The following is a 115,343-nucleotide window of genomic DNA, read 5'->3' as shown; positions in this document are numbered from 1 at the left end:
GGATTCTCTGTCGTTGCCCCGATCAAAACAATACTCCCATTCTCCACAAACGGTAAAAAAGCATCTTGTTGCGCCTTATTGAAACGATGGATCTCATCTACGAAAACGATCGTCTTTTGGCCATAAGCAGTATTAGCTTCGGCTTCTTGCATGATCTTTTTGATCTCTTTGATCCCACTTGTGACCGCACTAAATGAGATAAAACCTGCTTTAGTCTGCTTAGCGATAACTTGAGCCAACGTCGTCTTTCCCACACCGGGTGGGCCCCACAAGATCATCGAAGTTACTCGATCTTGAGTGATCAATTCCTTTAAGATCTTACCTGGTCCTAATAAATGCGTCTGCCCGAAAACTTGCTCTAAATTCTCTGGTCGTAAACGACTGGCTAGCGGTTCATTTACTTGGTCCTCAAAGATCGATCCTTGTTGCATGCCCTCACCTCCGTTTATCTGTCGTTTCCATTTTATCATACCGAACATTAGTTTGTAAAAAACAAAACTAATGTACTTGCTCTAACAAAAAAGCAGCCAGTTACCTTGAAGTGAACTATAAGGCAAGCTAAATTTAACTAAAAAACTCGTTGCTCCAAATCAAAACAACGAGTTCTTAGCTACTTATCTAATTTGATATTGTCAGATTCATCAAGTTCTTGAACACCATCAACAAAGTTTTTCTTGGCTTCGTCCATACCTTCATCTTCTTTGACTTCTGTGATCGCCCGCTTTGGGATCGCTTGGGTATTGGCAAAGATCTCAATATGGCGCTTCAAGTTCTTGAATTTCATCGGCGCATCCCCACCGTATTCACCATCAATATTGATCATCATTTTTTCATCGACTGGCTTAGCGACCAATTTAGAGGTTTTAACATAGAGGATATTAGCGTCATTGATGTGTTTACCACCGTTTAAGACCATTGTGATCAAGCGCATCATTTCTAATAGATTACTCGTCTTGACCACGATCAAGGTAAATTTTCCATCATCTAAACTGGCGTCAGGTACGATCTGTTCAAAGCCCCCGACTGAATTAGTCAAAGCTAAGAAAAACATTGATGCTTTACCGTCATAAACACCATCATCATATTCAAGGTGCATATTGATCGGTTTGACCCGGGGCAATAACTCAGCCCCCTTAACCAGGTAAGCCAAGTAGCCAAAAAGGGTCTTGAATTCAGATGGCACTGCATATGTCAATTCACTCAAGAGACCACCGGCTGCAATATTGACAAAATATTTGTCATTAGCTCGCCCGATATCCATCTTGACCGTTTTACCATTGGCGATGACTTTAGCCGCTTCGATCGGACTTTCCCGCGGTATCTTTAAAGCCCGCGCATAGTCATTGGTCGTACCGGCGGGAATGATCCCCAACTTTGGCCGGTGTTTTAGAGGGGCGATCCCATTAACGACTTCATTGATCGTGCCATCACCACCAGCTGCAATGATCAAGTTAAAGCCTGCTTGAGCTGCCCGTTTAGCTTCATTTTGAGCAGAATTAGGCTCAGGCGTCGTTGCAAAGGCACTCGTTTCATAACCAGCACGTTCTAAAATATTTAAGATCTCAACTAGATCATTTTTTAAAGCTTCACGTCCAGATGTCGGATTATAAATAATTCGGCAACGCTTTTGCATAATTATTCCCTCATGGCGCAGTTTGCGTCTATCTTTCCTTTAAACTTGCCATCAATAATTTATTGACAACTTTAGGGTTAGCTTTACCATGGGTCTGTTTCATGATGTTACCCACTAAGAAGCCAACTGCGCGATCTTTACCATTCTTAAAGTCTTCGATCGATTGCGCGTTGTTGTCCAATACTTCATCGATGATCGGTTGTAATTTAGCTGGGTCAGATAATTGCACCATACCTTTTTCTTCGACCCATGCTTTTGGCTCAGTGTCATTTTTGATGATCTCTTTAAAGACCTTTTTAGCGATCTTAGATGAGATCGTTTCGTCTTGGATCAACTTGATCATTGTTGCCAAGTGTTCTGGTGTCAAGGCCGTTTGACCTAACTCAACTTTTTGAGCATTCAAATAAGCACTAACTTCACCCATCAACCAGTTAGCCGCTAATTTAGCATCCGCTCCCGCAGCTACAGTTGCTTCGTAGAAATCAGACATTTCTTTTGTTTGCGTCAAGACACCGGCATCATATTCAGTGATGCCCCAGTCGTTGACATAGCGGTTACGCCGAACATCAGGCATTTCTGGGATCGAACCTTTGACCTGTGCGACCCATTCATCAGAAATATGGATCGGTGGTAGATCAGGTTCTGGGAAGTAACGATAATCGCTCTTACCTTCTTTGACACGCATCAAGATCGTTTCACCACTTGGTTCATCAAAGCGCCGTGTTTCCTGTTGGATCTCACCACCAGCCAGCAAAACACGTTCTTGTCGCTTAGCTTCGTATTCCAAACCTTTTTTCACGTGTTCAAAGGAGTTTAGGTTCTTCATTTCCGTCTTAGTCCCAAACTTAGTTGAGCCGATCGGACGAACTGAGATGTTAACGTCAGCTCGCATTGAGCCTTCTTCCATCTTCACGTCGGATACCCCTGTAAATTGAATGATCTGACGTAAACGTGTCAAGTATGCGTAAGCTTCTTCTGGGGAAGCGATATCTGGTTTAGATACGATCTCGATCAATGGTGTACCTTGACGATTTAGATCGACATAAGAATAACCATCGCCGGCATGCGTGTTTTTCCCCGCATCTTCTTCGACGTGCATCTCTTCGATCCCGATCTTCTTTTTAGTTCCATCTTCAAGCTCGATCTCAAGCCAACCATCGTGACCGATCGGTGTTTGGGCTTGTGTGATCTGGTATGCCTTTGGATTATCTGGATAGAAGTAGTTTTTGCGATCAAAGTGGATATCCCGTGCGATCTCACAGTTAAGTGCCAAGGCCGCACGCATCCCATATTCCAAAGCACCCTTGTTCAATTGTGGCAAGACCCCTGGGTAGCCCCAATCGATAACATTAGTATTCGTGTTTGGTTCTGCCCCGTAAACTACTGGTGCGGGAGAATAAGCCTTGGAGTTTGTCTTCATTTCAATGTGGACTTCAAGTCCGATCGTTGTTTCAAAGTTCATTAGTTTTGCCCCCCGATCGTTGGTACTTGTTTGTGGAAGTCGGTTGCTTGTTCAAAAGCATAGCCCGCTTTATACATCGTATCTTCTCTAAATTGTGGTGCGATCAACTGCATTCCGATCGGTAAACCATTAGAGAAGCCAGCAGGAAGCGACATCCCTGGTAGGCCAGCCAAGTTTACCGGGATCGTCAAAATATCATTCATATACATCGTGATCGGATCATTGATCTCATCACCGATGCCATAAGCTGTAGTTGGTGCTGTTGGTCCTAAGATCAGGTCATAGTCGCTAAAGACCTGTGCAAAGTCTTGGCAGATCAAAGTTCTGACTTGAGCAGCTTTCTTGAAGAAGGCATCATAAGTTCCAGCAGAAAGTGAGAATGTCCCTAACATGATCCGACGTTTAACTTCATCACCAAAACCTTCAGAACGTGAACGCACATAAACATCTTCTAAGTTTTTAACATCTTGTGCTCTAAAGCCGTAACGGATCCCATCAAAACGTTGTAAGTTAGATGAAGCTTCAGAAGAGGCAATGATATAGTATACTGGGACTCCATACTTGCTGTGTGGCAAGGAAACTTCGTCGACTGTTGCCCCCAAACTTTCAAATGTCTTGATCGCTTTTTTGATCGCTTCTTTAACATCTTTTGCGACACCTTCACCAAAGTATTCTTTGGGCACTGCGATCTTCATCCCTTTGATATCACCATCCAAGCCTTGTGTAAAGTCAGGCACTTCACGATCAGAGCTTGTAAAATCACGGCTATCATGACCGCTGATCGCATTTAAAACATAGGCATTATCTTTGACCGTGCGTGTCAATGGTCCGATCTGATCTAAGCTAGAAGCAAAAGCGATCAAGCCGTAACGAGAAACACGACCATAAGTAGGTTTGACCCCAACGATACCATTATATGCTGCTGGTTGTCGGATCGAACCACCTGTATCTGAACCTAAGGCGGCTAAAACTTGACCCGAAGCAACAGCGGCTGCTGAACCACCAGAAGAACCACCAGGGACCTTAGTTTGATCCCAAGCATTCTTAGTTACTTTAAAGGCTGAACTTTCAGTCGAGCCACCCATAGCAAATTCATCCATGTTGACTTTACCCACATTGATCATTTGAGCAGCAGCTAATTTTTCCATAACTGTTGCATCATAGATCGGGTCAAAGTTTTCTAACATCTTGCTGGCAGCCGTGGTCCGCAAGCCTTTTGTCACGATATTATCTTTGATTGCGATCGGGATCCCGGCTAAAACATTAGCTGGATCGATCCCATTTTGATCAAGTTCTTTAGCTTGCTTTAAAGCAGCTTCTTCATTTAAAGCTAGGAAAGCAGCGATCTGTTGATCACGGTGTTTGATCGTCTTGAAAGTCTCTTTTGTCAACTCCTCTACGCTCAAATCTTTGTTGACCAATTTTTCATGTAAACTGGTCAGATCAGTTGTAAAATAATCCATGGGCTAGCCTTCCTCACTTTCATCAATAATCGCTGGCACTTTGATAAAGCCATCTTTTCTTTCAGGTACATTTTCCATCAACAATTCTCGGTCGGTCCCCTTAACTGCGATGTCTTCTCGCATTACGTTAAAGGCATCCGTCACAGTTGTCGTTACCGGTACATCTGTCGTATCGACTTCACTTAGTTGTTGTACCATATTGATGATCTGGTCCATTTGACCGGTGAATTTTTGTAATTTCGCATCGCTAAATTCAAGCTTTGCCAAACTTGCAACGTGCTTTACTTCATTTGCGCTGATCGCCATCTTCATCCTTCTTTCTTGCATATCTGCTTAATATTTTAGCATAGATCTGCTGACATTTTTATAGTCGATTTTATTCTAATCATCAAAGACATGAGTATAAAAGCTCCCACTATCTTTTTCACGAGCTAGAAAGGCTTGAACTTCCCCATCTGAGCCCTTGATCGTGATATCGATCGGAATATCACCTGGCAAGTAGGTCTTTGCCATCTGAGAGACAAACTGTGTAAAGCTTCTGATCTCAGTTTCACTGTAAAATTGAGTCGTGATCTTAACATGTAGTTCTTGGAGTGATTTATTCTTATACTTAGCTTGAGCTGTTACCCCAGCTAAGTTAGGGAAAAAGCTTTGTGTCTTATTTTTGAAAGCATTGAATGAACTTTCATCATTATCGTTGACTGCACCATTTGCTGATGTTGCTGGCAAGACTGAGGTTTGGAGGTCGGTTTCTTTCCAACTTCCCAAAGTATCGCCATCACTCACACTATAAGCATAGAAAGTTCCCCCGACCAAGCTATCATTAGGGGCTTGTTCATACATACAGATCAAGATCGGCACATCTGAAGCTCCATCGAGTTTTCTGACCCGTTTCAAAACTTCAGCTGCCGCCTTTTTTCCCTCTTCTTCCATTTTTTCCTTGGAGATATTAGTGGTGTACATCGCACCATACTGTTCTTTTTGGTAATAATCCTTACGATTCATTCCGATACCGATCGTGATCCCAGCTAATTCTAGCTTTCCATCGTTCTCTTTCATGTAATCTTGTTCTTCGATCTGTTGGATATAGATCGGATTTCGCTTGTCCGCGTCTTTTTCTCCGTTATCCTCGGGATTTAGACCAGTCGGATTATCTTTTGATCTACGCCCTAACCAATCTTGAACAGTGCCTTTGGTCAGCAACTGTCCTTCACGGAAAATGTAATCTTTGGTAGGAAATTCTTCTTTAGATAAAGTCGTCATGCCACTTTCAAAACTCTTTAGATTCAACATATTTTCTGAATTTTGAATGATCCCGACACCGCGCGCCTTACTCGTCAAATAACGCCCATTTTCGATCACACCTTGATAATCAGAGGTATCCGCTTGCCCCGTAGTTTGGTAACCTTTATTGGATCGTTGCGTTGCTTGCGTGACTGAATTGCCAGAGCCACTCCCTAAATTACCACAGGCTGAAAGTAACATGGTACCTGCACATAAGCTAACTAATGCTAAATACTTCTTTCTCATCAATTGCCTCCTGTTTGCCGTAAAAATTCATCTTCATCAATAATTTTTATTCCTAGTTCTTGGGCCTTAGTCAATTTGCTACCAGCATCATGCCCTGCAACTAAAAGGTCGGTCTTTTTTGAAACGCTCCCTGTTACTTTAGCACCATGCGCCTCCAAAAGCTGTTTAGCTTGCGCCCGCTTGATCTTGTCGAGTTTTCCCGTTAAGACTACAGTCAAACCATTTAAGGGATCAGCGGCTGTTTGTTTAGCTAGCTCTTCTGCGCTTTGACCTAGGAAAGTTAAATTAACACCAGCAGTAGCAAATTCTTCCAATAACAGATCGACTTGTTCATTTTCAAAATATGTCACCACAGCATCAGCGATCGTTTCACCGATCGAGTCGAGTTCTACGATCTCTTCTACTGTTGCTTTCTTTAGAGCGTGGATCGTCTTAAAGTGTTGGGCCAAGATAAATGCTGCTTTGGCTCCTACATGCCGGATCCCTAAACCAAACAACAAGCGCTCCAATGAATTAGCTTTACTCTGTTCGATCGCTTGTAATAGGTTATTAGCTGATTTTTCTTTGAATTTATCTAGCGTCAATAATTCATCAAAGGTCAAATTATATAGCCCCGCCGCATCTTTGATCAATTTCTTGGCGAAGAGTTGTTCGATGATCCGTGGGCCTAAGCCATCAATATTCATCGCATTTCGCGACGCAAAGTGAGTCAAACTTTCTTTTAAGAGTGCGGGACACTGCGGATCGATACACCGCAACGCAACTTCGCCATCCAAATGAACGAGTTTTGCTCCACATTCAGGACATTCTTTTGGGATCACATAAGGTTCACTGGAAGCTGGACGTTTAGCCAACACAACTTCTGAGATCTCTGGAATAATGTCACCTGCTTTGTGTAATTTGACAGTATCACCTAAGCGGATATCTTTTTGTTTTAGATAATCAGGATTGTGTAAGGAAGCTCTTGAAACCACGGTCCCCGCTAAGGTCACTGGATCCATCACTGCCGTTGGGGTCACCACTCCAGTCCGCCCCACCGTCCATTCTATCTCACGGACGATCGTTTCTTGCTCGTCTGGTGGAAATTTATAGGCGATCGCCCAACGGGGAACTTTGACTGTATTTCCAACTTCAGCATGGATCGCAAATGGATCGGCTTTGATCACGATCCCATCGATCTCATAAGCTAGCTTTGCCCGTTTAGCATGATATTCATCAATATAGGCATCGATCTCAGACATTTCGCTAGCCACGATCGCTTCTTCGTTGACTTTAAAGCCCCATGCTTTTAATTGCGCTAGAGCTTGACTTTGGGTCGTGATCCCAAATTTTTCAGGTTCCATCAAGTAGTACATAAAGACACTTAAATTACGCTTGGCTGTTTCTTTGGTATCTAATTGCCGTAATGAACCAGCCGCAGCGTTTCTTGGATTAGCAAAGACTGTTTGGCCTTGTTCTTCACGAGCTTTATTCAATTTTAGAAATGAATCTTTAGGCATATAGCATTCACCGCGGACCTCAACGTCGATCGGTTCACTTAAACGTAACGGGATCGCCTTGATCGTTTTTAAGTTTTCCGTGATATCTTCACCGATGATCCCGTTACCACGTGTCGACCCCTTGACAAAGACACCTTTTTTGTAAACTAACGAGATCGCTAAACCATCGATCTTTAATTCACAGCTATACGCAAAAGTCGTTTTTACATTTTCCTCTAATTTTGCTTTGAATTCTGCTAGTTCTGCTTTTGAAAAAACATCACCTAGCGAAAGCATCGGGATCTCATGTTCGACCTTCTCAAAACCGCTTAAAACTTGACCGCCGACACGTCTAGTAGGTGAATCATCAGTTATAAGCTCAGGATACTTAGTTTCAAGCTCGACCAAACGCTGATAGGTAGCATCATAAACATGATCTTCCACTGTTGGTCGATCTAACACATAGTATTCATGGCTCCATTTATTCAATTGCGCACGTAGATCTTTGACTTCTTCTAAAGTCTTTGCTTCCATCTCTTTTACCTCTTTTTAAATCTTAGTGATCGGTGCAAAGGCCGCTAATAGTCGCTTGATACCTTGGCCTGCAAAGGCGATATCAAGTTCGATATCTTCACCACTACCACTGACCTTGACCACAGTCCCTGTCCCCCAAGCTTTATGGGAAACTTTATCACCGATATTCCATTGTTTCTTTTCAGCTCCAGTTCCTTGGCTTTTTTCAACAGTTCCAGCGGGTTTACGGTAAACTGGCTTCTTAGCAAAAGGAACATCGACTTTGGTTTTTGGTTGATAATTAGCTAAAGTTTCGTTATCACTTTGCAACAATTCATCAGAGATCTCACTGATAAAGCGTGAAACTTGGTTGCTTTGGCGTCGTCCATATAGCATCCGCGAAAAAGCATTTGATAAGTAGAGTTCTTCTTCGGCTCGTGTGATCCCGACATATGCCAAGCGTCGTTCTTCTTCGAGCTCACTTTCATCCATCACAGCACGACCTAATGGGAAGATCCCTTCTTCTAAGCCCATCAAAAAGACCGTTGGAAATTCCAACCCTTTTGCGGCGTGTAACGTCATCAAAGTCACTTCATCTGGATCTTCATCAACGCTATCTTGATCAGAAACTAAAGCTAGATCAGCTAAGAAATCAACGAATGGATCACTATTTTCTTCTTCTGGTTCCCAGCTTTCATCAAATTGCTTCGTTACAGACATAAATTCTTCTAAGTTTTCTAGGCGACTTTGATCTTCGAGCGTATTTTTAGCTTGCAAGCTTTGTTTATAGCCCGATTCATCTAAAATGAGCTCCGTCAATTCAGTGATATTTTTAGTTTTCTCTAATTCATTAAAACGCCGGATCAACTTAGCAAAACTTTCTAATTGCGTAGCTGCCTTGCCACTTACGCCAGTCATAATGACATTTTCAGCTGCTTCGATCAAGGAAAGACCATTCATCTCAGCAAATGCTTGCAATTTAGCCAAACTAGTTGCTCCGATCCCCCGTTTAGGCTCATTGGCAACGCGCGCAAAACTCAAGGAATCATTTGGATTAGCAGCTAAACGCAGATAAGCTAAAATATCCAAGATCTCTTTACGATCGTAGAAACGGTGAGCTCCCACTAATTTATACGGGATATTAGCTTTCACAAAGGTTTCTTCGATCACACGTGACTGGGCATTTGTACGGTATAAGACAGCAAAATCACCATAATGCTTCCCTTCAGTGCGCATTTTTTGCTGGATCTGTTTAACGACATAAAAGGCCTCATCATTGGCATTATCCGCACGATAATAATGGATCTTTTCACCGTCAGCGTTTTGCGTCCATAAAGTTTTAGCTTTACGATTGATGTTATTTTCGATAACTTCATTAGCAGCTTGTAAGATCGTCTTAGTCGAACGATAATTTTGTTCTAACTTGATCACAGTTGCATCGGGATAATCTTCCTCAAAATTCATGATATTTTCCATGTTAGCCCCACGCCAACCGTAAATACTTTGATCAGCATCCCCTACAACACATAGATTACGATATGTTTGAGCTAACATGCTGACCAATTGATATTGTGCTTCATTAGTATCTTGATATTCATCCACATGGATATAGTGGAATTTCCGTTGATAAAATGCCAATGTTTCTGGTGATTCTTTAAATAACCGGATCGTTTGCATGATGAGATCATCAAAATCCAAAGCTTGATTATTTTGCAACTGCTCTTGGTATAATTCATAAGCATCACTTACCACTTGTGAAAATGGATCAGTTGCATCTTTTCTTAGTTCTGCTGGTGTCTTTAAGTCATTTTTAGCGTTCGAGATCGCACTCAAAACGGCCCGAGGCTCGAACTTTTTGACGTCAACGTTTAAATTATCCGCTAAAATGTGTTTCATTAAAGTCCGTTGTTCACTCGTGCTTGCGATCGTAAAATTGCGATCATAGCCGATCTTTTCGGCATCACGGCGTAAGATCCGTACACATAAAGCGTGGAAAGTCGAGACCCAAATATCTTCTGCACCTTCAGCGATCAACTTGTTGATCCGCTCACGCATTTCACGTGCTGCTTTATTGGTGAAGGTGATCGCTAAAATATTCCAAGGATTTACATTTTTTTCTTCGATCAAGTAGGCTACACGGTGGGTCAAGACCCGTGTTTTCCCACTACCGGCACCGGCCATGATGAGTAGTGGCCCCTCAGTGCAGGCTACAGCTTCTGCTTGCTTATCATTCATGCCATCTAATAAGTTTCTTGCTGTCAAAATTTTCAAATCCCCTCTAAAATTTTCAATCAATGCCTATTATAGCAAATATTACAGCCCTATTCTTTAAAATTACTTAAATCTTAGCAAACAAGATGCAAAAAGACGCCGATATAAATACCGTGCGTCTCAAAAATCCTATTCAACTATTTCATTTTCGGCTGTGATCTCATCCCAGATCCCAGTAGCTTCGACTTGCTCCTTAGCATTTTTGCTCGAATCTGCGGTCACTAGGACATAACCTTCTGCTTTAACAGGATGAAGCGATTTAGGATAACGGAAATAATTATAATGCCAATTATCCTTTAAGACCCATTGTGTCCGCAAAGCATCCGTATCCTTAGTCTCGATCATTACCATCTCAGTCGGTTTTACCAAGTTAGGTTTAGCCAAAGGGATCTGCGCTAAGGCACGTAAATGTTGTTCAAACATTGTAACATCGGTAGCCTTATCAAATACATAACCTGAAGCATATAACGCAGGAATGATCCGTTTGATATACAAAGCACCACTCTTCGTCAAGAAAAATTCTGCTTGCAAGACCCCAACATAATCCAATTCTTTGACGATCTCAGCCGTCAAGCGTTTGACCTCAGTAGCGACTTCACCATCTAAAGCTACCGGTGTCAAGGTCGCATGCAAATGGTGTTCGCGATAATAATCTTCTGCGATCGGAAAATACGTCAAGTTACCATCTTTATCTCGGGATAAAGTCAGTGACAATTCCTTTTCATATGGGATCCATGACTCGAGAATATATGTTCCTAGATCGATTATATCTGCACACTTAGCAATATCTGTTTGCTTTTTGATGATCTGTTTACGATGTTTACCAAACCCTTTTTGGATCGGTTTTAAAATACATGGATAACCGATCGAGCTAACTGCTTGATAAACATCATCTAAGCTGACGATCGTAGCATACGGTGCAACATTGATATTTAGTTGTTCAAAGAAAGCCCGTTCCAATAAGCGATCTTGCGTGATCTCCAACGTATCACTACCTTGTGGGACTCGTGTGAAACGTTGTAAGAATTTGACCGCCTCAACATCGATAGTTTCTGAGGTATAAGTTACTAAGTCACACCGTTGTGCAAAATCTTGGAGCTTTGTTTTTTCGTTTAACTTACCGACCATTTTTACATCAGCTTCAGCTAACACAGGATTACTTTCGTCTGAACAATAAACGACCACAGTAAAGCCCATTTTCTTGGCTGTCCGTGCTAACATGATGCCATTGGGATTGCCTCCGATGATCCCTAAAGTATCGCCTGGAAAAAGGATCTCTTGTTCCATTCTCTCACAACCTCTCGTATCACTAATACTTACTCTCTATTTTACCACATTACTCAGCAAGACAGTATTTTGACAATGTAAATTTTTAAAAATATATTTTGTGCTACCTAAACAAAAAAGCAGGTTTCTACCTGCTTTGTCCCTTTTATTTATCTACTTCTTCTAAAACACGCACTTGTTGCTTGATATCTTTTTTAGCTAGTCCTTCTCTACCTTTGAAGGCTAAATTCAATAAGACCGAACTTAAACTTGCGACCACGATCCCATTACCTAAGAATAATTGGACTGTACGTGGTAAATTTTGGAAGATATTTGGATAGATCGAAACGCCCAGACCTAAACCGATCGAAACAGCCACAACTAAGATATTTCTTTGGTCGGTAAAATCAACACTGGCTAAGATCCTGATCCCTTGCACACTGATCATCGCAAACATTACTAACATCGCACCACCTAAAACCGGTGTCGGGATCATTGTCGCTAACGCTCCAGCTTTAGGCAAAAGCCCTAACAACATCAAAAGTCCTGCCGACCAATAGATCGGACGCTTAGTCTTGATCCCTGAAAGCTCAAGCAAACCAACATTTTGTGAAAATGTCGTGTATGGGAAAGTATTGAAGATCCCACCTAAAATGACTGCCATTCCTTCAGCTCGATAGCCGTGAAGTGAACCCCCTAAGTTGGACAAAGGAATCTAACTTAGGGGGTTTTACTATGACTAAATTTTCTTTTGAGGATAAGTTGCGGGCTGTAAATATGTATCTAAGAGGATATGGAAGTAACACAGTAGCTAAAGTTTATAAAGTGAAGAATCACTCAAATATCCTTATGTGGGTCAAACGATATCAAAAATATGGTATTGATGGGTTAAAAGTTCGCTACCCTAAATACGATTACGATGGAAATTTTAAGCTCAACGTTTTAAACTGGAGAAAAAGGCATAAGGCTTCCTATCCGGAAACGGCACTTCAGTTTGATATAAGTAATCCTGGGACGATCGCGACTTGGCAACGTAAATTGGATACTAAAGGTGTTGATGCCTTATTTACTAGAAGAGGACGGGCTAAACACATGACGACCAACAATAATAAACAAGCAGAAAAATCAGAATTATCTGAATTAGAACGTTTACGAGCTGAGAATCGTGCTTTACGGGTTGAAAATGAATACTTAAAAAAACTCGATGCCTTGGTTCAGAAGCGCGGACATCGCAAGAAAAATATCAAATCATCCAAGAACTAAGGCAAAAATTTAAATATACATTGGATGAAATACTACCTTACACTAGTCTTAAACGTAGTACATTTTACTATCAAGCCCAACGAATAAACAGGCGAAAAAATAAAGATGAGGAGCTATTAAAGCTTATAAAGGAGGTCAAATCAAAGCACCCGTGTTTTGGTTATCGTACAGTAACACTGAAATTACGATCTCAAGGCATAAAAGTAAATCATAAGCGTGTTAGTCGCATCATGCGAGAAAATGATCTATCAGCGCATATGTATAATAAACAAAGGCGAAAATATAATTCTGCCCTTGGACCACAAGGTAAGAAAGCTAAGAACTTATTACATCGACGTTTTGATACACATTTACCATTTCAAAAAATGGTGACCGACGTAAGTGAATTTAGGTATGGAAATAAGACACAAGAAGAACGTGTCTATCTTTCACCTATCAAAGATCTATGTACAGATGAAATAGTAAGCTATAGTATCAGTAAGCATCCAACAACAGACTTCGTGGTAAAACCGTTGGATGCATTGATAAAACTTAGACCTAAATTAAACTATCGTATGACTCTCCATAGCGATCAAGGTGTCCAATATCAGAGTGTCCAATGGCGAAAGAAGCTAAAAGAAAATAGGATCTTTCAAAGCATGTCTCGTAGGGCAACGTGCTTAGATAATGCACCCATGGAAAGTTTTTTCCACACAATGAAAGTAGAGCTATATCACAATAAAGAATATACAACACAAGAAGAGTTGGTCAAAGCAATGATCAGCTGGATCAGCTATTACAATAACGAACGGATAAAGGTCAAACTAAAAGGCAAGACACCGGTAGAATACCGACATCTTGCCTTAAGAAATATAGTCTAAATAGAGTGTCCAACTTTATGGGTTCACTTCACCGAGTTTGAGGTCTTTTTCAGTGATCTTTTTATTCAAAATATCCCCTAAAGCAAAATAAACACCTGTCGATTCGACCATAGAAACCAAGGCGATAATGATCATCGTAACCGAAGATGACCATTCAAAGTGAGGCACCCCAAAGTAAAAAGGTTGCGGTACGTGGAACCACGGCGCTTCGTGTAACGGCGCCAAAGAAACTAGCCCCAGCGCTGCGGCTACTAAACTACCGCTCACTAACCCCAATAAGACTGCGATCGAACTCAAAAAGCCCTTTGCAAAAACTTGGATCGCTAAAATCAAGATCACTGTCACAAAGCCTAAGCTGATATTGGTCAGTGACCCAAAATCTTTAGCACTAGCATTGCCACCACCAATATTTTGGACTGCGATCGGGATCAATGTCAGACCGATAACAGTGATCAGCGTTCCTGTCACTACCGGCGGAAAGAGGCGTTTGACTTTAGAAAATTGGCCTGAGACCAAACAAACAAAGATCCCAGCTACGATGATCGCCCCATACATCGTCTGGATCGTAAATTGGCTCCCGATCATTTTTAACGGTTCGACGGCTTGGATCGCACAGCCTAAAACAACGGGTAGACCGATCCCAAAATATCGATTACGCATGAGCTGAAGCAAAGTTGCTAACCCACACATAAAAATGTCGATCGAAACTAGGTATGTCATCTGTTCGGTGTTAAAACCTAGGGCTGTCCCGATCAACAATGGAACCGCCACTGCTCCAGAATACATCGCTAATAAATGCTGTAATCCTAGTAAAGCTGCCTGACTGTTATTTGCTTTTTTCATCGTGTTATTCCCCCACAAAGTGCACTTTATCGTCTTCAAAAGAAGCGATCCGCGCAAGTGATTCCAATCTTACCCCGCGCTCTTTGATCAACTTAGCCCCATCTTGGAATGACTTTTCAACCACTATCCCAGCCCCAACGATATGAGCGTTAGCCTGTTGACAGATCTCAAGTAAGCCCAAGACTGCCTGACCATTAGCCAAGAAATCATCGATCACTAACACTCTGTCAGTCTCTGTTAAAAATTTCTGATCAACTGAGATCGTATTGGTCACTTTTTTAGTGTATGAATAGACCTCAGCTACATAAACATCATTATCCAAGGTCGAAGGCTTTTTCTTTCGCGCAAAGACCACTGGAACATCCATCACAAGGCCAGCCATGATAGCTGGGGCAATTCCTGAAGCTTCGACCGTCAAGATCTTTGTCACAGCCTCATTTTTAAATAGCCGTTCAAATTCTTGGCCGATCTCATACATCAACTGTGGATCGATCTGATGGTTCAAGAATTGATTGATCTTTAGTACATTTCCTGGTAAAACAACACCATCTTGTTTGATGCGTTCTTCTAGTAATTTCAAGCTATAGCCCCCTAAAAATAATAAAGACCAGACTTTAAATAACAAAAGTCTGGTCTCCTAACGTTTTTTACTCATAGTCCAAGATTTACGGTCTTGGGTAGAAACTCGCCAACCAGATTATGGCATTATATAAGTAACCTGTAGCTAGAATAGCATAACTATTTTTCGTTTTCAAGCTCAAATATTCGGTTTTTACTCAAAAACATCTGACCTGTATCATAAATCGTATTGATTTAAGTTGTACTGTTTGATCAAGGCGATCAACTTTTCGGCATAATTGGGATCAGTCGCATAACCTTGATTTTGTAGAGCCCATGCTGCTTGTTCATAATTTTTAGCTTGCAGTACAGGCCCATAATGGTCGGTATTCCAGTCCGTTCCATTAACAAAAAGTTGCGTATGCGCCTTGACTGAGTCTTCCCAACTGCCGTAGACCGCAAAAGTATCTCTGATCGTGGTCCATTGTCCATCAACATATTCTTGTGTCGTCATCAAAGACCCATTCGGATTTTTGATCCCAAATAAGTTATTATACTTAGCAGAAAGTTCGCTTTTGCCCCAATCGGACTCTAAGGCTGCTTGAGCTAATGTGATACTAGCTAAAACCCCGTATTGTCGCTGTTCTGCCTGAGCGATCGGAGCAAGTTGCTTGATAAAATTTTGTTTAGCTTGTTCATCATTTGAAATTGTCGCTTGCGGTGTCTCACTGGTAGCAAAATATTTATCTGCCATGCCCGTAAGAAAGGTTACCGCTAGTAGCACTATAAAACCTAAAAAAAGTAACTGTGAGTAATTTTTCTTTTTTCTACGTGCCACAAAATACCGCCTTTCTAAAAAATCAAGAACCTACGCTTTTAATTTTCTCAGTAAAGGAAGCGCAACACTTGGAGCTATGATCGCTGCTAAAGCTGCTTCTGGTAAACCATTTGTTGCCACGACCCCCAGTAGATAAGGCAATAAAGCCGCCACATCCAAGGCATACATTGCTGGTGCTTGTCCTTGGTAAAAAAGATAGATCTGACCCAAAACTAACACTGTATTAGTCAATGAACCTAAAACTGCGGCGACCCCCGCCGCTAAGATCTTCGAAGATAAGCGTTTAGATAACCACATAAACGTATAACCAGCCACGACCCCGATCAAGATCCGGGGCAAAACAGAGACCAGTGGATTAGTAAATACGATCGTTGCCAAGGGACTCGTTGGCCAAACAAAGGCACGAATAAAAGTGATCATGCCCCAGACTCCTCCGACGAGCGCACCATCTTTAGGACCTAAAACGAGTGCAGCAACGATCACAGTGATGTGGATGATCGTCAAATTAAGTGGTCCGAGGGGAATATAGCCCAAAAATGGAATGAAATTTTGGATAATAATGATCGCTGTAAATAGTGCTAAAAAAGCGATCCGTTGCGTTTTTTTTCGTTGTTTCAAATTAAACTTCCTTTTTGTGATCTTTTTATAGATTATATTATCCCACGTTAAATATTACAAAAGAAAAGTTTGCTGATCACTTGTAAGTTTATTTTAGTCATTTTTGGCTACGATGCAAGGACTTTTCCAAAAATTTAAAAAAGCAGTTCTAATGCTCAAAACACTAAAACTGACTTTAGATCACGCTAAATAAATTGTAAGATCGCCATCAAGATCGGTACTACGACTACAAATAAAACCGTACTCATTACGACCACATCGGTTGCATATTTAACATCCCCATGAGCTTCTTTGGCTAAAATAGGTAAGACAGCTAACATCGGTGTTGCCGATTGAACAACTAATGTTTGACACATCAATGTCGGTAAGTCGATCCCAAAACTTGTGCCTGCTTTGATCAATAAGATCAACACGAGCGGGGATAACACAAAACGCCCCAATAACGCTAAGCTCGAATCGCGTTCGAAGCGGAAGTTGTTCAAACCTGCATCACATAATACGATCCCGATATAGATCAAGGATAATGGTGTCACTAAAGCTCCGACATAAGACAAAGTTTGACCCATAAAACTTGGTACTGGGATCCCTAATAGCAACCACACGATCGCAACGATAAAACCAACTAATGGCATTGGTAGGACCTTTTTCCAATTGATCTTATGAGCTTTCTTTTGACTCTTATCGACCGTTGGATCATCATTTGAGATCAAGTAAACACCAAAGGCCCAAGTTGAAACGGTATTGATGATGTAATAGATCAAGAAATAACTCATTGCCTTTTCGCCAAAAAGCGCATTGTTCAAAGGCATCCCGATAAAGATCGTATTTGCGTTAACGACCGCATTCATAAAGATCCCGCGCCGACCTGGCTTGATCTTTAAGCCTTTAACTGCCAACCAAGCGATCACATAACCAATGATCACACCCAAAGCTGGAAAAATGATACCTTTTCCTAAACCTAAGAGACTTTCACGCGTCAAGTGATCCATCACACCCATAAAGATCGATGCTGGCAAAGCGATCTTGGTGATCAAAGATGCGATATTACCTCCAAATGAATCGGCAAACCAACCTGTTTTACGTATACCCCAGTGCCATGATCAATACGATCACAAGCACACTTGAGACGGAAGTTAAAAAAACTGCCATAATAATTCTCCTTCTTCTTGTACCAAAGATAAAAGACCAGCGAGTGGCCTTTTATCAAATTATTAATATTTAGGTTCCCACTTCATATCAGCCACAGCCTTCTTAGCGTCTGTCACGCCAGCAAGACCTTGGTCGATCGCTGATTTTGCTACGACTTGAGCAACTGTTTGTGAGAATTCTTGTAACTTAGAAACTGGTGGTAACACCGCAGCGCCCGGTTGATCTGGATCAACGATACCCCCTAAAGCGTGGGCTGCATCGGCCAACATTTTTTCGTTTAAGATCTTAGCTTTAGCCGCGATCGCACCAAAACCAACACCTGGATAGACTAAAGCATTGTTTGCTTGGCCGATATTGTAAGTTACCCCGTTATATTCGATATCACCAGCTGGGATACCAGTTGCAACTAAAGCACGCCCATCTGTCCATTTCAAAAGATCTTCTGCTTTAGCTTCAGCCAAACGGGTTGGATTAGACAATGGAAAGATCACTGGTCGTTTCGTGTGAGCTGCCATTTCCTTAACGATACTTTCAGTGAAAGTACCTGGTCGTGTCGATGTCCCGATCATGACCGTTGGATGAACTGCTTTAACGACAGCTTCTAAATTGGTCAATTCATCAGCATTATCAAATTCACAGCGTTTACGCACAAAAGCTTTTTGCCCTGGTGTTAGACCTTCTGTGTCTTCAAATAAAAGACCTTGTTTATCGACCAAGTAGAAGTGCTTTCTAGCTTCTTTTTCACTCAAACCTTCGCGAACTAATTCATCAAATAACATGTTGGCGATTCCGACACCAGCTGTCCCTGCACCAAAAGTCAAAAAGACCTGGTCAGTGATCTTTTCTTTAGAAATATTCATCGCACCCAAGACACCAGCAAGCGAAATGATCCCTGTACCTTGGATATCATCATTGAAGGTCAAGATCTTGTCTTGATATTTTTCCAAGATCACGGCTGCATTTGAACGTCCAAAATCTTCAAAATGCAATAAGCTTTCTGGGAATAGCTTTTCTGCTGCTGCAACAAATTTGTCGACCATCGCATGATATTTTTCACCGTAAACACGTGCATGGCGGTTACCGAGATAAAGCGGGTCATTTAATAACGTTTCATTGTTCGTTCCGGCATCAAGTGAAACTGGTAAAACTTGAGCTGGATCGATACCGGCAGCGGCTGTATAGACCATCAATTTTCCGACTGCGATATCAACACCGTTAACGCCCCAGTCCCCCATACCAAGGATACCTTCAGCATCTGTTACAACGATCAAACGAATGTCACGCCCGTCAGCAGCATTTCTCAAAGAATCTTCAATGCTATCTTGATCATCGACCGAGATAAAAGCTGCTTCTTGAGGACGCGTGAAGATCTCACTATATTGTTCGATCGATTCAGCGATCACTGGATCATATACGACTGGCATAAATTCTACGATGTGTTGTCCCATCAAATAGTAGAATAATGTTCGATTGGTATTAAAGATCGTCATCAAAAATTGGCGTTGTTCCAATTGGCTTGATTTGCTCTTGAATTGACCGTAAGCTTGGTCTGCTTGTTCTTGTAAAGTTTGGACCTTCGCTGGTAAAGCACCTATCAAACCGAGTTCTTTACGTTCTTCAACTGTAAAAGCTGTTCCTTTATTTAAAAATGGATCATTTAAAATATTCATTGTATCTGCCATTGCTATCTACTCCTTTTTCCTAGATCTCAATTGATGTCACTCATTTTAAAATGGTGTGATTTTTATAGTCAACTTTGTGGTACACTATTAATAAAATTAATATGAGCTTTTAAAAAGCTGTCAAATCAAGGATCTGAAGATGAATATTAGAGATTTTGAATATTTCCACCAATTAGTCAAAGAAAAAAATTTTTCCAAAGTTGCTCAAAATTTTTCTGTTAGTCAACCAACTGTCACGTTAGCGATCAAACGGCTCGAAGAAGAATTTGAAACAACTTTTTTTATCCGTGATCGTTCACACAAAGAATTACTGGTTACCCCTAGTGGCTATCAGTTCGACGCACATTTAAAGGTGATTTTAAATGAATTAACTATTGCCCAAAAGGAAGCCTTACGCGCTAAACAAGAAAAACTACTTTTTGGACTACCACCGATCATTGGCAATTATTTTTTCCCCAATATCGTTTCTAAATTGATCGCCACGGGGTTGATCGAACAACTTGAGACCAAAGAAGCTGGTTCACAAGCTTTACTTAAACTTTTATTAGATGGATCACTTGATTTTTGCCTCTTAGGCTCACTTGAACCTTTGACCCAACCCGCCTTAAAAGCCGAAACTTTTGCCCAAACCTCATTTAAGATCATCGTCAGCAAGCAACATCCATTAGCACAAAAAAAGGCCGTCTATTTTTCTGAATTAAAAGACGAGCGCTTTATCGTGCATAATGAAGGCTTCATTCACGATAAAGTCCTCAAACTTTTAGCACAAAAAGAACACTTTCGGCCTGATGTCATTTACCGAACTAATTACGTCCATGTTTTAAAATCCATGGTCGCAAGTAATACTGGGATCGCCTGTTTGACAGACATTGCGCTCAGTCCTAACGATGATTTTTCTGTTTTAGATCTCCTAGATGAACACCAGCCCAAATTCTTACTCTCGATCGTTACACGTGCGACCCAAGTCATGACACCTGCTAAAAAGCAGTTGCTAGACATCTTGCATGATACGGTCTATCACAGCCCACTTGGAAAGGAGACAAAGCAATGACTTTAGCAAGATTTAACGCGCCACAACACCAATATTTCAAACTAGCCATGACAGAACTCAAAACACAAAAGAAACGCTCACACTGGATGTGGTTCATGTTTCCACAATTACGTGGCTTAGGTAAAAGTCAGACTGCTTACCTATATGGAATAGCTGATCTCAATGAAGCCAAAGCCTTTTTAGCCGATCCATATTTAGGCAATAATTTACGTCAACTATGCGAAGTCCTTTTACAAGTTCCAACCAATAACGCTAAAATGATCTTTGGTTTTCCCGACGATCTAAAACTCAAGTCGTCAATGACACTCTTTGCCAAAGCCAGTAACGAGCCGATTTTCCAAGCTGTACTGGATAAATTTTTTCATGGAACATATGATCAAAAGACACTCGAATTACTAAAAAATATGTAAAAACATAGCTAGCCCCCACCACAAATGATCGTGATGGGGGGCTAGCTATACGGTACTGACTGCACTATCGCACCCATTATTTATTATATACTATTCTTTTCGCAAAGCTTCGACTGGGTCTAATTTTGAAGCACGATCAGCTGGCAAAAGCCCTGCCAACATACTGATGACTACACTGATCATGATACCTGTCAAAATATAATTAGTCGTCATCATCACTACTGGCACCTCAAACTGAGCTATCGTAAAATGGTTCACTAATACTTGCAAGACCCAAGTCAACACGACGCCAAGCATCCCTGAACTCAGACCTATCAAGAAGGCCTCTGAAACAAAGATCCGCCGAATATCTTTTCTTCTAGCACCTAAAGCCTTTAAGACCCCGATCTCTTTAGTCCGTTCAACTACCGAAATATTTAAGACCACTAAGATCATGATCGCTGAGACCACTAACGAAACTGCTGCGATCGCGGCTAAGACATAACTGATCACATCCATCATTTGGGTGAACATCTCAGTCATCGTTTCTTGCATTGAGCCACTAAAGCCGAGCTTTTTGACTTCATTTTTGATCTTTTCGGTATTATTTTTATTCTTAGTGTAAAGATATACAACATTAGGCTTTAACGTTTGGCCATTTTGCGCAAAAATATCTTTTAGATCGCTATAACGTACGATCGCAGTGCTGAAGTTAGACCCCTGCTGTTCATAGGTCCCACTGACTTTTAATTTTTGTTCGATTTGCTTACCATCGATCGTTAGTTTAAATGTTACTTCTTTACCAACAATGTTCTTGGCCAAAAGATCGGCTGTTCCCTTATCAAGTAAGACCTCATCTTTTTTAGGCGCGTTACCCGAAACGATACTTGATTTGGTGATATTGCTCGACATTGTTTGTAACGTCATGATCATAGCATTTTTATCACCATAACTAACACTGTTTGTACCTAACGAAAGGGTCGAATAGCCCCGCTCAAGCCGATCGACGTGTTTGATAGCTTTAAGTTTTGTGATATCTTTTGTTGTAAAATCATTATCAGTTCCTGAGCCCGTCAAAGCTGCCATATTATTTTGCTGTATTCGACTGATCTCTGCATGATCGTCCATAGCTGGTTGCTTAGCGGGATCGGGCATCATACTTTGACGATGCACTTCCGTCACATTAGGATCAGTGTAACTATTCATCGTGTCTTTGATATAAGTAGTTACGCCTCGTCCGATCGATAGCATCAAAACGACCGCCATGATCCCAATACTAGTCCCAAAGGCAACTAAAGTATTCCGACCCAATTTGGCTTTCATATTGAGAAAAGCTAATCTGATCGCATTGAACAAGCTCATATTTTTGACCTTGATAGCGTTATATTTTACTTTCGTCGCTAAGGGTTCTAACTTACCCGTCACCTCATCTGAAACTAATTTTCCATTATCGATCCGCAAGACCCGCGTACAATGAGCAGCTACGCGATCTGAATGCGTCACCATCAAAACTAGCTTACCACTTTGAGCGATCTCTTTGATCAAAGCCAAAACATTATCCGTTGTTTCAGCATCTAAAGCTCCCGTGGGCTCATCAGCAATGATAACATCTGGATCATTGATCAAAGCCCGCGCGATCGCAACGCGTTGCTTTTGGCCACCAGAGATCTGACCTGGCTTTTTATAGAGATGGTCTTTTAAACCCACTTTCTCTAATAGTTCCTTAGCACGTTTGACCCGCGTCTCCTTATCGATATTAGACAAAGTCATCGCTAAGGCAACATTATCGATCAAATTCAAATGGGGGATCAAGTTAAAGTTTTGAAAGATAAAACCGATACTTTTCTTATGGTAATCAGCTAATTCTTGTGCAGTGTAGTCGCGCAAATTTTTACCACGATAACTGATCTCACCTTCAAAGTCAGAATCCAAGCCACCGATCAAATTCATCAGCGTGGATTTCCCACTCCCTGATTCACCGACGATCGATACTAATTCACCGGTTGAAAAAGTTGCATTGATATTTTTCAACGCCTCAAAGGTGCCACCCCCAGCCAGTTTATAAATTTTAACGACATTTTTTAATTTTAAGATCTCCATCCTGCCCATCCTCTCTGTATCTTCCCCCTCACCATAATTTTAATATTTAATAATTGAGCCGTCTACAAAAAAAGACTAGCGACAATTGCCCCTAGTCTAAGACGATTTAACTATGCATGTGCTCTTCTACCCAAGATAGCTGACACAATAAGGACCAAGATCACTGCACCAATGATCGATGGAATGATCGCCATTCCTGCAAGTTGTGGTCCCCAAGCACCTAGTAAAGCTTCACCTAATGATGAACCGATCAGACCAGCCAAAATGTTGCTGATCCAGCCCATCGAACCACCATTTTTCGTCAAGGCCCCTGCGATCGCACCAATGATCGCACCAACGATCAATACCCAAAGCCAATGTAGCATTTAGCTCACCCCCTTACTTATTTTCGTCATCTTTTTCAAATTTTTCTTTTAGTTTTTCAGCGCCCTGTTCGATATCTTCCTTTAAATCAGCTGCTTTTTTGCGTGCTTTACCTAACAAGCCTTGTGCTTTACCTTGAGTCTTACGCACTTTGTCATCAGTCAATTTTCCTTCAGTTTCTTTGACTTTTCCTACGGCTTCATCTTTTAAGCCTTTTAATTTTTCTTCACTCATTTTTTGTCCTCCTATTTATTATCTTGTTGCAATTCTTCTTTAGTTTTTACGTCGTTGATATGCATTTCAAATTTCACTAAATTCAGCCCTGTCATCTCGCGTAAGGCTTTTTGGACTCTGCTTGAGACCTCTTTAAAGATCGTCTCTGCACTTTTACCATATTCGATCGTGGCATCCATTTTGATCGCCACTTGCTTTTCACCGACATCTGCTTCGATCCCCTTGGTCTTATCGGTTCCTTGGGTCAGCTTATCGGTAAATTCACTAAACATGTTTCCATCAAGCGAAATGATCCCGGGAACTTGGTTTGCTGTGATCCCTGCAATTTTTTCGATCACTTGATCATCAAAGGTCAATTTCTGTTCTAACTTTTCTTTTTCCATATCGCTTACCTCGCAATTTCTTTTTTTCCCTAGACAATAGTAACTTTTTGATCATAATGATATGGTTTAAGTTTTAAATTTAAACGTCTTAGTTCGATATTCAACATCTCCTTTAAATCACACCGCACAGTTTGGGTGAGTTGTGACTCTAATACTGTAGGATCGGTCGTTTGTGATAACATCGCAGCAACAACTACATCAGCTTGCTTCCGATTAGACAACAACTTGACCTTGACTTCAATGTTAAACAGATCATATTTACCAAGCGTCAAACGAACATTATTCTCAACTGCTTTTTGATCGATCTGAACCTTACTAGCATGATCGCGGTGGATCGTCATACTGCCCTGTGTCGTCGGGCGACTGATCGTCCAACTAAGCCACAAAACTGCAAGTACAACTAGATATATCCCAAGACCTAAAATGACTTTTTGACCTAAGTCAGTCGATAGATAGTCAAAAATATTTTGAAAGATACCTACCTGTGGGAAAAACCACCAAGCGATCACGATGCCTCCTAAAGCAGCTTGGAGAAACATTACAAAACAAATACTCCATTTGATCCATGCTTTCATGACATCACGCCTTTCTTGTTCCTACCCTAACCCTAACAGGTATCTCAACATTTTGCATGTCATTTCGCACAGAAATCAAACTTCTTAACTTAAAATAAATAATATTTAATTTTTTATTATTTTTTTAAAAAAAGAGACTTTTGCATCATAAATGACACAAAAGCCTTAAATCATCATTTTTGTTCAATTCGTTTAAAGAAAAAAGTTTTTAACCAATTACGATTTTTCTTTAGTTGTAAATAAGCTACCACTGCAAAAATCAATGCTCCGATAAAATCAGCGAATAGATCGCCCATTGTATCCATCAACGCAGCTCGTCCAACTAATGGACGTCCCGCCTGCATATAACGTTGAAGATTCATACCAAAACTATCACACGTAAACTCATAGAATTCCCATAACACACCACAAAAAACCGCAAAGGCTACACTATACATACCAATAAAAAAAGGTGAGATCTTCGCAATAGCATCCTCTGGAACTAACGCGCCAAAAGCTGAAAAAGCAAACCCACCTAACAATGCACCGCTTAACAAATGCAGACCTTTGTCCCAATATGGAACACTATAGAAGTGGTAAACTGTCCCTAAATAAACTGAACCGTAAATAAAAAGAGCAAAGAACAAATACAATGTCGGTGGTAAATAGATCTCCAAGCGCTTAGCAGCCCACTTGGGGATCAATACGATAACTAAACCTAATATGATCTCAAGCGCCAAAAACCAAGCCGCTCCTTGATCTGCCGTAGGGCCTAATAAGGCATCTTTAACGGTAAGTCCAAAGGATAATACCATTGAAATAACGACGAATAGTAAAAATATATTCAAGCACCGTTCACTAAAACTGCTTTTTTGCATGCTTTTCTTCCCTTCAAAAAAATACTGCTATGTATTAATTAAAGGATAAGTACCCAAATTTAGCAAGCAATTACCATCAAATCGTTGGAAAAAGTCCATAATTTTTCGTTTCAAGTACCTTAGTTTTGATCTTGCGTTCCAACAATCCCTCTTGTAGTAATGGTAGTTTTAGGCGTGATTGCCGGTCAAGCAAGAAAACGACCATTTCTGCCTCACAGACTCCAAGTTCAGCAACAGCAAATGCAACAAGCTTCAAATGTAAATCTTCTGTCAACTTTTTTAATGCTTGATCTAACACTTGCTGTTTTGAATTATTACTCTTGATCAGTAACATATATATTCCCCCTAATTTTTAGTAAAGCAAAAAGGGGACCCACATCAGGTCACCCTCATGACAATAAGTTTGAACAAGCTCGATCTAAAAAGATCGATTTTTTGTCATTATAACTCATAATGACAGAAAAATGTTTTATCAGATTTCGACTGATTTCAGGACGACAAGCTTTTAACGCCCTAAGGCTGATACGGTAGTGCTTCACTACTTAACCTAAAACTTGAAAATGACAGGATATAAAAATTATGCTATGATTGTGTCATAATTGATCAAAGCTAACCAGCTATTGTTGGCGCAATCGCTGATATAAGTTTTAATATCGTCAGTGGACATGGACCAATATACGGGAAAGTAATATTGATCTTTTTAACAGTGCAAACAAAATAGAGACAACCTTTAGATATACCTAAATCCTTTGCACTATGAATATATCACTCTATAATAGGTATGTCAATAAAATGTCTTCATTTTGCACCCACTTTTTTTCCATTGATACTTCATCTGGTCAAATTGATAAAGGAGGTGTGATATGAAGTCAACGATCCCCGAAGTTATCATCACACTTCGAGAAAGTCACAACCTATCGCAAGCACAATTAGCTAAATTGATGGGGTTAAATAAAAATGTTATGGGACGGATCGAGCATGGTGATCGCCCGTTACGAGCAGAAGAGATCTTAAAATTAGCTGAGATCTTCGATGTTTCAACTGATTTTATCTTAGGGAAAAAGTCTGCCAATGTTCCTAAGGGAGAAACGCTTTATCACAAACATAATGAACAAACTGCAAAAGATCTAGCACGCAAGATCAAAGACTTGATCGATCTTACTGAAAATGAACCTGATCTAAACTTTGATGGTCTACCTTTAACAACTGACAATCGCAAGTTACTTGCTAACGCCCTTGAGATCGGTTTAGAACTTAGTCAACGCAAGCAAGCAGAGCATTATGGTAATAACTAGAAAAGTTCTCTAAATTTAGTGAAGTGAACCCATAAAGTTGGACACTCTATTTAGACTATATTTCTTAAGGCAAGATGTCGGTATTCTACCGGTGTCTTGCCTTTTAGTTTGACCTTTATCCGTTCGTTATTGTAATAGCTGATCCAGCTGATCATTGCTTTGACCAACTCTTCTTGTGTTGTATATTCTTTATTGTGATATAGCTCTACTTTCATTGTGTGGAAAAAACTTTCCATGGGTGCATTATCTAAGCATGTTGCCCTACGAGACATGCTTTGAAAGATCCTATTTTCCTTTAGCTTCTTTCGCCATTGGACACTCTGATATTGGACACCTTGATCGCTATGGAGAGTCATACGATAGTTTAATTTAGGTCTAAGTTTTATCAATGCATCCAACGGTTTTACCACGAAGGCTGTTGTTGGATGCTTACTGATACTATAGCTTACTATTTCATCTGTACATAGATCCTTGATAGGTGAAAGATAGACACGTTCTTCTTGTGTCTTATTTCCATACCTAAATTCACTTACGTCGGTCACCATTTTTTGAAATGGTAAATGTGTATCAAAACGTCGATGTAATAAGTTCTTAGCTTTCTTACCTTGTGGTCCAAGGGCAGAATTATATTTTCGCCTTTGTTTATTATACATATGCGCTGATAGATCATTTTCTCGCATGATGCGACTAACACGCTTATGATTTACTTTTATGCCTTGAGATCGTAATTTCAGTGTTACTGTACGATAACCAAAACACGGGTGCTTTGATTTGACCTCCTTTATAAGCTTTAATAGCTCCTCATCTTTATTTTTTCGCCTGTTTATTCGTTGGGCTTGATAGTAAAATGTACTACGTTTAAGACTAGTGTAAGGTAGTATTTCATCCAATGTATATTTAAATTTTTGCCTTAATTCTTGGATGATTTGATATTTTTCTTGCGATGTCCGCGCTTCTGAACCAAGGCATCGAGTTTTTTTAAGTATTCATTTTCAACCCGTAAAGCACGATTCTCAGCTCGTAAACGTTCTAATTCAGATAATTCTGATTTTTCTGCTTGTTTATTATTGTTGGTCGTCATGTGTTTAGCCCGTCCTCTTCTAGTAAATAAGGCATCAACACCTTTAGTATCCAATTTACGTTGCCAAGTCGCGATCGTCCCAGGATTACTTATATCAAACTGAAGTGCTGTTTCCGGATAGGAAGCCTTATGTCTTTTTCTCCAGTTTAAAACGTTGAGCTTAAAATTTCCATCGTAATCGTATTTAGGGCGGCGAACTTTTAACCCATCAATACCATATTTTTGATATCGTTTGACCCACATAAGGATATTTGAGTGATTCTTCACTTTATAAACTTTAGCTACTGTGTTACTTCCATAGCCTCTTAGATACATATTTACAGCCTGCAACTTATCCTCAAAAGAAAATTTAGTCATAGTAAAACCCCCTAAGTCAGATTCCTTTGTCCAACTTAGGGGGTTCACTTCATAGAGGACTTTTTCTTTTACTTTTCTGTTGTAAGTGCTAAACTAAAACCAAACATATGTTCAGGAGGGTTGCAAATGGAACGTTTATTCGAAAAAGTCATTGCTCTCAAACGATACGACCGCACTTTTGATCCCTATATTCTCTGCGCTACTTTAGATATTGAGATCTTATATTTTGAACTCGGCGATATTTTAGGCTTTAAAACCACTTACTGTGATGTCTCATTGATCTATCTCAATCAACAACTTAACACCGCTACGCAACGTTTTGTAGTCGCACACGAACTAGGACACATTTTGCTTCATAAAGGGATCAGACCGCTACTGCTTCAATATACATCCCATAGTCGTTTCATCTCACACTTTGAAGCCGAAGCCGATCGATTTGCGATCATCTTACTTTTATGTCATTACTACGCCACAATGGACCTAGAAGTTGGTCCAGATACATTGATGTGTGAACTAGGGATCCCTAAACATTGTAAGGCATTATTCTTAGATACGTTTTCGCAAATGCAATTACAACATCAGCGACTTGCGCAATTACTATTTTAAAATAAAAAAGCCACGGTCAAAACCGTAGCTTTCATGAAATATCCTAGTTTGTAAAACCGTATTTCTTGTTGAAGCGATCCACACGACCATCGGCTTGTGTGAATTTTTGCTTACCTGTGTAGAATGGGTGTGAGTCGCTGGAGATTTCCACACGAATCAATGGGTATGTGTTACCGTCTTCCCATTCAATTGTTTCTTCAGTTGTCTTTGTTGAACCAGACAAGAACTTATAGCCTGTAGCTGAGTCCATGAAAACAACTTTGTGATAATCTGGATGGATTCCTTGTTTCATTCTAAGTTCGCTCCTTTGCCCTGATCCATTTGCTGGGTCAGAGTTATTTTCGTGTTATACAACAAATAACATGATAACACGAATCGAAATTTGTTGCAATTAGCTTTTACGATTTTTATCATCTAAATTAAAGAGGTCCCGTGAACATTTGAGCTTACGAGACCTCTTTAAAAGCGCTTATCGCTATATCAGCGATCAGAATTTATTCTTCGTCACGTTTTTTACGCTTAGCAACTCCAATACCAAAGAGCCCAGCAAGCATTGACAACATTCCCAGCGCTGAGACTTTTTGACCATCAATGTCACCTGTTTGTGGCAACTCATCTGGTTTATTTTCAGCATTTGCTGGCTCATTAGTTGTACTCATCGGTTTAACTTGCTCATCAGTAGTAGCTGCAACATTTGGTTTAGTTTGCGGTCTTTGTACCATTTCCTTTGTCTCACCAACGATGATCAATTCAGCTTCAAGCACTTCACTTGATCCATCTGGATATGTCACTAATAATGATACTTTTACATTTCCGGCTTTAGAAACATTTGGTTCACCATTCCAAGTTACAACTGTTCCAGTTGGTAATTCATTTAAGTTAGAGATAAATTCTTCTGGAGTAGGTAATTTACCAATTTCGCTAGTGATCGGAACAACGATTGGTTCATTGATCTGCGCATCTGTACCCACTTTCACTGGTACTGTCACTTCTTCTGTCGTACCATCTGGATACGTTACTACCACTGTACCTTCTCTATGGCCTGGTGTCGTTGTATCCACTGGTTCTTTCCAAGTAACTGTCGTACCCTTTGGTAATTCATCTAAGTTGGCGATTCCTGTTGTTGCTTCTGGTGTACCACCGACTGGTGTTTTTACTTCTTGGGCTGTTGGTTCATTGATCTGCGCATCTGTACCCACCTTAACTGGTACTGTCACTTCTTCTGTCGTGCCATCTGGATACGTTACTACCACCGTGCCTTCTTTATGGCCTGGTGTCTTCGTATCGATTGGTTCTTTCCAAGCAACTGTCGTACCTGCTGGTAATTCATCCAAGTTGGCGATTCCTGTTGTTGCTTCTGGTGTACCACCGACTGGTGTTTTTACCTCTTGGCCGTTTGGTGTGTAAATATCTGCATCCGTACCCACCTTAACTGGTACTGTCACTTCTTCTGTCGTACCATCTGGATACGTTACTACCGCCGTGCCTTCTTTATGGCCTGGTGTCGTTGTATCGATTGGTTCTTTCCAAGTAACTGTCGTACCCTTTGGTAATTCATCTAAGTTGGCGATTCCTGTTGTTGCTTCTGGTGTATCACCGACTGGTGTTTTTACTTCTTGGGCTGTTGGTTCATTGATCTGCGCATCTGTACCCACTTTCACTGGTACTGTCACTTCTTCTGTCGTACCATCTGGATACGTTACTACCACTGTACCTTCTCTATGGCCTGGTGTCGTTGTATCCACTGGTTCTTTCCAAGTAACTGTCGTACCCTTTGGTAATTCATCTAAGTTGGCGATTCCTGTTGTTGCTTCTGGTGTACCACCGACTGGTGTTTTTACTTCTTGGGCTGTTGGTTCATTGATCTGCGCATCTGTACCCACCTTAACTGGTACTGTCACTTCTTCTGTCGTGCCATCTGGATACGTTACTACCACCGTGCCTTCTTTATGGCCTGGTGTCTTCGTATCGATTGGTTCTTTCCAAGCAACTGTCGTACCTGCTGGTAATTCATCCAAGTTGGCGATTCCTGTTGTTGCTTCTGGTGTACCACCGACTGGTGTTTTTACCTCTTGGCCGTTTGGTGTGTAAATATCTGCATCCGTACCCACCTTAACTGGTACTGTCACTTCTTCTGTCGTACCATCTGGATACGTTACTACCGCCGTGCCTTCTTTATGGCCTGGTGTCGTTGTATCGATTGGTTCTTTCCAAGTAACTGTCGTACCCTTTGGTAATTCATCTAAGTTGGCGATTCCTGTTGTTGCTTCTGGTGTATCACCGACTGGTGTTTTTACTTCTTGGGCTGTTGGTTCATTGATCTGCGCATCTGTACCCACTTTCACTGGTACTGTCACTTCTTCTGTCGTACCATCTGGATACGTTACTACCACTGTACCTTCTCTATGGCCTGGTGTCGTTGTATCCACTGGTTCTTTCCAAGTAACTGTCGTACCCTTTGGTAATTCATCTAAGTTGGCGATTCCTGTTGTTGCTTCTGGTGTACCACCGACTGGTGTTTTTACTTCTTGGGCTGTTGGTTCATTGATCTGCGCATCTGTACCCACCTTAACTGGTACTGTCACTTCTTCTGTCGTGCCATCTGGATACGTTACTACCACCGTGCCTTCTTTATGGCCTGGTGTCTTCGTATCGATTGGTTCTTTCCAAGTAACTGTCGTACCCTTTGGTAATTCATCCAAGTTGGCGATTCCTGTTGTTGCGTCTGGTGTATCACCGACTGGTGTTTTTACTTCTTGGCCGCTTGGTGTGTAAATATCTGCATCCGTACCCACCTTAACTGGTACTGTTACTTCTTCTGTCGTACCATCTGGATACGTTACTACCACCGTGCCTTCTTTATGGCCTGGTGTCTTCGTATCGACTGGTTCTTTCCAAGTAACTGTCGTACCTGCTGGTAATTCATCTAAGTTGGCGATTCCTGTTGTTGCGTCTGGTGTACCGCCGACTGGTGTTTTTACCTCTTGGCCTGTTGGTTCATTGATCTGCGCATCTGTACCCACCTTAACTGGTACTGTCACTTCTTCTGTCGTGCCATCTGGATACGTTACTACCACTGTACCTTCTTTATGACCTGGTGTCGTTGTATCCACTGGTTCTTTCCAAGTAACTGTCGTACCTGCTGGTAATTCATCTAAGTTTTTGATACCTGTTGTTGCGTCTGGCGTACCGCCGACTGGTGTTTTTACTTCTTGAGTTGTTGGTTCATTGATCTGCGCATCTGTACCCACCTTAACTGGTACTGTCACTTCTTCTGTCGTGCCATCTGGATACGTTACTACCACCGTGCCTTCTTTATGACCTGGTGTCTTCGTATCCACTGGTTCTTTCCAAGTAGCTTTCGTGCCTGCTGGTAATTCATCTAAGTTTGTGATACCTGTTGTTGCTTCTGGTGTACCACCGACTGGTGTTTTTACTTCTTGGCCGTTTGGTGTGTAAATATCTGCATCTGTACCCACCTTAACTGGTACTGTCACTTCTTCTGTCGTACCATCTGGATACGTTACTACCACCGTGCCTTCTTTATGGCCTGGTGTCTTCGTATCCACTGGTTCTTTCCAAGTAACTGTCGTACCCTTTGGTAATTCATCTAAGTTGGCGATTCCTGTTGTTGCGTCTGGTGTACCGCCGACTGGTGTTTTTACCTCTTGGCCTGTTGGTTCATTGATCTGCGCATCTGTACCCACCTTAACTGGTACTGTCACTTCTTCTGTCGTGCCATCTGGATACGTTACTACCACCGTGCCTTCTTTATGGCCTGGTGTCTTCGTATCCACTGGTTCTTTCCAAGCAACTGTCGTACCTACTGGTAATTCATCCAAGTTTTTGATACCTGTTGTTGCTTCTGGTGTACCACCGACTGGTGTTTTTACTTCTTGGGCTGTTGGTTCATTGATCTGCGCATCTGTACCCACCTTAACTGGTACTGTCACTTCTTCTGTCGTGCCATCTGGATACGTTACTACCACCGTGCCTTCTTTATGGCCTGGTGTCTTCGTATCCACTGGTTCTTTCCAAGTAGCTTTCGTGCCTGCTGGTAATTCATCTAAGTTTGTGATACCTGTTGTTGCTTCTGGTGTACCACCGACTGGTGTTTTTACTTCTTGGCCGTTTGGTGTGTAAATATCTGCATCTGTACCCACCTTAACTGGTACTGTCACTTCTTCTGTCGTACCATCTGGATACGTTACTACCACCGTGCCTTCTTTATGGCCTGGTGTCTTCGTATCCACTGGTTCTTTCCAAGTAGCTTTCGTGCCTGCTGGTAATTCATCTAAGTTGGCGATTCCTGTTGTTGCTTTTGGTGTACCGCCGACTGGTGTTTTTACTTCTTGGGCTGTTGGTTCATTGATCTGCGCATCTGTACCCACCTTAACTGGTACTGTCACTTCTTCTGTCGTGCCATCTGGATACGTTACTACCACCGTGCCTTCTTTATGACCTGGTGTCGTTGTATCCACTGGTTCTTTCCAAGTAACTGTCGTACCTGCTGGTAATTCATCTAAGTTGGCGATTCCTGTTGTTGCTTTTGGTGTACCGCCGACTGGTGTTTTTACTTCTTGGGCTGTTGGTTCATTGATCTGCGCATCTGTACCAACTTTCACTGGTACTGTCACTTCTTCTGTCGTACCATCTGGATACGTTACTACCACTGTACCTTCTTTATGGCCTGGTGTCGTCGTATCGACTGGTTCTTTCCAAGTAACTGTCGTACCTACTGGTAATTCATCCAAGTTTTTGATACCTGTTGTTGCGTCTGGTGTACCACCTACTGGTGTTTTTACTTCTTGGGCTGTTGGTTCATTGATCTGCGCATCTGTACCCACTTTCACTGGCACTGTCACTTCTTCTGTCGTACCATCTGGATACGTTACTACCACTGTACCTTCTTTATGGCCTGGTGTCGTTGTATCCACTGGTTCTTTCCAAGCAGCTTTCGTGCCTGCTGGTAATTCATCTAAGTTGGCGATCCCTGTTGTTGCGTCTGGTGTACCACCGACTGGTGTTTTTACTTCTTGGGCTGTTGGTTCATTGATCTGCGCATCTGTACCCACCTTAACTGGTACTGTCACTTCTTCTGTCGTGCCATCTGGATACGTTACTACCACCGTGCCTTCTTTATGGCCTGGTGTCGTCGTATCGATTGGTTCTTTCCAAGCAACTGTCGTACCTACTGGTAATTCATCCAAGTTTTTGATACCTGTTGTTGCGTCTGGTGTACCACCGACTGGTGTTTTTACTTCTTGGGCTGTTGGTTCATTGATCTGCGCATCTGTACCCACCTTAACTGGTACTGTCACTTCTTCTGTCGTGCCATCTGGATACGTTACTACCACCGTGCCTTCTTTATGGCCTGGTGTCGTCGTATCGATTGGTTCTTTCCAAGCAACTGTCGTACCTACTGGTAATTCATCCAAGTTTTTGATACCTGTTGTTGCTTCTGGTGTACCACCGACTGGTGTTTTTACTTCTTGGGCTGTTGGTTCATTGATCTGCGCATCTGTACCCACCTTAACTGGTACTGTCACTTCTTCTGTCGTGCCATCTGGATACGTTACTACCACTGTACCTTTTTTATGGCCTGGTGTCGTCGTATCCACTGGTTCTTTCCAAGTAGCTGTCGTACCCTTTGGTAATTCATCTAAGTTGGCGATTCCTGTTGTTGCTTTTGGTGTACCACCGACTGGTGTTTTTACTTCTTGACCGTTTGGTGTGTAAGTATCTGCATCTGACTTATCAACTAAAACATTGACCTCAACATCTTGGGTCGTACCATCAGGATACGTCACCGTCACGATACCAGTTGCCTTGCGGTCTGTGGCACCAACTTCTGGCTTAACGTTTGGCTCTTGTTTCCAAGCATAAGACACTGGCTTAGCTGATTGGTCAAATTGTGCCAAAGCCTCTGTATTAGCGATCAAACTCTTAGCTTCTGGAACTTTCCCCCATGGTGTAGTGGCATCCGATTTTGGTGTTGCGACAATGACTTCAACTAAAATATCGACTGGAGCTGTCGAGCCATCTGTAAACGTCACTGTTGCTGGGTGCTCACTATTACTTGCGGTCGTTGTATTTACTGGTGTAACAAATGCACTACTCTTCACATTGTTACCTGTTGGATCTACTAAGCCAGCATTTGGATTTACGGTTTGTCCGTAATGAACAGTGATCTTTTGGGTAGTCGCTGTCTTATCTTTAGCAGCAAATGCATCTGCTTGAGAATCTCCCACCTTGATCGTTACAGGCACATCTTGAGTCGTACCATCGGGATAGGTCACGACTACGACCCCAGGAACATGGTGATCGGCTGAAACTCCTGGCTTAAAGTTTGGTTTTTCTTTCCAAGCATAACTGACTTTCTTATCAGCCGTATCAAACCGCTCTAACTCGTCTGTATTAGCGATCACTTTGTAAGCCTCTAATTCAGTTCCCCAAGGTGTTTGTAAGTCTGGTTTAGCCTGAGCCCCGACAACATCGATCTTCATGGGCCAAGATGTAGTTCGCTTATTGTTGAGTTTTGCTCTTAAACGAACGTCGATATTTTCACCAGCGGTAGTTGTATCAGGATCATCTGCCCAAGAATATTCGGCTACGAACGCGTTCAAAACATCTTTTAATTCTTGTCCTTCAAACACGGTCCCATTAGCTAGCGTCAATTTCTTGATAAGCTCATTTTCTACATAATCTCTAGTCAACATATCATTAACAGTATCGATATCTTGGTTAACATGTAGCGTTGGCTTGTTGACTTCGATCGTGCTCTTTGTAAGATCGATATCCGTCACTGTTGCTGGCACAGTTACCAACAATTCATGCGTATATGTTGGATCAAGTTCATCTGGGAAAGTCACTTTAACTTGACCAGATGTAGTTTGAGCTTGGGTCGTATTAGGCTTAGTTACCCAAGCATAAGTCGCATTTTTTGGGAAATTAGCCGTATTTTCGATAGCATTTTTAGCATCATCGCCTACTGTTACTCCGGTATAATATTTCAGATCAGTCTTAGCGATCGCACCTTCTTTTAGCGTGACTTCATTTTTTTGTGGTAAATTATTAGACACACTATCGCCTGAAGAAGCGATGGTACTTACGGATACGATCAACTTGGTCCCGGCAGCTGGTAAAGTTTTAGTCAACGGAATATCAAATTTTTGGGCTTTAGCGACCCCATCAAAGCGTTCAGGTGTAACAGTCGTCGAACCATAAACTGTCCCTTTTTCATCTGTTACTGTGACCTCTTGCTTGGTCCCTTCAGCTTGGTTGAAAACTAATTCACCATGGACCTTATTTTCAGAAACATACACATTCGAAATATTTGGCATTGAAACTAATGGGTTAGTCAGATCAGCTTTTTCTTTTAAATCTGGGATCCCATCACCGTCAGAATCATCGAATGCGATCAAATTAGAAGCCATCGAGTAATTTTGAACTACACCATTAGTATCAGTAAAATAATTATTGAAAAGTAAGCTTCCACCAGCCTTACCGTCTTTTTTGAGCGAAGCATAGATCTCATCTGGTTTTTGATTCAACCGATAGACCAAAAGTAAGGCAACCGGTCTTGCTTCACTTGCGAAACCACCAAATTGGATCTTATCGTTGATATCAGCGGGAGCATAACTCCCAGTACCATTAGCATCAAGCGTTAGATCTGCTACTTTAGTTGTATCTGTAGAATTTAACGGTATCCACAACTTATTTGTTTTATCCTGAACAAAGCCATACTGATCGCCATTTTTTATCTTGTTTAATTCGACCGTATAGGCATCACCTGTTTTTTCAAGATATGGTAATAAAGCTGGATCAATCCCATAGTTAAAGACTAAACCTGTGCCGTTAGTCCAACTCCCCTTCTTACTTGCTTGATAAAAGACCACCAATGCTCCATTTTCGCCGATCGTTTTGTCATAGGAAATGACGTTATGGCTTCCGATAAACTTCGTATCCTTTTTATTTTCACTGTACGTAGGAGTGACTTGCTTTTCACTCAAAGGATCATTAGGTCCAACAATGTAACCTTCATTGTTGGTTGCAAGTAAAGCAGTCCTACTTGAAGCATCATATACGTAAGCGTTATAGAGTAATGGGTTTTGCTCTACATCTGAGATCTTATTTAAGACATTTTCGACAGTATCATTTAACACGATCCGACCATTTTCAGCTAAATATGCATAGCCAACTACTGGTTCATTGAAAATATCTAATAGTGTTGCTTCCCAAATGTTAGTTTTATTGCCAGCATCATCTAAGATGCGTTCAAAGAAGATCGTCTTATTCGTATCATCTCTTTGTGTCAATGAAACTTCAGAAACACTATCTACTAAACGATTATCGAGTTGCAAACGGATCTTGTAATCTTTAGAAGTTACGACCGTCCCACCAGTCCGTTGCTCAGCCATCGAAAATGGGATCGTGTTACTTTTAGCGACCTCATCTGTGATCATCCCTGGATTAGCTTGGAATGTCCAAAACTTTCTATTGTACGAGATCTGTGGTGTATAGATCCCATTATCGTTTGTCACTGCAGCATCCGCAGCAGCTGGCCATTGTGGATTTTTTGTTTCTGAAGTTGCTGTTTCTTCAGGTGCTGTTGTCTCAGCAGTTGTTGGTGCTACAGTTGTCTCAGATGCACTTCTAAAAGCAGAAGCTGTTTCCGTAGCTTGGGGTGCTGTAGAAGTTTCAGTCTTATTTTGATCTTGATCTGAGATTTTGGTCTCAGTAGCGGACTCATTTGAGTTCGTCTCTTCTGGGCTCTGTGTTTGCTTAGCATCTGAGGTCTCTTCTTTTTTGGCTTGTGTTTCTTGTGCTGTCACTTCAGGAGCAACTACCTCATTTTCACTAGTAGTAGCCACAGACGTTTCCTCTGAAGTCGCCTCATTCTTCTCAGAAGATGTTTCAGCTAAACTATCACCTACCACTTCAGTCGTTTGAGCTGTAGTTTCATCAGCCGAAACGACTTTTGTTCCCATATTGATCGCAAATGTCGTCCCAATAAGAACTGACGCTACCCCCACCGTAAATTTTTTGATTGCAAAGCGTTGGTGTTTGGGCTCCATTTTCTCAGCTTGTAATCTCTTATTGTTTTTCGAGAGCATCTTAATACCTCCTACTGTATTTCTAATGTAAAAAAACACAAAATTAACACTTTGGTAAATATATAATATAATTTAAAACATTTTTAATACAAAAACAACACTTTTTCTCATCTATATTTATATTATATTCTAATTTCATTGTTTTATCCAACATAAAAACGCTACAAAGTCTGGTTATAACTGCATCATTCACAGCCTGATAACTCTATGACTTTATTTAGTTAAAAATTATAATTTTGATCATATTTTTTATAAAACCGATTGATTTTCAGCGTTATATTGGCTAATTATTTTTAAGAACTACAATCACAGTATAACCTTTAAAAGATAATTAATAAAATTTAAATATATTTTTTTGTTACTCTGCTTTAACTGCCATTCACTCAAGCAAAATAAAAAACCTATACCTAGGAGCTAAAAAAACTCTAAATATAGGTCTATAAATCTATGCTAAATTAGCTATTTATCGCCGATTTGATAATTCGAGTTGATCGATCTGAGCGCAAAAATCTGCATTACTCTTAGTTTGACGTAGGATCTTCAAGATCTGTTCAGTATCTTTCAAAATATCATCACTCATCGCTCGCCGTAACTTCCAGATCGCTTCAAGTTCATCGTCAGAAAGCAACAGCTCTTCTTTACGTGTCCCTGATTTTTTGAGATCAACAGCAGGAAAGATCCGTCTTTCAGCTAATAAGCGACTCAATTGCAATTCTTGATTACCAGTCCCCTTAAACTCTTCAAAAATGATATCGTCCATCCGACTACCTGTATCAACTAAGGCTGTCGCTAAGATCGTCAAACTTCCACCTTCTTTGACATTTCGTGCTGCTCCAAAGAATTTTTTGGGACGATATAAGGCAGTTGGATCTAAACCACCAGATAGCGTTTTTCCACTAGCAGGCTCCACTAAGTTATAAGCCCGTGCTAAGCGCGTCAATGAGTCTAACAAAATGATCACATCTTGTTTATCTTCGACTAAACGCATTGCTCTTTCTAAGACTAATTCAGAGATATGTACATGATTTTCCGGTCGCTGATCAAAAGTTGAATAAACGACCTCACCAGTGGGATTGATCTTGGCCAAGTATTCTTCTAGGTCAGTAACTTCTTCTGGGCGTTCATCGATCAATAAAACTAACAGTTTAGCTTGGGGGTGATTTTTTGAGATCCCAGCAGCGATATCTTTTAAAAATGTCGTTTTCCCTGCTTTAGGTGGGGCTACGATCAAACCACGTTGGCCAAAACCGATCGGCGAAAAAAGATCGATCATGCGCGTCGACAACTTCTTTTGCTCATATTCCAAAAGCAAACGCCGATCAGGGTATTTAGCCGTTAATGCCGGAAAATGTGGCCTGCCCTTTGCTTCTTCTGGACTTTTACCGTTGACAGAATCAATATAAAGCATCCCATAGCGATCATTAGCCACATTTTGCCGTGGAGGGCGAACTTTGCCCACGACTTCATCGCCGTTTCGAAGTCCAAACCGTTTGATCTGCGAAGCTGAAACATAAATATCTTCTTTTGATTGACTATAATTTAATGGCCGCAAAAAACCATACCCACCTTCATCATAAAAGATCTCCAAAACACCTTTCATCACAAAGCTGGACTCTTCTGCTTGTGCACGAATTACAGCCAACGACAATTCCTTTTTGTTCATTTGGCTATAATATTTGATCTTGTATTTCCGTGCATATTCATATATTTCTTTTAAAGTCTTCTTTTGTAAGTCTTCTAAAGTTTGCATTTCTGACATGCGATCGCCTCTATCGTAATTATTTTAAAAATCTAGTGTTTCACTTTCAGTGATAACTTTCAGATCCACGTTTAGCCCACGGAATTTTTCAACGATCCGATCATAGCCACGTAAAATGTTATCTGCCTTGGTGATCGTTGTCGTACCATCTGCCATTAAAGCCAAGCCTAACAACGATACGCCTGCCCTGATCTCACCTGCTTCTACCGTTGTACCGATCAAATTCTTAGCATGACCGATCGTGATCACACCATCTTGACTGGAGATCTTAGCTCCCATTTTTTGCATTTCAGGAATATGTTTAATTCTTTGCGGATAAAGAGTATCAATAATAGTTGAACTGCCCTTAGCTCTCATTAAAAGTGGAGTCAAAGGTTGTTGTAGATCGGTGGCTAAACCCGGGAAAGGTGCAGTTTTGACGCTAACTGGTGCTAAAAGATCACCCCCAGGAACATAGATCTTATCTTCATCGATCTCAAGGGTCACCCCCATTTCTTGCATCTTAGCAATAAATGGATCCAAATGCTCAGTGATCACATTTTTCACTAAGACCCCTTTGCCGTTGGCTGCTGCAAAGGACAAATATGTTCCCGCTTCGATCCGATCAGGAATGATCGTATGAATATTTTGCGCTTTTAAGCTATCAACACCTTGTACACGGATCACATCCGTGCCAGCTCCACGGATCTTAGCCCCCATGTTATTTAAAAAGGTTGCTAGATCAACGATCTCTGGTTCACGGGCCACATTTTCCATGATCGTTGTCCCTTTAGCCCTGACTGCAGCTAATAAGACATTGATCGTTGCACCGACAGAAACTAGATCAAAGAAGATCCGTGCACCTTGTAAACCTTCTGGACCAGTCGTAATGTAAACCGTGTCATCTTTTTCAACGACTTTTGCTCCTAAAGCTTTAAAGCCCTTGATGTGTTGGTCGATCGGACGTGGCCCGATATTATCGCCCCCGGGAAATCCTACTACAGCCTTACCGAATTTTCCAAGCAAAGCGCCCATAAAATAATAAGAAGCTCGCAAACTACGAATAGCTCCACCGGGCAGTGGAGTGGATTCGATCGTTGTTGGATCAACGGTAAGTTTTCCTCGGTTATAAAATGATTTTACGTTCATTGATTTTAAAATCAACATTAAGTTATGCACATCTAAAATATCAGGAACCGAATCAAATTCAACAGGTGTATCAGCTAAAATGGAAGCTGGTATAAGAGCTACAGTACTATTTTTGGCTCCGCCGATCGTCACTTCCCCTGACAATTTTTGCGAACCCTTGACAATCATTTTTTTCATTTTGTTAAATTCCTCACTAAATCAATTAAATAAATATATATCTTTTCGAATCATCATCAAATAGTCTGCGCAGATCATTAAATAGTAAACAATGCGCCATATTGAATTTTACAGGATAAAAGCTAAGGTTTCAATGTAAATTAGTGCTTTATCAGGGAATATCTTAGTTAATTTTTTAAATCACACTAAAACAGCATTACAATTTAAAAAAATATTTCAAATTGCAATGCTAAAAATCAAGGAACCTGATCAATGCATATTCAAACATCCATAGTATTAATTATACTATAACTCCATAATTATATAAATTTAAGCTAGCGCACAAAAAAAGCACCTCAAATCGAAGTGCTTTTAAATGCGCTATTTTCCAGCAGCCGCCGTTACGAAAGCTGCAAATAAACCTTCTGGACGTTGTGGACGTGACAAGAATTCTGGGTGGTATTGCGCAGCCACGAAGAATTTGTTTTCAGGAATTTCCACAACTTCAACTAAATGGTTGTTTGGGGAAGTACCAGCAAAGACTAAACCTTTTTGCGCCATGATCTCACGGTATTGGTTGTTAAATTCATAGCGATGACGGTGACGTTGTTGGATCACATCTTGGTCACCGTAAGCTTTTGCTGTCTTTGTTCCAGGTTTTAATTTACATGGATAAATGCCTAGACGTTGTGTACCACCCATCTCTTGAACTTCAGCTTGATCAGCCATCAGATCGATGATCTTATTCTTAGCATTAGGATCAACTTCAGCCGTATTGCTATCTTCAAGACCACACACATCGCGAGCAAATTCAATACATGCCATTTGCATACCTAAGCAGATACCTAAGAATGGTACGTCATTTTCACGCGCATAGCGGATCGATTGGATCATCCCTTCAAGACCACGGTCACCAAAACCACCTGGCACGATGATCCCATCATAGCCGCCTAATTGTTCAGCCACATTTTCAGCAGTCAATTTTTCGGAATCAAAGTAATCGATCTTGATCTTAGAATCGATCGCATAACCTGCATGACGCAAGGCTTCGTTAACTGAGATATATGCATCAGGTAATTGAACGTACTTACCAACTAAAGCGATCTTAACTTCACCATCTAAGTTACGTACCTTATCAGCTAATTTGCTCCAATCAGTCATATCAGCTTCTGGTGTTTCAAGATGCAACTTCTTACATACGATGTCATCCATGTGTTGTGCTTGTAGGTTCAATGGGATCTGATAAAGTGTATCCACGTCCATTGATTCGATCACAGCTTCTGGTTCAACGTCACAGAAATTAGCGATCTTATCACGCATACTTTGAGAAATTGGTTTTTCTGTTCGAACGACCAAAATATTTGGTTGGATACCTAAACCACGTAATTCCTTTACACTGTGTTGGGTCGGCTTTGTCTTCATTTCGCCAGCTGCGTTCAAGTACGGTACTAAAGTCGTGTGGATGTAAACAACATTTTCACTACCGACTTCAGACTTCATTTGCCGCAAAGCTTCAAGGAATGGAAGTGATTCGATATCGCCTACTGTACCTCCGACCTCAGTGATAACAACATCTGCATCAGTGATCGTGCCAGCACGCATGATCTTTTCTTTGATCATATTTGTAATGTGTGGGATAACTTGGACTGTTGCGCCTAAGTAATCACCACGGCGTTCTTTTTTCAAAACTTCTGAGTAGATCTTACCAGTTGTAACGTTTGAGTATTTGTTCAAATTGATATCAATGAAGCGTTCATAGTGACCGAGATCCAAATCAGTCTCTGTACCATCATCGGTCACGAAAACTTCACCGTGTTGATATGGGCTCATTGTCCCTGGGTCAACGTTGATGTATGGATCGAATTTTTGGATCGTAACTTTTAATCCGCGGTTTTTCAATAAACGGCCTAGTGAAGCGGCAACAATACCTTTGCCTAGAGATGAAACAACGCCGCCCGTAACAAAAATATACTTGGTCATTATTAAATGCTCCTTTAATTTAATTTATCAGGGTAGAACTAACAAAAATAACAAGCTCCCTATTCATCTCTTAGAATAGGGAGCTTGCCTTGTCGTACGTCTGACTTCACCTATAAGTGAAGCGCCCATATTGAATTTTACATAAAACACTGCTTGCCGTCAAGCATAAAATTATTGATCTTCTAAATCAACATCTGATAATTCAGTCAACTGACCTTCGATCCCATCTGGAAGATCATCTTCTTCATCTTCAGGATCGTCGATATCGCTTAGATCTTCACTATAAGCTTTCAATTCACCATCTTCGTCATTATCTTCATCATCATAATCGTCATCTAGATCGACATCTTCTGGATCATCATCATTGTAATCGATCACATCATCATCGTCAGTCGCATCAGCCAAGAAAGCATTGACCTTCTTACGCTTCTTGCGTGGCCGAGATTCTTCTTCTTCGTCTTCAGAGTGAACGAGGGCTTCGTCGATCGATTCAAATGGATACCATGAGCGTAAGCCCCAAAGATTATCCCCTAAAGAGATGAAGCTGCCATCAACATTTAAATCTGTATAAAATTGCGCTAAACGATCACGGATCTCTTGGTCGCTCTTACCAAGATATTCTTGAATTGCGTTTGTTAAGTCAGCAAAGGCCATCACATCACCTTTTTGACTTAAAATTGCGTGTGCAACTTCGACCATTGATAATTCATTGCGGTTAGCATCTTTGAATTTTTCTAGCTCCAAACTGGTACACGTCCTTTCCACAGTTTACTCTTCATCTTACAATATTAAGCTTTGAATTGCAATTCTAATTTATATTCTCCCAATAATTCTTCACCCGAATATAAAAGATATTCCACCTTTAACTCACCGCTAGTTTCGGTGAGCGGTTCATATTTGTAAGTCGTGCACTTGGCCACCAAGGAAATGATCCCATAAGCGGTCTTATACTTAGCATTGGTTTGCTGACCTTCAACTAAATTTAACTGCAAAGCTAATTGCCCTTGGCGTCTAGTCAGCAATAATTCAGCTGGCTTGATCTTTAAGATCGTTTGGGCGCCAGCTTTAGCCTCAGTATACCGTAAATATATAGTTTCTCCTTTACGCGTCAATTCACCCTGTTCGAGCAATTCAAATTTTTCGATCTCACCCGTCTGAGTTTGAACTGTTTTTAATTTTATTTCTACTGGTACTTGCATTGTCAAAACGCTCTACCCCATTTCTAAACATGTACAATTGATCACTCAACGTATATACTTATTATAACAATAATTATTACGAAGGGGGCTTTAAAATCACAACTCGCTATACCTCAAAAATGTTACCTTTAGAAAAGGTCTTGCGTGATCCGATCCATGACTATATCTATATCAAACATCAAGTTATTCTCGATCTGATCAACACCCGCGAATTCCAACGCTTGCGGCGGATCAAGCAACTGGGAACGACTAATTACACTTTTCATAGTGCGGAGCATTCTCGTTTTACACACTCGGTCGGCGTTTATGAGATCACTCGGCGGATCTGTGATCTATTTGCACGAAACTATGCCACTAAAACACAAGGTGATGGTGGTTGGGATGATAATGAGCGTTTAGTAGCCTTATGTGCTGCCCTTTTGCATGATGTTGGACACGGGGCCTACTCCCATACATTTGAGCATATTTTTGAAACCGATCATGAAGAGATGACTCGTACGATCATCACATCAGAAGATACCCAGATCAATGCAGTTTTAAAGCAAGTCGCGCCTGACTTTCCAAAAAAAGTTGCTAGCGTGATCGCTAAGACTTACCCAAATCCCCAAGTCGTCCAAATGATCTCTAGCCAGATCGACGCTGATCGGATGGATTATCTTTTACGCGATTCGTATTTCACTGGAGCTAACTATGGAACCTTTGATCTGACCCGGATCTTACGTGTCATGCGTCCAAGTAAAAATGGGATCGTCTTTGAATACAGTGGGATGCATGCGGTCGAAGATTATATCATCAGTCGGCTTCAAATGTATCAACAAGTCTATTTCCATCCCGTTTCACGCTCGATGGAAGTTATTTTAGGCCACTTGCTAAAGCGCGCTAAAGATCTCTATTTAGCTGGTAAATTACCTCAAGATTTTGCCGCCGAGCTGTTACGGCCTTTCTTTGAAAAAGATCTCACACTCGCAAATTACTTGCGCCTTGACGATGGGATCTTAAATACTTGCTTTGAAAACTGGCGAACTGCCAAAGATCCGATCTTAAGTGACTTAGCCCAACGCTTCTTAGATCGCCAACCTTTAAAGTCAGTACGCGTCACAGAAAAGCAAACTGCGCTGTTACCAAAGTTGGCCGCATTAGTGACTAATTCCGGCTATGATGCCAATTACTACACTGCAACTAATGATAGTTTCAACTTACCCTATGCGCTTTATGATTCTAAAGCCAAGATCAATTTGATCCAACCAAATGGTGAACTAGAAGAACTATCCGAGGTCTCACCGCTAGTCAAGGCTGTGACTGATAAAGAACTAGGAGACGAGCGCTTCTTCTTTCCTAAACAGATGTTAGGTACACCTGAAGAGCAACAAGAGATCTTTCAACCTTACTATCAAGAATTTTTGCAACACATCAAAAATGATCGGCTCATCTAAAGAGGCTGAAAAAATGGATGTTTTTTATGCTCGAAGTCGTATTTCTCTTACCTCTTTTTAGTAGCAAGGCATTGTGATCTAATTTGGAATTAATGATATATAAAAACGGTCGTAAATGGCTTTTCGGTCATTTACGACCGTTTTTATATACCACTATGCTTTTTTGATCCTATGGTCTTAGTGTAATGATCTGCATACTGACTATAGATAGCATTTTCGCCTAAAATTTTGAATACCTGTAAAGCTTGCGCCATTTTAGAGCGTCCTGTCGTAATATCTTGCTCAAATTCAAAATATCCTTGTGCATAAAGAAAGACAGTCTGTTCAAAATAATTTAATTCATTAGCTAGTAATTTTTTAATTTCTTGGATAAGATATTTACAATTTTCAAACTGCTTATTATCAATACTTACGATCAAACAATTAATAGCCAATTGTGTAACTAACTTCTTATTGGTTTTGTTTAAAGAAGAGTAAATATAGTTTTTTAACATTTCTTTTGTAAGTAAGAAAAAAGCAGGATACGGAATCGTTCTGGAACAGTTTCCCAGTAAAGTGATCTCATAATATCCCCAAATTTCAACTTCGAATAAGTAATCTGTCAAATTCAAGATCTCGGTTTCAGTCGGCTTTATTTTATCCGAGTGATCTAGCATATAAATTATTGATTTTATCATAGTTTTCTCGAGATCATTTAACTGATATCGCGAAGTATCAGAAAGTAACTTAATAATATTATCCGTTTTTTGTGTAGGATATTCTTTACGGATATATTGCACTAAATCAACAAAGTTTTCGGTTTGCGTATACTCACCATCATGTAAGATAAGAAATTCCCCAAGTAAAACATGTAATTTGTCGAGAATATTGATCAAGCGAGTACAAGATATCTCGGATTCGCCTCGCTCAAAGCGTGATATTTGAGATTTTGATAAATACTCATCAGCCACTGCATTTAAGCTTACATGTTTGCCTACTCGAATTTTTCTGAGTGTTTTCCCTAGATGTGACTTCATTTGAAATTCCCACTTTCACAACAAAAAAATAATATTTTTTTATTCATTATATAGTTAATGCAAAGGAAAAGAAATAAGAAAAAGGTGCGCGTGTTAATCATGGAGAAGTTTTCAAATCTATCTTCAATAATAATATCAGAAATTATTATTATTGTCGGTTTATAGGGTTATATTTGTATTCATACTATTATCTCTTATATATGACCCTTTTTTGAAAAAATCTTCTTTTTGTATAAATTAGCGATACATTTAATACATCACTTAAAGGAGGTGATATCTATGTCACTTATGATCAAAAACTAGCTCCATATATTGATGAAAACCATAATACTTGAGGTATTATGGTTTTCATCAATATATGGAAGTTTATAAATACTATAAATTACGATAGGAGATAATTATGTATAAGACAAGTTTATTAGCAACGGGTGGTTTTAACGAAAAATGTGGAATTTTAGGTGTTGGTACAAAGCAATTTACATTGAGTTTAGAAGAATTTAAAGATGCACTCCATCTTTTAAACTATATGGAAATTGAACGTACCGAAACCGAAATTAAAAAGTTTGAATTAAAACATAACATTAAAAAAAATACTTTTCAAAAATTATTAGACGGTAATTTAATTTTAGAAAGCTCGTTGGTAAAGCCGAAAAAGGATACTCTTGATTTTAAAAACTATTTATATTTATTATCAATAGATGTAGATGCAAAGTTAGTGTTAAATAATTTAAAAAATACTATAGTGATTATCATTGGTTGCGGTGGGATAGGAAACTTTTTGAGTTACTCCTTGGCAACCTTTACTCCTGAAAAAATGATACTTATTGATGGAGATAAGATCGAAAATAGTAATTTAAATCGGCAATTATTGTTCACAACTAAAGATATAGGATATTCAAAAGCAGATATACTGAAAAAGCAGATTCAATTACGTAATCCTTTATTAGATGTTACGTCCTATGATAGATACGTTACCGAGGATCTACTAGAAAAATCAATTAAATTAACAGATAATAAGCGATATTTAGTAATACTTTCAGGGGATAGTATTACTGCTTTAGAAGAAACTACAAAGTATTGTGTAAAAAATAAAATTCCCTTTTTAAATGTTGGTTACTTAAATGATATTTCTGTAATTGGACCATTTTATGTTCCACGGATTTCAAGTTGTCCATATTGCAATAATACTTTATCTCTTGAAAAACATGAAAAAGATTCAATGCAAAATGAGTTGTTGAATATTAATAATAAATATGAAGCTCCATCTAGTTTTACAAATAATGCCTTAGCGTCTAGTTTAGCAATGTCTGATATTATTCAGTTTGAAGCTGAAAAATTAGATAAAGTCAAATCGCTAAATAAACGATTTGGTATTGACAATGTGACGTTTAAAAATTATACATTAGAGGTTCCCAAAGATAAAGATTGTAGCTTTTGTAGCGAGGAAAATAAATGAAGCAACTGCATAAAAATATCAAAATATTTTATCTAGCAACCACTTTGACCACGTTAGCAGCTTCTTTGCCGCATGCCGTCTTGACCGTGCTCTTGTTTGCTAAAGGCTTGTCATTGACGCAGATCATGTTAGTTCAAGCGACCTATAGTCTGGTCATTTTAGTCAGTGAATATCCTAGTGGTCTATTAGCTGATCTGTATTCTAAAAAAGTCCTCTTTTTATGGGCAAAAGTCTTTTTGAGCGGGATGTTTTTGCTAGTTTGGTTAGGCGAAAGCTTTCAGACGATATTACTTGCTTGGGCATGCTATGGGTTAGCAATGGCGTTAGAAAGTGGAACATTGGATGCACAACTGATAAATGAACTCAAGCACCAAGCTCAAAATCGCTTAGTTGCCAAATTTATCAGCAATACTAATCGCTTGGATCTTATTAGCGCACTGTTTGGAGGGGTACTTGGTTCATGGCTGTATTATAGGTTAGGGATAAAGTTTTATTTGGTGAGTGTACTCTTAACATTAGTAGCGTTTTTGGCGATCAGATATGGTTATATTGAAGAGGTCACTGATAGTTCTAAGCAAAACTTGAAACAGAGCTTGAGCAAACAAGTAGTGACCGGCTTTAGCGAACTTAAACATTCACGTCAATTACGGTTGATGATCGCTTTAACTATTGCGGGGCAATTTTTCTTTCAGGCTCACTACCAACTCTGGCAAGCGTTATTTTTGAAGCAAGGCTTTAATAAAGAGCAGTTTTATATTTACTATGTTATCTTTCAGTTGATAAGTCTTGGAGCTTATAGCTTGCCGGTAAAACTTGAAACGTCTGCGATCAAGCGGTGGTATGGGCTATCTTTAATAGGTCTATTGACTAGTAGTGTACTTTTAGTAATTACAGACAAAATGAGCTTTTTACTCAGCTATTTAGTCTTAGTCTTTATCTTTACCTTTTTTGAATACTTCAGTAATGTGTTATTTTCCAAAACAGTTTCTAAAACGCATATCTCATCGCTGACCTCATTACGTTCGAGCTGCGGACGCTTATCCTCGTTAGTGTCGTTGTTGCTGTCGAGCTTACTTTTGACATATCTTTCAGTCAAAGTCGTAGTTTTATTGAATTTTATTTTAGCGATGAGTGCAAGTTTAGGCGTGATCTATTTAGCGCTCAAAGACAAAACAGCTCAGACTTAAATCAGATGTGAGCTATTTTGGCTTGAGCCCATTTCTCAGATGAAGCTATAAAAAAATGAGAGGCTGTGACATAAGTCTCTATCTTTAAAGAAGACCATTCGAATTTTTTGAAAATTTTGAAAAATTCGGATGGTCTTCTTTTTGTTTTTATTATTTGGTGATATTTTTGAACTACTAGTGGACATTTTCCACATGTTCAATGCCATTAACGCTATCCCCATTTGTCGATTTACCTTTTTCTTACTTCGTACGGTAAATCGAGTAAAACCCAAATAAGCCTTCAAATTACCGAAAATAGGTTCGATCTCATACTTTCTTCTACGATAGATCTTATTTTTTTCAGTATTTGAAAGGTTTGTTTTTACTTTCCCCTTGAAATATTCCCATTGTGGATTGATATAGATCTTTCTGACGTTTCCTTTTTTGGTCAATGCATTTGGATCTTCTTTACGATCTTCATCGAATTTTTCAGCTTCATATACTTTAAAATTTCGTTTATAACCATATGTATCATGGCGATATGCATAGCGTTTAAAGTTAAAACGAACATTCTTTGGATCTATATAGTAATCATCTTCAGCGTTATAATGCCAATTCATCACTTTGCGCTCATCTGATCTCCAACGTTTGGTTTCTTCCTTTAACATCGTATTATATGGAATAAGGTAATCAAACACTCCGAATTTATCTTCGATAAATTCATAGTTAGGTTCAGATCCATAACCAGCATCAGCAACTATCGGACCTTGAATAACATCTGCATCCATCTTTTCTAAAAATGGGATCAAAGTACGCATATCAGTTGGATTAGGTGCGAGGGTGTAGTCCAAAGCAAATTGATTATTAGCAGCGACTTGGAGATTATAGCCAGGTTTGGTTTGACCATTTTTCATTGGATCTTCTTTCATACGCATAAAAGTGGCGTCATTATCAGTTTTAGAATAGCTGTTTCGCTCGCCAACGATGGCAAACTGTTCAGCATATTTAGAGTTTTTCTGTTTGCGCTCGCGTGTTTGTTTTAAGTATTTCTTGGCCGTCCGTCGTTCCTGCTTCGCAGGATTAGGGGAGATCTTCTTAGTCTCTTCGACTTTTTCATTCAAATATTCAATTCGTTGTTCCAATCGGGCACATATCTCATCAAGTTGATCAACAGTCAGATCATCAGCAAAATCAATATTGACGATCGATTCTTTGATCTCTTTCAATAACTTTTTAGCTTTTTGTCGATTTAAATCATCATAGCGAATAGTATTTTTCTTCCAAACAAACGAGTATTTATTTGCGTTAGCAAGAATCTTAGTACCATCAATAAACACAGCCTCATCAATGAGCCCATTTTTTCGCAAATATTCTCTAAATTCAGAAAACGAACTTTTTAGCATCATCTCAATAGTATCAGAGACAACAAAGCGAGCAATAGTACGATAAGTAGGTTGGGCTTCCTGAGTCAACCACATGGCAACAACGTTTTCCCGAGCAAAACGTTCGATCTTTCGACAAGAAAAAATACCATAACTATATGCCAAAAGAACTAACTTGAGTAAGACCCGAGGTTCATATTCGAAAGGACGCCCAAAGGTATAAGAGTCATCAAAATCAATAGATTCGACTAAATGGTGTATGTAGTGTGCTTGATGATTTTTTTCAGGTTCATAGAAGGTCGCCATGTTCAAACTGAGTTGATTTATGTTATAATTACTGTGCATGGGTTTATCTCCTTTCTTTTTTGAAGGGGGTAGACTATAGGGCATCAGGGGGTTCTGATGTCCTTTTTTATTTATAGTATACAAAAACGGTCGTAAATGAACAATTTTTAAAGTCCATTTACGACCGTTTTTTGGAGACTTATGTCACAGCCTCTCATTTTCTATCCTGTTGTCCAATAGTAGTTTTTCTCCGCCGCATCAAAATTTACAATGTGACGACAACAGCTAAAATTATCATAAAGCTCCCTAAAAGTAAGCAATTGAAGCTAAACTTCTTAAAATGGATCGGGGCATTTTTCTTTTCTGAAGCTACCCGCTTGATATCGATCTTGCGTTTAGCAAATTCTTCATCACTTTCACCTTTGCGTTGGCGTTGAAACCACCCAGCCAACAAGTTAGCGTGGAGTAAAATATCAAACATCATTAAACACAATAATGCTAGTCCACTCATAAATAAAATATCTGAAACCAAAATATGGTTGCTAGTCAAACGCCCAACGATCGTCAAGAGCAACACGATCCCTGCGATCACTAGGTCCCCTTTGAGCCAAATGTTTTCTTTGACAAATTGCATTCTCTTCTCACCCATTGCTAATTAAGTTTTTCGTACTGTCCGCTGACTTCATTTAACTTTTGTGAAACGCCACTGGCCAGATCAAATCGGTACATCCCCTTCAAATTGGAAACTTGCGGATCACTTGGACTGGTATGTCTGATCTCGATCTGATAGTGATCATTACCTAGATCTTGAACATAATATTGGTCCCCAGCTTCTTGTGGGATCGCAGTCGCCTTCCGAAAGGCACTCAAGACATCTTGGTTGCTCATCTTAGCTGACATCGAGGAGACTGCCTCACTTGGAGCACTGGCGATCTCACTGCCAGTTTCTTTTTTATACTCTGAGCTTAGTAACTTTGAGCTCCGTGCATTAGTGTAGCCAGCTTTGGGCGTCACGTTATTCGACGCAGTTACTTCACTAGCACTAGTGGCGGTACTACTTTGTTCAGAGCTAACCGTTGCTTGAGCCGAAGCGATCTTAGCTTTATATCCAGCTTCTTTTTCTTGTAACATCGCCACAGCTTGATACTTGCTCGATAGTGAGTCTAAGGCTTGCAAACTCCCACCCGCCGCTTGATAAGCACCAGCTTGATAATATTGTTCAACTTCAGCGGCATAATGTTTAGCTAACTTTACGGCCTGATATTCTTTTTCAAGTTCATTGACTTGTTTGACTAAAGCTGTCGGTGATTCAACTTTTTCCAATTGACCTAGGTATTTCTCCGTTTCGGTCAACTTAGCTGCCGTCACAGCTTTTTTAGCTGCTAATAGCAAAGCAAGATCGGCTTTTAAGGCCCGCACATGGGTCGGGGCCTGCTTGATATTTTTGATCTTATTCAATTCATCATAAGCTTGCTTATTTTCACCTGATTCCAAATATGAAAGTGCACTTTGATAGCGTTCGTTGACTTTAGCTTGAACTGTTTGACTCGTGCTTTCACTAGTCTTATTCGCTGTTTGACTATTCGAACAAGCACTCAAGATAAATATCACACTAAAAAACAAACAGCTCAACGTTAATATTCTTTGTTTTTTCATAACTATCAGCCGACTATTAAAAAATAGCTTTTCCTTTCTGCTTTAAACAAACAGCATAATGATCTTACAGTTACATTATACCATTTTACTTGATCATTTATCGATCTGGGCTCGTTTTTCATTGAGCTTTTTGCCGACCAAATACGTCGTGATCCAGATCACAAAGATCACGGCGATCGCTGAATAAAGGACTGCTAAGCATTCTTTGACAAAGATCTTAGAATTCAAATAGTAACTAAAATCGGCATCTAACTTATACAGCAAAATAAATAAAGCTAAGTCGCTGCCAAACATCCCAAAGAATAACGTATTAAACGTCATCCCCATGATCTGAAAGCCGATCGTCTTGCCACTTTTAAAAACTTCGGGCAAAGTGATCGTGGGGCGTTGTTCGATCAATTCATTCAAACCGCTAGCAACAGCGATCGCAGCTTCGGCAATTGCCCCTAAAGTACTCAAGACAGTGGTTGCAATGAGCAACTGTTCAAAATTGACCCCGACCAAAAGATCAAACGCTTCGATCTCTTCTGATTGCTCGTTAGCAAAACCCTTGATCTGAGCGAAATGATCCATTGGAATGATCAAGATCAGCATCACGATCAACACGATCAGCGTCGCCTTAAAAGCAATATTGGCCGTTTTTTCATCCTTATTTCCCATATAGATCGTGATCGCTAGGATACAAACGCCCGCAAAAAATGCGACCCAAACTGGTGGCAAACCGCCTGTGATCAAGATAACTGTTATAAACAAAATAATAAAATTGAAGACGGCACTAAAAAATGCAGTCAAGCCAGCTTTACCACCAACTATCAACATCAAGACCGCTAAAATAAGCGTTAAAATACTAATTGCCGACATTTTGCTTCCCCCCTAAAAATTGGGCACTCAAAAAACTAGCTAACGGAACCGTTAAAACGATCCCGATCCCACTGATCAATGCTTGAACGATCCCTAAAGCCATCGTCCACTCAAACGTATAGGCAATGCTGTTGCCTGTCTTAAAATATAAGACCGACATTGCAAACGTTTCGGCAAAAAAGATCAGCAATAAAACATTGATCAGTGGTCCCATGACCGAGCGTCCGATCACTTGACCTGATTTGAATAATTGTTGCTTCGTCAATTCAGGTTGGCTGCGTTTCATCTCAAAAAGCGTCGAAACGATATCCGTCGCTGCATCCATTACTGCACCTAATAAACCGATCACTGTCGCCGCTAAGAAAAGTTGCTTAGGTGATTGCGTGGCAAAATCTAAAGCTTCATAGTGCACGCCCTTGCTTTTAGTAAAATACAAGACTAAACAACCAATGACTAACGCACTGGTCGTTCCTAAAAAGATCGCCAAAAAAGTCACGCTAAATTGCTTGTTTAGGCCGATCACTAACGCTAGGGATAATGCAGTAAAGAGCAAAGCCGCTATTGCAAAAAGCCAAAAGAAATTCGTCAGATTCAAAAAGACATCTATTTGGACTATCAATAAAAATAAGACGAAATTTAAGATTACGCTCAATAATGAACGTATCCCCTGAAACTGCATCGTTAAATATAGTAATACTACGACTAACCAACTCAACATTATCAAATAAACATCTCGCTTATAGTGTGAGATCACGACATCTTTTTGCCCACGATGTTCATGGATATTGACAAATATTTGTTGCCCTAGATGGTATTTTTGGTCAAGTCCGCCTGAGCTTGAATAGGTGTTATTGACCTTAAAGCTTTGCCCACGGTATTTGCCGTTTAAGATCTCTAACGTCAACGTCTGGCGGGTCGTCTCATCGCTATTATTATACACATCGGTCGTTTTTTCTGGTGTAGCCTGCTTAACGGCGACCACTTTTCCGATCGGTTGTTGATATAAAAAAGCATCATTGCGCAAAAATAAATATAAACATAGGCCACTGACCAAGATCAAGGCTAGTTTGAGCCATGTTTTGGTGTTGACTTTCATTTTAGTCCCTCCAAAAATCAGTTTATTTAACCATATCACAACTTAGCCCTTAACATGTTAAAATATATCTAAACTTTGAAAAGGATGTGCCCTAATGAAAACTTCTGAACGTGTTTTAGAATTATTGACAAGAAGTGAAACTTATCTTTCCGGGCAAGAATTAGCTGATCGTTTACAGCTCACCCGAGCAGCGATCTGGAAAGCGATCGAACAGCTAAGAAAAGCCGGCTATCAGATCGACAGCAAACCACATGTGGGCTACCGCTACACTGATAGTGATACTTTGAATCAAACTGCGATCTTACAAGCTCTTTCTTTAGACTTAGACCTAGAACTCCAAGTATTTGACTCACTTCCTTCGACTAATCTCAAAGCCAAAGAACTTGGATTAAACACTACTTCACAAACACCACTAGTTGTTATCGCCGACCATCAAACAGCTGGCTATGGGCGCTATCACCGAGATTTTATCTCACCTAAAAATACCGGGATCTATCTTAGTATCCTCTTAGCCAACAAGAGCCCTGATTTTGATCCCGGGTTACTCACGACAGCAACTGCCATCGCGGTCACTCGTACCTTAGAAAAAACACTGGCGCTAAAGCCCACGATCAAATGGGTCAACGATGTCTTAGTTGATGATAAAAAGATCTGTGGTATCCTGACCGAAGGGATAACTGATCTAGAGACTCAAAGTTTGAGTCAAGTAGTTGTTGGAACTGGGCTCAACTTTTTAACTGAGATCTCAACTTTTCCACCTGAGCTTCAAGCACGAGTCGGAACTTTAGCACCTTATGTCAAAAAAAATCGGCTCTCACGCAACCGTTTCATCGCGACCTATCTAAATGAATTCTTCAAAATTTACCAAAATTATACGACAGGATCTTTTATGGATGAATACCGGGCTCACTGTGACTTGATCGGTAAACACGTCACTATCCAACGTCCCACTGGTACCTTAGAAGCACAAGTAATTGACATCAACGGCCACGGTGCTTTAGTCTTAGAGAACGGAAAAGTTTTGAATTCTGGCGAAGTCATCAAAGTTAGGAAGGTGTAATATGAAAGTTATTTTTGTTTGTCTCGGAAATATCTGTCGCTCCCCGATGGCTGAAGCAATGTTTAAGGATCTGGTGTCTTCAGCGGAGCTAAGTTCGCAGATCCAAGTCGATTCTGCGGCTACAAGCACATACGAGCTAGGTTCTCCACCTGATAGGCGCACTGTCAATGAACTAGCTAAACACGGTCTATCAGCCACCAATATGATCGCACGCCAACTAAATGCAACTGATTTTTTAGAAGCTGACTATATCTTAGTGATGGATGAAAATAACCTCCGGGACGCTAAAAGAATGGCACCGGATAAAAACTCAGCCACTAAAGTCAAATTAGTTTACTCACTGACCCCTGGAAAAGAAGACCATGTCGTAGCTGATCCTTGGTATACTGGTGATTTTGCGAAAACTTACGCTGATCTAAGCGAAGCCTTGCCATTTTGGCTCGAATATCTAAAAAAGAGGATAAAATAACTATATAAATAACGCGGGGCCGACAAGATGCGTAGTTTTACGCTTTAAGTCGGTCCCGCGTTATTTAGTCTATTTTTAATATAATTCTTTTACTTGTTCTTGGACGGTTTCATGGTTCAAGAATTCATCATAGGTCGTATCAAAACGATCAACGACACCCTTGCCTGAAACTTCAACGATATGGTCAGCGATCGTTTGGATAAATTGGTGGTCGTGAGAAGTGAAGATCAACGAACCCTTAAAGTCGATCAACGCATCGTTTAAAGACGTGATCGATTCAAGATCCAAATGGTTAGTTGGGTCGTCTAATAACAAAACATTGCCCTTTTCAAGCATCATCTTGGATAACATACAACGTACTTTTTCGCCCCCAGATAAGACCTTGATCTGCTTATCGATGTCATCACCTGAGAAGAGCATTTTACCTAAAAAGCCCCGCAAGAAAGTATTGTCATTTTGTTCTTTATCCGCATATTGCCGTAACCAATCTAAGATCGACAATTCATCATTGTTGAAGTTAGCATCCAGATCACGTGGCATATAACTTGGGATCGCAGTTTGGCCCCAAGTTACAGAACCGGTATCTGGTTCTAACTTACCAGCTAAGATCTGCATCAAAGTCGTTGTTGCCAAGTCATTTCTTGAAATGATCGCCGCTTTTTCACCGGGGCGGATCATAAAGCTGACATTGTCCAAGATCTTGACCCCATCGATCGTCTTTGAAACATTTTCGACCCGAACTAAGTCATTTCCCAATTCACGTTGCATCTCAAATTTAACGAATGGATACTTGCGTGAAGATGGTTTGATATCATCTAAAGTGATCTTTTCTAATTGTTTCTTACGTGAAGTAGCTTGCTTAGACTTAGAAGCATTGGCTGAGAAACGTGCGATAAATTCTTGTAGCTCTTTGATCTTTTCTTCTTTTTTGGCATTGGCATTGGCTTGCAATTTAGCAGCTAATTGGCTTGATTCCAACCAAAAATCATAGTTACCCACATAAAGCTTGATCTTGCCAAAGTCAACATCACACATTTCCGTGCAGACTTGATTCAAGAAGTGGCGGTCGTGAGAAACAACGATCACGATCTTAGGATAATCCGCCAAGAAATCTTCCAACCAGCTGATCGTTTGCACATCTAAACCGTTTGTTGGTTCGTCTAGCAATAAAATGTCTGGTTCACCAAAAAGCGCTTGCGCCAACAACACTTTGACCTTTTCACTTTCGGATAACTCACTCATCTTTTGGGTGTGCATACTTTCAGCGATCCCAACTGATTGTAACAATTGAGAGGCATCTGCTTCAGCATTCCAGCCGTCCATTTCAGCAAACTGAGCTTCTAGGTCGGCTGCTTTTAACCCATCTTCTTCAGTAAAATCAGCTTTGGCATACAAAGCATCTTTTTCTTTCATGATATCATAGAGTTTCTTATGGCCTTGGATCACGGTCTCAAGTACTTCAAATTCTTCAAACCCAAAGTGATTTTGGTTCAAGCTAGAGATCCGTTCATTTGGTCCAGTCGTGATCGTCCCTGTCGTTGGTGTCAATTTACCTTCTAATAGTTTTAGGAAAGTCGACTTACCAGCACCATTGGCTCCGATAACGCCATAACAGTTACCTGGTGTAAATTTTAAATTGACGTCATCATAGAGCAAACGTCCTGAGAAGTTCAAACTTACATCGCTTACTGTGATCAATGATATTCCCTCGCATTCTTTAAGTTATAATCTCTATTGTAACATATTACTGCACCAAAAACTCACAGCTTCGTGGCTAAATTTTGGTGTTTTAGACTTGGAAAAACAACTTTGTCGGCTATTTCAACTATTGTGCCTTGAAAAGCCAAAGCAAACAGCGTACCAATATTTATCGCATATAGCTGATGTGTCACTAATAGTGAGATCACGATCGCCACGATCGGCGGTGTAAAGACGAGCAATTGCGCTACTGTCGCATTACCTTGTAAATATTTGAACCGTATGATCTGCATTAAGTCATCAACTGGATGGAGCATCCAATTTACGCGCTGATAGATCGAAATAGCTACTGCGATCAAAACAACTCCCAAACAATCTAGTATCACTTGCGCCCACAGTGGAAGATGCGTGATATGTAATTTTAGTAATTGGACTTCAAAAACACCTACTAACCATGAAAATGGCACCATAAAGATCAAATTGCCCAAAACTCGTTTAAAATCAAACCGTCCTAAAATGATGATGTTTGTCACGATCACAATGATCCCTGATAAGATCAACATCACACTCAACGTGATCGGTAAGACTTTTGAAAGATTAACAGCTGCTGCGGTCCAAAGCGCACTCCCTAAATTGATCGCAACCGTCAAGGCATTGCCTAAACTATTTAAAAAGATCGAAAAAATAAAGTAGCCTAATAATTTGGGCTTACTTATCGTCTGTATTGCTTGCATTTTCTTCCCCCTATCAATATCAGAGTAGGTCGGTCTCTGCGTTATGTCAACTTGCAGCATCAGCTACCGTTTTTCTACGCACTGAGATATTGTCATGCTCCGAAAAACAGCTCCTAAAAAATAACTGCAAGCTATCCATGATGAACTCACATCACGGTCAGCTTGCAGTTATTTCTACGGAGCTACCGTTTTTCTACGCACTGAGATAAATTAGTGCTACAATTGATTTGTAGTTGAAACCATACGAAAGGCGTGAATTTTTATGAGTGAAAATATCTTCTTTAATCCTGGTGACTCGATCGCTAGTGATTTTGACTTTGAAAATGCTTATGTTGCTGCCCAGATCTATCATCACAAAGCTGCTAAACCGGTCTTGATCGCCCAAGAAAAAGATGGCAAACCGTACTTTATCTTTGACGAAGCAGCAGCGATCGCCGAAGAACACGCTAAAGCTAAAGAATTTTCGGTTGTGAAGCGACTAAAATAAAGACTGTTTTCTTGATACAAAAATAGGAGAAAGCATCTAGTCAAGCTAGATCGCTTTCTCCTATTTAGTTTGAGCTATTTTCTCCGGAAACGAGTCGTAAATAATGGACTGACCGGTTTGTTTTCGTGGATCCGCTTGATCGCGTCTCCGATAAGTGGCCCAACTGAAACTTGAACTAACTTATCGATCTGTTTTTCTTCTGGAAGTTGGATAGAGTCTGTCACTACCAATTGTTTGATCGGTGATTTTTCGATCCGTTCGATCGCTGGCCCGGACAAGACCGGATGAGTTGCGGAAGCATAAACTTCGATCGCCCCTGCATCCATCAATGCTTGAGCCGCTAAAGTGATCGTACCAGCTGTATCGATCATATCATCGATCAAGATACAACGTTTGCCATCAACTGAACCAATGATGTTCATGATCTCAGCAACATTGGCACGTGGACGACGTTTATCAATAATTGCGATCGGTGCTTTCAAAAATTCAGCTAACTTACGTGCACGTGTCACACCACCATGGTCAGGTGAAACCACAACTGCATCTTTATCCAAACCTTGAGTCAAGAAGTAGTCAGCCAATAATGGGGCACCCATCAAGTGGTCAACTGGAATATCAAAGAAGCCTTGAATTTGAGCAGCGTGCAAGTCTAACATGATCGCACGGTCTGCCCCAGCTTTTTCAACCATATCTGCAACTAACTTGGCTGTGATCGGTTCACGTGAACGAGCTTTACGATCTTGACGAGCATAGCCGTAATACGGAATAACAACATTGATCGTAGCTGCACTTGCACGACGCAAGGCATCGATCATAATCAAAAGTTCCATCAAATTGTCATTGACCGGTGCTGAAGTCGATTGAATGATAAAAATTTCATCACCACGAATCGATTCTTCGATGTTGATGCGAATTTCACCATCACTAAAACGGTCAACAGAGGTCTTTCCCAAAGGTACGTCAACAGCAGCAGCAATTTTTTCAGCCAAAGGCTTGTTTGAGTTCAAAGCAAAAATTTTGATCTTTGAACTATTATAGTTTTCAGACATAGCATCCTCCAAAACAAATTTATCTAATTATAATACTATTCATTTATTCTACTAAAATCAAGCTTTTTAGGAATGTTTTTGGATTTGAGATAAACTAATCCTTATTTTCGCTTTCTGCCGCTGCTTTTGCGACTGGATAACGATCATAATATCCTGGTTTATTCACTTGACGTCCGCGAGCGATCGCCATCTCACGTGAAGCTACATCTTCGGTGATCGTTGAACCTGCTGCCACATAGGCGTGGTCTGCGATCTCAACTGGCGCAATAATATTTGAACCACTTCCGATAAAGGAATAGTCGCCTACATTAGCATGATGTTTATTTTGACCATCGTAGTTGACAAACACCGTGCCACAGCCCACGTTGATCTCTTTTCCAAGAGTCGCATCGCCAACATAGGTCAAATGCCCAACTTTAGTATTCTTGCCTAAAGTTGCCTTCTTAACTTCAACAAAGTTACCGATATGCACGCCTTCACCAATGTCAGCTTGTGGTCTCAAATGACTGTATGGTCCGATATTAGAACCATTACGCATGATCGCTCCTTCAAGGAAAGAAGCTTTTACTTTGATCCCATCTTCTAAAACTGTATCGCGTAATTCAGAATTCGCCCCGATCACACAATCTTCTCCGATGACCGTCTTGCCCTTCAAACTGACACTAGGCTCGATCACAGTATCGGCTCCGATCTTAACGTCAGCTTCAATATAAGTCGTCGCTGGATCGATCAATGTGACCCCATTTTTCATATGCAACTCGTTGATCCGACGTTGCATGACTTTGGTTGCCTTAGCCAAGGCGATCCGGTCATTGACACCCATTGATTCTTCAAATTCATCCATGCAGTAGGCTCCAACTGGGCGACCTTTGGCTTTTAAGATCTCGATCACATCAGGTAAGTAATATTCACCTTGAGCATTATCATTTTTTACTTCATGCAAAGTCTTGAACAAGGCTTGGTTATCAAAGCAATAAACACCCGTATTGATCTCATTTACCAAAGCTTCTTCTGGCGTCGCATCTTTTTGTTCGACGATCTTTTCAACTTCATCGCGATGATTTCTGATCACACGACCATAGCCAAATGGTTCATCAGTTTTAGCCGTCAAAACAGTTGCGACCGCACCACTTTGTTCATGTTGTTCAAATAGTTTAGCAAATGTTTTTGCTGTAAATAACGGAGTATCGCCACATGTAACTAAGGTCATCCCCTGTTTGTCACCTAAAAGTTCTTCAGCTTGTAAAACAGCATGACCTGTGCCCAATTGTTCAGCTTGTAGGGCATATTTTGTCCGCTTTCCTAAAGTCTCTTCAACTTTAGCCGCCCCGTGACCAACGATCGTCACGATCTCATCGATCTGATCTTTTTCAAGCTCAGTCAAGACATGGTCGACCATTGCCTTACCGCAGACTGGATGTAATACTTTGTATAATTTTGATTTCATTCGTGTGCCTTGACCTGCTGCCAAGACGATTGCATATTTTGCTGTCATTTCAGAATCTTGCCTCACTAAAAAGGCATTCCTTTCTCAGAATAATTAGTAAATACTATTTAATGATAAACCACCATCCCCCTAGTTTCAAGCGTCCAAACCCAATCAAAAAAGCACTAAACACCTGACTTGATGTTTAGTGCTCAACGGCTTTATTTGTTACCAAATACTTTTTCTAAATAGTTTCCTGGACTAACAGAGATCGTCTTATCTAAAGTATTGACTTGATCAACTTTTAGCAATGAAGTGTAGTCATCGACCATGCGTTTTCCATCAAATGAACCTTCAGCAAAAACAGTGATCCCGACTAAGTTTGACTCGAATTCTTCGATCATTGACTTCATCCCGTTGACCGTGCCGCCACCTTTCATGAAATCATCGACGACTAACACATTAGAGCCTCGCTTAAGACTGCGCTTGGACAATTCCATCTTTTCGATCCGTTCACTTGAACCAGATACATAGTTGACCGAAACAGTCGAACCTTCAGTGATCTTAGAATCACGACGCACGATCACAAATGGCACATTCAAGTAACTAGAAACGCTTTGAGCGATCGGGACCCCTTTAGTTGCCACTGTCATCACCGCATCGATCTGTTTATCGATATATTGGCGTGCGATCACGCGTCCAACTTTACGTAAAACATCAGGTCGGCCTAAAAGATCAGACAAGTATACATATCCGCCCGGTAAAAGGCGATCTTGTTCTGAAAGTTCGGCTGTCATCTCTTCAATAAATTCACGAGCTTCATATTCTTCCATTGAAGGAATAAAGCGCGCACCACCTGCTGCACCTGGGATCGTCTCTAAAATACCGATCCCACGTAATTTGAAAGTTCGCTTAATAATGGCAAGATCTTCGCTGATCGAAGACTTCGCTGATTCATAGCGTTCAGCAAAAAAGGTCAGCGAGATCAATGTATGCGGTGATTCTAAGAGATATCTCGTCATATCGATCAATCGATCACTTCTTCTGGTTTTCAAATTTATTCCTCCAATGTTTTTGAAATTTTAGTTACATTATACGTTATCAAACGGATTTTTCCTAGTTTTTAAGCTTTAAATAATTTTAAAGTTCGTTTTTTAGGTGATAAACCTTGATTCAAAATTGTTTTATCAGATATTTTTTCTCTTTCTGATTAACGTTCGGTTCTGAAACAAACTATTATAGATTATCACTGTCATCGGCTAGCGTCAATACTTTTTTAAATTTTACTTTGGGATACATATATGACTCTTCATGTATAAAAAATTATATAAATCAAATTAAATATGAATAAATATTAAATTTAACTTGAATTATTTGCATAAAAATTGTATGATAACCTTAATAAATGTATAAAGGAGTTTTTAAAATGGCAAATAAAAAGGTCGTACTCGCATATTCTGGTGGTTTAGATACTTCAGTTGAGATCGCTTGGCTCAAAAATAAGGGCTACGATGTGATCGCTTGTTGCATTGATGTTGGTGAAGGTAAAGACCTAGCTGCTATCCAAGAAAAAGGTTTAAAAGTAGGCGCAGTTGAATCTTTAGTCATTGATGCTAAAGAGGAATTCGCTAGTCAATACTGTTTAACGGCACTCCAAGCGCATACATATTATGAACAAAAATATCCGCTCGTTTCAGCCCTCTCACGTCCCTTGATCGTTAAACACCTAGTCAAGGTCGCTAAAGACTATGGGGCATGTGCGATCGCGCATGGTTGTACCGGTAAGGGCAATGACCAAGTCCGTTTTGAAGTCGGGATCCATGCTCTTGCTCCGGAAATGGTGATCGAAGACCCGATCAGAGATAATCATTGGTCTAGAGAAGAAGAGATCGATTATGCTCTTCAAAATGATATCCCCGTGCCGATCAACAAAAAAAGCCCTTATTCAGTTGATGAAAACTTATGGGGGCGGGCAAATGAATGCGGTATTTTAGAAGATCCGTGGCAAAGTGCTCCAAAAGATGCCTATGCTCGGACTTTACCTTTAGAGCAAACACCTGACGTTCCCAGTGTGATCGAGCTTGAATTTGACCAAGGTGTCCCCGTTAAATTAGCGGGAGAAAAACTTAAATTAGCTGATTTGATCTTAAAGCTTGATCGCTTAGCTGGCCAACATGGGATCGGGCGGATCGATCACGTCGAAAATCGGCTAGTCGGGATCAAATCCCGTGAGATCTATGAGTGTCCAGCAGCTACGGTTTTGATGGCAGCCCACAAAGATCTTGAAGATATCACACTTGAAAAAGAAGTCGCCCATTTCAAACCTGTGATCGAACAAAAGCTCAGTGAATTGATCTATAACGGGTTGTGGTTCTCACCGTTGATGTCCGCGCTCCAAGCTTTTTTAAAGCAGACCCAGACTAATGTTACTGGTGTTGTTCGCGTCAAATTATTCAAGGGTAACGTCATTTGTGAAGGTCGCAGATCGCCTAATTCCTTATACGATGAAAAGCTAGCGACCTATACTGCTGCTGATCAATTCGATCAAGAGGCTGCCAGTGGTTTCATCAAGCTTTTTGGCCTCCCAACTCAAGTCTATGCCCAAGTTCAACAAAAAAATGGAGGAAATAGCTATGAGTGATAAATTATGGGGTGGACGTTTTGAAGCGTCCCCGGATCAATTCGTTGATGAATTTGGGGCTTCGATCAGTTTTGATCAGTTGCTAGCAAAAGAAGACCTCCAAGGTTCACTTGCCCATGTAAAAATGCTCAAACACACCAAGATCTTGAGTGCAAACGAAGCAGATCAGATAATTGCAGGACTAGAAAAGTTAGCACACAAACTAACTACGGGTGAACTTGAATTTTCAGTCGCAAACGAAGATATCCATATGAATTTAGAGGCTCTGTTAGCCCAAGAGATCGGCCCAGTTGCAGGTAAACTTCATACCGCTCGGAGTCGAAATGATCAAGTTGCGACCGATCTACATCTTTATTTAAAAAAGCGCCTTCCCCAAGTATTAGAGGCGATCACTGGACTGCAAAAAGCGTTATTGTGCCAAGCAAAAAAACATCAAACGACACTGATGCCTGGTTTTACGCATTTACAACACGCCCAACCGATCACGTACGCCCACTATTTGATGGCATACTGGCAAATGTTCAAACGTGACTATGAGCGCTTTTTATTCAATCAAAAGCACACCGACATCTGTCCATTAGGTGCAGCAGCTTTAGCAGGAACGACATTTCCGATCGATCGTAAATTTAGCGCAGACCAATTAGGGTTTAGTGAGATCTATGCTAATTCATTAGATGCCGTATCTGATCGTGATTTTGCCTTGGAATTTTTAAGCAATAGTTCGATCTTGATGGTCCACCTTTCCCGTTTTTGTGAAGAACTTATCTTATGGTGTAGCTATGAATTTGGCTATCTTGAACTATCTGATAAATTCGCTACAGGAAGCTCGATCATGCCCCAAAAGAAAAATCCTGATATGGCTGAATTGATCCGGGGAAAATCGGGCCGTATCTTTGGTGATCTGATCGGCCTACTAACCGTTTTAAAAGGCCTTCCTTTGGCCTACAACAAAGATATGCAAGAAGATAAAGAAGGTGTCTTTGATGCTGTCAAGACGATCATCCCTTGCCTTAAGATATGCACTCAAATGGTCGAAACATTGAGTGTCAACAAAGAGCGGATGGAACAAGTGCTCACGACTGATTTTTCTAATGCCACAGAACTAGCCGACTACTTGGCTAAAAATGGAGTGCCATTCCGTCAAGCACACGCGATCGCCGGCAAGTTAGTCTTACACCAGATCAAACAACAGCAAACACTTCAAGATACCGACTTAGCAACTTTCCAGAAATTTTCACCGCAGATCAAAGCAGATGTGTATTCTGCCCTTGATCAAAGAACAGCCGTCAAGCGCCGTAACTCTTATGGTGGAACTGGTTTTGCCCAAGTTGAACAGCAGATCGAGCTTGCTGAGCAGTTTATGCAAAAATTCGAATAAATTTAACTAGAGGATAGAAATTGACCTTGTGAAATTTTTATCCTTTCTTTTTGTTTGTTCTTGCGCTAAACTCAAAAATAATAGCACTAGAAATGAGGCCTTTTATTCGTGAAAATCATCATTGCACCCGATTCTTTCAAAGAAAGTATGACTGCCAGTGAAGCAGCCCAAGCTATCTATGCTGGCTTTAAACCCATCTTTCCCACAGCTACATATGAATTGATCCCACTAGCAGATGGAGCAGTCGAGCTTGCGATCGCTTTGACTGACCTTAAGCAAAAAGCTACTGCAAGCGACATTTTGTTGACCGGCGAAGGCAGTTTAGATAGCCAAACAAAATTAGGCAAGACGCCCCTTGGGGTTTTGCGTGCGGTTAGAGACGTATCCCCTGACTGCACCGTGATCGGTCTAGCTGATAAGATCGAAGCCGTTTTTGAGTTGCATCAACTAGGTTTTGACGCTGTCTTTTCACTCCTGGAATCATCGACTTGGACCAAGCTTTAAAATTGGGACCAAAACACTTGACACAAACGATAAATGAAGTGGCGCATTTAGTGCAAAAATTCGTTTAGCGTGTTTGACTCTTTTAAAATAGCGCGTAGTTCAGTATAATTAAACTAATAATTTCAATGATAGACAGGTGAATCAAATGGAGATATCGGAGAAAGCTCCGGCTAAATTGAACTTCAGCTTAGATACCCCATTTCGTCATCAAAACGGTGAGCCCGAATGGAAAATGGTAATGATCGCAGTTGATTTAGCCGATTACGTACACATCCAGACCCTTCCTAACTCGCATAAGATAACCGTCTCGACTGACTCTGGTTTTTTACCAAGTGATCAACGAAACTTAGCCTATCAAGCCGCTAAGATGTTGCGCGATAAATACCAGATCAATGAAGGCGTAGCGATCACGATCGATAAAAATATCCCTGTAGCTGCCGGTATGGGTGGTGGGTCTTCGGATGCTGCGGCTGTCCTACGTGGCTTAAACAAGTTATGGCAACTTGGTCTCTCACGCAAAGAACTTGCTGAAATCGGGCTAAAGATCGATTCAGATGTTCCATTTTGTATCTACAGCGAACCAGCCCTTGTGACTGGTAAGGGCGAGATCGTGACCCCGATCGGTCCTTTACCCCCATTGAAGATCATCATTGCTAAACCACGCGACAGTGTCTCAACGCCTAGCATCTTAAGAAAAATCAATTATGATAAGATCAAACATCAAGATGTCGATGCTGTCGTTTGTGCGATCAAGTCACAAGATTATGCAACGATGGTCACTAAGATGGGAAATACCTTAGAATCGATCACGGCTGAACGCCACCCTGAGATTTTAAAGATCAAAGAAAAAATGCTTCAATTTGGCTGTGATGCAGCCCAAATGAGTGGCAGTGGGCCAACAGTTTTTGGGGTCTGCCAAAAAGCTTCACGAGCCCAACACATTTACAATAGTTTACGTGGTTTCTGTAAGGAAGTTTACATCGTTAGTCCTTATAATTTAGACCAGCAAACTTGTTTTTAAAAAACTAAGACCAGATAAAGTCCTTAACTGTTTAAGAACTCTATCTGGTCTTATTTTTAATGATGCCATGCAAGCGGACGGTTATTCCACAAGATCTTATCCATCGTGTCTAAAACTTTAGTGCTTTGATGCAGGTCGGTATGATCCGTATTGGTATAAACAGCTTGATAATATTTAGACCAATTGGGATGAATGATATTTTTCAAAAATAGTGACTGTACATTGGGCACTGAGCCGTCAGTTTTTTCACCATCGACCGAGCCCATCAAATTATAAAAATCGATACTAGCAAGTGGATCAAATTCTTTGAATTTTTTCAACAAGCGCTGGTAATTTTTATCAGCCGAGGCTTTAGCTTGAGCCTTGGCATAACTCATATTCTCATCCACACTTTCATCGATCGGTGTTCCCAGTAAGATCACCTTAGGAAAAGCGATCTCTTTTTGTAACGAACTTGAATCTGCCAAAGCATGTACCAAAGCACTCCCACCCCATGAATGTGCGATCACGTTGAGTTTATCGACATGATGATCACGGTGCAAAAGCGTAAGTACCTGCTGTAGCCACTTTGTCTGTGGTTGGTAATCTTTTGTATAATTCCAATCAAAGATCAATTGGATCAAAGCATTTTTCTTATTGGCTACACTACCTTGGATCTTGACCTTGCCTGTTGGAGTCACATGGATCGTCATTGTCTTTTGTGCGATATTTTCTTTTTGGTAGTATTTGATCAATTTACTGTAAGTCCAACCATTCCCACCCCACCCAGGGACTAAGAGCGTTGGAACATCGCTATACGCAATATCCGAACGCAACTGTTTCGTGCGTAATGCTTCTCCAGGTGTTCCACGTAAAAGCCATAATTGGAGGCAGATCAGCCCGACTAAAACACTGCCTAAAATCACCCACCATTTTTTCAAGACTGTGCTCGCCTTCTTTCTACTAGTGCATAAATTATAGTCCTTTTTGCTGATTTATGCATCCGTTTTGACTTCAATTTTTTATTTAATAAATTTGCCGATCAGCAACAGGCTTCAACGATAGTAACTCAAATAAAGATCCCGCTATGAGCTTCATAACGGGATCTTTACTAAAGTCTTATTTTTGGACTGCTAACAATTCTACTATTTCTTCAGTTGGAATACCAGCAAAATATTGGGTGAGATCTAGCTTAGCTAAAGCTTGACGAATTTCTGCCGGAGCGTATTTTACACCCGCCAAGAGCGCTTCTACTTCACCGACATCTTTTTTACCAAAGAAATCACCATAGATCTTGACTGAAGTGATCACGCCATTATCGATCAAGAAACGCGCATCGATCGTTCCACCGGTGAAGCGATGTCTTCTTTGAACTGTAAACTCAGGAGAACGTCCATAGACCCAATCCCAATTTTTATACAGCTCTTGTTCGATTTTTGCGATCTCAGCTTTATCCGTCTCATCTAAATGATATTCGAATTTTTGGGCTTGCTCTAATGAATCTACTTGCCAGATCTTTTTGATCAATTCATCCCGGAAGGCAAAGGTATCTAGTGCTTGATACTGTTTATCCAAATAGGGTTTGATATTGGTCACGTGCGAACGAACTGACTTAACACCCTTTGATTCGATCTTATCTTTAGATACACGCAACGCATTTTCGACAGCACTTGTATCCACATCAAACATCAAAGTCCCATGGGAAAAAGTTTTGTCGCCCTTTGTATACATCGCATTACCAGAAAATTTCTTGCCTTCGATCACGATATCATTACGCCCTGTCACCTCAGCTTTGGTAGCGCCCATCTCATGCAATGCTTTGACGATCGGCTGGACCAATGTCTTAAAATCACCAAACTTTTGATCTTTAGCTGGTACGACAAAGCTAAAACACATATTGCCTAGATCTTGATACATCGCACCACCACCAGAGAGGCGACGGGTGATCGTGATCTCGTTGTCTTCACAATATTTCTGATTGATCTCTTCCATTGTATTTTGATTTCGACCTACGATGATACATGGTTTTTCGATATAAAACAGCATAAATGGTGCTTCTAATTTACCACTGTTCATCAAATACTGTTCCGTTGCTAAGTTAGTTCTGATATCATCAGTTTGCATTACTAGATACTGCATCTTCATCCCTCATTTGCCTAAAAATTAAATATTAGTTGGAAAACCAAGTGCCACATCAGCAGCATCCATCACCGCTTCACCTAATGATGGGTGTGGGTGGATCGTTAAGCCGATATCTTCAGTCGTTGCTCCCATTTCGATCGCTAAAGTCAATTCGTTGATCAGATCACTCGCATGGGCCCCAACGATCTGAGCACCTAGTAAGATATCTGTTTCTTCTTCGAAAACTAAACGAATAAAACCATCAGTCTTGCCCATTGAGATCGCACGCCCATTAGCAGCAAATGGGAATTGCGCCTTTTTAGCCTTAAAACCTTTTTCTTTAGCTTCGGCTAGGGTCAAGCCAGTCGTTGCGATCGAAGTATCTGTATAACAAACTGCTGGCATCGCACGATAATCGACCGTTGTCTTCATGCCAGAGATCGCTTCAGCAGCTACTTTACCTTCATAACTAGCTTTATGAGCCAAGGCAAAACCAGCTACGATATCACCGATCGCATAGATATGTGGAATATTTGTGCGACTTTGTGCATCAACTGGGATCAAACCACGTTCATCGACCTTGACTCCCGCTTGTTCTAAACCCATATCAGCTGTATTTGGTCGCCGACCGACCGAAACGATCACATAATCAGCCGTGATCTCTTGGGCTTTGCCATCGATCTCAAAGGTGACCTTGACGTTATCATCCGTTTGTTCCGCATTCTTAGCTAAAGCATTGGTGTAGATATCCACACCTTGTTTGCTAAAGTGATGTTCGACTACTTTAACAAGATCTTTTTCATAGTTAGCTAAGATCATCGAACCACCTTCAAGGATCGTTACATGTGACCCTAAGTTGGCATACGCTGAAGCTAATTCGCATCCGATATAACCACCACCAACAACGACTAATTCTTTGGGAACTTCACGTAAATTGAGAGCCCCCGTTGAGTCTAAGACACGACCCTTAAACTTAAAGTTAGGGATCTCGATCGGATGACTTCCTGTGGCGACGATCAAATTATTGAAACTATATGTTTGAGCATGGCCTTCCTTATCGATCACACGTAAATTGTGATCATCTTTCAAGAAAGCATCACCCCAAACAACATCGATCTGATGCTTTTTAAATAGTGATGCGACCCCACCAGTGAGCTTAGAAACAACACTATTTTTCCACTCGATCGTTTTATTGAAATCAAGTTTAGCTGCTGTTACTTGGAGTCCCATATCTTGGGAGTGCATTGCGTATTGGTAGTGGTGTGCTGCTTCGATCAAGGCCTTTGATGGGATACAACCTACGTTCAAGCAAACACCACCGATAAATTCACGTTCGATCACGGTTACTTTTTGGCCTAATTCAGCTGCATGGATCGCAGCTACATACCCACCAGGGCCCGCACCGATCACGACTGTATCTAATTCAATTGAAAAATCTCCAACTACCATCTAGCTCATCCTTCCATTAATAACAATTCTGGGTCTGCCAATAATTCTTTGAGTCTGTTGACTGCTTTTTGAGCTGTCGCACCATCGATCACACGATGATCAAAGGCCAATGACAACTTCAAGACGCGTGCGATCTGAACTTCATCATCCACCACAACAGCTTCTTTAGTGATCTTACCCATACCTAAGATCGCAACTTCTGGCCAATTGATGATCGGTGTAAAGAAACCACCACCGACTGAACCGATATTGGTGATCGACATACCAGTATGATTCATATCATCACGTGCTAATTTATTTTCCTTAGCTTTGGCTGTATTATTTGAGATCTGTTCTGCGATCCCAAATAAACTAAGTGCATCTGCATGTTTAACATTTGGTACGAACAAACCATGGTCGGTATCTGTTGCGATCCCTACGTTGATATAATCTTTATAAGCGATCGTTTGATTTTGCATATCGACCGAACTGTTGAAGATCGGGAATTCCTTCATGATCACGGCTAAGGCTTTGACCATATAAGCCATAAAAGTCAATTTGACACCACGCGTTGCTGCCAATTCCTTATACTTCTTACGGTGATCCCAAAGTTTATCCACGACAACTTCATCAAAAACATGTACATGTGGGATCTGGGAAACTGAGCGCACCATTGCATTAGCAGTTGCTTTTCTGATCGGTGACATCTTTTCAACTGTTTCAGGCCAAGTAGCACTTGCACTAGCTGGCAAAGCAACAACTGGTTCTTCTGTTTTAGCTTCTGGGGCTGCTACTGGTGCATCTTGTGGCAAACTCAAAGCTTGTTCAATATCAGCTTTCGTTACTTGTCCGTGACGTCCAGTCCCCTTGATCTTAGCCAACTCGACTCCATTTTCACGGGCAAATTTACGCACTGACGGCATCGCTAAAACTGGTAAGGAGTGATCTTGCACAGATACTTCAACAGGCGCTTTGCTTGTTGGTTCAGCGACTGGCTCTGGGACTGGTTGAGTTTTTTCTGCTTTAGCTGGTGTCTTTGTTGCACTATCATCAACGTTGCCTAACCCTTCTGCAACTTCTAACTCTACTAAAACATCACCAACTTCAGCCGTTTCACCTTCTGGAACTATGATCGCAGTTACTTTTCCGGCTACAGGACTAGGAATTTCTTCGACGGATTTATCATTTTCGATTTGAACTAGATCAGCATCTTCTTTGATCGTATCGCCGACTTTAACGTGCCATTCACCAATGACACCTTCAGCGATCCCTTCCCCAATATCTGGGAGCTTAAATTGATATTTACTCATAAATCTTCACCTTTCCTAGAAATTGACCGTTTCTTTTACTTTTTCAATGATATCTTGTTTGTTTGGTAACCAGATCGTTTCAGCATCGCTAAATGGATATGGTGTGTCCGGTGCATCGACCCGTGCGATCGGTGCCTCTAATGATAAAATACCTTTTTCAGCGATCAAGGCTGCTACTTGAGAGTTGATCCCTGCTTGGCGTTGTGCTTCTTGGACCAAGACAACTCGGCCAGTGCGTTTGACTGAGCTTAAGATCGTTTCTTCATCCAATGGGGAAACTGTACGCAGATCAACAACTTCGGCTTCGATACCTTCTTTAGCTAATTCATCAGCAGCTAGTAAGCTTTCATGGACCATATAACCGTAAGAAATGATCGTTACATCTTTGCCTTCACGCTTGATCGCTGCTTTATCTAAGGCTACAGTGTATGCTTCATCTGGAACTTCTTGTTTGAAAGAGCGGTATAACTTCATATGTTCTAAGAAAACGACTGGATCATCTGAGCGGATCGCTGCCGTCAATAGGCCCTTGGCATCATATGGATCACTTGGGATCACGACCTTTAACCCCGGTGTTTGTGCCATCAAGCCTTCCAAACTATCCGAGTGTAATTCTGGCGTATGGACCCCACCACCAAATGGAGCTCTGATCGTCACTGGCATTTTACGGGTACCACCTAAGCGGAAACGTGTCCGAGCGATCTGAGCGGCGATCTCATCCATAACTTCAAAGACAAAACCAAAGAATTGGATCTCAGGTACAGGCCGAAATCCTGTCAAAGCTAAGCCAACTGCAAGACCACCGATCCCTGATTCAGCTAAGGGCGTATCAAAGACTTGATCTTCACCGACTTTATCTTGTAAGCCATCAGTAGCACGGAAAACACCACCATTTCGACCAACATCTTCACCAAATACCAAAACATTTTTATCACGTTTCAATTCATCTTCCAAAGCCTGTGTAATTGCTTTGATCATCGTTGTTTTAGCCATTATGCTTCCTCCTTAGCCGCAAATTTTGCAATTTGTTCCTCTAAAGTCGGTGGTGTTTCGACAAAGACATTTTGCAGATATTCACTCACCTTTTGTTTTGGTGCTTGTTCCGTCTTTTTCATTGCTTCATTGATCTGTTCATTTACTTCTTCAATATAAGCTTCTTCTTGTTCTTCTGACCAGAGACCTTTTTCATCTAAATAAGTGCGTAATCTTACCAATGGATCTTTCTTTTCCCACTTTGCTTCTTCATCAGCAGTCCGATAACGATGCGGATCATCACCAGAAAGTGTATGTGGGCCAAAGCGATACGTCAACGTCTCGATCAAGACTGGACCATTACCCGCTACACTGTATTTACGCGCCTCGCTCATAACTAAATAGACTGCCAAAGCATCCATCCCATCAACTTGAAGACCTGGGATCCCAGCAGCTAGACCTTTTTGTGCTAAAGTTGGAGCCGCAGTTTGAACCGCTCTTGGGACTGAGATCGCATAACCGTTATTTTGCACAACAAAGATCGCAGGTGCTTTGTAGGCACCAGCAAAGTTGATCCCTTCGTAAAAATCACCTTGGGAAGTACCACCATCACCAGTATACGTATACGCTACATTCTTAGCGCCTTTTTTCTTGAACCCTAAAGCTACACCAGCAGCTTGAACGTATTGAGCCCCGATAATGATCTGTGGTGGTAAAGCAGCTAGATCTTCTGGATATTCATTTCCTAAAACATGCCCACGCGACCATAAGAAAGCCTTTTCCAAAGGTAACCCATGTAAGACTAATTGCGGAACATCACGATAAGCTGGTAATAAGAAATCTGTCTTTTCCATCGCAAATTCAGATGCGATCTGCGAAGCTTCTTCCCCAGCAGTTGGAGCAAAAAAGCCTAAACGCCCTTGACGATTCAGCTTGGTAGAACGTTCGTCTAATACACGTGACCATAACATTTGTTTAAACAATTCCACGATCTGTTCATCACTTAGATCTGGGAAAAAGTTTGGATCGATCACTTTGCCATTTTCATCCAAAACTTGAAGCGGTTTAATTTCACTAGGAGAGATCGTCTTTAACGCTTCAAAATCAATTTTTTGTGCCATTTTAAAACTTCCTTTCTTTAAACACGCAGTTTGTAAAATTAAGTTAGAAAAATAAAAAGCCATTTGTGATAGACTTTTGAGTACCAACAAACAAAAGTAAAGGAAAATCACAAATGACCTATAATCATCTTACCATAAGCGAACTGTCCTTCATACAAAATTTTTGGAATCAAGGTGTTAAAGCCTATATTGTAGCTAAAACCTTAAAACGTAGTGCTGAAACTATTTATCGAGTATATCGTTTTTTAGATGCTGGGAATTCGATCTCTGAATACTATGAAAACTATCGGGCTAATAAATCTAAATCCGGCCGTAAACTCATCGTATTACCTAATGATGAGCTTGAGTACATCAAGGAAAAAGTTAGTCTAGGTTGGACTCCTGATACGATCATCGGACGTAATGAAAAACATATCAGTTGCTCAATGCGTACGCTTTATCGCATCTTCAAGCGTTCTAACGTTTTAGATGTGACCTCGCTCCCAATGAAAGGAAAAAGACATCCAAATGGTTACGTTGAACGCCGTGGAAAAGCTGGACGACTAGGTCGGGCTCTTTCAGAGCGGCATCAGGACTATCCCAACTACCATAATGAATTTGGACATCTTGAAGCTGATACGATCCAAGGTAAAAAACATCGTGGTGCAGTAATGACATTAGTTGAACGAAAGTCTAAGGCTGTCATCATTTTGAATACACGCCATAAGACGGATAAAGCTATCTTTGAGAAACTTGATGCTTTACTTTCTGTTACTCCTAAAGGACTCTTTAAATCGATCACTTTTGATAATGGTAAGGAATTTTCTAAGTGGAAAGATATCGCTAATAAGCATGATATCAGTACCTACTTTGCCGATGTAGGTGCTCCTAACCAACGTGCACTAAATGAACATACGAATGGATTACTTAGGAAAGACGGACTAGGAAAAGATATGAATCTCAGTGATCTCCCCACTGACTATGTCCAACAAGTAGCTAGCTATAGAAACAATATTCCACGTAAAAGTTTAAACTACAAAACCCCACTAGAAGTATTCATGAAGTACATTACAAATGAGCATGTAGTTTTTTTCTAACTTAATTTGACAATTCAGGACATAAGGAATCAATCTTATTTTCAATCTTTATATAGCGCTTACATCGTTAATTATAACGTATTGGTCACTGAATGTTAATTTTGTGCACTCCTTAATTTGTTAGCCGATGCCCTAGAAACATTGATTTTGTGCAATATTTTAGGCGTAAACTTTTTTTACCTTGTGGACAATGTTACTTTTATCACAAACATCTGGCTTAAAATATGTTTTAATTTTTTAAATTAAATCACAATATTACCAACCTTTTATCCTGGATCGTTTTATTTGTAACTTATAGACATTAGAACTATAATACCTTTGTAAATATAGAAAGGAAGTTTTAGCTATGACACGCCGTAATGATTCCAAGCTCGAACATCGGCTCGAAGAAAACCGTCTAAACGATGCTAGACGTCGTGAGAACGATAAAAAAGAACAAGAAGCGAAAAAACATCGCGAAAAATAAACTTTGATGCTACAATGAAGTCCGAATTTTGTTTTCGGACTTTTTTACATATTTAGAAAGTAGATGAATAAATGGAACTCACCGAAATTAAGCGAAAACTATTTATTTTTACCCTATTAGCAGGTACTTTTACCATGTCGATCAGTCAATCAGCGCTTTCAACGGCTTATCCTGCCTTGATGCACTTCTTTACGGTCGATGCCGCAACGATCCAATGGTTGACGACCGGTTTTATGTTAATGATGTGTGTGATGATGCCAGTCAGCCCGTGGCTTCTCAATAATATTTCTTTTAAACATCTCTATCTCAGTGTCTTAGCCCTTTTTGGGATCGGCACTTTAATGATAATTTTTGCCCCAACTTTTTGGTTTGCACTATTAGGGCGTTTATTAGAAGCTACTGCTGTCGGTATCTTATTTCCGTCATTTCAAACTGTTTTGATGACGATCACCCCTAAAGACAAGCGGGGACAAACTATGGGGGCTGCTGGTTTAGTCATGGGTTCAGCCTTAGCTGTTGGACCGATCATCTCTGGGATCGTCTTAAATTTTTTACGTTGGCAAGCTCTCTTTTGGCTATTTTGCTTTTTAATGCTCGTGATCTTCTTGGCCGCTTGTGTGACGATCAGTGATGTCATGGAGCAAAAACCTTCCCAATTAGATGTCTTCTCATTATTTTATGAAGGCGCTGGGCTAGGCATGGTACTATATGCACTGACTGCCTTTAAAGATCCCGCTCATTTACTATCAAGTGTTCTACTCTTACTCTTAGGACTTGGTTTATTGATAGCATTTTGCCAGCGTCAACTAAAACTGGCAGAACCCCTCTTAGAATTGCAAATCGTTAAATATTTAGATTTTGATATTGGGCTATTACTAACGGGACTTTCTTACGTGTCCTTGATCGTCGTCACGATCGTTTTTCCGCTCTATTATCAAAAGATCCTCGGTCTAAGCCCGCTAGCTTCTGGGCTTTCCTTAGTCTTACCTGCTGTTTTACTGAGCGTGTTAAACCCTATCACCGGTAAGCTAGCCGACAAATGGGGCTTTAAACCTGTTCTTTTAGTTGGCGTCAGCATGTTGCTTAGTGGTTGGGCGGGACTTCTCTTATGGCAAGATCACTTGGGACTACCGCTCTTGATCGCCTTTTCAATGGTGATCGAAGGGGGCAATGCCTTTGTCATGATGCCGGCTACAACGCTGGGCGCTAATTCCGTCCCTAAAAACTTGATCGCACATGCAACTGCACTAACGACTACGATCCGCCAGCTCCTTGGTAGTCTAGGGGTCATGGGCGCGACCTTATTGTTGAGCAATGCTGGTCAAAGTATCACCCAAAAATCAAGCTATTCTCGCGTCTTTATCTGCTTTTTACTCATTGAAGCCATAGCTTTAGTCTTAGCGTTGCGCTTAAAAGAAGTCAAAAAATAAGCTAGGAGAGACCCATATAAACGGGGGCTCCTAGCTTATTTACTGTTTCAAAAAATTAAATCTCGGTACCTAAAATCCTAATAAGGATCAGCGATGATCAACTTATCGCTTAATCAAAATCTAGAATGATATTATTGGTCAAAACGTCGGTGTAACTATATGATACGCGTTCAACGGCATTTTCTTCGTGACTTAATTCTACGATAAATACAGCGGGGAAAGTTTCCCGCAAGATTCCATGACGTTTAGTAACTTTTTTGCGCCCAACGTGGGACGTTACCGTTAAACCAGCGCCAATGCAATTGTCGAGCTTGCTCTTGATTTTTACTAATGTAGTTGGCAATGCGCTTCACCTCTCTGTGAGAAACATTGTAACATAATTTTACAAAAATTGCAATTATACCACACCCGAACAAACACTTCAATATTTAAAAGTTATTTTTTGATGATTTTTTCATTGACTAAAGCATCAGCTAATTCGACCATTTGTGCGATCGTTAACTTTTCCGCACGGATCCCAGGTTCGATTTCGACCTTGGCTAAAGCTGTCTGCATTTTTTCTTTGATCTCAGGAGTCTTACCATACATTCCTTGCAAGTTGTTCCAAAGGCTTTTACGCCGATGTAAAAAGATCCCTTTGACCATTTGCTTGAAGAACTTTTCATCAACTGGCTCATAGGTTTGAACGGCTTTTTTCTCTAATACAATGATCGCAGAATCAACTTTAGGTTGGGGAATGAAAACTGTTTTAGGCACGATAAAAGCCACTTTAGCATCCATCTCGTATTGGACCGCCACACTCAAAGAACCGTAATCTTTGGTCCCTGGAACAGCGGCTAAACGATCAGCCACTTCTTTTTGCATCATCACAACGATCCGGTCAAAATCAACTGGGGCTTCCAACAAATGTAAAATGATCGGCGTTGTAATGTAATATGGTAAATTCGCCACCAACTTGATCTTATGTTTTCCATCAAAATTTTTAGCGATCAATTCTACAAGATCGGCTTTAAGTACGTCTTGATGAACGACTGTCACGTTATCATAAGGTGCCAAAGTGTCGGCTAAAACAGGGATCAAACGGTCATCGATCTCTAGCGCCATGACTTGATGTGCATTCTTTGCCAACTGTTCAGTCAAAGCACCGATCCCTGGTCCGATCTCGATCACGTCATCTTCTGGCGTTACGTCAGCAGCGGCCACGATCTTATTTAAAATATTGATATCAGTTAAGAAGTTTTGGCCTAAACTCTTTTTAAATGTCAGACCATAACTCTCCATGATCGCCCGCGTTCTAGTTGGTGAAGCGATCTCTGGTAATTGATTATTCATCGATTTTTCCTTCCTCTACTTGTTCTAAATATCTTAGTGCAGCGGCAAATTCTTCTGGGGTGATCTGAAAGAGGTTCAACCGCTTATAGAGCTGCTTGCCGTTGACATAGCCGATCCGCAAATATTCGCCCAAGATCCGCCGTCTGATCTTGGCTTTAGGACCTGATATCAAGCCCGCTACTGCTAGATCTTCACGACTTATCATTGGCGTCGCATCTGGCTCTTCTGTATATAAATTACGTAAAGCTTCTCTAATAGCCTCTGGATCAGCATGTTCAACGCCAAGACTTCCCTTGTGATCTGGAGCAGCAGCTTTTTTAGTCAAAAAAGCATGCTTGACCCCCGGAACAGCTTCTTGGATGATCTTACGGATCTTTTCACCTGAAAAATCAGGGTCGGTAAAGACAATGACCCCACGTTTGTCATGTAATTCTTCGATCTGTGCGAGTGTCTCATCACTGATCGCTGACCCTCTAGTTTCAAGGGTATCTGCATTGACGGCTAAGTTGATCCGCTTAGTATCATCTTTACCTTCAACAACGATAACTTCTTTGATCTTCATCTTATCTGTCATTTTATCTTCAACACTTTCTTTGCATTAGCAGTTGTGATCTGCGCTAATTTTTCAGGCGCGATCTGTCTTTCTTTAGCCAAAAACTCTAACGTATAGCGGGTCATTGCTGGTTCATTGATTTTACCCCGAAATGGCATTGGTGTCAGATAAGGTGCATCGGTTTCAACTAACATATGCTCCAATGGTGTCATTAAAGCTGCCTGTTTTACTTCCTTAGCATTACCAAAAGTCACGACACCACTAAATGATAATTCCATCCCTAAGTCCAAAAATTTTTCGGCCCAATTTGCATCCCCGTTAAAACTGTGCATGATCCCACCGATCTTTGCGATATCTGCTTCTTTTAAGATCGCATAACAGTCCGCGATCGCATCCCGATCATGGATACTTATCGGAAGTTGTAATTCATGTGCGAGCTTTATTTGACGTTCAAAGACTTCCCATTGGATTTTTTTAGGTACATCACAGTGATAATCAAGTCCGATCTCTCCGAGCGCTTTTACCTTTGGATGAGCCAAAACTTCGCTTAATTTTCTTTCAAAGTTTGCATCGTAGTCTAAAGCACTTTCGGGATGACAGCCAAACGCCCCATAAATATTTGGATATTTTTCAACTAGATCAAGCATGCGCTCCGTACTCGGGGTATCGTAACTGATGACTAACATTTCGGTCACATCTAAAGCTTGGGCCCGCTTTATCACATCAGGAATATCATTTTTAAATTCAGTAGCATTGATATGAGTATGTGAATCAAAAATCTCCATTTTTTTCCTTTCTTACGCTAAAAGGCACACGGTCAGCCCATGTGCCTTCTCTCACTTAATTAGCCAACTAATGATCCGGCTGGGATCTCATCGGGAACAGTTATCAATTGTACCGTATCACCAAATTCAGCTGATAAGAGCATCCCTTGGCTGATCTCGCCTCGCATCTTACGTGGTTGTAAGTTTGTTACCGCGATCACTTTTTTACCGATCAATTTTTCTGGTTCAGGATACCATTGCGCGATACCCGAAAGGATCTGACGTTCACCTTCATCGCCCGCATCCAACCGGAATTTAAGTAGCTTATCGGCACCCTTGACCCGCGAAACATCCTTGATCAAAGCCACCCGTTGTTCAACTTTATCAAATTTATCAAACTTGATCTCTTTTTTCGTTGACTTAAGCTCTGTCTTTTCAGGATCAAATTCAGCTTGAGCTTCGATGGCTTCTTGCATTGCTTTTCTCCCTTTTTGTTTTTCATTTTTAGTCATCTTAGACTTGATATATTCAACTTCAGCTTCGATGTCTAAACGTGGGAAGATCGGTGTTCCCTTCTTAACAACAGTTGTATTTTCTGGGAGAGCAAAATAGTCCACTTCCTTGATCGCCATATTATCTAATGGTAGGCCTAATTGAGTAAAGATCTCTTTTGGTGCGTGTGTCATCACTGGCTGCAATAAGATCGCGATCAAACGTAAACTTGCAGCCAAGTGAGCTAGGACACTGTCTAATTCTTCAGTTTTAGCCTCATCTTTAGCCAAGACCCATGGTTCAGTCTCATCGATATACTTGTTAGAACGTGAAACAAACTTCCACAGTGCTTCTAAAGCTAATGCAAAATGCGCTTGATCCATGTTAGTTTCATATTCAGTGATCGCTTCTTTAGCTGACTTTTCTAAGTCTAGATCAAATGCAGTAACATTTGAAGTCAACGTTGGGATCACGCCCCCACGATATTTATTGATCATCGCTACAGTTCGGTTCAATAAGTTGCCTAAGTCATTAGCCAAATCGTAGTTGATCTTTTGCACAAAATCTTCTGGGGTGAAGATCCCATCATTGCCAAATGGAACCGCCCGCATCAAGTAATAGCGTAATGCATCTAAGCCATAACGTTTCGTCAACATTTCTGGATAGACCACATTGCCCTTAGACTTAGACATCTTACCGTCTCGCATGACTAACCAACCATGACCGATAATATGTTTTGGCAAGGGAAGATCTAAAGCCATCAAAATGATCGGCCAGTAGATCGTATGGAAACGAACGATCTCTTTACCCACCATATGAACATCAGCCGGCCAATACTTGTTGAAAAGTTCTTGATCCTTGCTGCCATAGCCCAAAGCTGTAATATAGTTACACAAAGCATCGATCCACACGTAGACCACGTGTTTTGGATCATTTGGTACTTTAACGCCCCAATCAAAACTAGTCCGTGTGATCGCCAAGTCTTCTAAGCCAGGCTTGATGAAATTATTCAACATTTCATTTTTACGACTTTGGGGAATGATGAAATCTGGATGTTCATTGTAGTATTCGACCAAACGATCAGCATACTTACCCATCTTGAAGAAATAGGATTCTTCTTCGACCAATTGAACTTCATGCCCAGATGGAGCTTTCCCACCGATCATGTTGCCTTGTTCATCCCGATAAACTTCGGCTAATTGTGATTCCGTAAAGTATTCCTCATCCGAAACAGAATACCAACCCTTGTAAGAGCCAAGATAGATATCACCCTTATCCAAAAGTTTTTGGAAGATCTTTTGGATCGCTTCTTCATGATATTCATCCGTTGTTCGGATAAATTTATCATTTGTGATCTCAAGCTCTTGCCATAATTTTTGGATCGCTTCAGCCATCATATCAACATATTCTTTAGGCGTCATATTCAAGTCTTGGGCTTTTTGTTCGATCTTTAACCCGTGTTCATCTGTCCCTGTCAAAAAGAAGACATCAAAATCTTGCAGACGTTTGTAGCGTGCTAAAACATCGCAAGCGATCGTTGTATATGAGTTACCGATGTGTAGCTTTCCTGATGGGTAATAGATCGGCGTTGTAATGTAATATGTCTGTTTATCAGCCATTAACTAGTCATTTCCTTTCGCTTAAAACTGCTATTAGTGCAAGTTTATCATCGTCAAATTTTCAATAAAAATAGTATAACATAACCACGTACCTATTATTAGCCGTTTCAAGCAAAAAAACAGGGACTAGGCATATTTATGTGCAATTTTGCCACAAGTAGCGGCTACGATCGCGGCCAAAAGATCATCGATAAAGGTGTTGACGTGTTCGGGGCTCGTATCGAATTTCTTGATGATCCCAGATTTTACGCGGTCAAAATACCCAAAATTGGTAGCTCCGATCGTACCGTAGATATTGGCGATCTGTAATGCTAAAGTTTCATCGACCCCAAAAACTCCCGAATCATTTTCGATGATCTCGGCCAATGGTGAGGCTACTTTTCCTTCTTCTGTCAAACGATCGAGCTCTAACATGACCATTGCATTATTCAATAATTCCCGCTTGTGCATCACATCATTGACATCTTTTTTGCATTCTTCTAAGGTCAAGCCTAATTCAAAGTCCTTTTGGGTCTCATAAACCAACTTAGCCAATTCATCTAAACTGACACCGCGTTTAGCTAAGCGTGCGATCACAAATTCATGTGCCTTAGTATCAGGATATTTAAAGTTTTTTTGATACATTGAAATACCTTCTTTTTATTAACGTAATAAGTAGTCTACACCTAGAGTGGCTAAAAGTTTAGTAACTGGCATCGCATAGAGTTCTTTAAATTTTTCAGCAGGTTTTTCACCTAGGTCTGGTAAGATAAATGAATTTTGGCCATCGACCTTAAAGCGACCAACATAGGCTGATTTAAACGTCAAATTCTCTTGCCAAGGTGTATGATAAAATTCAAATAGTGCACTTGTTTCCAAGCGTAATTGCCGTTCACTCAAAACAGGTGTTATTGTGATGAAATCATTTAAGTGCATAGGTAATAAATTCCATTCGCTGAGTTGTTTATCAAATGATTTCCATAAACGTACCACACCACGTCGCACTTCAAAAGCCGTCTTAAGTGACTTTTCTGTCATGACTGCATAGAGTTTTTGAGCAGCAGCTAAGGAGAGCGGGTAGTTTTTTTCCAATTCCGGCAATACTTGTGCTAGATCATCAGCAAAAAAGACCAAAGCATCTAGTAACGTTACCGTCCGTAAGACCATCCATTCATCGCGTTTTCCTTTTGGCTCAGGCTTTAAGATCGCTAAAACACCTTTTAGATATAACTTTTCGATCCTGTCATCTACAAAACCTAATTTTCGCTGTTTAGCATAGACTTTAGTGTGTAAGACCGTATCATATAGGTCGATCCCGGCTAGCATAAATTTATGATCTTTATTCGTATCGCCAGTCGTCAAATTAAATGCTACTTGTGGTGTCTTGTCTAGCATCAATAAAAAGTGCAACAATTCATGCGCGACTGTATAATCTGGATCGGTCTGATCATAAACATCAACTTTTAATTTGCCCCCATGTAAATAGTGTTGGGCTTGATCATGGCGTAAATAGCCCACTTTTTTTGGTTCTTTAAATTCGATCTCGACTCCAGCGGGGAATTTCTCCTCAACTTGGGCGATCAATTCTTGTGTTTTAGTTGTCAAATCATTTTTGTTCATGATCATTTCCTCTTATCTCTTCTAAAATCTGCTTAGCTGTAGCAGAATCACGCGCTTTTTTAGCTAATAATCCCGCTACGACAGCTGAAACTTCACTCGGGCTGGCTCCCACTGCGACTGCTAAGCTTTTTAATTGTAACTTCATATGGCCCTTTTGGATCCCATCAGTCACTAAGGCATATAGCGCTGCTAAATTTTGTCCTAAGCCAACCGCAGCCACGATCTTCTCTAATTCTTTAGCATCTTGTAATTCTAAAAGTCGATGGTTAAGTTTCACTAAAGGTACGATCGAGACCGAGCCACCAACTGATCCTAGGGGCAACGGCAATTCTAGTTCACCGATCAACTTATCACCCTTGACTTGCCAAGTACTCAAGCCTTGGTAACTACCATTACGCGTTGCATAAGCATGCGCTCCGGCTTCGATCGCCCGCCAGTCATTACCACTGGCGATCACGACTGCATCGATCCCATTCATGATCCCTTTATTATGCGTTGTGGCTCGATAAGGATCAAGCTGAGCTAACCGGCTAGCTGTTGCGATCTTTTGTGCGATTTTTTCTCCTGCTAACTCGCCTTTAGTCAGTTCAGAAACCGGGATCTCACAAGTGACTTTTACTAAACAGCGGGTCGCATAATTGGATAAAATACTCAACAAGATCTCTGTATCAAGTTCAGTTCGCAAATAACTCGCACAAGCCTCTAACATCGTATTCAACATATTAGCGCCCATTGCTTCTTTAACATCGACGAGCAAATCAAGCGAGATCAGATCTGGAGCTAAGATCCGCACTTTGATCTCACGGGCACCACCCCCGCGACAAACGATCGATGGATGAGCTTCATTAGCTAATTGAAGTAATTTAGCTTGCTTTTGTTCAAGTTCTTGGGCCAATTTAGTGGCGTCTTTGACCTGTTCGATGACGATCTGCCCGATCATCAAGCGTTCTTTTAGTTCACTTGTAAAACCTCCGCTTCGCTTGACGATCGCAGCTCCATGACTGGCAGCTGCGATCACCGATGGCTCTTCAGTCACCATTGGGATCAGATATTCTTTTCCATCAATGACATAATTCAACGCTAAACCTTCCGGGATCTGATACTGCGTGATAAAGTTTTCGATCATCGTATCCCCCAATGTAAGATCAAGTTTGGGATCTATCAAAGAGTCCACTTCAGCTTGCGTCAATTTTTTTTGTTGTACTAAAATGTCTAGCCGTGTCTGGCGATCTTTTTGATAGTATTTGTTAAATCCGTTCATAATATATTTCCTCAGATCTCTATTCTGTTATCCGTTAGACCCTTTTAGTTTAAGCATTATCACTTAAAAACACAAGTAACAAACCAAAAAAGCAAGGGAAATTGCTCCCTTGCTCAAAAATATCTCAGTTAAAGATCGAAGTCTTAAAACTATCAGTCAGAGCATGATATTCGACCATGATCGCCTTCTTTAGATTATCTACGTTGACAGCTCGCTTACCCGCACGCATCAATAACATATCAGCTGCACTTGCTTGATCCATCAGCGTCTGTAACTTAGCAAACGAATCGATCGTTTCTTGTTTCTTGTTGTACGTGATCGTGATCGCTCTTAAATTATCTTTTTTAGCGATCCGTTCATTGAACATCGCTTTTTTGAATTCAGCATAATTTGCATACTCTGTGCCCCAGATCTGTTTAAAGATATAAGCATCGCTAAAGACCTCGCCTTCAGCTTCAGCTTGATTTTTATATTGGTTGGAAACGTACGGGATAAAGCCATCTTCCCAACCACGATCTGCTAAGAGTTCAAAAGCTGTCTTTCTAAAGAGCAAGCCCCCAACACTGCCGTTATTGTTTTGAAGTCCAGCATAGATCGGAGCGTACAATGGAACTGTCATATAAGTGTTCTTACCATAACTTCCACCACTAAGACTGCGTGCAACAACGATATTATTATCGATCAGGCTTTCCCAATTTGTCAGTTTGATACTTTCAGCATAAGTCAGACCACTATTAGTGATCTTATCTTGTTTAGCATTCGTATCATAAGTGATCTGGCGCAGATATTGACGCCGATCGTCATTGCTCATCGCTATGATCGCTTGGGCTTCCGCATAATCAAGTAGGTAGGTAACATCAAAAACACCTTTCATATAGCGTTTGAGATCTGCACTCGAAGTAAAATCACTAAAACTACTTGCTTGTGTCAAATTCTTTTTATTTGACCAATCAAAAGCCAAGTTCAAGCCATATTGCCCCTGTCCTGGAGTAGAAGGCACTTCTAGTAGCCCCATCGCAAAAGTCTCAGCTCCCATCTCTTGGCGACGACCATAGCCATTAAAATAAACAGCTCCATCTAGATTATGCGTCATTTCATGAGAACTTACAGCTACACCATAATCACTCAACTGGCCATCAACTACAAAATGGACTAATGAACCAGTTGCATAGGCCCCGACTCCATTAGGCGCATACATCTTACCCACTGGAGCAAAGAACTCATAAACCCCAGATACCGTTTTATCGAACTTATCGACCCAGCGATTCTTCCAATTGCCTGTTTTTGTATTATCGATGATCCAATATCCATCCCAGAGCGGAATATCGCGTGTGAGCAATTGATCTTTCACTTTATCATCGACGATACGATACCAAGTATCATAGTAATCCGCCATGATCTGTGCATACTTATCGACAGCTCGATCAATATTGGCTTGTTTAGCTGCATACACAGTCGGATCACTTTTAAGTGCTTCATCGATATAACGCTCATAGATACCAAATGAAACTGTTGTCATCGTCGTGAACATAAACATATTTTTCTCACTTAAGTTCAGAAGCGGTAAGAGATAGTTTCGATATTCCAAACGATTTTTGCCCTTCAGACGATCATATATCTGAACTGTCGCATCAGGCACTTGTTTAGATGCTGCTTCATAAACATACGCTTTAGTCGCTCCCTTGAACCACGTGTTGTCATCTAACTGTGGGGCAAACAAACGGCGATTATGCTCTAAATAGGTAACGACATCTTGATCACCTGTCAGCGGGCTAAAAAGGGCTGCATATGTCGCATAATTATTTTTGACCGCTAATTTTGTTCCCAGCTTAGAAAAGTCACTTAACCATGATAAAATATCTACTCTCTTACCGTAAAAATCTGGATAATAAGCCGCGAGCGCATGCAGATCTAACTCACCATAATTGATGTGATATAACCGTTCCAAATAAGCCAACGCTAGTGTCAATTCTAGTTTCTTAGCTTCTAACCTCTGCTTGAGATCTTCACGGATCACCGCAGAAGTTAGATCAACAACAGCCATTGAAGTCGTCAAAGAACCCAATTGAGCTTTGATATCTTTTTGGACTTTGGCAAATGCATCTTGAAGATACAACTCATTTAGCTGTTCGATCCGCAATTGCTCTGCCGCTTTAGCTTCGATCGCAGCAGTTTTTTCAGCCGTCAACACTTCAGTTGGATGCATTTTTTGATAATTTTCAAGGGCTGCTTTTTTAGCCTTCTTCAAACTATCTTCTGCTGGCTGTAGAGCCAAACTTGCCGTTGTTTCTGCAGCATAATAGTCCAATGTTTGGTAAGCAGTAACGACTTCTGTGAGTAGATCATTCCACGCTCCACCCAATTGATATGGTGTGTAGAGTAGTCCATTAGCAAATTGGTATTCACTGATATTAGTTTGTTTATACTCACCTAAGGACTCAAGTGCTACTTGGGTCACCGTTTCATCAGCAAAATGAAGCAACAAGCTCGTCAATTGGCCCGGATCAACGACTGAATCACCAACCACTTTTCCAGCTTTCATTGGGACAACTGCCGTCAACGCGGTCGTATAAAGTTTATCGCTTGGTAAGACTTTATTTCCATATTTCAAAATAGTATACCGATCATAAAATGGCAGTAATTTTTCCATATTTCTGTAGACTAATTCGCGCTCAGCTTGATAATTTGGTAGTTGCGAATAATCGATAATTTGAGCTACGGTCGCAGCTTTCCATGTTGGAGCAGCGACTTGCCAATTTTGGAGCATTTCCTTGGCGGTCGCTTCAGTGATCGCAGCCGGATAATCATTAGTCAGACCACTTGCGACCTCAGAAACATAGTATGTCTTTTGATGAGGTGGCCTTTTGAAATCAATATCACCGTGGAAAATATAACCATTTTCCATCTTAACTGCACTTATCGCATCAACAACTCGTCCGTTTGTCCAAGCACTTCCGATCAGACCACCAGCACGTTTTACTAGACCATCATTTTTTATCGTCCCTGTAGCATAACTCTTTTCGACCACGCCACTTGCCAAACGTCCGACTAAGCCACCAACATTATCATTGGTATTATGGACCTTAGCTGTCAGATAAACATCCGCAAAGCTACGCGCGATCCTAGAATTTTCAGCATATCCAACTAAACCACCACCTTGATCATAAGCATTACCTGTCAAGGTGATCGTACCAGTAAATGATGCTCGTGAGATCTGAGTATTATTTTTGATACGTGCTGCTAAGCCACCAGTTGTTTGTGTTGAAGCGATCGTACCTTTTATATTGACATCACTGATCAAAGCCCCATCTAAGATACGGGCTAAACTACCAGTGTTAGCAACATTATCAGTGATCGCAACATTTTCTAACAAGATATTTGCTATCGTTGCACCCTTGACCACATTAAACAGTGGTTTATTTAAATTGGAGATCGTATAGGAATTACCAGCTTTACTACGCAAAGTTCCGCTAAACGTCTCAGTGATATAATCTGCATCTGAGCTAGCAAAGCCTAGAGCATCCAAATCGGCCGCGAGGATAAAGTCTCCCGTTGGATCAGCTTTTATCGCCTTGATCAACTCAGCAAAGTTGGTGTATTCATTTGAAACTTCTGTCTTATCGATCAAAAAAGTGTGTCCCGTAGAAAAATCACGTTTGTCAGCTTGATAAGTCACCAATTCGGGGGTCGCGATCGTAGCTTGATACTTAGTCTTTTCACCTAGCTTGATCTCTTCAAATGAAGTGACCGGTAAATACCAATCTTTTTGTTGGCGTGACACGATCTTAGCAACATATTTATTAGGATCAGTTGGCAACTCAGCTAAACTAGAGACTAACTCTAGACCACCATTTTTTCCTAATTGGTATAAGCTGATATTATCAACATTTTTCAGCTCAACTTTTTTAGGTGTCAATTCCACCGTGATCGGTTTTAAGTTCTCAGTCTGATCACCTTGACCAATATCATAAGTGTACTCTGTTTCGAGTCGATAATTCGTATTGTAAGCTAAATCAGCAAAAGTCGTCGTTAAGGTAGTCAGATCAACTAATTTTTCAGTTATTTTTTCATTTTCTTTGTATAAGCTTACTTTTATAGCCTGTAATTTCTTATTAGGATCAGTTACAGTGTAGCTAACAGTGGCTACTCTATTATCAACAGACTCATCTGTGCTAGCAAGCTCGACTAATGGTTTAGCATATAACTTAGTTCCTTTAGCAACGACCTCATTTACTGGTACTTTGGTGATCTCATCACTCTTTTCTACACGTGCGATCTCTTTTCCATTAGTATCGCGCGTCACCTCATACACGATCGTGCGCTCACCTGCTTGACCCGCTGTTTTGACAACTGTTGTCCCAACAAAAAGTTCGGGATCGCTTTGGATCTCACTTGTATATGGGATCTTCTCCACCAAAACTTCTTCTGCCACTGTGGTTTTTGGCTTTGTCCCTCGTACGATCACCTCTGTTACTGGCGCTTTGGTTATAATGTTGCTCTTTTCTACCCGACTTATTTCTTTTCCTGTGGCATCGCGTGTCACTTCATACACGATCGTGCGCTCGCCCGCTTGACCCGGCGTTCGTACGCTTGTTGTTCCTTCAAGTAACTCTGGATCTGCCACATATTGGGTCTCATAGCCCACTGACTCGACTTTGCTTTCTTCGCTTACCGTTACTTTCGGTTCTTCAGGTTCTTTGACTTTTGCACCTTGGGCGACCACTTCTGTTACTGGGGCTTTCGTTATAGTGTTACTCTTTTCTACGCGACTTATTTCTTTTCCTGTGGCATCGCGTGTCACTTCATACACGATCGTGCGCTCGCCCGCTTGACCCGGCGTTCGTACGCTTGTTGTTCCTTCAAGTAACTCTGGATCTGCCACATATTGGGTCTCATAGCCCACTGACTCGACTTTGCTTTCTTCGCTTACCGTTACTTTCGGTTCTGCTGGTTCTTTGACTTTTGCACCTTGGGCGATCACTTCTGTTACTGGCGCTTTCGTTATAGTGTTGCTCTTTTCTACCCGACTTATTTCTTTTCCTGTGGCATCACGTGTCACTTCATACACGATCGTGCGCTCGCCTGCTTGACCCGGCGTTCGTACGCTTGTTGTTCCTTCAAGTAACTCTGGATCTGCCACATATTGGGTCTCATAGCCCACTGATTCAACTTTGCTTTCTTCGCTTACCGTCACTTTTGGTTCTGCTGGTTCTTTGACTTTTGTACCTTGAGCGACCACCTCTGTCACTGGCGCTTTCGTTATAGTGTTACTTTTTTCTACGCGACTTATTTCTTTTCCTGTGGCGTCACGTGTCACTTTATACACGATCGTGCGCTCGCCCACTTGACCTGGCGTCCGTAGGCTTGTCGTTCCTTCAAGTAACTCTGGATCTTCTATATACTGTGTTTCATAGCCCACTGACTCGACTTTGGTTTCTTCGCTTACCGTTACTTTCGATTCTGCTGGTTCTTTGACTTTTGTACCTTGGGCGACCACTTCTGTCACTGGCGCTTTCGTTATAGTGTTGCTCTTTTCTACGCGACTTATTTCTTTTCCTGTGGCATCGCGTGTCACTTCATACACGATCGTACGCTCACCTGCTTGACCCGGCGTTCGTACGCTTGTTGTTCCTTCAAGTAACTCTGGATCTGCTACATACTGGGTTTCGTATCCCACTGGCTCAGTCTTGGTTTCTTTATCCACTATTTGTGTTGTTTCTTCAGGATTTTCTGGTTTATCCATTCCAGTTACTGGTGAGTCAGTGTTCGATATTTTATCACTATTTGGAACTAATTTTTCTGTAACTGGTCGTGTAGTCGGTACTGACTCTTCATGATGCTTGATATCACTAACTAGAAGATAGCCAATATATTGATAACCAACATGTTGTGTTGCTATTTCTGGTAGCTCTTCATCTTCTGCTACCAAATAAGCTCGGTCATAATTGCTTAACTCGGCAAAACTTGGACTAGCACTAACCACCGAGCTTCCTACTCCTACTACAGTTGAAGCCACAATTATAGCTGTCAAAAAGCGATATTTACGTCCCCGTCTTGGAAGTACTCCTAGCCCCATGATCAGTGCACCAGCTCCAAACGCCCCTAGTTCCCAAGGCATTTCAAGTTCTCCCGTTTGTGGTAAATGCTGCGTTGCCACCGGACGATAAACTAGATAATAAACTTGATCACTGCTGACTTTAGTCTTAGGTGGATTATCATAAATAACTTTTGCTCTTTGTTCTGAGGTCAAGCTAGCCTCAGTTACATGCTGAAATTTGATCTGATACTGTTCTTTTTTCTTTGTTCCGATGTGAGTAGCTACTATTTCATCTCCTTGGATAACTGCAGGAGTCCCGAAAACAAATATCGTCCCAACTAAAACAGAACAAACTCCCTGTGAGAATTTTCTGATCGCAAATCGCTGTTTTTGCTCACCTATTTGCCACTTCGAGCGGTTTGACTTAGACATAATTTTCTCCTTTCACAATTCACAGAATAAATTGCTACAAAACTTAAGTTAAAATAATTAATTTTTCCTAAAACCCTTTCATCCTGTTAAATTAACATATCTCAGAACATTTCAGCAAGTTTTTGAGCCAGTTTTACCTTAATATGTTTTAAACGCTACCATTCTGCTATAATATTAACCATGAACACTAGGTATTTTCTAAAAAACATGAGGTGGCTCAAATGTCAAAGCAAAAAAAATTCTATCTACTACTGCTCAGTACTTTTCTAGGCTTATTTTGCCTAAATTTAAGATCAAATGTAGTTGTAGCACGCTCTTCTTTTACCATGGGGATCTTGGAAAATGATAAGCCCTACAGCTATAAAAATGATCAAAATTGGCAAGGCTTTTCTATCGAATTAGCCCATCAATTAGAAGAGGTCACTGACACCAAGATAAACTTCAAAGCTTATTCGAGCCAAGAAAAAATGCGGACTGCTTTAAAAAAGGGGCAGATCGACTTCATCTTAGGTGATAAAGCTAATTTTTCTAAGAGTTATCAAAGTACCAAAGCTTTTCTCTACCCTAAAAATATTCTCTTTACCCGCCACGATTCTAAGACAAAAAAACTAGATAAAATGTTGCATAAAAAAGTTGGTCTGCTAAAAAGTGCCCAACAACAAGCTCTCCTAAAAGAACTTGGTTTAAAGCCCGTCGTTTTTGCTGATCCAACAAAACTGCTAGAAGCCCTGGAAAAAACGCAAATATCAGCTGGGATCCTAAGTGACTACAGCTACCATGCCCTCTTAAAAGCTGAGCCCACATTAGCTAAAGCCCCGACCACGGCTACCAAGGCTGAAGAAAATGCTGTTTTGCACCGCATCTCAGATCCTAACGTCTTAGCACTGTCTTTGAGTTTTATCACCCATAATCATCCCAAGATAAACGAAACTTTAACGGAAGGGATCAATGAGTTGCGCTCTACCGAAAAAATCGCTGAGCTTTCACAAAAATATTTCACCAAGGATCTGACCTTAAATTAAAAAGCGATCCACTGCCATAAATTTCATAGCAGTGGATCGTTTTATTTTTGTAACATCGAATATAAGACACCTTCACGCACGCCACTTTCTGAAAAAATAATTTCAGGGATCTGTAAGTATTCTAACAAAAAGGCAACTGGCGTCAGACCACCTATGATGATATCTGCTCTAGGGGCCTCGCTTCCCAAAACGGCTTTTCTTTGCATAACATCTTTACCGAGCCAATCTGTATATGTCTCTAAAAACATATACGTAGATAATTTCAACCCGTGGATCTGCTTAAATTCATCTTTACCCGACCGTAGTAACTCTTGGCGCGCAACGGTGCGATTGGCTCCGCCTAATAAAACTAGGGGCAACCCTTTTCCTTCCTTTAACCAAGGGAGCTGATGGTACTTATAATTTAAAAAGCGGCTAAAAGAAAAAAGGTCGCGAGCACTGATCTTATCAGCCGCATGAAATTTCTCAGTCAAACTGACAGCCCCATAAGGAATGCTGATATAATTCATGGCTTTTCGATCTTTAACTACAACTAATTCAAAACTCCCCCCACCCATGTCACAGATCACGCAATCTTTGACAGTCAAAGTATTGATCACCGCTAGATAATCATAATAGGCTTCTGAACTTCCTGAAAGCACTTCAACATCAATATTCGTAACTTCCTTGACTTGTTGTAAAAATTCGCTTTGGTTTTGCGCCTCACGCACAGCTGCTGTGGCGATCCCACGAACTGACACGTTAGGCAGGTCGCGATAAATTTTTTTAAATTTCAACAATGCACCTAAGGTCCGCTGAATAGCTTGCGGTTGCAAGATCTTTTGACCATCGCTTTGCCCCATCCCTTCAGCTAAACGCGTCATCTCCTTAGCTCGTTTGACCTCCTTGAAACTACCATCAGGCGCGATCTGTGTGATCGACATGCGCGTCGAATTAGAACCAAAATCAAGCATCACTAAATTTTTCAAATTCCACACCTCGACTTATTTAAGTACCTTTATCTTATCACATTTTTCTCAGAAATCATTAATATAAATATTTTTCTTACAAAAAAGACTGACACCAGCCAGTCTTTTTCATTAATCAAAATAATTTACCCCAATAGCAGCCCGCACTTCAGCTAAAGTTTGTTCTGCTACCGCATTTGCTTTTTGGCTACCCTCTTTTAGCATTGCATAAACACTAGGGATATCCTGAGCGAATTCTTCCCGGCGTTTTCTGATCGGTCCTAAGTTTGCTTCGAGTACTTCGTTTAAGTAACGCTTGATCTTCACATCCCCAAGACCACCAGCTTGGTAATGTTCTTTTAATTCAGCTACTTTTTGCTTGTCTGGATCAAAAATATCCAAATACGTAAAGACCATATTACCTTCGATCTGCCCAGGATCTTCAATATGGATGTGGTTAGGATCAGTGTACATCGACATTACTTTTTTGCGTAAAGTATCTGCATCATCAGCTAAATAGATCGCATTGCCTAAAGATTTACTCATCTTAGCGTTACCATCAAGCCCTGGTAAACGCCCAGATCCCTTAGGTGGAAAGACCCCTTGTGGTTCGACTAAAACTTCTTTGCCATAGATCGAGTTAAAACTACGTACGATCTCACGGGTTTGTTCCAACATTGGTTCTTGGTCATCACCTACTGGGACCAAATTAGCTTTAAACGCAGTAATATCAGCTGCTTGACTCACAGGATAAGTGAAAAAGCCAGCTGGGATCGAGCGTTCAAAGTTCTTTTGCGCGATCTCTGTTTTAACAGTCGGATTGCGTTCTAAACGTGAAACAGTAACTAAATTCAAATAATATAGGTTTAATTCTGCTAAAGCAGGGATCTGTGATTGCACAAAGATCGTTGATTTAGTAGGATCGATACCTACTGCCAAATAATCCAAGGCGACTTCGATCAATGAATTTTTGATCTTTTCTGGATCGCGAGCATTATCCGTCAATGCTTGTTGATCAGCGATCATGATAAAGGTGTCATATTTACCCGTATTTTGCATCTCAACTCGATTTTTTAGTGAACCGATATAATGTCCGATATGCAATTTACCTGTGGGACGATCCCCCGTCAAAATAATATCTTTTGCCATAATATTTTCCTTCCTTAACCTGAGCGTTTAAACAGGTCAGATACTAAAAAACGCCCTAATACCATAAAGATATTAGGACGAATTACCGTGGTGCCACCTAACTTGCAAAAATGCCGCTCATTTACTTATCTAGTTGTCTTCTCGCGGCATCCAATTCATAAAGTCGTGCATCGTCTCAGCTAATCGATGCCTCTCTGTTAGGTGACTCACTACTACTTACCGTTCAGCGAAGGTTACTTTCATTGTAGTTGATGTTTTCCAAACTGTAAAGTATCTTAGAAAGTAATTTTTTGACCATTTTCTTTGACTTCGTAGCTATAAGTCGCTAGATCGACCTTTAGTTCACTTACTGTTTGTCCATCAGCACTGGTACGCTTAATATTAAAGCTATTTTTAGCAGATGTTGTGATCTCAAACTTTCCATCTAATTCAAATGCTTTTGAACGATTGCGATAGGTAAATAATTTAAGTAAAGCTACCACGACGGGGCGTTTCACTTCGCGCGCGATTTCTTCATTACTGTAATAGTGACGATTGATATTACGCCCTTCTTTTGTTTTTTCTAATAATTCAATATCATTTTTTCCTGCTAAAAGCCCGACATAATAAACTTGAGGGATCCCTGGTGCAAAAGCTTGGATCAAGCGACTGATAAAGTATTTTTTATCATCATCACCTAAAGCTGAATAATAAGTCGTGTTGATCTGATAAATATCTAAATTATTGTATTCAGCTGTTGAATATTTACGTTTGACATTAGCCCCGATCTCATAAAGTTTATTAGTCGTAAGCTCGATCTCTTCATCTGTCAAAATATCTTTGACATCGACAACACCGATCCCATCGTGAGTATCAAGCGTCGTAAATTGCTTCATTGGACTATCGCTCAACCATTCAACTAGCCGAGTCGCATCTTGACTATAAAGCGTATATAACACGACCATTGGTAAAGCAAAATCATACGTAAAGTAGTTATGTTGCGTCAATTTCCGTTGGATCGTATAGTGTTCATGGATCTCTGGTAAGATCACCGCACCTTTTTTAGCTACGATCGCTTGAACTTCATCTAATAATTCCCAGATCTCAGGCTCGACAAAGAAATCATTTGTGTCAAGTTTTTTTATAGCATAGGCAAATGCATCTAAACGAATGATCGTTGCCCCATGTTTTATCAATTGATAAAGTGTTTGCTTGATAAATTCTTTTGTTACTTTTGCTTTAACGTCTAGATCGATCTGCTCTTCTCCAAAAGTATTCCACAAGTATTCACTACTACCATCAGCAAAGGTTATCTTTTGTTTAGGCGCACGGTCTTTTCGCTTATAGATCAGATCAACATCTTCTTTAGTCGGACGTCCTTTAGGCCAAAATTTATCCCAGCTCAAGAATAAGTCACGATACGGACTTTCATCTTTATTGGCTTGAAGATCTTTATAGTATTTTGACTGCCGTGAGATATGATTGATCATAAAATCAAACATCAGATAATATTTTTCACCTAACGCTTCAACATCGTCCCAAGCCCCAAAAGCGGGATCGACTTTTGTATAATCGACTGGAGCAAAACCACGATCACCTGTTGAAGGAAAAAATGGCAGTAAATGTATGCCCCCAACGGCATCTTTGAAGTGAGTCGCTAAATTTTTTTGCAGATCGGCCAAATTTTCGCCTAAACTATCTGCATATGTGATCAGCATCATTTTATTTTCTAATTTCATCTACATTACTCCATTCTATTTAACAGCACCGTTACTCATACCGGCAATAATATTTTTTTGGAAGATCAAATAGACGATCGTGATCGTAATGATCCCGATCACATACGAAGCAAAACTTGGTCCGTAATCGTTGAAATATTGACCAGTATAGTTGTATTGGAATAGTGGCAAAGTCCATAATTTACTATCTTTATTCAAGATCAATAACGGTAACATGAAATCATTCCAAAACCACAAAGCATTAATGATCAAAGTTGTAGCATGCATCGGTTTTAACATCGGAAAGATGATCTTAAAATATGTGGTAAACTTGTTAGCACCATCGATCTGGGCCGCTTCATCTAGTCCCTCTGGAATACTCATTTTGATGTAACCGACATATAAGAACAATGTTTGTGGGATCACATAAGTAAGGTATAGCAATACTAACCCCCAAATATTAGCCCAACCGAGCTTACTCATCATTACCGTGATCGGGATCATGATAACTTGAAATGGAACAAAGATCCCTAAGATCAATAACAGATACATAATGCTATAAGCTTTCTTTTTAGACATATTTCGTGCGATCGAATAAGCAGCCATCGGAACAAAGATCATGACTACCACGATGGATAAGATCGTTACGATCGTTGAATTTAAGAAATAATCCCCGATCCCATCACTAAAGAGACGTTTGTAGTTGTCTAGCGTCCAAGGATCAGGCCAAGCAAAGAAATTATCCATGATCTGCTTAGTCGTCTTAAATGAACTCAAAACTGTATAAAGTAGTGGCAATAAGATCAAGATCCCACCACTTACTAAAAGAAGATAGCTCCAAAAATTACGGTTATTTTTTTCTCCCATGATCTCTCCTCCTTACTTATCGATTTCATATTTACTTGAGATCTTGATCTGGATAAAGGAGACGATCGCGATCAAGATAAACAAAACGAGCGCGATCGCATTGGCATATCCGTATTGATTATTATTAAAGGCATAGTTATAGACCAATAATCCTAAAGAAGTCGTGGCATCACTTGGACCACCACTTGTCATCGCAAAAATCTGATCAAAGGCGGTCAGACCTGCTTTGAGCGCCATAATAAAGACGATCGAGATACTTGGTAATAGGTAAGGCAATTCGATCTTCCAAAAGATCTGGTGCCGATTTGCGCCATCAACTTTAGCAGCTTCTCTGATCTCTTCTGGAATACTTTGTAAGCCCGCTAAAAAGATGATCACTGGCATTGCGATCCCTTGCCATAAGAGGACAAAGATCACTGCAAAAACAGCTCCACCTGGTGTCCCCAATAAGCTCGTCTCTAAGAATTCAAGGCCTAACAGTCTACCAAGTGTTGGGAGTCCGTAGTTGAACAACTGTTTAAAGACTAACGCGACTGTCAGACCTGATAAGACCGCTGGGAAAAAGAACCACGCTCTAAAAAATGTTTTCCCCTTGATCTTTGAATTCAAAGCTTTAGCTAACACGATCCCTAAGCAGATCTCACCTACGATCAAGCAGACCGTCAGGATCAAAGTAAATCCGATCGCTTTTAAAAATTTTTGATCTCCCAATAAGATCTCATAGTTTTTTAAACCGACAAAATTAAAGTTATAAGTCAACCCTGTCCAGTCCGTCAAACTGTAAAATGCACCTTGAAGCATTGGAAAATAAAAGAAGATCAGCTGTAAGCAAAGTGGTACGAATAAAAAGATCCAGCCCCAATTTTTCTCAATAAATTTTCGTTGTTTCATCGCTATCCCTCTCGATCATTAGAAACTTTCATTGGATTAAAGAACGTATTCAATGAATCCACCATCTCTTGTTTGTCACCGTTCATCAAATAATTAGTCGTCAAGTTGAAGAAATCATTTTCACTCGTCCAATCTTGCGCTAGCCAGATCATTTGGTGTTTAGTGAAGGCCAACTTGGATAAACCATACAACGGTGAATTTGGGCCGGCTTCTTTGACACCCTTGACAGCTACGGGACTTCCATCAACATCATAATATTTTTGCATTGCTTTTTTAGTCGTCATATAAGCTACAAATTTTTGGGCTGCCGCTTTATTTTTTGAATTTGCTGAGATCGAAAGAGCTAGATCCCCTGATCCAACTGTCAATTCTTGCCCAGGCTCATCACCTGGAAAAGCAAACGTTCCGATTTCAAAAGCTGGTTTTTGTTGCTGGATCATCGCTAACGCCCAGGAACCATTGGGCATGATCAAACTCTTTTGTGAGGCAAACGAAACAACTGCATCGTTATAGCTTGCCCCACGCCAATTCTTTTGCGCAGCATCTTTCATCCGTAAAAGATCTAAGCGTTCAAAATCCTCCTTGAGATACTTATTATCGACTTTTAAAGCGTTAGGCTTTGAATAGCGTAAAAGTTCATTTGCTTGTTTACCTCCACCAGTCACCGTCGCTAACGCTAACTGGTGATAACCGTTCAACGTCCACGGTTCTGTACCTGCGATCGCAAAAGGTGTTTGCCCCTTTGCGATCAATTCTTTGACTAAGCTCTCAAACTCAGCCCAAGTCTTTGGCTCACTGACACCTAATTGCTTAAAAGCTGTCTTATTGTAAAAAAAGCCATAAACATTAGTAGATAATGGAACGTTATACACTTTACCGTTTACTTTAAAGCGTTTTTCAAAATCATTTTTGATGTTTTTCAAATAGCCTTGATCTGAAAGATCTTCAAAATAACCCGCCTTAGCCCATTCTTGAAAATCGATATTTTGTGGATAAATATTGACCACATCAGGCATATCACCTGCTAAAACACGTGTCTTCAAAACAGTCCCTGCATTCGGAACATCGGTCAACTTCACATGGATATCTGGGTTTTCTTTTTCAAAATCACTGATGATCTCTTTTAAGGTCGGCGACATCTCTTTTTTCTGGTTAAAATATTCGATCGTGACCTTATCGCTTGTTTTGGCTGCCTGCTCATTATTGCCACAGCTCGCTAAACTAACGCTTAATCCCAAAATACCTACAACACTTAATAATCCTTTAAATAAGCGCATTTGCTCTCTTCCTTTCATCGATAAAAATTGTAAACGTTTTCTATAGTGCTATTATAGAAATTTTTTTAGTAAAAAAGAATGGTAAAACTGTGTTATAATATGTCATAATTATCACAAAACATTTTGACATATGATGGAGGAAAAAACGTATGTATTCGGAATATAGTACTGTAAACAGTGAACATTTTGACTTTAAAATTTTGTTTTTTGGTCGTGAACAGACAAAAGCAAACTACGCATTTTCTGGAAACAACACTCGTGACCAATATGTTTTACATCTCGTCTTGAAAGGCTCAGGCGTCTTTACCAGTGCTGGCAAGAAATTCACTAAATTAAAAGCAGGCGATCTCTTTTTATTACCTAGATCAGTTCCTTGTTTTTATCAAGCAGATGCTACCGACCCGTGGGAATATCTTTGGATCGGTTTTTCGAGTACCAATTTTGAAAATATTTTAGTCAATAGTAAACTTTATCCTGATTTTTACTTAAAAAATATTGAAAATAGTAAATTCAGTCAGGAATTGTTAGCATTTTATGATAGGCTCCACCAAATGCCGACACTCCCAGAACAATTACAGCTTCAAAGTGACTTCCTAGCCCTTCTTTCCACTTTCTTAAAAGAATACCCAGCCAATAAAGCGGTCAGTCAAAGTACCGCTTCACGTACCTTTTTCCAAGCAAAAGAGTTCTTGGAAAAGACATATACCACCGGGATCAATATTTCCGCTATCTGTGCTCAGTTACATCTTTCACGTAGCCATCTGTACACCTTGTTCAAACGCTATTTAAGCCAAACACCCCAACAATATTTAACAGACCTACGCATCACACACGCCAAAAAACTGCTGATAGAATCGACCGATCCGATCGATTCTATCAGCAGTCAAGTAGGTTATAAAGATGCTTTTACATTTTCTAAAGCATTCAAACGAAAGACCGCTTATAGCCCGCTAGCATACCGCAAGAGCTATCATAAGTGATCTGTTATTTCAAAAGCTAAGGCCTCATACGGGCGTAACTCTAACTGTGCCAGATCACGTGGACTATTATCGTAATTAGCGATAAATGGTGTTTGGATCTGATATTTAGGTAACGCTACTTTTTGAACGTTTTTAGAGAAATTAGCGATGACTAAAACACTTTGACCTTCATAGCTACGCACATAGGCAAAAACTTCTGCTTTAGTTTCTAACAAAGAATAATCACCAATACTGATCACCTCGTGGCTTTTACGATAAGCGATCAATTTTTGATAAGTATAAAAGATCGAATCCTTATCTGCCAAAGCAGCCTTGACATTTATCGTCTGATAGTTAGGTGCTACCGCCAACCACGGCTTAGCAGACGAAAAACCAGCATTCTTGGTCGCATCCCATTGCATTGGTGTGCGTGCATTATCGCGTCCTTTATGTGAGATCATTTGTAAGAGTTCTTCATTTGAGTACCCTTTAGCTTTGTATTCTTGATACATATTTTTAGACTCGATATCATCAATTTGTGCGATATCGGTAAATTTCAGATTCGTCATCCCGATCTCTTCACCTTGGTAAATATACGGAGTTCCTCTTAATAAGTGCAATACGATCGCTAACATCTTTGCACTTTGAACGCGATAGATCCCGTCATCTCCAAAAGCAGAAACCGCTCGTGGAAGATCGTGGTTGTTCCAAAATAGACTGTTCCATCCAACATCAGCTAACTCAACTTGCCATTTAGTGATAACTTCCTTTAATTTAACAACAGAAAGCGGTCTGGTAAACCACTTGGGTCTATTGGGAAATTGATCTAGTTGAACATGTTCAAATTGAAAGACCATACTCAATTCTTTTTGCTTAGGATCAGAATATAACTTAGCAATATCTGGGGTCGCACCCCAAGTTTCCCCGACAGTTACCAATTTAGTCTCTGCCAAAACATTTTGGTGCATCTCTTTTAGATATTCATGTAGCTTAGGTCCATTACTTGTGATATTTTTTTCTGGAACTTTACCGATCAGATCGATCACATCCATCCGAAAGCCACCGATCCCCTTAGCGACCCAAAAATTCATCATTTCATAGACTTCTTTTCTAACCACCGGATTTTCCCAGTTCAGATCGGGTTGCTTGCGGCTGAATTGATGAAAATAATATTGCCCACTTTGTTCATCATATTCCCAAGCCGAACCACCAAAAACACTTTTTAGTTCAGTTGGTTCTTTACCGGCTTTAGGATCACGCCAAATATAATAATCACGATATTTGCTCTTGGGATCATTTTTTGCTTCGATAAACCATTGATGCTCATCTGAAGTATGATTGACGACTAGATCCATCACGATCTTTATCCCACGTTGCTTAGCTTGCTTGATCAAGGCTTCCATCTCAGCCATCGTCCCAAATTCTTGCATGATCTGACGATAATCACTGATATCATAGCCATTATCATCATTAGGTGAACGATAGACTGGACATAACCAAAGCGCGGTCACACCTAACTTTTCTAAATAATCCAATTTGGAAATGATCCCGGCTAGATCACCGATCCCATCACCGTTTGTATCTTTGAAACTACGCGGATAGATCTGGTAGATCACCGCACTTTGCCACCATTTTCCCATAATTTCGCCTTCTCATCGATTCAAATTGATCTTGGTCGTTGGATCAAAGAAATGTGCTTTATTGAGATCAAAGCCCATTATCATCTTTGTTCCTGGCTTGACATAATCACGCGCATCAACTTTAGAGACAAATTCAGTCTCCCCTAGTTTGCTGTAAAGTTGGGACTCGGCACCTAATAGCTCTGAAACTGTCACAGTCGCTTCGACCTTAGCGTTCGGGAATGTTTCCAAGAAAGCATTTTCGGTGTGAATATCTTCTGGTCTGATACCCATGATCACTTTCTTATTATCAAATCCCTTATCTTTTAATAATTTTAACCGTCCGACAGGAACTTCGATCTCAAAGTTCTTAGCGTCATCATAAACTTTGCCATCTTTAACGGTCACATTAAAGAAATTCATCGCTGGTGCTCCGATAAAACTACCGACAAAGACATTAGCTGGATCATCATAAACTTCTTGTGGTGAACCGACTTGTTGGATCTTACCATCTTTCATGATCACGATCCGATCAGCCATCGTCATCGCTTCTGTTTGATCGTGGGTCACATAGATCGTCGTCGTTCCCAATTCTTGATGAAGTTTAGCGATCTGAGCTCGCATGGAGACCCGCAACTTAGCGTCTAAGTTAGATAGGGGTTCGTCCATCAAAAAGATCGGGGCATCCCGCACGATCGCCCGTCCCAAAGCGACCCGTTGGCGTTGTCCCCCAGATAAAGCAGCCGGTTTACGTTGTAGATATTCTGTTAACCCTAAAATATCAGCTGCATGTGATACACGTTTTTTTATCTCTTCTTTGGAATATTTACGCAATTTAAGCCCAAAAGCCATGTTATCATAGACTGTCATGTGGGGATAAAGTGCGTAATTTTGGAAGACCATCGCAATATCACGATCTTTTGGTGCAACATCATTAACAACACGGTCATCGATCTTAAATTCGCCCTCAGAAATATCTTCTAACCCCGCGATCATCCGTAAAGTCGTCGATTTTCCACAACCTGAAGGGCCAACAAACACGATGAATTCCTTATCTTTGATGTGTAGATCAAAATCTGTTACCGAATAGTCTTCTGCGTTATCGTACTTCTTATAAATGTGATCTAAATCCAATTTGACCATTTTTTTCACCTATCCATTTCTTATTGATGACTCTATTATATTTGGCAGCGTTTTCTCAAACTAGCAAAATGTGCCCAGATCCACGTTCTATCTTTTGTGCACATTGACCAAAAAATTCATAAAGTCAAAAGATAGCAAAACAGCAAGTCATCCATCTGCTTTACATCCAGGCCACTTTCTGCTGCAAAACGATTCAATTTATACTGCAACGAATTGCGATGTAGATATAACTTCTTGGCCGCAAGGGTTGTATTGCCCTGAGCCTGGTATAGAGCTTGAATGATCTTTTTTAACTGTGGCTCTTTAAAAAAAAGTTCTTGATAACTTTTAAGAAGATAACTTTGCTTACGACTTTGATGCGTAAAATAGTCTAATGCACCTTTAGCAGCTGTCATGACCGTTGTATTTTTGTCAGCAGTTTTTTTAAATATTGCTTGTTCTTCAGCAAATAACTGGGCTAGATCAAACTCAGCTGGCCAAGGATCGCCGATAAAAAACTTAGTCTTAGTGTTTAATTCGGCATCCAAGCTCTGGGCGATCCCTAAAAAATCCGCACTTTCATAAGAAGTGGCACTGCCTTGTTCAACTAAGACAAATTCATCATCTTTTAGCTGAAAACAGGCTAAGATCTCCGTCGTAAACATCTCTTGCAAAGCTTTTTTCCATGTCGTCAACGAGAATTCTGAATTTTTGAATTCGACCTTTCCCAAAATAAAGCGGACTTTTCCTTTAATAACAGGCCTTTTTCCCCGACCACATAAAAAAGCTTGCCAAGGATCGTAGTGTTTGACTGGTTTTCCTAGTATGACCTGCAACAATTCTAATTCTCTCGCAGTTAGTTCTGCTTTAGTTAAATTCAAATACCCTTTTTCGCACATAAAACTTACACTTTCTGGCGTAAGCTCTGGCTGCTCGCTTATTTTTGCGGTGGAGTATAGCTGTAAAATATCATCTAACTTTGTCACCTTTTCTCACCTCATGGTTTAAATATATCAATTTTTCACTTTAAACAAAACTAATAGCTACCAGTAGTTTTTCATCTGTATTATAATGTAATTAAAAATCAAGCGAAAAGAGGTGATCCTATAGTGCGCGATGTCGATAAACATCTAAAACAAGAATATGAAGATTGGGAAAAAGTCCAAGCTAAAGAATTAACTAAATTAAATGCTGCTATGCGTCATCTTTGTCTTAACGTTGGTGCGTATTTTTTGATCTCGATCATCGAGTGGATCTTAGCCTCGATCAGTCATTCACAAACTTTACGGGCTGATGCTTTCAACAATTTATCCGGGATCATTTCGACCTCGTTACTAATGATCGGGATCCATATTGCCCGCGATATTGATGACGACGATATCGCGGGTGTCGTTCCTTTACCTAAACTTTCTTTACACAAAACAGGTAACGATCAGCGCATCCAATTCACACGTTTTCGTTATGAAACGATCTTTACTTTAGTGACTGGGATCGTCATGATCGCGATCTCTTTGAGCGTTATCATCCAAGGGATCACGGGCTTATTTTCGCCTGCCAAACGCGTCGTTCCACAACCGATCGCCTTAATTGGGGCTGGGATCGCTAGTGTGATCATGTTATTAGTCTGGTATAACAATAAAAAATGGGGCCATAAATTGCAAAATGCGTCATTGATCGCTTCAGCGCAAGATAGTTTGAGCGATGCTTTGACCAGTTTAGGTACCTTGATCTCGATCGCAGGCGCGCTATTATTTCAGATCAGTTGGCTCGATGGGGCAACAAGTATCTTAGTGGGCTGCTTTATCCTTTATTCTGGGGCGCGGATCTTTATGGAAAGTAGCTTGAATCTAGCTGACTATTTCGATCCTAAAGCAGAAAATGCTTTTCGAGAAGCGATCAACAACATCAAGGGGGTCGCTGAAGTTGATGAACTAAAAGCACATTATAATGGGAATTTAGTCACTGTTGATGTTGTGATCATCGTCAATGCAAATATGAATGTTTTAGAAAGTTATCATTTAGCCGAATATATCGAAGACATGATGCGCTATAAATTCGGGGTGATCGATACCGATGTGTCATTTATCCCTGACACCAATACGATCAATGCTAAGACGACTAAAAATCTTCCCCCTAGAAAGCGACGTCCGCGTTGAACTTTAAACTAATTAAGAAAGGTGATCTTTATTATGCAAACAGAAACAGCAATTTTTGCCGGTGGGTGCTTTTGGTGTATGGTAAAACCATTTGATACTTATCCTGGCATCCAAAAAGTTATTTCCGGTTATACGGGCGGACATACTGTTGATCCGACCTATGAAGAAGTCAAGACCCAAACAACTGGGCATACCGAAGCCGTTTTGATCGAATTTGATCCTAGCGTAGTTTCATATGAACAATTAGTTGAGATCTACTGGAACCAAACTGATCCAACTGATGCTCTGGGACAGTTCCAAGACCGCGGTGATAGCTACCGCCCCGTTATCTTCGTCAAAGACGCCAAACAACGTAAGATCGCTGAGAGATCACGGACAGCTTTGGCAAACAGTGGGCGCTTTGACAAACCGATCGTGACCCAGATCGAAGATGCTCAACCTTTTTATCCTGCTGAAGAATATCATCAAGATTTTTACAAAAAAGATCCTGCTCGCTTTGAGTTAGAAGAAGCTGGTGGGCGCCAAGCTTTTATCGAAAAATATTGGAAATAGCTAGATCCGAGTTTACCTATTGGGTGGACTCGGATCTTTTCATTAAATTTTTTTATCTTTTTCACTAAAAAATCACTTACGAAATACTTGTTTACTTTGCTATGATAATCACTGTTTTCGCTTTATAAGAGAAAGGATCGATCAATTGGAAACAACAAGTAAACAAGCACGTGCCCCCGTAAAACGTCCTATGCTAGCTATACTCGGCGTTTTAGTCGGAGCTTTTGTGGGGACGTTTTCAGAAACTTCTTTGAATATCGCTTTACCCCAACTCATTTATGCCTTAAATATTTCAACCGCTAGTGCTCAATGGCTCGTCACCGGATATATGTTAGTGATCGGGATCGTTTTACCCTTTTCGAGTTTATTGACTAAATGGTTTTCTACCCGTCAATTAGTGATCTTTGGGTTGAGTGATTTTAGTATTGGGGCCAGTTTAGTCATGATCGATTTTGCGATCATTCTCTCAGCAATGTATCTTTTGCCTCAATACATTCAAAATGGGCTCTTGATCTCAGTTGCTTTGACTGGGATCATCATGTTACCGGGTGGGATCGTAAATGCTATCGTTTCCGCGATCGCCGGCCGCCTTTACGATAAAAATGGCGCCAAGACTCCCGTACAGATCGGTTTTACGTTAGCCTTGATCGGTGCTGTAATGTTAGCTTTCACCAGTACGACCTGTTATGTTATCTTAGCACACGTCATTTTGATGATCGGTTGTCCTTTGGCAATGTCACCGGCACAAACCCATGTCTTAAATGCCTTAAACGGTACCCAAGCAGCTGATGGAAGTACGATCATGAATACTTTACAACAGATCGTGGGGGCAGTTGCCACTGCTTTAGCCACCTTACTTTTAACTTTTGGTGAAAGTATCGACCCAGGTGCTAAAGCCGCTACCGCCTTTACGACTGGGGTCCATTATGGGATCTACTTCACTATTGCACTAATTATTTTAGGTTTATTTCGCTTGGTTTGCGTAAAAAAAGATAACCACCAAAAGTGGCGCTCCCAATATTTTTAAGGAAGCGCCATTTTAGTTTTATCTTAAAATATCGATCAAATTTTTATTAGCTGCTTGGCGTGCCGGTAAGATTCCAAAAATGACCCCAACTGCAGTCGAGACACCAAACGCCAATAAGAATGAATTGAAAGTCACCACAGCTGTGATGTTGCCCGGTATAAATTTTGCGATCGCATTCGCAAAGAGCCAACCAAAGCCAAAGCCGATCAAGCCACCACTAACAGTCAGCATGATCGCTTCAAGTAAAAACTGCAACAAGATATTACTTGGAGTGGCTCCGATCGCTAATCTGATCCCGATCTCTTGTGTACGTTCAGAAACTGAGATATACATCATATTCATGACCCCGATCCCAGCGATAAATAAAGAGATCCCGGCGATCGCACTGATGAATAGGGTCAAGGTATCCATCACCTTCGAAAGTTGTTCTAACATACTTCCTAGATCAAAGAAACTATATTCACCTTGATCTTTAGCGGTCGCATTCTTTTTCAAATAATCAACGACTTTATTAGTTACTTTAGAAGCATTTTCCCCTTTAGCGATCGTCAATTTCAAACTATTGCCTTGCGTCTTACTTGTTCCATTAGCAAAGTAAACCTCTTTAGGCACGATCACGTCACCTGCAGTTGGCTCGGTCGCCTCGGCTAGCTGGTTTTGGCGATAGATCCCAGCAACGATATAATTGGTGTTATTGATAAAGACCGGTGTGCCGATCGCACTTTCAATATCCTTATATTCACGTTTAGCTAACGCCTTAGTGATCAACACTTGCGGTTTAGCTTGTAAAAAGGTCTGTTGCGTAAAGTTCTTGCCTTCTACGATCAAGGAATCAGCGATCGGTTTAGTCGTTACGCCCAATGTGACTCTCGTATCAGTGGCATTACCAAATTGAGCATAGCTTTGGATGCCAGTCGTTTTAGTATCGATCTGAGCTTTTTGGACTTTGCCCGAGAAGTTTTGTTCGATTGCTAAAATATCATTTGGCTTAAATCCGACCGCATTTGGGTCAGTCGACATAAACTCGATCGTTGTTGTCTGTTCCCCACTACCAGTCGTCTTAAAGCTATCGATCATCTGCTTTTTGACCCCATTTCCCAGAGCGATGATCGTGATCACAGCCGCGATCCCGATAATGATCCCGATCATTGTCAAGAAACTACGCTTGGGGTTGACTTTTAACGATTGCCACGCTGTCTTTAATAATTCAATGAACTTCATTAGCATCCCCCTTTGGCTTATGGTCTACATCTTCTGTCAAACGTCCGTCTAAAATGTGTACCAAGCGATCAGCCTGAGCCCCCACATTCGGATCATGGGTCACAATGATGATCGTTGTCTCGTTATCGTGGTTTAGTTGTTTGAATAAAGCCATGATCTCCTTAGATGTTTCACTATCCAAAGCACCAGTCGGTTCATCTGCGATCAAAAATTTGGGCTTTGTCACGATCGCCCGGGCGATCGACACTCGCTGTTGTTGGCCCCCTGAAAGATTTTTAGGCAATTGATCCTCATAGCCCGCTAAACCTACTGCTTTTAAAACCTCACGGACACGCTCTTTGATATAGGCTCGTTTTTGTCCAGCATACAATAAAGGAAGCCCGACATTTTCTGCGATCGAAATATTTTGGATCAATTTGAAATTTTGAAAGACAAATCCCACATTTTGATTTCGCAAACTAGAAAATTGAGCCCGTGTATATTCATGGATCGGATGTTCATAGTAGAAATAAGTACCTTCGAATTGATCATCCAAAAATCCAATAATATTGATCAAAGTCGATTTTCCCGAACCTGATTGGCCCATGATCGCCAAAAATTCACCTTGCGCGATCGTTAAATTGATATCGTGGAGCACATGATAGCTATTTGTACCTTGAACATATGACTTATTGATATTTTTTAGCTCAATCATTGGTCTCAACTGTTTTTCCATCTTTTAACCCCTTATCTGGATCGACAATGACCCGCTGGCCTTTACTTAGTCCACTCTTAACGATAAAACTTCCATTAGATGTCGTTCCTGTAACTGCGATCCGCTTAGCTTTTTTATTTTCCACCACATAGACGTGACCATCTTTGACACTGGTCTTAGGAATTTGCACTCCTGTCTGGGTGATCATTACATTTAGTGTCTGACCTGCCATAAATTTCGTACTGTCTAATGGAGCGGTCAACTCATATTTGGAATCGTTAGCCTTACTATTTTGCGCAGGTGTATTGGCTAAGTAGCCTAATTGGGTCGTTTGTTCATGTTTAGTTGCTAGAGCCGTTACTTTGAGTTCTTGGCCGACTTTGACCTTAGGATAATCATATTCTGAAAGTTGGGTGCTCAACTGGAGCTCATCTGAAGATAGCATCACACTTGGTTGCCCAGTCTTATCGTATTCAACGATCACTGTCCCAGCAAACGGTGCATTAACAGTACCATTAACGCGTCCATTGAGGGTATTTAATTTATTTTGCGCATCCGTCACTTCCCCGCGAGCATCTTCAAGTTGGTTACGCGCAGTCGTCACTTGATTTTGCATTTCAGTATAACCTTCATCGTCACGACTCAGTTGAGCTAACTGTCTTTGTGCTTGTTCAACTGCTTGTTGTTGCTGACCGACTTGACGGTTTGCTTTAGCCAAAGCTTGACGGGCTTCTGTTGCTTGTTCTTCATAAGATTCGCTAAAAGTCGTCATCACCGCTTGTCCTTGTTCCACATGGTCACCGTTTTGAACGGTCACACTTTGCGCTTTACCTGACGTTGGTACTAAGACTTGACTTCTAACAGCTTCAACTTTCCCCGAATAAGTCAATGGCGCTGCTTGGCTGACCTTGACCGTTGTATATTTCTTATTCTCAGTGGTAGGCTCACTTTTTTTCAATGCGCCGTAAACCAAATTCCCCACCATCACTAAGACGACTGCTCCCAATAGGATCTGCCACCATTTGAATCTTTTTTGCTTCATAAAAACTCTCCTTAACTATTTTTTACAAGTATACCTAATAGCCCCAAATCTCACAAACAGTTTCATTGTAAACAATTTCAAACTTGTTAAAACGTATTTTAGCATAAGTGGTCATTTTTGTCAGATATCTGCATTAGATCCATGGTATAATAATCTGACTGCTTCTAAATTTTAGTAATTGCTGAATTTAGAAGCTTTTTGCACGTTTCATACAGAAAGGATGATTTGCTTGGATAATGCAAAAAAAGCTGAACAAGCTCATGTTGATCAAGTAAAAGAAGTGATCACCCGCCAACTTGCGCTAAACGAACACGAGTATCAAAAAGCTCAACTTGAAACTTCACTGGTCGAAAAAAATTATGGTCAAAATGCTAAGATCAATACTTTCGAAGTCGATGATCAAATGGAGACCAATGCCGAAGTTCAGCAACAAAAGCAACTGGTTGCTAAAAACTTAGAAAACGAAAAGATCTTAGCCAAACAAGTCAAGACACTTAAGCAACTCAAGAACTCGCCTTACTTTGGGCGGATCGATATCCTTGATCCAGGTGAAACAACTCCTGAAACACTTTACATTGGGACAGCTTCTCTTGTAGATGAACACCAAAACTTTTTGATCTATGACTGGCGGGCTCCGATCTCCTCAATTTATTACAACGGTACTTTGGGAAAAGTTACTTATGAAACACCGATGGGCGAATTGGAGACGACTTTACAAAAGAAACGCCAATTTACGATCGTTGAAGGTCAGATCAAAAATATGTTTGATACTAACGAAACTGTTGGCGATGAAATACTACAACAGGTCTTAGGTGAACATAACGATGAATATATGAAAAATATCGTGGCCACGATCCAAAAAGAACAAAACGATATCATTCGTGATACCAAACATGAATTATTATTAGTTCAAGGTGTGGCTGGCTCTGGTAAAACTTCTGCTATCTTACAACGGATCGCCTTTTTACTCTATCATAGTCGAGATAAACTCTCAGCCGATCAGATCGTCTTATTTTCGCCTAACTTGCTCTTTAGCCACTATATCTCTGAAGTTTTGCCAAGTTTAGGCGAGCGCAATATGCGTCAAGTAACACTAGCCGAATTTTTAGCGCAACGTTTCCAAGGTCTAAAAGTCGAGACACTCTTTGATTGTTATGAAAAACAGCGTACCCTTACAGCTGACCAAAGAAAGATCCGGGCTAAAAAAGAAGCGGCTAGTTTCATGGAAAGGATCCAAAACTATCTTGATCACTTAGCTCCAGCAAAACTATGCTTTAGTGACATCACTTTGGATGGTGGGCAAGTGTTCTTTTCAAAAGCAGAGATCACTGAGATCTATCAAGGACTCCCCTTGAAGATGAAACCCGCACAACGTTTCCATGAGACCAAAAATATCTTGATCAAGCGTCTCAACCGGCGGCTAAAACAAGAAGCCAAAGCCAACTGGGTCTTAGAAAAAATCGATAATTTAGATGATCGTCAATACTACGACTTATTGGGTACTAAGACCCGGGGCCGTTTCCAAGCCGTTGATGATGAGATCAAGCATTTAGCGCGCAAGATCGTTGAACAAAAATTTGCGATCGTCTATGATGCGCTTTATAACGACTATTTCTTAGACATTTATGCACAGTATCAGCACTTTCTAGCCCAAACTCTCCCTGAAAGTGTCACTGAATTCAGTGAACGCCTAGAATTTCATAAGATCGCTCTAGAAGACTGCGCGCCACTGCTTTACTTACGCGATCTTTTGACAGGGAGTGGGCAAAATCAAGGGATCGCACATCTTTTTGTCGATGAGATGCAAGACTATACTTTACCACAACTGATCTATCTTAAGCACTGCTTTCCTCAAGCCAAATTGACTCTACTAGGTGATAGTGAACAAGCGCTCTTTAATCCGCTCCAAACACCCCAAGCTTTGCTAGCTTCACTTGAAAAAAATCTCAAACCGCGCTCTAGTCACGTTGTTTCACTAAATACGAGTTATCGTTCGACTGCACAGATCACCGACTTTATGAAGGCTTTATTACCCGATGGCGCTACGATCAACTCATTTACTCGTGATGGCAAGTTGCCCCAGATCATCGCTTCACCCGATCAAGCTAACGGGCTAATAGCCTTGAAAAAAGCCTTACATCAACAGCTCACGACAAATGATACTGTGGCTTTGATCACTAAAGACCTTGCACAAGCTAAACAGCTTTACCAACAGCTTCATCGTGAATTTTTACCAACTTTGATCGGTGATCAAGATCGGGCTCTACCAAAAGGCGTTGTTATCTTGCCGATCTACCTCGCTAAGGGCCTTGAATTTGATGCCGTCATCGCTTACGATATCTCAAAAGAAACCTTCCCTCTGTCTGAGCTTGGGGTCTTATATACGATCTGTTCACGTGCAATGCATGAACTGACCTTGATAACGATCGGCGAATCTTCACCGCTTTTACGGCAGCTTTCACCTAAGCTATATACACTTAAAACTGAATTAGTGCTTAAGTAGCAAAAATTTTTTAATTTTATTCCTTTTTTGCTTGCACAAAATTGCTCAATCATATATACTGATTTATGTATTGAGCAATGCCATTTTAGCTCAGCAGGTAGAGCACCACCATGGTAAGGTGGGGGTCACCGGTTCAAGTCCGGTAAGTGGCTTATATGGATAAAATAATGATAAATTATGAATATAGAGCGTTGATATAACAACAAAGTTAAAATTACAAATAACTATTAAAAATAAAGTTGTTGTCTCTCTGTTGTCCCCAAACTTTATAAGTTGAACTAATTCACTCTCTATTTTTATTAGAGGGTGAATTTTTTTATAACAAAAAACAACCCCAACCAGCGAACCGATCGGGGTACGTTCATCTAGTGACGGTCTTTCAACCAGTCATAGATGATATCTGAAATTAGATTGACAAGGATCGCCAATACTAAGTCAAATAGTAAGGACACGAGTATCACCTCGCAATCGGTACTTGAGTTAGAAGTAATCAGCTTCTATGGACCGTCTTTGATTATACTAGAATATTGACATAATTAGAACAATACTCTATCATGTAACTGTAAGGACACGAGTTAATCTCGTATTGGGTCTAATCAGCCCAGCCAGTTTTACCTTCTGACATATTTGTCAGAGGGTAATTTTTTTGCACTAAAAAAGAGGCTATGACATAAGTCTCCAAAAAACGGTCGTAAATGGACTTTAAAAATTGTTCATTTACGACCGCTTTTGTATACTATAAATAAAAAAGGACACCAGAAACCACCTGATGCCCTATAGTCTCCCCCCTCAAAAAAGAAAGGAGATCGGTAATTATAACATAAATCAACTCAGTTTGAACATGGCGACCTTCTATGAACATGAAAAAAATCATCAAGCACACTACATACACCATTTAGTCGAATCTATTGATTTTGATGACTCTTATACCTTTGGGCGTCCTTTCGAATATGAACCTCGGGTCTTACTCAAGTTAGTTCTTTTGGCATATAGTTATGGTATTTTTTCTTGTCGAAAGATCGAACGTTTTGCTCGGGAAAACGTTGTTGGCGTGTGGTTGACTCAGGAAGCTCAACCTACTTATCGTACTATTGCTCGCTTTGTTGTCTCTGATACTATTGAGATGATGCTAAAAAATGGGCTCATTGATGAGGCTGTGTTTATTGAGACTTATATCACAGCCTCGTCTTTTTTTAATAATTTTCCTTTTTTAACTCCATAATTGGTGCTTGCTTGTTGCTAGCATCTGTTATATTCAAGTTATCAAACATATAGGAGTGATCACGATGGAAAATGATTTAGAATTGACCAACTTATTATTTCAACTAAAAACTTTTGCCGACAGCTTAGCCCTGCAACTATTGGTCAAAAAATACCAACCCATGATCTTAAGCTTGATCGGTCATTTTCACTTACAACTTTTAGATACCGATGACCTATTACAAGAGGCTCGGATCATTTGTTATCAAACAGCGTGTTCCTTTGATCCAACTAAAGCCAACATTACTTTTGGTGCTTACTTCAAGCTCAGTCTCTGCAACCATTTTCGTTCGCTCTTACGCCGTGAAAATGCCCAGAAACGTTTACTTGAAAAGCAAGTCATTTCACTTGAAGAGCTACTCTATGAAAAAGGTGACATTTTGCCGATGACTCTTGGTGATTTTGAATTAAGGATCGAACTTGAATTACTTTTGCAAAAATTACCGACCTTACTCACACCTTTGGAATACCGAGTTTTTTGTGCTTATCTTCATTATCAAAAAGCTTCTCTTGTCGCCCAAAAACTCGAGTTAAGTCAATCCCAGATCAATAATGCCATGCAACGCTACCACCATAAACTAGCTCGCTGGTATCAAAAAAATGGTTAGCACTCTACTTTAGATAGAATACTAACCACCTATATTATTTAATTTTTAATAACAAATGATATATCCCGGGAAGAAATTCATCCCGTGGTGTTTACCATAATAGTCTTTTTTAGGCACTTTTGATTTATGGCAATGCTTTGGATAATTCAATGGTGGACAATAACGATTGATCAAGGTCACTTTATTTTCACCTGTGTTTACTTGGTGGGTGAGATACCCTTTGACCTGTGTGACTTCCTACAACTTGATATTTGATAGCTTTACCGGCTCTATACTTTTTACTGTGTAATGATATTACTTCATTACACAGCCTTTTTGATTTATCATAAAATAAAGAGTATCCTGGTATACACAAAAAGAGCCATAATGGCATCTTTCTCTTGTGTATCCTACCACGAAAACTCAACTAGAAAGTATGGTGTCCATTATGACCTCTTTAAATTATACTACAAATATTATTGATTCAACAGTTAAATCTTGCCTTAATTATCATGACCCGCATCTTATCTTTGATGACGAACCTTATAAAGATACTCTTAGAGGAACTAAATATCTCCTTTTCCCTGCTACTATTTACTTCTTGTCTCAGGAATTAGCTGATTTTAGATGTCATAATTGTGGTTTTACCTCTTTCTATCGTAATGGGTTCACTCCTATGCATCTTATAAAAGTTCCTTCTGTCAATTCAACATATCAAACAGCTATTGCTGCTCGTTCTGTCAGGATCCGTTGTCGTAACTGTAACTCTACTCAAAAAGCTTTTCCCTAATGCTAAGATCATCATCGATAGATTTCACATCGTTCAAATGCTCAATCGCGCCGTAAATTCAATGCGTACTGATCTGATGAATCGGTTTGACCATAATTCTAAAAATTATAAGCTGTTTAAACGTAATTGGAAGCTCTTTTTAAAACGATATGATGATCTAAACTGTACTTATCAGTTTTATGAAAGATCTCAACGTGAATGGGTGACTGTGGAACAGTTAGTCGATCAAGGACTTCAATTAGCTGATCAAGACTTCAGCAAAGCATATTGGGACTATCAACGGCTCTTAGAGGTTATTGATGACCCAACACCTTCTAAAACAAAAATATTCAAGCAGTGCCTTACTGAAGTAAATCAAAAATACCCTGGCTCCCGTTCTAAAGCATCTAAGGCTGACAAAGCACTTCTAACACTTTATGATAATTTGATTCCCGTCATTACAGCTTTAGAACCCCAATATTGTCACTATACTAATGGGCCTTTAGAGGGGATAAATCATAAAATAAAACAGATCCAAAGAACAGCCTATGGTTATCGTAATTTTGAACATCTCAAAGCTCGTATCTATCTCCAAACATATCTTGGTAAAGATACAAGAAGCTCTGTGAAAACAGCCTAAGCTATTCTCACAGAGCTTCTCTAAAAATATTTACTCTTTACACAGTGGTTGACAAAGAGCCAAAAAAGCCGTGGCCAGTTAATAACTGACCACGACTTTGAACGCGTAGCAACTTCCTACCCTCGCAAGGGGCGATCCCCTAACTACTATCGGCGTTATAAAGCTTAACTTCTGTGTTCGAAATGGGAACAGGTGTGACCTTTATGCGATCATCACTACACTAAGCGGAAGACGGGATTCGAACCCGCGACCCCCACCATGGCAAGGTGGTGTTCTACCACTGAACTACTTCCGCAAAACGCGTGGCAACTTCCTATCCTCGCAAGGGGCGATCCCCTAACTACTATCGGCGTTACAAAGCTTAACTTCTGTGTTCGGAATGGGAACAGGTGTAGCCTTTGTGCTATCGCCACCACACTTTTTTGTGAGAACCTTGTTCTCTCAAAACTAGACAATATCTTTATTTCCGAAAACGC

The 115,343-nt window shown here is 40.5% G+C and carries 94 protein-coding genes, 2 tRNA genes, 2 rRNA genes, 4 pseudogenes and 1 riboswitch (1 of these 103 running past the window's edge); of the genes and pseudogenes, 28 read left to right on the top strand and 74 right to left on the bottom strand.

The features are described from left to right. The 10 genes and pseudogenes from CPS94_RS01065 to CPS94_RS01020 form a co-directional block, all read right to left on the bottom strand. Positions 1–431, bottom strand: partial view of a replication-associated recombination protein A gene (locus tag CPS94_RS01065; RefSeq protein ID WP_112195692.1) — the start only. Its footprint begins 886 nt before the window's first position; only the first 431 of its 1,317 coding nucleotides appear in the window; the start codon lies at positions 429–431; the stop codon falls past the left edge of the window. 179 nt (positions 432–610) lie between these two features. Beyond that, positions 611–1,633 carry a diacylglycerol kinase gene (locus CPS94_RS01060; protein WP_004049397.1) on the bottom strand — a complete coding sequence of 341 codons (1,023 nt, stop codon included), beginning with the start codon at positions 1,631–1,633 and terminating at the stop codon, positions 611–613. A 28-nt stretch (positions 1,634–1,661) separates the two neighbouring features. Then, a complete protein-coding gene (gene gatB, locus CPS94_RS01055) occupies positions 1,662–3,095 on the bottom strand; it encodes an Asp-tRNA(Asn)/Glu-tRNA(Gln) amidotransferase subunit GatB (RefSeq protein ID WP_112195694.1) in 1,434 nt (477 codons plus the stop codon). Next, positions 3,095–4,558 carry an Asp-tRNA(Asn)/Glu-tRNA(Gln) amidotransferase subunit GatA gene (gene gatA, locus CPS94_RS01050; RefSeq protein ID WP_112195696.1) on the bottom strand — a complete coding sequence of 488 codons (1,464 nt, stop codon included), beginning with the start codon at positions 4,556–4,558 and terminating at the stop codon, positions 3,095–3,097. The genes gatB and gatA overlap by 1 nt, the downstream gene beginning before the upstream one ends. Before the next feature lie 3 nt (positions 4,559–4,561). Next, a complete protein-coding gene (gene gatC / locus CPS94_RS01045; RefSeq protein WP_004049403.1) occupies positions 4,562–4,864 on the bottom strand; it encodes an Asp-tRNA(Asn)/Glu-tRNA(Gln) amidotransferase subunit GatC in 303 nt (100 codons plus the stop codon). A gap of 75 nt (positions 4,865–4,939) precedes the next feature. Next, positions 4,940–6,088, bottom strand: coding sequence for a CamS family sex pheromone protein (locus tag CPS94_RS01040; RefSeq protein ID WP_112195699.1), 1,149 nt, complete (start codon positions 6,086–6,088; stop codon positions 4,940–4,942). After that, the gene (gene ligA / locus CPS94_RS01035; protein ID WP_112195701.1) at positions 6,088–8,100 is read right to left on the bottom strand and encodes an NAD-dependent DNA ligase LigA; all 2,013 of its coding nucleotides are present in this window, start codon (positions 8,098–8,100) and stop codon (positions 6,088–6,090) included. The genes CPS94_RS01040 and ligA overlap by 1 nt, the downstream gene beginning before the upstream one ends. A gap of 15 nt (positions 8,101–8,115) precedes the next feature. Further along, positions 8,116–10,314 carry a DNA helicase PcrA gene (gene pcrA, locus CPS94_RS01030; RefSeq protein WP_112195977.1) on the bottom strand — a complete coding sequence of 733 codons (2,199 nt, stop codon included), beginning with the start codon at positions 10,312–10,314 and terminating at the stop codon, positions 8,116–8,118. A gap of 165 nt (positions 10,315–10,479) precedes the next feature. Continuing rightward, positions 10,480–11,637 (bottom strand): ATP-grasp domain-containing protein, encoded by a 1,158-nt coding sequence (locus tag CPS94_RS01025; RefSeq protein ID WP_112195703.1) that lies wholly within the window; start codon positions 11,635–11,637, stop codon positions 10,480–10,482. 145 nt (positions 11,638–11,782) lie between these two features. Continuing rightward, a pseudogene (locus CPS94_RS01020) lies at positions 11,783–12,301 on the bottom strand (solute carrier family 23 protein); the annotation flags it as partial. A 50-nt stretch (positions 12,302–12,351) separates the two neighbouring features. On the opposite strand from CPS94_RS01020, the gene CPS94_RS01015 reads away from it, so the two are divergent. Together CPS94_RS01015 and CPS94_RS01010 are read left to right on the top strand one after the other, a co-directional pair. Continuing rightward, positions 12,352–12,879, top strand: coding sequence for a helix-turn-helix domain-containing protein (locus CPS94_RS01015; protein ID WP_004047940.1), 528 nt, complete (start codon positions 12,352–12,354; stop codon positions 12,877–12,879). Next, the gene (locus CPS94_RS01010) at positions 12,804–13,739 is read left to right on the top strand and encodes an IS3 family transposase (protein ID WP_112193146.1); all 936 of its coding nucleotides are present in this window, start codon (positions 12,804–12,806) and stop codon (positions 13,737–13,739) included. Before CPS94_RS01015 ends, CPS94_RS01010 begins: the two co-directional genes overlap by 76 nt. Positions 13,740–13,769: 30 nt before the next feature. Here CPS94_RS01010 and CPS94_RS01005 read toward each other — a convergent pair. The 6 genes and pseudogenes from CPS94_RS01005 to CPS94_RS00980 form a co-directional block, all read right to left on the bottom strand. Continuing rightward, positions 13,770–14,582, bottom strand: a pseudogene (locus tag CPS94_RS01005) (solute carrier family 23 protein); the annotation flags it as partial. Positions 14,583–14,586: 4 nt separating this feature from the next. Then, complete coding sequence (locus tag CPS94_RS01000; protein ID WP_112195979.1) at positions 14,587–15,162, bottom strand: xanthine phosphoribosyltransferase; 576 nt, start codon at positions 15,160–15,162, stop codon at positions 14,587–14,589. Positions 15,163–15,216: 54 nt separating this feature from the next. Then, a riboswitch (purine riboswitch) is annotated at positions 15,217–15,315 on the bottom strand. 63 nt (positions 15,316–15,378) lie between these two features. Next, positions 15,379–15,978 carry a glycoside hydrolase family 73 protein gene (locus tag CPS94_RS00995; RefSeq protein WP_076149929.1) on the bottom strand — a complete coding sequence of 200 codons (600 nt, stop codon included), beginning with the start codon at positions 15,976–15,978 and terminating at the stop codon, positions 15,379–15,381. 30 nt (positions 15,979–16,008) lie between these two features. Then, a complete protein-coding gene (locus CPS94_RS00990) occupies positions 16,009–16,596 on the bottom strand; it encodes an ECF transporter S component (protein WP_004049416.1) in 588 nt (195 codons plus the stop codon). Between the two features lie 185 nt (positions 16,597–16,781). After that, positions 16,782–17,745: pseudogene (locus CPS94_RS00985) on the bottom strand (AEC family transporter). A 62-nt stretch (positions 17,746–17,807) separates the two neighbouring features. Continuing rightward, positions 17,808–19,427: a malolactic enzyme gene (locus CPS94_RS00980; RefSeq protein ID WP_112195707.1), complete on the bottom strand. Its 1,620-nt coding sequence runs from the start codon at positions 19,425–19,427 to the stop codon at positions 17,808–17,810. 139 nt (positions 19,428–19,566) lie between these two features. Between CPS94_RS00980 and CPS94_RS00975 the strand changes: the two genes are divergently transcribed. Both CPS94_RS00975 and CPS94_RS00970 read left to right on the top strand, forming a co-directional pair. After that, on the top strand, positions 19,567–20,478 hold the full coding sequence (locus CPS94_RS00975) for a LysR family transcriptional regulator (RefSeq protein WP_112195709.1): 912 nt from the start codon (positions 19,567–19,569) through the stop codon (positions 20,476–20,478). Next, positions 20,475–20,888: a DUF1810 domain-containing protein gene (locus CPS94_RS00970; protein ID WP_112195711.1), complete on the top strand. Its 414-nt coding sequence runs from the start codon at positions 20,475–20,477 to the stop codon at positions 20,886–20,888. The genes CPS94_RS00975 and CPS94_RS00970 overlap by 4 nt, the downstream gene beginning before the upstream one ends. A 90-nt stretch (positions 20,889–20,978) precedes the next feature. Here the strand turns inward: CPS94_RS00970 and CPS94_RS00965 are convergent, their stop codons facing one another. The 7 genes from CPS94_RS00965 to CPS94_RS00935 form a co-directional block, all read right to left on the bottom strand. Beyond that, on the bottom strand, positions 20,979–22,967 hold the full coding sequence (locus CPS94_RS00965; RefSeq protein WP_112195713.1) for an ABC transporter ATP-binding protein/permease: 1,989 nt from the start codon (positions 22,965–22,967) through the stop codon (positions 20,979–20,981). Between the two features lie 110 nt (positions 22,968–23,077). Further along, on the bottom strand, positions 23,078–23,332 hold the full coding sequence (locus tag CPS94_RS00960; RefSeq protein ID WP_112195715.1) for a GlsB/YeaQ/YmgE family stress response membrane protein: 255 nt from the start codon (positions 23,330–23,332) through the stop codon (positions 23,078–23,080). 13 nt (positions 23,333–23,345) lie between these two features. Next, complete coding sequence (locus CPS94_RS00955) at positions 23,346–23,564, bottom strand: CsbD family protein (protein ID WP_004049428.1); 219 nt, start codon at positions 23,562–23,564, stop codon at positions 23,346–23,348. Positions 23,565–23,575: 11 nt separating this feature from the next. Next, entirely contained in the window at positions 23,576–23,947 is a 372-nt protein-coding gene (locus CPS94_RS00950; RefSeq protein WP_076149922.1) for an Asp23/Gls24 family envelope stress response protein, read from the bottom strand. Positions 23,948–23,976: 29 nt separating this feature from the next. Further along, complete coding sequence (gene amaP, locus CPS94_RS00945; protein WP_112195717.1) at positions 23,977–24,522, bottom strand: alkaline shock response membrane anchor protein AmaP; 546 nt, start codon at positions 24,520–24,522, stop codon at positions 23,977–23,979. Positions 24,523–24,695: 173 nt separating this feature from the next. Then, entirely contained in the window at positions 24,696–25,379 is a 684-nt protein-coding gene (locus CPS94_RS00940; RefSeq protein ID WP_112195718.1) for a hypothetical protein, read from the bottom strand. Positions 25,380–25,455: 76 nt separating this feature from the next. Continuing rightward, the gene (locus CPS94_RS00935) at positions 25,456–25,713 is read right to left on the bottom strand and encodes a hypothetical protein (protein WP_112195720.1); all 258 of its coding nucleotides are present in this window, start codon (positions 25,711–25,713) and stop codon (positions 25,456–25,458) included. A 529-nt stretch (positions 25,714–26,242) separates the two neighbouring features. On the opposite strand from CPS94_RS00935, the gene CPS94_RS00930 reads away from it, so the two are divergent. Further along, complete coding sequence (locus tag CPS94_RS00930; protein ID WP_112195722.1) at positions 26,243–26,674, top strand: helix-turn-helix domain-containing protein; 432 nt, start codon at positions 26,243–26,245, stop codon at positions 26,672–26,674. 50 nt (positions 26,675–26,724) lie between these two features. On the opposite strand, the gene CPS94_RS00925 is transcribed toward CPS94_RS00930, so the two are convergent. Together CPS94_RS00925 and CPS94_RS00920 are read right to left on the bottom strand one after the other, a co-directional pair. Next, positions 26,725–27,600: an IS3 family transposase gene (locus CPS94_RS00925; protein ID WP_331250495.1), complete on the bottom strand. Its 876-nt coding sequence runs from the start codon at positions 27,598–27,600 to the stop codon at positions 26,725–26,727. Further along, the gene (locus CPS94_RS00920) at positions 27,585–28,112 is read right to left on the bottom strand and encodes a helix-turn-helix domain-containing protein (protein WP_112194365.1); all 528 of its coding nucleotides are present in this window, start codon (positions 28,110–28,112) and stop codon (positions 27,585–27,587) included. Before CPS94_RS00920 ends, CPS94_RS00925 begins: the two co-directional genes overlap by 16 nt. Before the next feature lie 126 nt (positions 28,113–28,238). Here CPS94_RS00920 and CPS94_RS00915 point away from each other — a divergent pair, with 126 nt between their 5' ends. Further along, positions 28,239–28,718, top strand: a complete 480-nt coding sequence (locus CPS94_RS00915; RefSeq protein WP_004049438.1) for an ImmA/IrrE family metallo-endopeptidase — start codon at positions 28,239–28,241, stop codon at positions 28,716–28,718. Between the two features lie 43 nt (positions 28,719–28,761). Here CPS94_RS00915 and CPS94_RS00910 read toward each other — a convergent pair whose 3' ends face one another. The 7 genes from CPS94_RS00910 to CPS94_RS00880 all read right to left on the bottom strand — a co-directional run bounded on the left by CPS94_RS00910 (position 28,762) and on the right by CPS94_RS00880 (position 44,056). After that, entirely contained in the window at positions 28,762–29,010 is a 249-nt protein-coding gene (locus tag CPS94_RS00910; protein WP_004049440.1) for a type B 50S ribosomal protein L31, read from the bottom strand. Positions 29,011–29,212: 202 nt separating this feature from the next. Continuing rightward, on the bottom strand, positions 29,213–37,834 hold the full coding sequence (locus CPS94_RS00905) for a Rib/alpha-like domain-containing protein (RefSeq protein ID WP_112286314.1): 8,622 nt from the start codon (positions 37,832–37,834) through the stop codon (positions 29,213–29,215). Between the two features lie 463 nt (positions 37,835–38,297). Next, complete coding sequence (gene rho / locus CPS94_RS00900) at positions 38,298–39,593, bottom strand: transcription termination factor Rho (protein ID WP_112195728.1); 1,296 nt, start codon at positions 39,591–39,593, stop codon at positions 38,298–38,300. Between the two features lie 24 nt (positions 39,594–39,617). Then, positions 39,618–40,898: a UDP-N-acetylglucosamine 1-carboxyvinyltransferase gene (locus tag CPS94_RS00895; protein WP_112195730.1), complete on the bottom strand. Its 1,281-nt coding sequence runs from the start codon at positions 40,896–40,898 to the stop codon at positions 39,618–39,620. 360 nt (positions 40,899–41,258) lie between these two features. Continuing rightward, the gene (locus tag CPS94_RS00890; protein WP_004048741.1) at positions 41,259–42,857 is read right to left on the bottom strand and encodes a CTP synthase; all 1,599 of its coding nucleotides are present in this window, start codon (positions 42,855–42,857) and stop codon (positions 41,259–41,261) included. A gap of 171 nt (positions 42,858–43,028) precedes the next feature. After that, on the bottom strand, positions 43,029–43,601 hold the full coding sequence (gene rpoE / locus CPS94_RS00885) for a DNA-directed RNA polymerase subunit delta (RefSeq protein ID WP_112195732.1): 573 nt from the start codon (positions 43,599–43,601) through the stop codon (positions 43,029–43,031). Positions 43,602–43,645: 44 nt separating this feature from the next. Then, a complete protein-coding gene (locus CPS94_RS00880; RefSeq protein ID WP_112195734.1) occupies positions 43,646–44,056 on the bottom strand; it encodes a DUF1934 domain-containing protein in 411 nt (136 codons plus the stop codon). 119 nt (positions 44,057–44,175) lie between these two features. Between CPS94_RS00880 and CPS94_RS00875 the strand changes: the two genes are divergently transcribed. Further along, positions 44,176–45,489: an HD domain-containing protein gene (locus CPS94_RS00875; protein ID WP_112195736.1), complete on the top strand. Its 1,314-nt coding sequence runs from the start codon at positions 44,176–44,178 to the stop codon at positions 45,487–45,489. Positions 45,490–45,632: 143 nt separating this feature from the next. Here CPS94_RS00875 and CPS94_RS00870 read toward each other — a convergent pair whose 3' ends face one another. Next, entirely contained in the window at positions 45,633–46,505 is an 873-nt protein-coding gene (locus tag CPS94_RS00870) for a helix-turn-helix domain-containing protein (protein WP_112195738.1), read from the bottom strand. A gap of 400 nt (positions 46,506–46,905) precedes the next feature. Here CPS94_RS00870 and CPS94_RS00865 point away from each other — a divergent pair, with 400 nt between their 5' ends. After that, a complete protein-coding gene (locus CPS94_RS00865; RefSeq protein WP_112195740.1) occupies positions 46,906–47,961 on the top strand; it encodes a ThiF family adenylyltransferase in 1,056 nt (351 codons plus the stop codon). Then, positions 47,958–49,148 (top strand): MFS transporter, encoded by a 1,191-nt coding sequence (locus CPS94_RS00860; protein ID WP_112195742.1) that lies wholly within the window; start codon positions 47,958–47,960, stop codon positions 49,146–49,148. The genes CPS94_RS00865 and CPS94_RS00860 overlap by 4 nt, the downstream gene beginning before the upstream one ends. A 35-nt stretch (positions 49,149–49,183) precedes the next feature. Here the strand turns inward: CPS94_RS00860 and CPS94_RS00855 are convergent, their stop codons facing one another. From CPS94_RS00855 to CPS94_RS00835, 5 genes are all read right to left on the bottom strand, one after another. Beyond that, positions 49,184–50,854 (bottom strand): IS1182 family transposase, encoded by a 1,671-nt coding sequence (locus tag CPS94_RS00855; protein ID WP_112286313.1) that lies wholly within the window; start codon positions 50,852–50,854, stop codon positions 49,184–49,186. A gap of 205 nt (positions 50,855–51,059) precedes the next feature. Further along, positions 51,060–51,428, bottom strand: a complete 369-nt coding sequence (locus CPS94_RS00850) for a DUF3899 domain-containing protein (RefSeq protein ID WP_172477232.1) — start codon at positions 51,426–51,428, stop codon at positions 51,060–51,062. Between the two features lie 17 nt (positions 51,429–51,445). Then, entirely contained in the window at positions 51,446–52,393 is a 948-nt protein-coding gene (locus tag CPS94_RS00845) for a hypothetical protein (RefSeq protein WP_162626387.1), read from the bottom strand. 150 nt (positions 52,394–52,543) lie between these two features. Further along, entirely contained in the window at positions 52,544–53,311 is a 768-nt protein-coding gene (locus tag CPS94_RS00840; RefSeq protein WP_112195747.1) for a YibE/F family protein, read from the bottom strand. After that, the gene (locus tag CPS94_RS00835) at positions 53,298–54,407 is read right to left on the bottom strand and encodes a YibE/F family protein (RefSeq protein WP_112195749.1); all 1,110 of its coding nucleotides are present in this window, start codon (positions 54,405–54,407) and stop codon (positions 53,298–53,300) included. Before CPS94_RS00835 ends, CPS94_RS00840 begins: the two co-directional genes overlap by 14 nt. Positions 54,408–54,501: 94 nt before the next feature. Here CPS94_RS00835 and CPS94_RS00830 point away from each other — a divergent pair, with 94 nt between their 5' ends. Together CPS94_RS00830 and CPS94_RS00825 are read left to right on the top strand one after the other, a co-directional pair. Then, a complete protein-coding gene (locus CPS94_RS00830; RefSeq protein ID WP_112195751.1) occupies positions 54,502–55,467 on the top strand; it encodes a biotin--[acetyl-CoA-carboxylase] ligase in 966 nt (321 codons plus the stop codon). Between the two features lies 1 nt (position 55,468). Beyond that, a complete protein-coding gene (locus CPS94_RS00825; protein ID WP_112195753.1) occupies positions 55,469–55,936 on the top strand; it encodes a low molecular weight protein-tyrosine-phosphatase in 468 nt (155 codons plus the stop codon). Between the two features lie 75 nt (positions 55,937–56,011). On the opposite strand, the gene CPS94_RS00820 is transcribed toward CPS94_RS00825, so the two are convergent. Together CPS94_RS00820 and CPS94_RS00815 are read right to left on the bottom strand one after the other, a co-directional pair. After that, positions 56,012–57,634: an ABC-F family ATP-binding cassette domain-containing protein gene (locus tag CPS94_RS00820; RefSeq protein WP_112195755.1), complete on the bottom strand. Its 1,623-nt coding sequence runs from the start codon at positions 57,632–57,634 to the stop codon at positions 56,012–56,014. A gap of 62 nt (positions 57,635–57,696) precedes the next feature. Then, complete coding sequence (locus CPS94_RS00815; RefSeq protein WP_112195757.1) at positions 57,697–58,368, bottom strand: hypothetical protein; 672 nt, start codon at positions 58,366–58,368, stop codon at positions 57,697–57,699. 262 nt (positions 58,369–58,630) lie between these two features. Between CPS94_RS00815 and CPS94_RS00810 the strand changes: the two genes are divergently transcribed. Further along, positions 58,631–58,855, top strand: coding sequence for a hypothetical protein (locus tag CPS94_RS00810; RefSeq protein WP_004048770.1), 225 nt, complete (start codon positions 58,631–58,633; stop codon positions 58,853–58,855). Between the two features lie 74 nt (positions 58,856–58,929). Here CPS94_RS00810 and CPS94_RS00805 read toward each other — a convergent pair whose 3' ends face one another. The 3 genes from CPS94_RS00805 to purR all read right to left on the bottom strand — a co-directional run bounded on the left by CPS94_RS00805 (position 58,930) and on the right by purR (position 62,385). Beyond that, positions 58,930–59,904 (bottom strand): ribose-phosphate diphosphokinase, encoded by a 975-nt coding sequence (locus CPS94_RS00805; RefSeq protein ID WP_004048772.1) that lies wholly within the window; start codon positions 59,902–59,904, stop codon positions 58,930–58,932. Between the two features lie 94 nt (positions 59,905–59,998). Next, the gene (glmU, locus tag CPS94_RS00800) at positions 59,999–61,399 is read right to left on the bottom strand and encodes a bifunctional UDP-N-acetylglucosamine diphosphorylase/glucosamine-1-phosphate N-acetyltransferase GlmU (RefSeq protein WP_112195759.1); all 1,401 of its coding nucleotides are present in this window, start codon (positions 61,397–61,399) and stop codon (positions 59,999–60,001) included. Positions 61,400–61,551: 152 nt separating this feature from the next. Continuing rightward, positions 61,552–62,385 (bottom strand): pur operon repressor, encoded by an 834-nt coding sequence (purR, locus tag CPS94_RS00795; protein WP_004048778.1) that lies wholly within the window; start codon positions 62,383–62,385, stop codon positions 61,552–61,554. 371 nt (positions 62,386–62,756) lie between these two features. Here purR and CPS94_RS00790 point away from each other — a divergent pair, with 371 nt between their 5' ends. From CPS94_RS00790 to ispE, 4 genes are all read left to right on the top strand, one after another. After that, positions 62,757–63,971 carry an argininosuccinate synthase gene (locus CPS94_RS00790; protein ID WP_112195761.1) on the top strand — a complete coding sequence of 405 codons (1,215 nt, stop codon included), beginning with the start codon at positions 62,757–62,759 and terminating at the stop codon, positions 63,969–63,971. Further along, on the top strand, positions 63,964–65,349 hold the full coding sequence (gene argH, locus CPS94_RS00785) for an argininosuccinate lyase (RefSeq protein ID WP_112195763.1): 1,386 nt from the start codon (positions 63,964–63,966) through the stop codon (positions 65,347–65,349). Before CPS94_RS00790 ends, argH begins: the two co-directional genes overlap by 8 nt. A gap of 108 nt (positions 65,350–65,457) precedes the next feature. Further along, a complete protein-coding gene (locus CPS94_RS00780; protein WP_238145359.1) occupies positions 65,458–65,853 on the top strand; it encodes a glycerate kinase in 396 nt (131 codons plus the stop codon). 145 nt (positions 65,854–65,998) lie between these two features. Further along, positions 65,999–66,874 carry a 4-(cytidine 5'-diphospho)-2-C-methyl-D-erythritol kinase gene (gene ispE, locus CPS94_RS00775; protein WP_112195766.1) on the top strand — a complete coding sequence of 292 codons (876 nt, stop codon included), beginning with the start codon at positions 65,999–66,001 and terminating at the stop codon, positions 66,872–66,874. Positions 66,875–66,930: 56 nt separating this feature from the next. Here ispE and CPS94_RS00770 read toward each other — a convergent pair whose 3' ends face one another. The 6 genes from CPS94_RS00770 to pdhA form a co-directional block, all read right to left on the bottom strand. After that, on the bottom strand, positions 66,931–67,794 hold the full coding sequence (locus tag CPS94_RS00770; RefSeq protein ID WP_112195768.1) for an alpha/beta hydrolase: 864 nt from the start codon (positions 67,792–67,794) through the stop codon (positions 66,931–66,933). 178 nt (positions 67,795–67,972) lie between these two features. After that, positions 67,973–68,992 (bottom strand): lipoate--protein ligase, encoded by a 1,020-nt coding sequence (locus CPS94_RS00765; protein WP_112195770.1) that lies wholly within the window; start codon positions 68,990–68,992, stop codon positions 67,973–67,975. A gap of 24 nt (positions 68,993–69,016) precedes the next feature. Next, the gene (gene lpdA, locus CPS94_RS00760) at positions 69,017–70,423 is read right to left on the bottom strand and encodes a dihydrolipoyl dehydrogenase (protein ID WP_112195772.1); all 1,407 of its coding nucleotides are present in this window, start codon (positions 70,421–70,423) and stop codon (positions 69,017–69,019) included. Between the two features lie 5 nt (positions 70,424–70,428). After that, positions 70,429–71,712, bottom strand: coding sequence for a dihydrolipoamide acetyltransferase family protein (locus CPS94_RS00755; protein WP_112286312.1), 1,284 nt, complete (start codon positions 71,710–71,712; stop codon positions 70,429–70,431). 15 nt (positions 71,713–71,727) lie between these two features. Continuing rightward, positions 71,728–72,705: an alpha-ketoacid dehydrogenase subunit beta gene (locus CPS94_RS00750; RefSeq protein ID WP_112195776.1), complete on the bottom strand. Its 978-nt coding sequence runs from the start codon at positions 72,703–72,705 to the stop codon at positions 71,728–71,730. Further along, complete coding sequence (gene pdhA, locus CPS94_RS00745) at positions 72,705–73,805, bottom strand: pyruvate dehydrogenase (acetyl-transferring) E1 component subunit alpha (RefSeq protein ID WP_112195779.1); 1,101 nt, start codon at positions 73,803–73,805, stop codon at positions 72,705–72,707. Before pdhA ends, CPS94_RS00750 begins: the two co-directional genes overlap by 1 nt. 113 nt (positions 73,806–73,918) lie before the next feature. Between pdhA and CPS94_RS00740 the strand changes: the two genes are divergently transcribed. Further along, a complete protein-coding gene (locus tag CPS94_RS00740; RefSeq protein ID WP_004048827.1) occupies positions 73,919–74,881 on the top strand; it encodes an IS30 family transposase in 963 nt (320 codons plus the stop codon). A 537-nt stretch (positions 74,882–75,418) separates the two neighbouring features. Then, the gene (locus CPS94_RS00735) at positions 75,419–76,777 is read left to right on the top strand and encodes an MFS transporter (protein ID WP_112195780.1); all 1,359 of its coding nucleotides are present in this window, start codon (positions 75,419–75,421) and stop codon (positions 76,775–76,777) included. Between the two features lie 109 nt (positions 76,778–76,886). Here the strand turns inward: CPS94_RS00735 and CPS94_RS00730 are convergent, their stop codons facing one another. The 9 genes from CPS94_RS00730 to CPS94_RS00690 form a co-directional block, all read right to left on the bottom strand. Beyond that, positions 76,887–77,120 carry a Veg family protein gene (locus CPS94_RS00730; RefSeq protein WP_010689710.1) on the bottom strand — a complete coding sequence of 78 codons (234 nt, stop codon included), beginning with the start codon at positions 77,118–77,120 and terminating at the stop codon, positions 76,887–76,889. A 92-nt stretch (positions 77,121–77,212) separates the two neighbouring features. Continuing rightward, the gene (gene rsmA / locus CPS94_RS00725) at positions 77,213–78,109 is read right to left on the bottom strand and encodes a 16S rRNA (adenine(1518)-N(6)/adenine(1519)-N(6))-dimethyltransferase RsmA (protein WP_112195789.1); all 897 of its coding nucleotides are present in this window, start codon (positions 78,107–78,109) and stop codon (positions 77,213–77,215) included. Next, a complete protein-coding gene (rnmV, locus tag CPS94_RS00720) occupies positions 78,102–78,671 on the bottom strand; it encodes a ribonuclease M5 (RefSeq protein WP_112195981.1) in 570 nt (189 codons plus the stop codon). Before rnmV ends, rsmA begins: the two co-directional genes overlap by 8 nt. A gap of 8 nt (positions 78,672–78,679) precedes the next feature. Next, positions 78,680–79,447, bottom strand: a complete 768-nt coding sequence (locus CPS94_RS00715) for a TatD family hydrolase (RefSeq protein WP_112195791.1) — start codon at positions 79,445–79,447, stop codon at positions 78,680–78,682. 59 nt (positions 79,448–79,506) lie between these two features. After that, entirely contained in the window at positions 79,507–81,537 is a 2,031-nt protein-coding gene (gene metG, locus CPS94_RS00710; RefSeq protein WP_112195793.1) for a methionine--tRNA ligase, read from the bottom strand. A 126-nt stretch (positions 81,538–81,663) separates the two neighbouring features. Continuing rightward, on the bottom strand, positions 81,664–82,161 hold the full coding sequence (locus CPS94_RS00705) for a phosphatidylglycerophosphatase A family protein (RefSeq protein ID WP_004048807.1): 498 nt from the start codon (positions 82,159–82,161) through the stop codon (positions 81,664–81,666). An 18-nt stretch (positions 82,162–82,179) separates the two neighbouring features. Continuing rightward, complete coding sequence (locus CPS94_RS00700) at positions 82,180–83,136, bottom strand: IpaB/EvcA family protein (RefSeq protein ID WP_112195795.1); 957 nt, start codon at positions 83,134–83,136, stop codon at positions 82,180–82,182. Beyond that, the gene (locus CPS94_RS00695; protein WP_112195797.1) at positions 83,123–84,397 is read right to left on the bottom strand and encodes a hydroxymethylglutaryl-CoA reductase, degradative; all 1,275 of its coding nucleotides are present in this window, start codon (positions 84,395–84,397) and stop codon (positions 83,123–83,125) included. The genes CPS94_RS00700 and CPS94_RS00695 overlap by 14 nt, the downstream gene beginning before the upstream one ends. Before the next feature lie 124 nt (positions 84,398–84,521). Further along, positions 84,522–90,866 carry a ZmpA/ZmpB/ZmpC family metallo-endopeptidase gene (locus CPS94_RS00690; protein WP_112195799.1) on the bottom strand — a complete coding sequence of 2,115 codons (6,345 nt, stop codon included), beginning with the start codon at positions 90,864–90,866 and terminating at the stop codon, positions 84,522–84,524. Positions 90,867–91,087: 221 nt separating this feature from the next. Here CPS94_RS00690 and CPS94_RS00685 point away from each other — a divergent pair, with 221 nt between their 5' ends. Next, positions 91,088–91,888 carry a substrate-binding periplasmic protein gene (locus CPS94_RS00685; protein WP_112195801.1) on the top strand — a complete coding sequence of 267 codons (801 nt, stop codon included), beginning with the start codon at positions 91,088–91,090 and terminating at the stop codon, positions 91,886–91,888. A 41-nt stretch (positions 91,889–91,929) separates the two neighbouring features. Here CPS94_RS00685 and CPS94_RS00680 read toward each other — a convergent pair whose 3' ends face one another. From CPS94_RS00680 to CPS94_RS00655, 6 genes are all read right to left on the bottom strand, one after another. Further along, positions 91,930–92,856: a Ppx/GppA phosphatase family protein gene (locus CPS94_RS00680; protein ID WP_112195803.1), complete on the bottom strand. Its 927-nt coding sequence runs from the start codon at positions 92,854–92,856 to the stop codon at positions 91,930–91,932. Positions 92,857–92,967: 111 nt separating this feature from the next. Further along, entirely contained in the window at positions 92,968–93,984 is a 1,017-nt protein-coding gene (gene trpS / locus CPS94_RS00675; protein WP_112195805.1) for a tryptophan--tRNA ligase, read from the bottom strand. A 275-nt stretch (positions 93,985–94,259) separates the two neighbouring features. After that, on the bottom strand, positions 94,260–95,681 hold the full coding sequence (gene gtfA / locus CPS94_RS00670) for a sucrose phosphorylase (protein WP_407936378.1): 1,422 nt from the start codon (positions 95,679–95,681) through the stop codon (positions 94,260–94,262). 36 nt (positions 95,682–95,717) lie between these two features. Next, positions 95,718–96,548, bottom strand: coding sequence for a carbohydrate ABC transporter permease (locus tag CPS94_RS00665; protein WP_112195809.1), 831 nt, complete (start codon positions 96,546–96,548; stop codon positions 95,718–95,720). A gap of 12 nt (positions 96,549–96,560) precedes the next feature. After that, on the bottom strand, positions 96,561–97,439 hold the full coding sequence (locus CPS94_RS00660; protein WP_112195811.1) for a carbohydrate ABC transporter permease: 879 nt from the start codon (positions 97,437–97,439) through the stop codon (positions 96,561–96,563). A gap of 2 nt (positions 97,440–97,441) precedes the next feature. Beyond that, on the bottom strand, positions 97,442–98,716 hold the full coding sequence (locus tag CPS94_RS00655) for an extracellular solute-binding protein (protein ID WP_112195814.1): 1,275 nt from the start codon (positions 98,714–98,716) through the stop codon (positions 97,442–97,444). A 149-nt stretch (positions 98,717–98,865) separates the two neighbouring features. Here CPS94_RS00655 and CPS94_RS00650 point away from each other — a divergent pair, with 149 nt between their 5' ends. Further along, on the top strand, positions 98,866–99,696 hold the full coding sequence (locus CPS94_RS00650) for an AraC family transcriptional regulator (RefSeq protein WP_112286311.1): 831 nt from the start codon (positions 98,866–98,868) through the stop codon (positions 99,694–99,696). On the opposite strand, the gene CPS94_RS00645 is transcribed toward CPS94_RS00650, so the two are convergent. The 3 genes from CPS94_RS00645 to CPS94_RS00635 form a co-directional block, all read right to left on the bottom strand. Continuing rightward, complete coding sequence (locus tag CPS94_RS00645; protein WP_112195818.1) at positions 99,687–101,315, bottom strand: glycoside hydrolase family 13 protein; 1,629 nt, start codon at positions 101,313–101,315, stop codon at positions 99,687–99,689. The genes CPS94_RS00650 and CPS94_RS00645 overlap by 10 nt on opposite strands. Positions 101,316–101,327: 12 nt before the next feature. Continuing rightward, positions 101,328–102,437: an ABC transporter ATP-binding protein gene (locus tag CPS94_RS00640; RefSeq protein WP_112195820.1), complete on the bottom strand. Its 1,110-nt coding sequence runs from the start codon at positions 102,435–102,437 to the stop codon at positions 101,328–101,330. A gap of 116 nt (positions 102,438–102,553) precedes the next feature. Continuing rightward, on the bottom strand, positions 102,554–103,402 hold the full coding sequence (locus CPS94_RS00635) for a helix-turn-helix domain-containing protein (protein WP_112195822.1): 849 nt from the start codon (positions 103,400–103,402) through the stop codon (positions 102,554–102,556). A 123-nt stretch (positions 103,403–103,525) separates the two neighbouring features. On the opposite strand from CPS94_RS00635, the gene CPS94_RS00630 reads away from it, so the two are divergent. The 3 genes from CPS94_RS00630 to CPS94_RS00620 all read left to right on the top strand — a co-directional run bounded on the left by CPS94_RS00630 (position 103,526) and on the right by CPS94_RS00620 (position 106,151). After that, the gene (locus CPS94_RS00630; protein WP_112195824.1) at positions 103,526–104,572 is read left to right on the top strand and encodes a cation diffusion facilitator family transporter; all 1,047 of its coding nucleotides are present in this window, start codon (positions 103,526–103,528) and stop codon (positions 104,570–104,572) included. A 33-nt stretch (positions 104,573–104,605) separates the two neighbouring features. Beyond that, entirely contained in the window at positions 104,606–105,124 is a 519-nt protein-coding gene (gene msrA / locus CPS94_RS00625) for a peptide-methionine (S)-S-oxide reductase MsrA (RefSeq protein WP_112195826.1), read from the top strand. A gap of 190 nt (positions 105,125–105,314) precedes the next feature. After that, a complete protein-coding gene (locus tag CPS94_RS00620) occupies positions 105,315–106,151 on the top strand; it encodes an MFS transporter (protein WP_112195983.1) in 837 nt (278 codons plus the stop codon). A gap of 18 nt (positions 106,152–106,169) precedes the next feature. On the opposite strand, the gene CPS94_RS00615 is transcribed toward CPS94_RS00620, so the two are convergent. The 3 genes from CPS94_RS00615 to CPS94_RS00605 are packed head-to-tail and all read right to left on the bottom strand — an operon-like array spanning position 106,170 to position 109,108. Then, positions 106,170–107,372 carry an ABC transporter permease gene (locus CPS94_RS00615; RefSeq protein ID WP_112195828.1) on the bottom strand — a complete coding sequence of 401 codons (1,203 nt, stop codon included), beginning with the start codon at positions 107,370–107,372 and terminating at the stop codon, positions 106,170–106,172. Beyond that, positions 107,359–108,066 carry an ABC transporter ATP-binding protein gene (locus CPS94_RS00610; RefSeq protein ID WP_051056434.1) on the bottom strand — a complete coding sequence of 236 codons (708 nt, stop codon included), beginning with the start codon at positions 108,064–108,066 and terminating at the stop codon, positions 107,359–107,361. The genes CPS94_RS00615 and CPS94_RS00610 overlap by 14 nt, the downstream gene beginning before the upstream one ends. Beyond that, positions 108,059–109,108 (bottom strand): efflux RND transporter periplasmic adaptor subunit, encoded by a 1,050-nt coding sequence (locus CPS94_RS00605; RefSeq protein WP_112195830.1) that lies wholly within the window; start codon positions 109,106–109,108, stop codon positions 108,059–108,061. Before CPS94_RS00605 ends, CPS94_RS00610 begins: the two co-directional genes overlap by 8 nt. 229 nt (positions 109,109–109,337) lie before the next feature. On the opposite strand from CPS94_RS00605, the gene helD reads away from it, so the two are divergent. From helD to CPS94_RS00585, 4 genes and pseudogenes are all read left to right on the top strand, one after another. Then, complete coding sequence (gene helD / locus CPS94_RS00600) at positions 109,338–111,611, top strand: RNA polymerase recycling motor HelD (protein WP_112195832.1); 2,274 nt, start codon at positions 109,338–109,340, stop codon at positions 111,609–111,611. Between the two features lie 79 nt (positions 111,612–111,690). Next, positions 111,691–111,763: transfer RNA gene (locus CPS94_RS00595), tRNA-Thr, on the top strand. 617 nt (positions 111,764–112,380) lie between these two features. Further along, a pseudogene (locus CPS94_RS00590) lies at positions 112,381–112,824 on the top strand (transposase); the annotation flags it as partial. A 73-nt stretch (positions 112,825–112,897) separates the two neighbouring features. After that, positions 112,898–113,479 carry a sigma-70 family RNA polymerase sigma factor gene (locus CPS94_RS00585; RefSeq protein WP_004048861.1) on the top strand — a complete coding sequence of 194 codons (582 nt, stop codon included), beginning with the start codon at positions 112,898–112,900 and terminating at the stop codon, positions 113,477–113,479. 45 nt (positions 113,480–113,524) lie between these two features. On the opposite strand, the gene CPS94_RS11690 is transcribed toward CPS94_RS00585, so the two are convergent. Continuing rightward, positions 113,525–113,659 (bottom strand): hypothetical protein, encoded by a 135-nt coding sequence (locus CPS94_RS11690; protein ID WP_263851770.1) that lies wholly within the window; start codon positions 113,657–113,659, stop codon positions 113,525–113,527. 524 nt (positions 113,660–114,183) lie between these two features. Between CPS94_RS11690 and CPS94_RS00580 the strand changes: the two genes are divergently transcribed. After that, entirely contained in the window at positions 114,184–114,867 is a 684-nt protein-coding gene (locus CPS94_RS00580; RefSeq protein WP_162626386.1) for a transposase, read from the top strand. A 103-nt stretch (positions 114,868–114,970) separates the two neighbouring features. Here the strand turns inward: CPS94_RS00580 and rrf (CPS94_RS00575) are convergent. The 3 genes from rrf (CPS94_RS00575) to rrf (CPS94_RS00565) form a co-directional block, all read right to left on the bottom strand. After that, positions 114,971–115,087 (bottom strand): 5S ribosomal RNA (rrf, locus tag CPS94_RS00575). Positions 115,088–115,090: 3 nt separating this feature from the next. Beyond that, a tRNA-Gly gene (locus CPS94_RS00570) sits at positions 115,091–115,162 on the bottom strand. A 5-nt stretch (positions 115,163–115,167) separates the two neighbouring features. Continuing rightward, positions 115,168–115,284 (bottom strand): 5S ribosomal RNA (gene rrf, locus CPS94_RS00565). Positions 115,285–115,343 lie beyond the last annotated feature (59 nt).

The organism is Ligilactobacillus murinus, assembly GCF_003288115.1.
In the GTDB taxonomy this organism is placed as follows: Bacteria; Bacillota; Bacilli; order Lactobacillales; family Lactobacillaceae; genus Ligilactobacillus; species Ligilactobacillus murinus.
This window is presented reverse-complemented; position numbering and strand designations above follow the sequence as displayed.

Coding starts and splice junctions, on each gene's coding strand:
- CPS94_RS01060 (WP_004049397.1), bottom strand. CDS start 1,633: ATGCAAAAGCGTTGCCGAATTATTTATAATCCGACATCTGGACGTGAA.
- gatB (WP_112195694.1), bottom strand. CDS start 3,095: ATGAACTTTGAAACAACGATCGGACTTGAAGTCCACATTGAAATGAAG.
- gatA (WP_112195696.1), bottom strand. CDS start 4,558: ATGGATTATTTTACAACTGATCTGACCAGTTTACATGAAAAATTGGTC.
- gatC (WP_004049403.1), bottom strand. CDS start 4,864: ATGGCGATCAGCGCAAATGAAGTAAAGCACGTTGCAAGTTTGGCAAAG.
- CPS94_RS01040 (WP_112195699.1), bottom strand. CDS start 6,088: ATGAGAAAGAAGTATTTAGCATTAGTTAGCTTATGTGCAGGTACCATG.
- ligA (WP_112195701.1), bottom strand. CDS start 8,100: ATGGAAGCAAAGACTTTAGAAGAAGTCAAAGATCTACGTGCGCAATTG.
- pcrA (WP_112195977.1), bottom strand. CDS start 10,314: ATGAATGATAAGCAAGCAGAAGCTGTAGCCTGCACTGAGGGGCCACTA.
- CPS94_RS01025 (WP_112195703.1), bottom strand. CDS start 11,637: ATGGAACAAGAGATCCTTTTTCCAGGCGATACTTTAGGGATCATCGGA.
- CPS94_RS01015 (WP_004047940.1), top strand. CDS start 12,352: ATGACTAAATTTTCTTTTGAGGATAAGTTGCGGGCTGTAAATATGTAT.
- CPS94_RS00980 (WP_112195707.1), bottom strand. CDS start 19,427: ATGGCAGATACAATGAATATTTTAAATGATCCATTTTTAAATAAAGGA.
- CPS94_RS00975 (WP_112195709.1), top strand. CDS start 19,567: ATGAATATTAGAGATTTTGAATATTTCCACCAATTAGTCAAAGAAAAA.
- CPS94_RS00970 (WP_112195711.1), top strand. CDS start 20,475: ATGACTTTAGCAAGATTTAACGCGCCACAACACCAATATTTCAAACTA.
- CPS94_RS00965 (WP_112195713.1), bottom strand. CDS start 22,967: ATGGAGATCTTAAAATTAAAAAATGTCGTTAAAATTTATAAACTGGCT.
- CPS94_RS00960 (WP_112195715.1), bottom strand. CDS start 23,332: ATGCTACATTGGCTTTGGGTATTGATCGTTGGTGCGATCATTGGTGCG.
- CPS94_RS00955 (WP_004049428.1), bottom strand. CDS start 23,564: ATGAGTGAAGAAAAATTAAAAGGCTTAAAAGATGAAGCCGTAGGAAAA.
- CPS94_RS00950 (WP_076149922.1), bottom strand. CDS start 23,947: ATGGAAAAAGAAAAGTTAGAACAGAAATTGACCTTTGATGATCAAGTG.
- amaP (WP_112195717.1), bottom strand. CDS start 24,522: ATGAAAGCATGGATCAAATGGAGTATTTGTTTTGTAATGTTTCTCCAA.
- CPS94_RS00940 (WP_112195718.1), bottom strand. CDS start 25,379: ATGCAAAAAAGCAGTTTTAGTGAACGGTGCTTGAATATATTTTTACTA.
- CPS94_RS00935 (WP_112195720.1), bottom strand. CDS start 25,713: ATGTTACTGATCAAGAGTAATAATTCAAAACAGCAAGTGTTAGATCAA.
- CPS94_RS00930 (WP_112195722.1), top strand. CDS start 26,243: ATGAAGTCAACGATCCCCGAAGTTATCATCACACTTCGAGAAAGTCAC.
- CPS94_RS00920 (WP_112194365.1), bottom strand. CDS start 28,112: ATGACTAAATTTTCTTTTGAGGATAAGTTGCAGGCTGTAAATATGTAT.
- CPS94_RS00915 (WP_004049438.1), top strand. CDS start 28,239: ATGGAACGTTTATTCGAAAAAGTCATTGCTCTCAAACGATACGACCGC.
- CPS94_RS00910 (WP_004049440.1), bottom strand. CDS start 29,010: ATGAAACAAGGAATCCATCCAGATTATCACAAAGTTGTTTTCATGGAC.
- CPS94_RS00905 (WP_112286314.1), bottom strand. CDS start 37,834: ATGCTCTCGAAAAACAATAAGAGATTACAAGCTGAGAAAATGGAGCCC.
- rho (WP_112195728.1), bottom strand. CDS start 39,593: ATGTCAGAAATGCAAACTTTAGAAGACTTACAAAAGAAGACTTTAAAA.
- CPS94_RS00895 (WP_112195730.1), bottom strand. CDS start 40,898: ATGAAAAAAATGATTGTCAAGGGTTCGCAAAAATTGTCAGGGGAAGTG.
- CPS94_RS00890 (WP_004048741.1), bottom strand. CDS start 42,857: ATGACCAAGTATATTTTTGTTACGGGCGGCGTTGTTTCATCTCTAGGC.
- CPS94_RS00880 (WP_112195734.1), bottom strand. CDS start 44,056: ATGCAAGTACCAGTAGAAATAAAATTAAAAACAGTTCAAACTCAGACG.
- CPS94_RS00875 (WP_112195736.1), top strand. CDS start 44,176: ATGTTACCTTTAGAAAAGGTCTTGCGTGATCCGATCCATGACTATATC.
- CPS94_RS00870 (WP_112195738.1), bottom strand. CDS start 46,505: ATGAAGTCACATCTAGGGAAAACACTCAGAAAAATTCGAGTAGGCAAA.
- CPS94_RS00865 (WP_112195740.1), top strand. CDS start 46,906: ATGTATAAGACAAGTTTATTAGCAACGGGTGGTTTTAACGAAAAATGT.
- CPS94_RS00860 (WP_112195742.1), top strand. CDS start 47,958: ATGAAGCAACTGCATAAAAATATCAAAATATTTTATCTAGCAACCACT.
- CPS94_RS00855 (WP_112286313.1), bottom strand. CDS start 50,854: ATGCACAGTAATTATAACATAAATCAACTCAGTTTGAACATGGCGACC.
- CPS94_RS00850 (WP_172477232.1), bottom strand. CDS start 51,428: ATGCAATTTGTCAAAGAAAACATTTGGCTCAAAGGGGACCTAGTGATC.
- CPS94_RS00840 (WP_112195747.1), bottom strand. CDS start 53,311: ATGTCGGCAATTAGTATTTTAACGCTTATTTTAGCGGTCTTGATGTTG.
- CPS94_RS00835 (WP_112195749.1), bottom strand. CDS start 54,407: ATGAAAGTCAACACCAAAACATGGCTCAAACTAGCCTTGATCTTGGTC.
- CPS94_RS00830 (WP_112195751.1), top strand. CDS start 54,502: ATGAAAACTTCTGAACGTGTTTTAGAATTATTGACAAGAAGTGAAACT.
- CPS94_RS00825 (WP_112195753.1), top strand. CDS start 55,469: ATGAAAGTTATTTTTGTTTGTCTCGGAAATATCTGTCGCTCCCCGATG.
- CPS94_RS00815 (WP_112195757.1), bottom strand. CDS start 58,368: ATGCAAGCAATACAGACGATAAGTAAGCCCAAATTATTAGGCTACTTT.
- CPS94_RS00810 (WP_004048770.1), top strand. CDS start 58,631: ATGAGTGAAAATATCTTCTTTAATCCTGGTGACTCGATCGCTAGTGAT.
- CPS94_RS00805 (WP_004048772.1), bottom strand. CDS start 59,904: ATGTCTGAAAACTATAATAGTTCAAAGATCAAAATTTTTGCTTTGAAC.
- glmU (WP_112195759.1), bottom strand. CDS start 61,399: ATGACAGCAAAATATGCAATCGTCTTGGCAGCAGGTCAAGGCACACGA.
- CPS94_RS00790 (WP_112195761.1), top strand. CDS start 62,757: ATGGCAAATAAAAAGGTCGTACTCGCATATTCTGGTGGTTTAGATACT.
- argH (WP_112195763.1), top strand. CDS start 63,964: ATGAGTGATAAATTATGGGGTGGACGTTTTGAAGCGTCCCCGGATCAA.
- ispE (WP_112195766.1), top strand. CDS start 65,999: ATGGAGATATCGGAGAAAGCTCCGGCTAAATTGAACTTCAGCTTAGAT.
- CPS94_RS00765 (WP_112195770.1), bottom strand. CDS start 68,992: ATGCAGTATCTAGTAATGCAAACTGATGATATCAGAACTAACTTAGCA.
- lpdA (WP_112195772.1), bottom strand. CDS start 70,423: ATGGTAGTTGGAGATTTTTCAATTGAATTAGATACAGTCGTGATCGGT.
- CPS94_RS00755 (WP_112286312.1), bottom strand. CDS start 71,712: ATGAGTAAATATCAATTTAAGCTCCCAGATATTGGGGAAGGGATCGCT.
- CPS94_RS00750 (WP_112195776.1), bottom strand. CDS start 72,705: ATGGCTAAAACAACGATGATCAAAGCAATTACACAGGCTTTGGAAGAT.
- pdhA (WP_112195779.1), bottom strand. CDS start 73,805: ATGGCACAAAAAATTGATTTTGAAGCGTTAAAGACGATCTCTCCTAGT.
- CPS94_RS00740 (WP_004048827.1), top strand. CDS start 73,919: ATGACCTATAATCATCTTACCATAAGCGAACTGTCCTTCATACAAAAT.
- CPS94_RS00735 (WP_112195780.1), top strand. CDS start 75,419: ATGGAACTCACCGAAATTAAGCGAAAACTATTTATTTTTACCCTATTA.
- rsmA (WP_112195789.1), bottom strand. CDS start 78,109: ATGAATAATCAATTACCAGAGATCGCTTCACCAACTAGAACGCGGGCG.
- rnmV (WP_112195981.1), bottom strand. CDS start 78,671: ATGAAGATCAAAGAAGTTATCGTTGTTGAAGGTAAAGATGATACTAAG.
- CPS94_RS00715 (WP_112195791.1), bottom strand. CDS start 79,447: ATGGAGATTTTTGATTCACATACTCATATCAATGCTACTGAATTTAAA.
- metG (WP_112195793.1), bottom strand. CDS start 81,537: ATGGCTGATAAACAGACATATTACATTACAACGCCGATCTATTACCCA.
- CPS94_RS00705 (WP_004048807.1), bottom strand. CDS start 82,161: ATGTATCAAAAAAACTTTAAATATCCTGATACTAAGGCACATGAATTT.
- CPS94_RS00700 (WP_112195795.1), bottom strand. CDS start 83,136: ATGAACAAAAATGATTTGACAACTAAAACACAAGAATTGATCGCCCAA.
- CPS94_RS00695 (WP_112195797.1), bottom strand. CDS start 84,397: ATGAACGGATTTAACAAATACTATCAAAAAGATCGCCAGACACGGCTA.
- CPS94_RS00690 (WP_112195799.1), bottom strand. CDS start 90,866: ATGTCTAAGTCAAACCGCTCGAAGTGGCAAATAGGTGAGCAAAAACAG.
- CPS94_RS00685 (WP_112195801.1), top strand. CDS start 91,088: ATGTCAAAGCAAAAAAAATTCTATCTACTACTGCTCAGTACTTTTCTA.
- trpS (WP_112195805.1), bottom strand. CDS start 93,984: ATGGCAAAAGATATTATTTTGACGGGGGATCGTCCCACAGGTAAATTG.
- gtfA (WP_407936378.1), bottom strand. CDS start 95,681: ATGCTGATCACATATGCAGATAGTTTAGGCGAAAATTTGGCCGATCTG.
- CPS94_RS00665 (WP_112195809.1), bottom strand. CDS start 96,548: ATGGGAGAAAAAAATAACCGTAATTTTTGGAGCTATCTTCTTTTAGTA.
- CPS94_RS00660 (WP_112195811.1), bottom strand. CDS start 97,439: ATGAAACAACGAAAATTTATTGAGAAAAATTGGGGCTGGATCTTTTTA.
- CPS94_RS00655 (WP_112195814.1), bottom strand. CDS start 98,716: ATGCGCTTATTTAAAGGATTATTAAGTGTTGTAGGTATTTTGGGATTA.
- CPS94_RS00650 (WP_112286311.1), top strand. CDS start 98,866: ATGTATTCGGAATATAGTACTGTAAACAGTGAACATTTTGACTTTAAA.
- CPS94_RS00645 (WP_112195818.1), bottom strand. CDS start 101,315: ATGGGAAAATGGTGGCAAAGTGCGGTGATCTACCAGATCTATCCGCGT.
- CPS94_RS00640 (WP_112195820.1), bottom strand. CDS start 102,437: ATGGTCAAATTGGATTTAGATCACATTTATAAGAAGTACGATAACGCA.
- msrA (WP_112195826.1), top strand. CDS start 104,606: ATGCAAACAGAAACAGCAATTTTTGCCGGTGGGTGCTTTTGGTGTATG.
- CPS94_RS00620 (WP_112195983.1), top strand. CDS start 105,315: ATGCTAGCTATACTCGGCGTTTTAGTCGGAGCTTTTGTGGGGACGTTT.
- CPS94_RS00615 (WP_112195828.1), bottom strand. CDS start 107,372: ATGAAGTTCATTGAATTATTAAAGACAGCGTGGCAATCGTTAAAAGTC.
- CPS94_RS00610 (WP_051056434.1), bottom strand. CDS start 108,066: ATGATTGAGCTAAAAAATATCAATAAGTCATATGTTCAAGGTACAAAT.
- CPS94_RS00605 (WP_112195830.1), bottom strand. CDS start 109,108: ATGAAGCAAAAAAGATTCAAATGGTGGCAGATCCTATTGGGAGCAGTC.
- CPS94_RS00585 (WP_004048861.1), top strand. CDS start 112,898: ATGGAAAATGATTTAGAATTGACCAACTTATTATTTCAACTAAAAACT.